Origin of the sequence: Mucilaginibacter sp. UYP27 (genome assembly GCF_040547175.1) — a bacterium.
GTDB lineage: Bacteria > Bacteroidota > Bacteroidia > Sphingobacteriales > Sphingobacteriaceae > Mucilaginibacter.
In genome coordinates, this window is the sequence record NZ_JBEPPE010000006.1 from 1 (window position 1) to 115,343 (window position 115,343).

At 41.8% G+C, this 115,343-nt stretch carries 106 protein-coding genes (1 of these 106 running past the window's edge); 34 read left to right on the forward strand and 72 right to left on the reverse strand.

Features of this window, described 5'->3' with window-relative positions; translation table 11 throughout:
* Window positions 1–154 precede the first annotated feature (154 nt).
* The 5 genes from ABIB39_RS17520 to ABIB39_RS17540 all read right to left on the reverse strand — a co-directional run bounded on the left by ABIB39_RS17520 (window position 155) and on the right by ABIB39_RS17540 (window position 6,594).
* Window positions 155–283 carry a DUF2630 family protein gene (locus ABIB39_RS17520; protein WP_354431623.1) on the reverse strand — a complete coding sequence of 43 codons (129 nt, stop codon included), beginning with the start codon at window positions 281–283 and terminating at the stop codon, window positions 155–157.
* Window positions 284–782: 499 nt separating this feature from the next.
* A complete protein-coding gene (locus ABIB39_RS17525; protein ID WP_354431474.1) occupies window positions 783–3,494 on the reverse strand; it encodes an ATP-binding protein in 2,712 nt (903 codons plus the stop codon).
* A 131-nt stretch (window positions 3,495–3,625) separates the two neighbouring features.
* Window positions 3,626–4,378 carry an IS21-like element helper ATPase IstB gene (istB, locus tag ABIB39_RS17530; RefSeq protein ID WP_354431475.1) on the reverse strand — a complete coding sequence of 251 codons (753 nt, stop codon included), beginning with the start codon at window positions 4,376–4,378 and terminating at the stop codon, window positions 3,626–3,628.
* Window positions 4,379–4,398: 20 nt separating this feature from the next.
* Entirely contained in the window at window positions 4,399–5,928 is a 1,530-nt protein-coding gene (gene istA / locus ABIB39_RS17535; protein WP_354431476.1) for an IS21 family transposase, read from the reverse strand.
* Between the two features lie 240 nt (window positions 5,929–6,168).
* Entirely contained in the window at window positions 6,169–6,594 is a 426-nt protein-coding gene (locus ABIB39_RS17540; protein ID WP_354431477.1) for a PepSY-like domain-containing protein, read from the reverse strand.
* Between the two features lie 356 nt (window positions 6,595–6,950).
* Between ABIB39_RS17540 and ABIB39_RS17545 the strand changes: the two genes are divergently transcribed.
* Window positions 6,951–7,100: a DUF3606 domain-containing protein gene (locus ABIB39_RS17545; protein ID WP_354431624.1), complete on the forward strand. Its 150-nt coding sequence runs from the start codon at window positions 6,951–6,953 to the stop codon at window positions 7,098–7,100.
* A 17-nt stretch (window positions 7,101–7,117) separates the two neighbouring features.
* Here ABIB39_RS17545 and ABIB39_RS17550 read toward each other — a convergent pair whose 3' ends face one another.
* Complete coding sequence (locus ABIB39_RS17550; RefSeq protein WP_354431478.1) at window positions 7,118–7,312, reverse strand: hypothetical protein; 195 nt, start codon at window positions 7,310–7,312, stop codon at window positions 7,118–7,120.
* A gap of 657 nt (window positions 7,313–7,969) precedes the next feature.
* Between ABIB39_RS17550 and ABIB39_RS17555 the strand changes: the two genes are divergently transcribed.
* Genes ABIB39_RS17555 through ABIB39_RS17565 form a run of 3 tightly spaced genes read left to right on the forward strand, consistent with a single transcriptional unit; the run spans window position 7,970 to window position 10,526 of the window.
* Complete coding sequence (locus ABIB39_RS17555; RefSeq protein ID WP_354431479.1) at window positions 7,970–8,974, forward strand: type I phosphomannose isomerase catalytic subunit; 1,005 nt, start codon at window positions 7,970–7,972, stop codon at window positions 8,972–8,974.
* Window positions 8,971–10,044 (forward strand): glycoside hydrolase family 130 protein, encoded by a 1,074-nt coding sequence (locus ABIB39_RS17560; RefSeq protein WP_354431480.1) that lies wholly within the window; start codon window positions 8,971–8,973, stop codon window positions 10,042–10,044. Before ABIB39_RS17555 ends, ABIB39_RS17560 begins: the two co-directional genes overlap by 4 nt.
* A 47-nt stretch (window positions 10,045–10,091) precedes the next feature.
* The gene (locus ABIB39_RS17565; RefSeq protein WP_354431481.1) at window positions 10,092–10,526 is read left to right on the forward strand and encodes a hypothetical protein; all 435 of its coding nucleotides are present in this window, start codon (window positions 10,092–10,094) and stop codon (window positions 10,524–10,526) included.
* A gap of 122 nt (window positions 10,527–10,648) precedes the next feature.
* On the opposite strand, the gene ABIB39_RS17570 is transcribed toward ABIB39_RS17565, so the two are convergent.
* The 17 genes from ABIB39_RS17570 to ABIB39_RS17650 all read right to left on the reverse strand — a co-directional run bounded on the left by ABIB39_RS17570 (window position 10,649) and on the right by ABIB39_RS17650 (window position 29,893).
* Window positions 10,649–10,942, reverse strand: a complete 294-nt coding sequence (locus ABIB39_RS17570) for a hypothetical protein (protein ID WP_354431482.1) — start codon at window positions 10,940–10,942, stop codon at window positions 10,649–10,651.
* 27 nt (window positions 10,943–10,969) lie between these two features.
* A complete protein-coding gene (locus ABIB39_RS17575) occupies window positions 10,970–11,863 on the reverse strand; it encodes a F0F1 ATP synthase subunit gamma (protein WP_354431483.1) in 894 nt (297 codons plus the stop codon).
* Complete coding sequence (locus ABIB39_RS17580) at window positions 11,863–13,440, reverse strand: alternate F1F0 ATPase, F1 subunit alpha (protein ID WP_354431484.1); 1,578 nt, start codon at window positions 13,438–13,440, stop codon at window positions 11,863–11,865. Before ABIB39_RS17580 ends, ABIB39_RS17575 begins: the two co-directional genes overlap by 1 nt.
* Before the next feature lie 7 nt (window positions 13,441–13,447).
* Entirely contained in the window at window positions 13,448–14,221 is a 774-nt protein-coding gene (locus ABIB39_RS17585; protein ID WP_354431485.1) for a F0F1 ATP synthase subunit B family protein, read from the reverse strand.
* Between the two features lie 6 nt (window positions 14,222–14,227).
* On the reverse strand, window positions 14,228–14,497 hold the full coding sequence (locus ABIB39_RS17590) for a F0F1 ATP synthase subunit C (RefSeq protein WP_128532102.1): 270 nt from the start codon (window positions 14,495–14,497) through the stop codon (window positions 14,228–14,230).
* 10 nt (window positions 14,498–14,507) lie between these two features.
* Window positions 14,508–15,209 (reverse strand): F0F1 ATP synthase subunit A, encoded by a 702-nt coding sequence (locus ABIB39_RS17595; protein WP_128532103.1) that lies wholly within the window; start codon window positions 15,207–15,209, stop codon window positions 14,508–14,510.
* On the reverse strand, window positions 15,206–15,502 hold the full coding sequence (locus tag ABIB39_RS17600; protein ID WP_354431486.1) for an N-ATPase subunit AtpR: 297 nt from the start codon (window positions 15,500–15,502) through the stop codon (window positions 15,206–15,208). The genes ABIB39_RS17595 and ABIB39_RS17600 overlap by 4 nt, the downstream gene beginning before the upstream one ends.
* 14 nt (window positions 15,503–15,516) lie before the next feature.
* Window positions 15,517–15,807, reverse strand: coding sequence for an AtpZ/AtpI family protein (locus ABIB39_RS17605; RefSeq protein WP_354431487.1), 291 nt, complete (start codon window positions 15,805–15,807; stop codon window positions 15,517–15,519).
* A gap of 1 nt (window position 15,808) precedes the next feature.
* Window positions 15,809–16,192: a F0F1 ATP synthase subunit epsilon gene (locus ABIB39_RS17610; RefSeq protein WP_128532108.1), complete on the reverse strand. Its 384-nt coding sequence runs from the start codon at window positions 16,190–16,192 to the stop codon at window positions 15,809–15,811.
* 11 nt (window positions 16,193–16,203) lie between these two features.
* Window positions 16,204–17,652 carry a F0F1 ATP synthase subunit beta gene (gene atpD / locus ABIB39_RS17615; protein WP_354431488.1) on the reverse strand — a complete coding sequence of 483 codons (1,449 nt, stop codon included), beginning with the start codon at window positions 17,650–17,652 and terminating at the stop codon, window positions 16,204–16,206.
* 14 nt (window positions 17,653–17,666) lie between these two features.
* A complete protein-coding gene (ppk2, locus tag ABIB39_RS17620) occupies window positions 17,667–18,413 on the reverse strand; it encodes a polyphosphate kinase 2 (RefSeq protein ID WP_354431489.1) in 747 nt (248 codons plus the stop codon).
* Window positions 18,413–19,135 carry a PRC-barrel domain-containing protein gene (locus tag ABIB39_RS17625; protein WP_354431490.1) on the reverse strand — a complete coding sequence of 241 codons (723 nt, stop codon included), beginning with the start codon at window positions 19,133–19,135 and terminating at the stop codon, window positions 18,413–18,415. Before ABIB39_RS17625 ends, ppk2 begins: the two co-directional genes overlap by 1 nt.
* Window positions 19,136–19,269: 134 nt before the next feature.
* A complete protein-coding gene (locus ABIB39_RS17630; RefSeq protein WP_354431491.1) occupies window positions 19,270–21,282 on the reverse strand; it encodes a copper-translocating P-type ATPase in 2,013 nt (670 codons plus the stop codon).
* 20 nt (window positions 21,283–21,302) lie between these two features.
* Entirely contained in the window at window positions 21,303–22,328 is a 1,026-nt protein-coding gene (locus tag ABIB39_RS17635) for a class I fructose-bisphosphate aldolase (RefSeq protein WP_354431492.1), read from the reverse strand.
* Window positions 22,325–24,715 carry a phosphoketolase family protein gene (locus ABIB39_RS17640; RefSeq protein WP_354431493.1) on the reverse strand — a complete coding sequence of 797 codons (2,391 nt, stop codon included), beginning with the start codon at window positions 24,713–24,715 and terminating at the stop codon, window positions 22,325–22,327. The genes ABIB39_RS17635 and ABIB39_RS17640 overlap by 4 nt, the downstream gene beginning before the upstream one ends.
* Before the next feature lie 5 nt (window positions 24,716–24,720).
* On the reverse strand, window positions 24,721–25,923 hold the full coding sequence (locus ABIB39_RS17645; RefSeq protein WP_354431494.1) for an acetate/propionate family kinase: 1,203 nt from the start codon (window positions 25,921–25,923) through the stop codon (window positions 24,721–24,723).
* A 676-nt stretch (window positions 25,924–26,599) separates the two neighbouring features.
* Window positions 26,600–29,893 carry a CheR family methyltransferase gene (locus tag ABIB39_RS17650; RefSeq protein WP_354431495.1) on the reverse strand — a complete coding sequence of 1,098 codons (3,294 nt, stop codon included), beginning with the start codon at window positions 29,891–29,893 and terminating at the stop codon, window positions 26,600–26,602.
* A gap of 201 nt (window positions 29,894–30,094) precedes the next feature.
* Between ABIB39_RS17650 and ABIB39_RS17655 the strand changes: the two genes are divergently transcribed.
* On the forward strand, window positions 30,095–30,274 hold the full coding sequence (locus tag ABIB39_RS17655; RefSeq protein ID WP_348052384.1) for a hypothetical protein: 180 nt from the start codon (window positions 30,095–30,097) through the stop codon (window positions 30,272–30,274).
* Window positions 30,275–30,548: 274 nt separating this feature from the next.
* On the opposite strand, the gene ABIB39_RS17660 is transcribed toward ABIB39_RS17655, so the two are convergent.
* The 12 genes from ABIB39_RS17660 to ABIB39_RS17715 all read right to left on the reverse strand — a co-directional run bounded on the left by ABIB39_RS17660 (window position 30,549) and on the right by ABIB39_RS17715 (window position 44,704).
* Entirely contained in the window at window positions 30,549–33,845 is a 3,297-nt protein-coding gene (locus ABIB39_RS17660; protein WP_354431496.1) for a CheR family methyltransferase, read from the reverse strand.
* Between the two features lie 144 nt (window positions 33,846–33,989).
* A complete protein-coding gene (locus tag ABIB39_RS17665) occupies window positions 33,990–35,765 on the reverse strand; it encodes an ATP-binding protein (RefSeq protein ID WP_354431497.1) in 1,776 nt (591 codons plus the stop codon).
* 547 nt (window positions 35,766–36,312) lie between these two features.
* Complete coding sequence (locus ABIB39_RS17670; RefSeq protein ID WP_354431498.1) at window positions 36,313–36,456, reverse strand: hypothetical protein; 144 nt, start codon at window positions 36,454–36,456, stop codon at window positions 36,313–36,315.
* A 465-nt stretch (window positions 36,457–36,921) separates the two neighbouring features.
* Entirely contained in the window at window positions 36,922–37,059 is a 138-nt protein-coding gene (locus tag ABIB39_RS17675; protein ID WP_354431499.1) for a hypothetical protein, read from the reverse strand.
* A gap of 22 nt (window positions 37,060–37,081) precedes the next feature.
* Window positions 37,082–37,861: a DUF475 domain-containing protein gene (locus tag ABIB39_RS17680; protein ID WP_354431500.1), complete on the reverse strand. Its 780-nt coding sequence runs from the start codon at window positions 37,859–37,861 to the stop codon at window positions 37,082–37,084.
* A gap of 11 nt (window positions 37,862–37,872) precedes the next feature.
* Complete coding sequence (locus tag ABIB39_RS17685; protein WP_354431501.1) at window positions 37,873–39,396, reverse strand: helix-hairpin-helix domain-containing protein; 1,524 nt, start codon at window positions 39,394–39,396, stop codon at window positions 37,873–37,875.
* Window positions 39,397–39,405: 9 nt separating this feature from the next.
* A complete protein-coding gene (locus ABIB39_RS17690) occupies window positions 39,406–40,854 on the reverse strand; it encodes a PP2C family serine/threonine-protein phosphatase (RefSeq protein WP_354431502.1) in 1,449 nt (482 codons plus the stop codon).
* Between the two features lie 5 nt (window positions 40,855–40,859).
* Complete coding sequence (locus tag ABIB39_RS17695; protein WP_354431503.1) at window positions 40,860–41,900, reverse strand: TerY-C metal binding domain-containing protein; 1,041 nt, start codon at window positions 41,898–41,900, stop codon at window positions 40,860–40,862.
* A 254-nt stretch (window positions 41,901–42,154) separates the two neighbouring features.
* Window positions 42,155–42,787 (reverse strand): vWA domain-containing protein, encoded by a 633-nt coding sequence (locus tag ABIB39_RS17700; protein WP_354431504.1) that lies wholly within the window; start codon window positions 42,785–42,787, stop codon window positions 42,155–42,157.
* Window positions 42,787–43,425 carry a vWA domain-containing protein gene (locus ABIB39_RS17705; protein ID WP_354431505.1) on the reverse strand — a complete coding sequence of 213 codons (639 nt, stop codon included), beginning with the start codon at window positions 43,423–43,425 and terminating at the stop codon, window positions 42,787–42,789. The genes ABIB39_RS17700 and ABIB39_RS17705 overlap by 1 nt, the downstream gene beginning before the upstream one ends.
* A gap of 9 nt (window positions 43,426–43,434) precedes the next feature.
* Window positions 43,435–44,115, reverse strand: a complete 681-nt coding sequence (locus ABIB39_RS17710) for a TerD family protein (protein WP_354431506.1) — start codon at window positions 44,113–44,115, stop codon at window positions 43,435–43,437.
* A gap of 7 nt (window positions 44,116–44,122) precedes the next feature.
* Entirely contained in the window at window positions 44,123–44,704 is a 582-nt protein-coding gene (locus ABIB39_RS17715) for a TerD family protein (RefSeq protein ID WP_354431507.1), read from the reverse strand.
* 627 nt (window positions 44,705–45,331) lie between these two features.
* Here ABIB39_RS17715 and ABIB39_RS17720 point away from each other — a divergent pair.
* The 3 genes from ABIB39_RS17720 to ABIB39_RS17730 are packed head-to-tail and all read left to right on the forward strand — an operon-like array spanning window position 45,332 to window position 47,544.
* Window positions 45,332–45,688 (forward strand): plasmid mobilization protein, encoded by a 357-nt coding sequence (locus tag ABIB39_RS17720; RefSeq protein WP_354431508.1) that lies wholly within the window; start codon window positions 45,332–45,334, stop codon window positions 45,686–45,688.
* On the forward strand, window positions 45,675–46,979 hold the full coding sequence (locus ABIB39_RS17725) for a relaxase/mobilization nuclease domain-containing protein (protein WP_354431509.1): 1,305 nt from the start codon (window positions 45,675–45,677) through the stop codon (window positions 46,977–46,979). The genes ABIB39_RS17720 and ABIB39_RS17725 overlap by 14 nt, the downstream gene beginning before the upstream one ends.
* 55 nt (window positions 46,980–47,034) lie before the next feature.
* Window positions 47,035–47,544, forward strand: a complete 510-nt coding sequence (locus ABIB39_RS17730) for a hypothetical protein (protein WP_354431510.1) — start codon at window positions 47,035–47,037, stop codon at window positions 47,542–47,544.
* 112 nt (window positions 47,545–47,656) lie between these two features.
* Here ABIB39_RS17730 and ABIB39_RS17735 read toward each other — a convergent pair whose 3' ends face one another.
* The 3 genes from ABIB39_RS17735 to ABIB39_RS17745 form a co-directional block, all read right to left on the reverse strand.
* Entirely contained in the window at window positions 47,657–48,475 is an 819-nt protein-coding gene (locus tag ABIB39_RS17735) for a tetratricopeptide repeat protein (protein WP_354431511.1), read from the reverse strand.
* Window positions 48,472–48,996 carry a hypothetical protein gene (locus tag ABIB39_RS17740; protein WP_354431512.1) on the reverse strand — a complete coding sequence of 175 codons (525 nt, stop codon included), beginning with the start codon at window positions 48,994–48,996 and terminating at the stop codon, window positions 48,472–48,474. The genes ABIB39_RS17735 and ABIB39_RS17740 overlap by 4 nt, the downstream gene beginning before the upstream one ends.
* Window positions 48,997–49,150: 154 nt before the next feature.
* Window positions 49,151–49,525, reverse strand: coding sequence for a helix-turn-helix domain-containing protein (locus ABIB39_RS17745; RefSeq protein ID WP_354431513.1), 375 nt, complete (start codon window positions 49,523–49,525; stop codon window positions 49,151–49,153).
* 136 nt (window positions 49,526–49,661) lie between these two features.
* Here ABIB39_RS17745 and ABIB39_RS17750 point away from each other — a divergent pair, with 136 nt between their 5' ends.
* Together ABIB39_RS17750 and ABIB39_RS17755 are read left to right on the forward strand one after the other, a co-directional pair.
* Entirely contained in the window at window positions 49,662–51,110 is a 1,449-nt protein-coding gene (locus ABIB39_RS17750; protein ID WP_354431514.1) for a HEPN domain-containing protein, read from the forward strand.
* 666 nt (window positions 51,111–51,776) lie between these two features.
* Complete coding sequence (locus tag ABIB39_RS17755; protein WP_354431515.1) at window positions 51,777–53,327, forward strand: recombinase family protein; 1,551 nt, start codon at window positions 51,777–51,779, stop codon at window positions 53,325–53,327.
* Window positions 53,328–54,028: 701 nt separating this feature from the next.
* Here ABIB39_RS17755 and ABIB39_RS17760 read toward each other — a convergent pair.
* Both ABIB39_RS17760 and cobA read right to left on the reverse strand, forming a co-directional pair.
* Window positions 54,029–54,385 carry a DUF7009 family protein gene (locus tag ABIB39_RS17760; RefSeq protein WP_354431516.1) on the reverse strand — a complete coding sequence of 119 codons (357 nt, stop codon included), beginning with the start codon at window positions 54,383–54,385 and terminating at the stop codon, window positions 54,029–54,031.
* Window positions 54,348–55,142, reverse strand: a complete 795-nt coding sequence (gene cobA, locus ABIB39_RS17765; RefSeq protein ID WP_354431517.1) for a uroporphyrinogen-III C-methyltransferase — start codon at window positions 55,140–55,142, stop codon at window positions 54,348–54,350. The genes ABIB39_RS17760 and cobA overlap by 38 nt, the downstream gene beginning before the upstream one ends.
* A gap of 278 nt (window positions 55,143–55,420) precedes the next feature.
* Between cobA and nirB the strand changes: the two genes are divergently transcribed.
* Together nirB and nirD are read left to right on the forward strand one after the other, a co-directional pair.
* Window positions 55,421–57,910, forward strand: a complete 2,490-nt coding sequence (gene nirB, locus ABIB39_RS17770; RefSeq protein ID WP_354431518.1) for a nitrite reductase large subunit NirB — start codon at window positions 55,421–55,423, stop codon at window positions 57,908–57,910.
* Between the two features lie 35 nt (window positions 57,911–57,945).
* Window positions 57,946–58,296 (forward strand): nitrite reductase small subunit NirD, encoded by a 351-nt coding sequence (gene nirD, locus ABIB39_RS17775; RefSeq protein ID WP_354431519.1) that lies wholly within the window; start codon window positions 57,946–57,948, stop codon window positions 58,294–58,296.
* Window positions 58,297–58,299: 3 nt separating this feature from the next.
* Here the strand turns inward: nirD and ABIB39_RS17780 are convergent, their stop codons facing one another.
* Window positions 58,300–58,998: a Crp/Fnr family transcriptional regulator gene (locus ABIB39_RS17780; protein ID WP_354431520.1), complete on the reverse strand. Its 699-nt coding sequence runs from the start codon at window positions 58,996–58,998 to the stop codon at window positions 58,300–58,302.
* Between the two features lie 500 nt (window positions 58,999–59,498).
* Between ABIB39_RS17780 and ABIB39_RS17785 the strand changes: the two genes are divergently transcribed.
* The 7 genes from ABIB39_RS17785 to ABIB39_RS17815 all read left to right on the forward strand — a co-directional run bounded on the left by ABIB39_RS17785 (window position 59,499) and on the right by ABIB39_RS17815 (window position 70,471).
* Window positions 59,499–61,040: an alginate export family protein gene (locus ABIB39_RS17785; protein ID WP_354431521.1), complete on the forward strand. Its 1,542-nt coding sequence runs from the start codon at window positions 59,499–59,501 to the stop codon at window positions 61,038–61,040.
* Window positions 61,041–61,051: 11 nt separating this feature from the next.
* The gene (locus ABIB39_RS17790) at window positions 61,052–62,353 is read left to right on the forward strand and encodes an MFS transporter (RefSeq protein ID WP_354431522.1); all 1,302 of its coding nucleotides are present in this window, start codon (window positions 61,052–61,054) and stop codon (window positions 62,351–62,353) included.
* Window positions 62,354–62,357: 4 nt separating this feature from the next.
* Window positions 62,358–65,870 carry a molybdopterin-dependent oxidoreductase gene (locus ABIB39_RS17795; protein ID WP_354431523.1) on the forward strand — a complete coding sequence of 1,171 codons (3,513 nt, stop codon included), beginning with the start codon at window positions 62,358–62,360 and terminating at the stop codon, window positions 65,868–65,870.
* A gap of 7 nt (window positions 65,871–65,877) precedes the next feature.
* A complete protein-coding gene (locus ABIB39_RS17800; protein ID WP_354431524.1) occupies window positions 65,878–67,344 on the forward strand; it encodes a rubredoxin in 1,467 nt (488 codons plus the stop codon).
* 27 nt (window positions 67,345–67,371) lie between these two features.
* Complete coding sequence (locus ABIB39_RS17805) at window positions 67,372–67,959, forward strand: DUF4202 domain-containing protein (RefSeq protein ID WP_354431525.1); 588 nt, start codon at window positions 67,372–67,374, stop codon at window positions 67,957–67,959.
* A 677-nt stretch (window positions 67,960–68,636) separates the two neighbouring features.
* On the forward strand, window positions 68,637–70,061 hold the full coding sequence (locus tag ABIB39_RS17810) for a L,D-transpeptidase scaffold domain-containing protein (RefSeq protein ID WP_354431526.1): 1,425 nt from the start codon (window positions 68,637–68,639) through the stop codon (window positions 70,059–70,061).
* An 8-nt stretch (window positions 70,062–70,069) separates the two neighbouring features.
* Entirely contained in the window at window positions 70,070–70,471 is a 402-nt protein-coding gene (locus ABIB39_RS17815) for a hypothetical protein (RefSeq protein WP_354431527.1), read from the forward strand.
* A gap of 392 nt (window positions 70,472–70,863) precedes the next feature.
* Here ABIB39_RS17815 and ABIB39_RS17820 read toward each other — a convergent pair whose 3' ends face one another.
* From ABIB39_RS17820 to ABIB39_RS17915, 20 genes are all read right to left on the reverse strand, one after another.
* Window positions 70,864–71,412 (reverse strand): hypothetical protein, encoded by a 549-nt coding sequence (locus ABIB39_RS17820; protein WP_354431528.1) that lies wholly within the window; start codon window positions 71,410–71,412, stop codon window positions 70,864–70,866.
* Between the two features lie 250 nt (window positions 71,413–71,662).
* Window positions 71,663–72,292, reverse strand: coding sequence for a DUF8188 family protein (locus ABIB39_RS17825; RefSeq protein WP_354431529.1), 630 nt, complete (start codon window positions 72,290–72,292; stop codon window positions 71,663–71,665).
* Between the two features lie 359 nt (window positions 72,293–72,651).
* Window positions 72,652–73,092: a hypothetical protein gene (locus ABIB39_RS17830; protein WP_354431530.1), complete on the reverse strand. Its 441-nt coding sequence runs from the start codon at window positions 73,090–73,092 to the stop codon at window positions 72,652–72,654.
* Between the two features lie 4 nt (window positions 73,093–73,096).
* Window positions 73,097–74,944 carry a zincin-like metallopeptidase toxin domain-containing protein gene (locus ABIB39_RS17835; RefSeq protein WP_354431531.1) on the reverse strand — a complete coding sequence of 616 codons (1,848 nt, stop codon included), beginning with the start codon at window positions 74,942–74,944 and terminating at the stop codon, window positions 73,097–73,099.
* A 16-nt stretch (window positions 74,945–74,960) separates the two neighbouring features.
* Window positions 74,961–75,215, reverse strand: coding sequence for a hypothetical protein (locus ABIB39_RS17840; protein WP_354431532.1), 255 nt, complete (start codon window positions 75,213–75,215; stop codon window positions 74,961–74,963).
* Between the two features lies 1 nt (window position 75,216).
* Entirely contained in the window at window positions 75,217–75,681 is a 465-nt protein-coding gene (locus ABIB39_RS17845; RefSeq protein ID WP_354431533.1) for an SUKH-3 domain-containing protein, read from the reverse strand.
* A 16-nt stretch (window positions 75,682–75,697) separates the two neighbouring features.
* Entirely contained in the window at window positions 75,698–76,546 is an 849-nt protein-coding gene (locus tag ABIB39_RS17850; protein ID WP_354431534.1) for a hypothetical protein, read from the reverse strand.
* A 16-nt stretch (window positions 76,547–76,562) separates the two neighbouring features.
* Window positions 76,563–78,302, reverse strand: coding sequence for a type VI secretion system Vgr family protein (locus ABIB39_RS17855; protein WP_354431535.1), 1,740 nt, complete (start codon window positions 78,300–78,302; stop codon window positions 76,563–76,565).
* 19 nt (window positions 78,303–78,321) lie between these two features.
* Window positions 78,322–78,930 (reverse strand): hypothetical protein, encoded by a 609-nt coding sequence (locus tag ABIB39_RS17860; RefSeq protein ID WP_354431536.1) that lies wholly within the window; start codon window positions 78,928–78,930, stop codon window positions 78,322–78,324.
* A 1-nt stretch (window position 78,931) separates the two neighbouring features.
* Entirely contained in the window at window positions 78,932–79,900 is a 969-nt protein-coding gene (locus tag ABIB39_RS17865) for a hypothetical protein (protein ID WP_354431537.1), read from the reverse strand.
* Between the two features lie 97 nt (window positions 79,901–79,997).
* Window positions 79,998–80,390 (reverse strand): type VI secretion system tube protein TssD, encoded by a 393-nt coding sequence (tssD, locus tag ABIB39_RS17870; RefSeq protein WP_354431538.1) that lies wholly within the window; start codon window positions 80,388–80,390, stop codon window positions 79,998–80,000.
* A gap of 87 nt (window positions 80,391–80,477) precedes the next feature.
* Window positions 80,478–80,879: a type VI secretion system tube protein TssD gene (gene tssD / locus ABIB39_RS17875; protein ID WP_354431539.1), complete on the reverse strand. Its 402-nt coding sequence runs from the start codon at window positions 80,877–80,879 to the stop codon at window positions 80,478–80,480.
* Between the two features lie 112 nt (window positions 80,880–80,991).
* A complete protein-coding gene (locus ABIB39_RS17880; RefSeq protein ID WP_354431540.1) occupies window positions 80,992–81,561 on the reverse strand; it encodes an NAD(P)H-dependent oxidoreductase in 570 nt (189 codons plus the stop codon).
* Window positions 81,562–81,684: 123 nt separating this feature from the next.
* Window positions 81,685–83,073 (reverse strand): DUF5458 family protein, encoded by a 1,389-nt coding sequence (locus ABIB39_RS17885; RefSeq protein ID WP_354431541.1) that lies wholly within the window; start codon window positions 83,071–83,073, stop codon window positions 81,685–81,687.
* Window positions 83,074–83,113: 40 nt separating this feature from the next.
* Complete coding sequence (locus ABIB39_RS17890) at window positions 83,114–83,554, reverse strand: type VI secretion system contractile sheath small subunit (RefSeq protein ID WP_354431542.1); 441 nt, start codon at window positions 83,552–83,554, stop codon at window positions 83,114–83,116.
* Window positions 83,555–83,651: 97 nt separating this feature from the next.
* Complete coding sequence (locus tag ABIB39_RS17895; protein WP_354431543.1) at window positions 83,652–86,129, reverse strand: ATP-dependent Clp protease ATP-binding subunit; 2,478 nt, start codon at window positions 86,127–86,129, stop codon at window positions 83,652–83,654.
* A gap of 13 nt (window positions 86,130–86,142) precedes the next feature.
* On the reverse strand, window positions 86,143–88,509 hold the full coding sequence (tssR, locus tag ABIB39_RS17900) for a type VI secretion system protein TssR domain-containing protein (protein ID WP_354431544.1): 2,367 nt from the start codon (window positions 88,507–88,509) through the stop codon (window positions 86,143–86,145).
* Window positions 88,510–88,528: 19 nt separating this feature from the next.
* The gene (locus tag ABIB39_RS17905; protein WP_354431545.1) at window positions 88,529–89,491 is read right to left on the reverse strand and encodes a PKD domain-containing protein; all 963 of its coding nucleotides are present in this window, start codon (window positions 89,489–89,491) and stop codon (window positions 88,529–88,531) included.
* 37 nt (window positions 89,492–89,528) lie between these two features.
* Window positions 89,529–90,020 carry a type VI secretion system TssO gene (gene tssO, locus ABIB39_RS17910; protein ID WP_354431546.1) on the reverse strand — a complete coding sequence of 164 codons (492 nt, stop codon included), beginning with the start codon at window positions 90,018–90,020 and terminating at the stop codon, window positions 89,529–89,531.
* A gap of 5 nt (window positions 90,021–90,025) precedes the next feature.
* Complete coding sequence (locus ABIB39_RS17915) at window positions 90,026–90,544, reverse strand: hypothetical protein (RefSeq protein ID WP_354431547.1); 519 nt, start codon at window positions 90,542–90,544, stop codon at window positions 90,026–90,028.
* A gap of 207 nt (window positions 90,545–90,751) precedes the next feature.
* Between ABIB39_RS17915 and ABIB39_RS17920 the strand changes: the two genes are divergently transcribed.
* On the forward strand, window positions 90,752–91,186 hold the full coding sequence (locus ABIB39_RS17920; RefSeq protein ID WP_354431548.1) for a GPW/gp25 family protein: 435 nt from the start codon (window positions 90,752–90,754) through the stop codon (window positions 91,184–91,186).
* Window positions 91,187–91,193: 7 nt separating this feature from the next.
* Window positions 91,194–93,044 (forward strand): hypothetical protein, encoded by a 1,851-nt coding sequence (locus tag ABIB39_RS17925; protein WP_354431549.1) that lies wholly within the window; start codon window positions 91,194–91,196, stop codon window positions 93,042–93,044.
* On the opposite strand, the gene ABIB39_RS17930 is transcribed toward ABIB39_RS17925, so the two are convergent.
* Window positions 93,041–93,979 (reverse strand): type VI secretion system baseplate subunit TssG, encoded by a 939-nt coding sequence (locus ABIB39_RS17930; RefSeq protein WP_354431550.1) that lies wholly within the window; start codon window positions 93,977–93,979, stop codon window positions 93,041–93,043. The genes ABIB39_RS17925 and ABIB39_RS17930 overlap by 4 nt on opposite strands.
* 114 nt (window positions 93,980–94,093) lie before the next feature.
* On the opposite strand from ABIB39_RS17930, the gene ABIB39_RS17935 reads away from it, so the two are divergent.
* From ABIB39_RS17935 to ABIB39_RS17945, 3 genes are all read left to right on the forward strand, one after another.
* Complete coding sequence (locus tag ABIB39_RS17935; protein WP_354431551.1) at window positions 94,094–94,987, forward strand: TssN family type VI secretion system protein; 894 nt, start codon at window positions 94,094–94,096, stop codon at window positions 94,985–94,987.
* A gap of 17 nt (window positions 94,988–95,004) precedes the next feature.
* Complete coding sequence (locus tag ABIB39_RS17940) at window positions 95,005–96,150, forward strand: hypothetical protein (RefSeq protein WP_354431552.1); 1,146 nt, start codon at window positions 95,005–95,007, stop codon at window positions 96,148–96,150.
* Window positions 96,151–96,216: 66 nt separating this feature from the next.
* The gene (locus ABIB39_RS17945; RefSeq protein WP_354431553.1) at window positions 96,217–96,372 is read left to right on the forward strand and encodes a hypothetical protein; all 156 of its coding nucleotides are present in this window, start codon (window positions 96,217–96,219) and stop codon (window positions 96,370–96,372) included.
* 13 nt (window positions 96,373–96,385) lie between these two features.
* On the opposite strand, the gene ABIB39_RS17950 is transcribed toward ABIB39_RS17945, so the two are convergent.
* Window positions 96,386–97,417, reverse strand: a complete 1,032-nt coding sequence (locus ABIB39_RS17950) for a helix-turn-helix transcriptional regulator (RefSeq protein ID WP_354431555.1) — start codon at window positions 97,415–97,417, stop codon at window positions 96,386–96,388.
* 347 nt (window positions 97,418–97,764) lie between these two features.
* On the opposite strand from ABIB39_RS17950, the gene ABIB39_RS17955 reads away from it, so the two are divergent.
* From ABIB39_RS17955 to ABIB39_RS17965, 3 genes are all read left to right on the forward strand, one after another.
* A complete protein-coding gene (locus ABIB39_RS17955) occupies window positions 97,765–99,255 on the forward strand; it encodes an RtcB family protein (protein WP_354431556.1) in 1,491 nt (496 codons plus the stop codon).
* Between the two features lie 31 nt (window positions 99,256–99,286).
* Window positions 99,287–101,236 carry a leucine-rich repeat domain-containing protein gene (locus ABIB39_RS17960; RefSeq protein WP_354431557.1) on the forward strand — a complete coding sequence of 650 codons (1,950 nt, stop codon included), beginning with the start codon at window positions 99,287–99,289 and terminating at the stop codon, window positions 101,234–101,236.
* Between the two features lie 155 nt (window positions 101,237–101,391).
* Window positions 101,392–102,213, forward strand: coding sequence for a hypothetical protein (locus ABIB39_RS17965; protein ID WP_354431558.1), 822 nt, complete (start codon window positions 101,392–101,394; stop codon window positions 102,211–102,213).
* Between the two features lie 48 nt (window positions 102,214–102,261).
* On the opposite strand, the gene ABIB39_RS17970 is transcribed toward ABIB39_RS17965, so the two are convergent.
* Window positions 102,262–102,618, reverse strand: a complete 357-nt coding sequence (locus tag ABIB39_RS17970; RefSeq protein ID WP_354431559.1) for a hypothetical protein — start codon at window positions 102,616–102,618, stop codon at window positions 102,262–102,264.
* Window positions 102,619–102,718: 100 nt separating this feature from the next.
* On the opposite strand from ABIB39_RS17970, the gene ABIB39_RS17975 reads away from it, so the two are divergent.
* Window positions 102,719–103,240, forward strand: coding sequence for a TROVE domain-containing protein (locus tag ABIB39_RS17975; RefSeq protein ID WP_354431560.1), 522 nt, complete (start codon window positions 102,719–102,721; stop codon window positions 103,238–103,240).
* A gap of 97 nt (window positions 103,241–103,337) precedes the next feature.
* Here ABIB39_RS17975 and ABIB39_RS17980 read toward each other — a convergent pair whose 3' ends face one another.
* Both ABIB39_RS17980 and ABIB39_RS17985 read right to left on the reverse strand, forming a co-directional pair.
* Window positions 103,338–103,493 carry a hypothetical protein gene (locus ABIB39_RS17980; RefSeq protein WP_354431561.1) on the reverse strand — a complete coding sequence of 52 codons (156 nt, stop codon included), beginning with the start codon at window positions 103,491–103,493 and terminating at the stop codon, window positions 103,338–103,340.
* 60 nt (window positions 103,494–103,553) lie between these two features.
* Window positions 103,554–104,252, reverse strand: a complete 699-nt coding sequence (locus ABIB39_RS17985; protein ID WP_354431562.1) for a hypothetical protein — start codon at window positions 104,250–104,252, stop codon at window positions 103,554–103,556.
* A gap of 84 nt (window positions 104,253–104,336) precedes the next feature.
* On the opposite strand from ABIB39_RS17985, the gene ABIB39_RS17990 reads away from it, so the two are divergent.
* Window positions 104,337–104,942, forward strand: coding sequence for a DUF2238 domain-containing protein (locus tag ABIB39_RS17990; protein WP_354431563.1), 606 nt, complete (start codon window positions 104,337–104,339; stop codon window positions 104,940–104,942).
* A 56-nt stretch (window positions 104,943–104,998) separates the two neighbouring features.
* On the opposite strand, the gene ABIB39_RS17995 is transcribed toward ABIB39_RS17990, so the two are convergent.
* Both ABIB39_RS17995 and ABIB39_RS18000 read right to left on the reverse strand, forming a co-directional pair.
* Complete coding sequence (locus ABIB39_RS17995; protein ID WP_354431564.1) at window positions 104,999–105,976, reverse strand: hypothetical protein; 978 nt, start codon at window positions 105,974–105,976, stop codon at window positions 104,999–105,001.
* A gap of 50 nt (window positions 105,977–106,026) precedes the next feature.
* Window positions 106,027–107,190 carry a hypothetical protein gene (locus ABIB39_RS18000; RefSeq protein WP_354431565.1) on the reverse strand — a complete coding sequence of 388 codons (1,164 nt, stop codon included), beginning with the start codon at window positions 107,188–107,190 and terminating at the stop codon, window positions 106,027–106,029.
* A gap of 435 nt (window positions 107,191–107,625) precedes the next feature.
* On the opposite strand from ABIB39_RS18000, the gene ABIB39_RS18005 reads away from it, so the two are divergent.
* The 3 genes from ABIB39_RS18005 to ABIB39_RS18015 all read left to right on the forward strand — a co-directional run bounded on the left by ABIB39_RS18005 (window position 107,626) and on the right by ABIB39_RS18015 (window position 110,427).
* Window positions 107,626–108,150: an OmpA family protein gene (locus ABIB39_RS18005; RefSeq protein WP_354431566.1), complete on the forward strand. Its 525-nt coding sequence runs from the start codon at window positions 107,626–107,628 to the stop codon at window positions 108,148–108,150.
* Between the two features lie 116 nt (window positions 108,151–108,266).
* Entirely contained in the window at window positions 108,267–109,259 is a 993-nt protein-coding gene (locus tag ABIB39_RS18010) for a DUF2157 domain-containing protein (protein WP_354431567.1), read from the forward strand.
* Complete coding sequence (locus ABIB39_RS18015) at window positions 109,246–110,427, forward strand: hypothetical protein (RefSeq protein WP_354431568.1); 1,182 nt, start codon at window positions 109,246–109,248, stop codon at window positions 110,425–110,427. The genes ABIB39_RS18010 and ABIB39_RS18015 overlap by 14 nt, the downstream gene beginning before the upstream one ends.
* 5 nt (window positions 110,428–110,432) lie before the next feature.
* On the opposite strand, the gene ABIB39_RS18020 is transcribed toward ABIB39_RS18015, so the two are convergent.
* Window positions 110,433–111,743, reverse strand: a complete 1,311-nt coding sequence (locus tag ABIB39_RS18020) for a hypothetical protein (protein ID WP_354431569.1) — start codon at window positions 111,741–111,743, stop codon at window positions 110,433–110,435.
* 159 nt (window positions 111,744–111,902) lie between these two features.
* Here ABIB39_RS18020 and ABIB39_RS18025 point away from each other — a divergent pair, with 159 nt between their 5' ends.
* Window positions 111,903–113,147, forward strand: a complete 1,245-nt coding sequence (locus ABIB39_RS18025) for a cystathionine gamma-synthase family protein (RefSeq protein WP_354431570.1) — start codon at window positions 111,903–111,905, stop codon at window positions 113,145–113,147.
* A 47-nt stretch (window positions 113,148–113,194) separates the two neighbouring features.
* Here ABIB39_RS18025 and ABIB39_RS18030 read toward each other — a convergent pair whose 3' ends face one another.
* Window positions 113,195–113,371 (reverse strand): hypothetical protein, encoded by a 177-nt coding sequence (locus tag ABIB39_RS18030; RefSeq protein ID WP_354431571.1) that lies wholly within the window; start codon window positions 113,369–113,371, stop codon window positions 113,195–113,197.
* A 123-nt stretch (window positions 113,372–113,494) separates the two neighbouring features.
* Between ABIB39_RS18030 and ABIB39_RS18035 the strand changes: the two genes are divergently transcribed.
* Complete coding sequence (locus ABIB39_RS18035; RefSeq protein WP_354431572.1) at window positions 113,495–113,857, forward strand: cupin domain-containing protein; 363 nt, start codon at window positions 113,495–113,497, stop codon at window positions 113,855–113,857.
* A 106-nt stretch (window positions 113,858–113,963) separates the two neighbouring features.
* On the opposite strand, the gene ABIB39_RS18040 is transcribed toward ABIB39_RS18035, so the two are convergent.
* Together ABIB39_RS18040 and ABIB39_RS18045 are read right to left on the reverse strand one after the other, a co-directional pair.
* A complete protein-coding gene (locus tag ABIB39_RS18040; RefSeq protein ID WP_354431573.1) occupies window positions 113,964–115,133 on the reverse strand; it encodes a chondroitinase-B domain-containing protein in 1,170 nt (389 codons plus the stop codon).
* 72 nt (window positions 115,134–115,205) lie between these two features.
* Window positions 115,206–115,343 carry the end of a RagB/SusD family nutrient uptake outer membrane protein gene (locus ABIB39_RS18045; RefSeq protein WP_354431574.1) on the reverse strand. It continues 1,734 nt past the right edge of the window, so 138 of the gene's 1,872 nt are visible here — the last part of the coding sequence; the start codon falls outside the window, past its right edge; the stop codon is at window positions 115,206–115,208.

A 115,343-nucleotide genomic window follows, 5' to 3' on the forward strand; every position in this document is an offset into this window, starting at 1 on the left:
CTGCGTTTCGGTAATGATAGAGTTCTTCATCGTTTGACTGGTTAAAGTTAAGACTTTTCGTCCTTTAAGCAGTCCGGTTTTTAGGAGGGGTTACAAACCGAGCTGAGTTAAACGACATATAGCCACAGACCAAACTCAATTAACAATGCACTTCTTATTCTTTGTAATGCTCAATAGTATCACTCGAACGCATTTGAGCCCTGTTCGGGTCATCTCCAACATCACGGAATGCCCGCCGCTGACGAAGCAGGTCCCCTAACTGGACATAATTCGAACCACTTATTAGAACAGCTTAAGCTATTAAACGAACTAAAAGTTGCTTAATTGGGGTTCGATTCCCTTAAGGGCTGATGATTTGTTAGGTTTGTCCTATAGCTGCAGCCCATAGGGGAAAGATATCGAACCGCTTTTTGGATGACTTACGGCGTTTGGCCAGTTGAAATTCATTATATTGTTTCGCGTTGCAAAAGCCGACAATTTTGATCTTGGCACTCGAGTCATTATGGTCGAACTACTTTTCTTTGAAAAGAAAAGTAGCAAAAGAAAAAGTAGATTATACAGTTTTCATGACTAACCTGGAAGAAATTAAACAATTTTTATTGGGTTTGTTCCTCCAAATAGATTAAACGGGGTCCAGTTGCTTATGTACTACTTATTATTGGCTAGCGCGGAGTGTAAATCATTATTACATCATAGACCTTTAGAATTTACTTTAAGCCAATTTAAAATACTGTCAGCTAAGAGTTCTTCTGCGATTGCTTCAAGCAGATGACATTTATCTTTTAATTATTGATGACCAATTCTAAAAATCTTTTTCCGTCAGCCGGATCCAAACCTAATTTTCTAATTTTAATTTGAATGAGTTGAGCAAGTTCGTCTCCGGTTAACCTTGGCTCTCCGCTTATATAGCCCCCATCCAACAGATAAGTCTCCAGCCTTTCCCTATTACCCGATCTAAAACCTGAGACGGCATTTTGACTAAGTTGAAGGATAAGTTCTTCCGGGTTATAAGCAACCGCTTTTAACACCTCATAAACTTCCTGGAGATAGCGCTCAGTCACGGCATTGGAAGCTTTCAAAACATCCAAATCAATGGTTTTTGGCCTTCCCTTTTGATAAAGTTCCTGGAATGCTTCAAGCAGCCTGATTTTCTTTTCTAACTGTTGAAGCCTGTCCTGATCGAAACCAAGTATAATCCCGCCATTTTTGATGTAACTGGACAGCTGCCCATAAGTAGTTATCCGGTTTTCAAGGCAGGTCGCCAGATCCGACAAATCATCCAGTAAATACCACAAGTGGAGCTGAGCCGGATCCTGAGCCATCAATTGAAATCCAGGGATAGCAATCAATTTCCGGTAGCTGTCATGGGTTTGCCCTGAAATGGCGGGAATCTTTTCAAAAAGGTTCAGTGAAAAAGGCGCGTCGTTAGCCCCCAGATAATCACTTTTTTCCCTTGCATCACTCTCCAGCACATATATCTTAATTTCAAAACCGACATGCTCATCAGCGTATGACTTCCATTTGGCGATTTCTTCCTTTTGCGCTGTAAAATAAAAGACCTGGCGGCCTTCCATGGCTATCTCCGCCAGCGCTTCAATTATCTGAGTGGCGCGCTGATCATCACTGTTCGCTAACAGCTCATCGGCAATAATGGGGATCTGAAATTCCTTCTCCTGACTTTCGATATAGGCCAAACGGATAGAGAGTAATAACTGGATACGTGTCCCGGTGGATAACTGGTTCAGACTTTGCCCCTCATGAAGAATATGATCGTAAGCAAGAAAATCCAGCTGTGCCATATCGTTAATCCTAAGTTCATACCGCCCATTCGTGATCTTGTTAAACAACTGGTTCCCGCGTTTCAACACATTGGATGAATTACGCTCCCCGCCTTCCTTCTCCAGGTGGCTGATCAACAGGCTGCCAGTCAGGGCGGATAAATTATCATCGTAGACTTGCTGCAGGTTATCAAGTGCGGCTTCCTTTTTAGCCAAGGCATCTTCCAGGTCGTGCCCGCTTTTCTCCCGTTGTATCAGTGCATTCGTACTGATGATTTTATCGTTGAGTCCATCGAATTCAGCGGCCACGGAAGCAAAATCGCTAATAGAGCGTTGTGCGGTCGCCAGATCCATATCCAGCAGATTGTCCTTATAGAACGCATATTTCTCATGATTTTGCTGCAAGCGCTCCATTTCCACGTACAAAATCTTCTTTTCCAGGCAACCGGCTTCGGCTTTTTTGTAATCATCCAGTTGGTCTACCAGTCGGTAGACCTCGTGCTTATCCGGTGTTTCCAGGCCTAACCGTTTATAAATCCCCTCAAGTTTCAGACCGGCATCTTTAAGCTGTTTTCCCTTTTCATCACCTAATTCAATAAGGCCATCTATGGTCGTTACGGTATTTTTCCGGTCGTTTTCTTTTTCTAATAAATGTTTAACAGTAGCCTTTGCCACTATACCATCTTCTACCGCAAGGCCGAAGTCGTTCAGTAAGCCGTTGATCTTTTTCAATTCAGCATCCTGTTGGTTCGCTGCAGCTTTTTCCCTGCCGCGTTTCCCTTTCAGTTCTGCGGCAAATTCTGCATACTTACTCAACTGACTGATATACCAAAAAAAAGCGCTGTAATTTTTAAGGTCATCGGAAGGCAGCGCGGGCGCATGCCCCAAAAACCTAATCCAGTCGTCGCGCTGAGCTTCGGTCTTTTGCAACTCGGGCTGCAGGGATTCTAATTCCACTGTCAGCCGGTTCACTTCCTGTTTTTCCAGAGCATAAAGTTCTGCCGCCTGTAGTTGAAGGCATAATTCTTCAAATACTGTACGGACATTATCCGGTTGCCAGTCAGTCGGCTCCTTTAGCCCCGTTTTTCTGAAGTCTTCACGGCGGACATCAGCTTTTCCATCCGCCTTTTTACCTTGCCCCAACAACGCGAAGGCAATCAGGATAATAACTCCGGCCATTCCCCACCAACCCCATAAAGCAACAGCCAGAGCGACAGCACAAGCGCCCGCCACAAGCAACCACAACCAGTATATTTTTGTCCCGTCGGTTCCCTTTTGTTCGCCAAGCCAGTTGGTCAGTGATTTTATCCCCTCTTTTATTTGACCCGCATTTTGATTTACAGGAGCCGATTTTTTGCTTAAACTGTCAATCTGGATCTGTATAAATTTCATTTGACTCAACAAACGATGCGCGCCGTCTATAAATTCATCTAGCTTCGCTATCTTACTTAGGTCCATCTTAATTTCCTCACCCGGCTCGTAGTCCGGATGTATCTGTAATTTTAAGGCTTCCATGGTCCCAGTCAGGTCTGCAATCGCTATACCCAGCTCTGAAATCGTGCGTTCCGCTTCGATAAGCGCCTCAACGCGGTCCTCCAGTTCCTTTAGCACCGGGGGACTTATCCCCTTTTCCGACAGGCCCAATTCACTAATCGCATCTTTATGTTTTTGAATAGCTTCCCGGTTCGTTTCCAGTCCTATCCGCAGGGCTTCCATCCGGTCCTCTAGTGTTGATATTCCGGGGATGTTGACCACCTGATTCCGTGGCAAAGTGACCAGGCGATTAGCTGGCGAACGATAGCAGCGAGAGCTGTAAAAGCGTTTTCAAAGTTAGTTATTAAAAGTGGTTATTGATAACTGACCTCTTTATCATCAGTTCTTCGTTTCTTTCTCATTGATTCCCCCTTCAGTTCGATACGGTGAGCACTATGTACGATCCGGTCCAGGATAGCATCAGCAATTGTCTTTTCACCGATCACATCATACCATTTACTTACAGGTAGCTGAGAGGTAATGATCAGCGAGGTCTTTCCATGCCGGTCTTCAATGATCTCCATGAGTGCAGCCCTGCTTTGCGCATCAAAAGGCTGGATACCGAAGTCATCCAATATCAATAGTTCTTGCCGTTCTATCTTTGCTACTTCTTTGAGATAGGAACCATCAGCCTTGGCCATTTTAAGCTTGGAGAATAACTTAGGTGTACTGGCATAAAAAACCCTGTAGCCAAGTGTACAGGCCTGATATCCAATAGCGGAAGCAATATAACTCTTACCAATACCTGTGCTTCCTGTGATGAGCAGGTTCTCATTACGCTCAATAAACGTACAGTCCGCCAGGCGCATGATCTGGTTGCGGTCAATACTTCGGTCGGCATGATAGTGAACGTCCTCTACAGAGGCTTTATAGCGGAACTTGGCGTAATAGATCTGCCGCTCGATACGCCTGTTATGGCGGTCATCCCATTCTGCATCCACCAGGTGCGCCAGTAGCTCATCTGCTGTATAATCCTCTGTTTTACCTGTTTCCAGGGTGCTTTGAAAAGCATGGTACATGCCGAAGAACTTGAGCTTCCGCATTTTGTCTAACGTGTTTGTGTTCATTCCATTGGTTATTTAAAAGGTTATTTGTAATAGTCTTCGCCTCTGATATTATCATGGCTGGGCATAGGCAGTTCATCTGCGAACAGGCTTTCTTCGTATTGATCCATCTTCTTTTCGAGGATCAGATGAATGGTCTTGTAGTTATATACACCGTAGTGGAGGCCTCTTCTGCAGGCCATGATCAGGCGTTCATTACCTACTTTGCGAGAGAAGCCAAGGATACCCAGGCAGGACTTATAAGCCTGCTCGGGGTGTTGTTTACGGTCGAATATATTATGGATATAAAGCCTGACATCTTCATGGATGGATGAGGCCCAGCCCAGGAACTTATCCTTTGACCAGTCGGCCACGAACTGGTGAGTGGAAGCCAGATGGTCTTTCTCAGTTGTATAAAGGTATAGCCCCCTTGTGCGTTTATGCATGGCAATACGCTCATAATGGTAAAAGGCCTCTACAGAAGAACTGGAATATAGCAGCTTGATCTTTCTGCCGATAAACCGATAAGGGACGCTGTAATAATGTTTATCCGGTCCAAGGCATACATAGCCGTTCTTCATCACGGTAGCATGGAACTGCTTTTTAAGCTCGTAACGCAGAACAGGTAAAGGGTTAAGCACTTCCCGTTCTATCTCATCGAACTGCTGCCTGCGGCTATAGTTCCTGCCTTGCAGGAACCTGTTGTTGTGCTCTTCGAGCACAACCCTTATGGCTTCGTTCAGATCCTTTAACGAGTGGTAAACTACTTTTCTTAAGGGGGCATAGATCCGGGTATACATGATCTTAACCGCACCCTCTACCAGTGCTTTATCACGAGGGCGGAACGCCCGAGCTGGTAGTATGGTAGTACCGTAATGATCTGCAAAGTCAGCGAATGTTTCGTTTAACGTGGGTTCAAAACGGCTGCTTTTGGTCACGGCAGCTTTCAGGTTATCCGGTACAATGGCATCAGGAACGCCACCGATATAATGCAGCGTATTCTCACAGGCCGTAATAAAGTCCTCCTTTTGCTGGCTACCCACAGCTTCTACATAAGTAAGCTGGCTAGCTCCGAGTATCGCTACAAATACCTCGACGGTAATGATCTCGCCGGTATCCTTATCGGTAATGCTAAGCTTTTGCCCTGCAAAGTCCACATACAGCTTATCACCTGCTTTGTGATCCATGTGCATGGTTGGGTTGACCCTGGCTTTCCATTGGGTGTAATAGAAGCAGAACTGGCTGTATTGATAGCCTTCCGGAAACTCTTTATAATACTCTGCCCATAATATGTGCCGGTTAACGCCGGTGCGTTTAAGTTCCTTATCTACATGGGGAAAGCACCGCAGCATGGACTGCATACGGCCTGTAGGGGGCATCTCCCTGCTTTTCCCGAAGAAGTCTTCCAGTTCCTTATCGTTCAACGCATCAACCTCCTCGAACGTAAAGCCACTATCCTTAAACGAGGCCAGGTACTTCTTAACGGTATTCCGGGACGTATCAGCCTGGGCAGCTATCGACATGATACTGCGCCCATTAGTGTACATCCTTATTATCTTTCTAATCTTACTCATGCTAATCGTAGTGTTGGCCATGCTTTTGGAGGTTATGTTAAACCTCGTAAAGATGGGTGCTTCTACAGCATTAGCTGCTCGTTCGGGGTGGTCAATTTGGCCCGGAATGCCTGGTCAGTTTGCCCCGGAATGGGGTGGTCAATTTGACGCGGAATCAATGGTCACATTCCGCCGGAATCAGGTGGTCAATATCAGCGGTATATCCACTGAAAGATACCAAACAAAGTTTTTTTTCAATGCTTAATCCTTTTTTACAAACCTGCCATTCTCATCAAAGATCAGGTCGCCGCCTTTTACCTCGGCTTCGTAGCTGGTTTTGCCTTCGGCATCGGTCACTTTCCCAGCTTCTTTAATTTTGGCACCCTTAAAATGTGCAGCAACATAAGAAGCCACTGCCTCAGGTAATTCAGTTATTGGAATAGCTTTTACGATCTCTACAAATGTTCCTGCCGGGGTGAATGTCACCGAATTATCCTCGCCGAACTTACCTCCCCAATTAGCTTCATAATTCCCCTTCTCTTTTTCCCAACTGACTTTGGCTGCTTCAGGATACTTTTTTGACAAAGCAGTTTTAATGATGGCAGGTACATTTTTCGATTTTAAGTCCTGCGCTTTTACAAAACCTACCATTATTAACAATAGGAATAACATTGCGATCTTTTTCATTTTTATTACAAGTATACGATAGGAATCTGTGAAAAATTAGTAGGGAACCTGTAGAAAAGCTGGATACTGATTTTTCAAGAAAATTTGCAATGCAATCGACGTAAATCAAATTTCCTCAAAGAAAGTATTAATAAAATTAATCTTGTGTTACTGACTCTAATTTATATAAAAAATTCAAATCAGTGGTATAGATTAGAATTTTCCAGAAACTTTTTTAAAATTCAATCAAACCCGTGAATTTAATAGTTTAACTTTTTACCTTTAGGTTGATGGTTATGTGTGCCTTACAGGCAATAACTGATACATTAAAAATTTCACTTGCGATTGCCTAGGCTAAAGGAAGTGGTGCTTCTGGTATCAAAAACAACCGAAGTGTCGATATTTCCGACGACTATGCTATTGACTTTTGGACACTGGAATTGAAAACCACTAAAAGTAAATTGCTGGCCTCCGTCGCTGAAGTTGGCGACGCGTTCAATGCCGTCAAAAAGCAACATAGAAAATAAGGCAGCATTACAAATAATTAAATTTTATGCGGATCACCCAAGGGATTTTCAGCTTGTTTATATAATGCTTCTCCACTTTTAGAAATAATGGGAATCACTGTACTATCCGGAACCGGAGTATTCATGCCATCGTTGATAGGTGGGTTGGTCGTTCTTTTCCGTTTTACTTTCAAGTCTTTATTCTTATCAGTATTTTCTTTGTCTATACTCATCACTTTGTAATTTATTTGTTTGAATAAAGCGGTCTTTTGGGCGCGATGCCTTTGCCAAAATCACTTACAATATTTGTATTGCCATTCTTATGTAAGGTGTCAATAATGATCTCGAAGGAGCCTGCTGCTTAATTAACTGAGTTACTGGCCAGGTTGACCTATACCTGATCGAAGATTTTTAATTGCTTGATTTGATGCTTTAAGGCAACATTTTTCTTTTTTAGGCTTTCTATGGAATTCTTCAGTACGAGAGTGCTGTCCTTGAAATCCATCAACTTTGATTACAGCAGAACGGGATGATTTCTCTTTGATAGAAGCAAAAAAATGGAAGATTGTTTTATCGGTATCTTTTTATAGCTCAGCTATTGATAGCAAACAACTATTGGTCTATTCATTATAGTTCGTCGCCTATTCGCTATTATTATTAAAAGGTTATCTTTATAAAGTCCATTTGAACATGTCTCTGTCGTTTGTGAATTGTTACAAACTCTTACGGTTCATGCTTATACACTATAGCAGTTTAACCTAATCCCGACACCGCTTTTACGATAACTTTGGATGCAAACCTATCATTAATTTATGGTCAATTCCGGTCGACCATTGTCTTATCTTACAACAAATCGAAACTTATTTCAATAAGTAAGCTTACTACAAAACATGGATAAAGTATTGTACCCCTTAAAATTCGAACCTATCTATCAATACCGCCTTTGGGGAGGCCGAAAAATAGCGCATTTACTTTCTAAACCGCTGCCAAAAGAGGAACCTATAGGTGAAGCATGGATATTGAGTGACCGTAAGGCCCATGCCAGCAAGGTAACTGAAGGTTCACTAAAGGGTTATTCCATTACTCAATTGATGAAAGAATATCCTAAAGAACTTATGGGCAAACTGGCTGGCAGATTTGATCATTTCCCGCTTTTGTTGAAATTCTTGGATTGCAAGGAAGTTTTGTCGGTACAGGTTCATCCTTCAGACGATCAAAAAAGCTATATACCTAAAGGTGACACTGGAAAAACGGAAGCCTGGGTGGTTTTAGAGACAGGTAAAGATAGCCGTATATATGCCGGGCTAAAGAAAGGTACCGATCAGCAAAATTTGCGTCAGGCTATTCAAACCCATAGTGTAGCTGACAAACTTCATAGTTTTATACCAAAACCCGGGGATGCTGTATTTATTCATTCCGGCACGGTACATACGCTTGGCGGAACCGTAGTTTTTGAAGTACAGGAAAACAGCGACGTTACTTTCCGCCTTTACGATTGGGATCGAACCGACTCTAAAACCGGAAAACCACGCGATCTCCAGGTAGATGAGGCGATGGCCTGCATTGATTTTGAACAGGTTGATATTGGGCCGGTAAAGCCGGTTACAGAAACTCATCATACCAACACCGAAAAATTATTCGATAACGAGCATTTTATATTATGGCGCATGAAATACAAGTCGCCTTTTAAGGTTGGTTTGAAAAATGAGCCGACCATTTTAGTTTGTTTAGAGGGGTCCGCAAAGGTTGTTTCCAATGCCAATCATTACCCGATTAGTAAAGGTGACGTGGTTCTGCTACCGGCTGCTATAGGAGAATGCGACGTTCAACCCGATAACCAAATTAACTTATTGCAAATAAACATACCTGGCAAGGATAATAACAAAAGATCATGAACCCATTCCAGCTACAACGCATCGGCACCATAATGGAGCCCGAACCGGGCAATGAATTGGAAACCGAAGGGGTACTTAACCCGGCAGCAACCCGTGGCCCGGATGGTGCCCTTTACCTTTTCCCGCGTTTGGTGGCAAAAAACAATTATTCCCGTATAGGTATAGCGAGAGTGAAATTTAATAAAACCGGGGAGCCTACTGGCGTAGAACGTTTGGGTATAGCGTTACAACCTGAAGCCGAATACGAAAAACGCCCCAATGGTGGAGGTGGCTGCGAAGATGCACGGGTAACTTATGTAGAACCTTTAGCGCATTATATCATGACCTATACCGCCTTCGGGCCGGATGGGCCGCGAATAGCTGTGGCCAGGTCAAAAGACCTTTTTAATTGGGAACGCTTAGGGCTGGTAAAGTACCTTTCATATAAGCACGTTGACTTTAATGGTATTAATAATAAAGATGCCAGCATTTTCCCTGTAGTTATTCCCAGCCCTCACGGACACCCGTCTATAGGTATGTTGCACCGCCCGCTTTTTCCAGGCACATCTCCCGAAGAAACTGTTAAACATAAGAACCGGGAAATAGATTCACATAAGGAGAGTATTTGGATCTCCTATTATAATTTAGGAGAAGATACTACCATACAATATGCCAAATTCACATCCAACCACCGTCTGGCTATACCGGTAGAACCATGGGAAAACTTGAAGATAGGTGCAGGAGCTCCCCCTTTATTAACCAAACATGGATGGCTTATTATTTATCATGGTGTACATGAGTTGGAGGGATCAACGGCTGATAAACCAAAATTGTGCTATTCTGCCGGGGTAATGGTCCTTTCGGAAAAGGATCCACAAAAAATATTGTATCGTTCGCCTAAACCTATATTAATTCCCGAATTACCAGAGGAAACGATTGGAACGATCGCCAATGTGGTGTTCCCGACCGGTATAGATCGTCGCGACGATATTGGACAACCTAACCGCATAGATGTTTACTATGGGATGGCTGATAATCGGATCGGCGTAGCCAAAATGACAATTCCCGATACTCTGCCTGGTATGATATAATAAATACAAGGTTCAGCCTGTCAATAAACAATTAAATTATAATCAAGATGAAAGCTTTCGAAAAATTATCCTACGCCGAACAACAGGAATTCCTGATGTTCCCTGTTTATATTTCTTTACTGGCCGCAAATGAATATGGTCCGACGGACCATATAGATATTAAAGCTGCCGGCGAATTTGACCACATGAAAACTTATACCTGCGTTCCGCTACTCAGCGGCTTTTATGCGAAAGCCGACCAGCTATTTAAGGAAAATTTCACTAACCTGGATGCAGAATTGCCAAAAGGTAAGATAGCCCGGACAGCGGCTATCAAAACCAAGCTGGCAGAACTGGAAATATTATTGTTGAAATTCGATAAAGACTATGCTGCTGCTATGCATCAAAGTATGAAATCATTTAAGGATCACGTGTCGTCTGCACACTGGAATGTTTTGGACAGCTTTTTATTCCCCATCCCTATAAAGGGGATTTCATATTAGCCTATACAATATAATATGAACGTTGGATCATCGACTCAATTTCCAACGTTCATAGATAAGGATAAGCAAGCCAAATTAGTCAGCTTTCCACAAGGATAACGACCAAAGTGGCATTACACCAATTACTCGCATTTTTCCTTAAGAAAATCAATTAAATGACCTTCTAATAATGCTGAGTCATAATCGATATTTTCTTCATTCTTTTCAAGTGATACCTCATCAATGGAGACGATAACGGTAAAGGCGATACCCGTTATAACTTCGGGAAATGAAATATTGATCACGTCATAAACATGCGCATATTCAATTGTTAAACCCGAATCCAGTTTTGAATTGATGTAAAGGGCAAATTCCTTTTTTAGCAGGTCGAAAAGTTCTTCTGCACTTAATGGTTTGATGTTTTTAATTGTACTCATATCGTTGTTTGATAATAATGATTTATGTTATTGATGTTCTTTCTTTAAAGCTTCAAATCCAGAAACCACGTCAAAAAGCTCTTCGTCGATCATGCTTTGGCGTAAACTCTGGAATTTCTTCCCCAGGTTTTCCAGCATATCACTAATGCTTTTTTCCGCCCGCTGCATCGCTTCCAATCGACTGGCATTTTCTGCCGCCAATGACTCTGTACTTGCCCTAAATACAGAAACGAATAGATAGGCATTGATAAGTGCGCTTAGTGTGGTCACCGTATTGCCGATAACTTCGGGTATGGTATTTGTCGGCCATTGTACAGCCATCAGATCCTGCATCCATTTTTCGTCAAGCGGCAATAACCTTTGCAAAACCGGCTCATAGCTCGACCCTGTTTTGGGCTGATTATGAAATACATAAAACTGCTTTAGATGCCTGGTTTCACGAATTTCCTCAATTTCGATCAAAAGACTTTGAATTAACGGTGTAACGGCATCAATAGAAACAGGAACAGCGTAAGACTTCGTAATATTAAGCCCTGCGTCTGCTAAAAGCGCCTGGATACGTTCGCCGATCACCCAAACCTCTTTTTTACCCGGGATAGCATTCAAAGATTGTTGCACGAAACCGGATAGCAGGTCATTGAACTGGCCTACCAGCCCAAGATCCGATCCGAAGACAATAACACAAACTGTTTGATCTTCATCTTTTCCGGTTCCCGGCTTTTCAATTACCGTTTGTATTTTTTCCGCTTTTAAATAAGCCTTAATACCCAGTGTAACGGTATGATAGTAATCGCCAAGTGAAGCTACCGCCGCCTCATATTGGGTGATATTGGCAGCAGCCATCGCCTTCATGGCTTTAACCACCGATTTGATATCTTTTGCACCATCCAGCTTCCGGTTCAGATCTTCCAGCGTATCCATTACTTCGAGGGTTTATCAGGATCTGGTTTATCCGGCTCTGATTTATCCGCTTCCGGCTTTTCGTTAAAAGGTGCAAGAAGTTCACCAGCGATTTTCAGGATCGTATCATGGTCTGCGTCGTTTAAAGGTTTGTCATCAAAAAGCCGTTTGAGCACCTCGGCAGGAAACTGCCCCATGTCTTTAAGAATAGCCGCTTCGGCATCGGCGATCTTATCTACGGGTATAGCATCAAAAAGCCCATTCGTTAAAGCCAATAATACAGCTATTTGTTCTGAAACTGTTAAGGGATGCAATTCGTTTTGTTTGAGGCAACTTCGGATACGCAGGCCATGATCGATCACCTTTTTAGTATTTTCATCCAGACGGGTGCCAAAGCGCGAAAAGTTTTCCAGTTCTTCAAATTGCGCGTATTGTAATTTCAAGCTGACAATAGATTTGTAAGCGGGTAACTGTGCAGCAGACCCGACACGGGAAACTGATTTACCCACATCAACTGCCGGTAAATTCCCGGCTTCAAACAGTTTGGGTGATAGATAGATCTGTCCATCGGTAATAGAGATTAGATTGGTTGGGATATAGGCGGAGATATTTTGCGCTTCAGTTTCGATAATAGGTAAGGCCGTCAGCGATCCGCCTTTTAGTTGAGCGCTCAGGTGTGTAGCCCGTTCCAGCAACCTGGAGTGAATATAAAAGATATCACCCGGAAATGCTTCTCGTCCGGGTGGCCTGCGTAACAGCAGCGAAAGTTCACGATAAGCCCGCGCGTGATGCGTAAGATCGTCATATACAATGAGCACGTTACGACCCTCTTCCATAAAGTGTTCGGCTATGCTGGTTGCCGCGTAAGGAGCAATATATTTCAATCCCGCAGCATGGTTACCTTCGGCCACCATAAGTACGGTATAATCCATAGCACCTTTTTGTTCCAGGTTGGCGATAACTTTGGCGACAGCGGCAGCGCGTTGCCCAATAGCACAGTAAATGCAAACCACATCTTTTCCTTGCTGGTTAAGTATGGTATCAATTGCTATTTGTGTTTTGCCGGTTTGCCGGTCGCCCACGATCAGTTCACGCTGGCCACGGCCAATTGGAATTAGTGCGTCAATAACTTTTATGCCGGTTTGTAAAGGCGCATTTACGGCTGTTCGGTCCATGATAGCGGGCGAAGGCCGTTCAATGGGTAACCTTTTGTTGGTTGCGATATTGCCTTTCCCATCAATGGGTATCCCCATGGGATCAATTACCCGGCCGATCAAATAGTCGCCTACCGGGATATCCATCACCCGGCCGGTACGCTCTACTTCGTCTCCGGCATTTAATAAAGTATCTTCACCAAGCAGGATAACGCCGATCTCATCTTCATCCAAATTATAGGCAATGCCGTACAGGTCTTCCGAAAATTTAAGCAGTTCTTCAAAGCCGGCACCTTCCAATCCCGAAACTTTTACAATACCCGTGGCCACGCTGGTCACATAGCCAACCTCGCGGGGTGCGAATGCGAATACGTGCTCCGCCAAACCCTTATCCAGCTGGTGGAAAGTGTCGGTTATACTATTTTTTAAAGTACTTGAAGGCATATTGTTATTACTTTACAGCTTGATGAGTTTTGTTTATTGTCCTCGCTACACTCTTTTCCAGTGAATTAACATAGGCGGCTAAACTCCAGGATAGTTTGTAGCCCTTAGCTGCCAGTTCGATCCCGCTGATCATTTTAGGATCTGTTTTAAACTCATATTTAACTTCATCTCCAAGTATATCCGCAATTGCGGATCGTATGCCTTTTTGATCTTTTTCAGCTAAGTCATAAGCACTTTTAACCTTTATCGGGGCCGAATCCGAATGGAAAGCGCCGATGAACTGTTTTTTATCTTTGTCAGTGATCGCTTTTATCTTCTTGATAAAAACATGAACGGATTGTTCTTCAAGGTCAGTTGAAGCCAATTCGGCGAGGGCTTTTTTTGCGATAGCGAAAACCTCATCCTGTGTTTTCTTTGAGATCTCATCGCTCAAATTTTCTTGTAATTCCTTTGATGCCGCTTCCAGTTTTTCTTTTACACCCGCAGCTTCCTTTTTTGCAGCATCCAAAAGCTTTTCCCGTTCCTTATCAGCATCTGATGTTGCCTGGTCCATTAGCTTCTTTTTGTGCTTATCGAAATCGTTGTTTTTTTGTTGAAACTCATCCTGTTCTTTCTTTGCCTCAGTCATTTTGCTTTTGGCGTCCGCAAGCTCAGCAGCTATCTTTTTTTCGCGTTCATCAATAGCCGCCAGAATAGGCTTATAGAGATATTTTTTCATCAGCCAAACCAACACCAGGAAATTGACGATCTGCGCGATTACCGTAAACCAATTAATTTGCATGGTGTGTTATTTAGCAATAATGTGTGTCCAGAATGGGTTTGCAAAGATCAGGATCATGGAAACCACAAAGCAATAAATGGCTGTTGACTCGATCATGGCCAGGCCGACAAACAGGGTCCTGGTTATAGTGGGCGCCGCGTCCGGCTGTTGCGCTATGGAACTTAAAGCGGTTGCTACCGCCTTACCTTCACTTAATGCCGGGAACATACAACCGATGCCTGTTGTAAGGCCGGCTGTAATAATTGATGCTACTGCTATTACTGATACATTATCCATTTTTATCTATTTAATTGGTGCTTTTATTTACTAATTTTTTCTTTTTGATGCTTTCCTGTACCGCTGCCGCGATATAAACCGTAGCCAGGATACTAAAGATATAGGCCTGTACCATCCCGGTAAGGAGGCCAAGTGCCTTCATGACAATAGGAATAAATAAAGGAGATATGCTTAACAAAATGGCGATGATCATTCCACCGCTCATAATATTCCCAAATAACCTGATGGCCAGTGCCAGCGTTCTTGATAATTCGCTAATGATATTGAAAGGCAACATGATGAAAGTCGGCTTGATGTAGGTCTTCAGATAGGCGAAGAAGCCGCTCTTTTGAATGCCAAAAAAAGGCACGGCCAAAAACACGGCAATCGCCAATGCGGCAGTGGTGGAAAGGGAACCTGTCGGCGGCTGATACCAGGGTAAAACGATCCAGAAGTTACACATGGCAATGAATAGAAAAAGTGTACCGATAAAGCCAATGTATTGTTCGGGGTTTTCGAGCCCGACTTCTTTGATCTGTTCATTGATGCCCGTTACGATCATTTCGAGGATACACTGCCATCGGGAAATTTTATGCGTAGTTTTCAACTTGCGCGTAATCAGTATGGCACCGATCACCATAAATAACATAACACCCCACGTAGTGACGATGGTGAGGTTGATGGTGATAAAACCATTGCTCCAAAATATGGTCTGATCTGGCGTTAAATTCATAATGGGCTGCTTTCTGTTACGATAACTTGCTTTTGCTCGATCTGCCTGGTGAGCTTTAAAATTAAAAGGCGGCCCGCAATAAACCCGGCGACACTTACCAGTAATTGTAACAAACTGCCCTGGGCCATGAAATAAAACCCGGTTAATACAATACCCGTTCTTATCAGTGAGCTTCCCAAAAGCCATAATGCAACGTATGGCGAACCTAAAGTTCTTTTTACAGTCAGCCATAAACCGCCAAAAAACAGGATACCTAATATCAATCCGCCTATTAATGCTATTACTATCATCATGAAATTATTTTATACTATTTATCTTCTTTTATTACCCAATTCCAGGCGATAATACAACCTACCACCAAGCCTGTTATCAGGCAGGTTACTGTCCATGAGAAGGATTGGGGATAATTTTTATCCAGCCAAATTCCGCCCATTGTGCTCAAAAAAGTTGGCGCGGTAACCGACCAGCCTACCATACCGAACATGCCGAAACCAAACCACTCCGCTCTTTTTTTTTCGTCGAGGGCCTTTAATTTTCTTTTTTCCTTAGTCGAGATCATCCGGCCAAAAAAATCGGTGTCATTTTCCGGTTGTGCCATTTTATAGTTGTTGAAATTTCTTTAACCTGGAAAGAAACCCACTTTCCAGTTGTGAGGCCATGTGCCGAACTTTTTCTTCATTTTCATCTGCATTCTTAAACTCATTTTTTACTGTTTCAGCTAATTTTCCTAACTCAACGCCGCCAACCGCATTTCTAACGGAAACCAGTACCTGCGACCCGGCTTTTACAAAAAGGCCTTCGTCCACGGCTAAATAATGTACCTTGTCTGTTTTGTAACTGAAAATCCCAGGGACCAGTACCGCAACGCAATCCAGCCTTTGCGGCAGAAAGCCAACAGACCCTTCGATTGTCTCTGCAACGATGTTACTGACGTTTTTTACATCGGCAAAAACTTTATAGGGAAGTAATATCTTAAGGTCCATATTTTTCGCTTCTATTTGATCACAGGTTTTGCGGCAACCGGGCCGTCCTTATTGACGCCTTTATTCTTTAGTGCTTCGTCTATATTTCCGATCATGTAAAAAGCATTTTCAGGCAAGTCTTTAAATTCGTCTGCCAAAATACGTTCACAACCATCGAGCGCATCTTTCAAGCTAACCAATTCTCCTTTTACGCCACTAAATTGTTCGGTAGCAAAAAAGGGTTGTGTTAAAAACCGCTCCAGCCGTCTGGCGCGGTTTACAACGAGCCTGTCGCCTGTTGACAATTGCTCCATACCCAGCATAGAAATAATATCCTTCAGGTCTTCATATTGTGCCAGCGTTTGCCGGATCTGCTGGGCGAGCTGGTAATGCCGGTCGCCAATAATTCCCGGCGTAGCCATTTTTGAATTAGATTGCAGAAAATCAATAGATGGATAAAGGCCTTCGCTGGCCCTTTCGCGCGAAAGCACAATAGTTGCCGAAAGGTGCGAAAACGCATGAACGGCAGCCGGGTCGGTTAGGTCATCGGCCGGTACATATACCGCCTGTATAGAAGTAATTGCCCCGGCATCTGTATTAGCGATCCTTTCCTCAAGGGCCGACAATTCCGTCTCCAGTGTAGGCTGATAACCCAAACGCGATGGCATTTGCCCCATTAAACCTGAGACCTCCATACCAGCCTGGATAAACCGGAAGATATTATCGATCAATAATAAAACATCTTTATGCTCATCATCCCGGAAATATTCGGCCATGGTTAAAGCAGCATGGCCAACCCGAAAACGGGCTCCAGGCGGCTCATTCATCTGCCCAAACATCATGATCATATTTTTAAGCAGCCCGGCATCTTTCATCGCGTCATATAGCTCATTGCCTTCACGGCAGCGTTCGCCAATGCCGCAAAACATGCTAACCCCTTTGTTCTGGCCCACCATATTGTGGATCATCTCTGTTAATAAAACTGTTTTGCCTACGCCTGCTCCACCAAATAAACCGGCTTTGCCGCCACGCTCCAACGGTATCAATACATCTATCGCTTTAATACCTGTTTCAAAAACCTGCGAATTAGTCGCCCGTTTATCTAATGGTGGAGGAGATTGGTGGACATTTCGTTTTTCGCCTTCCGCTAATGGTTTTAAATGGTCGATGGTGTTTCCGAACACATCGAACATCCTGCCAAGCGTACGTTCGCCAACAGGAACCATCAATTCGTTTCCGTCAGTTTCTATTGGCATACCACGTGCCAGGCCTTGGGTAGGTGTTAGCGCTATTCCCCTTACCGTGTGCTCATCCAATTGCGAAAGTACTTCGATGGCAATTTCCCGTTGTTCGCCTGCATGGAGCAGGGCATAAACGGCAGGGAGAGAGTGGTCAAAACGGGCATCTATAACGCTGCCCCGTACCGAAACAATTTTGCCGCAGTTTAATTTCTCGTCCGCATGTTTTAGAATAGCCTTCATTTTTTAGTTTGGGATTATTGAAATAGCTTTTCCTTTATGTTTTTAGGCGTGGCCGGATAAACAAAGTCACAAGCGTGAGATAAAGCCATGTGATCTTTGTGCTTATAATCGCGACCCTTCAGTAAATGCGTGATCAGGTTGATATGGGTGTCGTCTTTGTCATCCGCGCTAACAATAAACCAGGGGGCGTGCCTAAAATCGGTTTTGAGCAGCATTTCATCCCGCGCATCAGAGTAATCTTTCCAATGTTTGGTTGCAGCCTCGTCAACCGGGCTTATTTTCCACTGTTTAAGCGGATCTTTTTTTCGTTCATCAAACCGCTTTTCCTGTTCTTCCTTACTGATATCGAGGTAGTATTTCACAATAATAAAACCGGCGTTAGCCATCATTTCCTCGAATAATTCAACCTCTTTAAAAAATGATTTATATTGTTGATGAGTGCAAAACTTCATTACTTTTTCAACACCAGCACGGTTATACCAACTTCTGTTGAACAGAACCAATTCTCCTGAGGCAGGCAAATGCGCGATGTATCGCTGGAAATACCAATCCTTTTCCTGATGGTCAGAAGGTTTTCCTAATGCCACCACGATCGTTTCCCGCGGGCTTAAATGCTTAACGATCCTTTTAATCGTACCGTCCTTCCCGGCCGCATCTCTCCCTTCTAAAATGACAAGTAATTTAAGTCCGGAAGCGATGATCTCCTTTTGCAACTTGACCAATTCGACGTAAAGGCCGTGCAATACATCTTTATCCTTCATTAATTGACTGTTTGAACTTGCGGGTAATCGGCCTCTTTGAAAAGAATGCTTTTGTCAACCACAGAGGAGGTTATATCAAGGTGTATTTTGTTTTCGCTCCAATTTATTTCTTTAACGTGTGCTACCGGGATCAATACTTTTTTGCCTCCGAACCAGTTATGGGTATCTATAACGATAAATTTAATTTGCCAGGTTTGATCATCAACGATAAAATCAATGATATGGCCGATCTCTCCGTTGGTCGTATGAATATGGTAGCCTGTTATGCTGCCCGTACTACGTAAATGGATGTCGTCGTCAGTATGCTTATCCTTTTTGTCGGCTTCAATTAAAACCTTTTGATCTAAAACCGGGAACGGCATACTCACACCTAAGGAACCGCCGCCATAAAATCCGCTGCCCCAGTAACTTTCCCATTGGTAGTGACCATATAGTTCTATTTCCTGCTGGCGCGATACCGGTTTATCAGTATCGATATCCGGGCTGTTTTCGATTTGCTTCTTTGTTAAATTAACAGGCAAGAAACCATCTTGCCAGGGTTGTTTACGAAGTGCATGCGGCGCGATCAATACATTTCGTCCGGATAGCCAGTTGCCAGTTTTAACAACCATGTAACGTATTCTCCAGCTTTTGTCATCGAAGTAAAATTGTTCAACTTCTCCGACCATTCCATCGGTTGCCGCGAGGCTATAATTTATAATGCTTTTAATATTGCGTTCCATGTTTTTGTGCTATAATTTCATACAGAATATTTCAAATGTCAGTGTTAACTTTTAGTTACCATGTGACGATGGACATTTGAAAAAATGATTTTGATCACAAATTGATTTAAACAGAAAGCAGCCGGGTAATTGTACTAAATGGTTTTTACTTTTAACAAACTGGCATTTATGGCAACTACAACAGTACTTACGGTCATTAACATAGCGCCTACGGCCGGGCTTAATACAATGCCCTCGTTATAAAGTACCCCTGCGGCGAGTGGCAGCGCAATAACATTGTATCCTGTGGCCCAAACCAGGTTCTGGATCATTTTACGATAAGTGGCCTTGCCGAATAAAATGAGGTTTACAACATCATCAGGATTGCTGTTCACAAGGACGATTCCGGCAGTGTTTGCCGCGATATCACTTCCCGAACCAACCGCGATACCAATGTCTGCCTGAGCAAGTGCCGGCGCATCGTTTATCCCGTCACCGGTCATGGCGACAAATTCGCCTTTTGATTGTAACTCTTTGATCTTCGCCAATTTTTGATCCGGCAAAACACCGGCTAAAAAACTATCCATTCCTAAAGTTTTACTCACACTCTCCGCTACTTTAGTGTTATCGCCTGTAAGCAAGATGGATCTGATGTTGTTTTCCTTTAACTTTTTAATGGCACCTGCCGATTCCGGCCTGATCTCATCGGATAGGGCGATGTAGCCCGCTAACGCTTTATCTACAATCACAAAAACGACTGTCTCCGTATCATTGGATTTAAACCCCTCGGGTACATCAATATGTTTTTCTTTCAGATAGCCGGGACTAACAACCAGTACCTTTTTGCCTTCAACCATCGCTTCAACACCTTGCCCGGTAATAGCTTTAAAGTTTTCGGCTGATGGGGCAGTTATTTTAAGGTCAACTGCTTTTTGCAAAATCCCTGTCGCAATAGGGTGCTCTGATTTTTGCTCCAGCGCCGCCGAAAGCCGGATGATATCATTTTCTCTAAGCTCTTTATTTAAGGACACTACCTTCGACACTTCAAATTTTCCTATAGTCAGTGTGCCGGTTTTATCAAATACCACTGTGGTGATTTTTCTTGAATTTTCAAATGCTGTCCGGTCTTTGATCAACAGGCCATTTTTGGCAGATAAGGCGGTTGATTTGGCAACCAATAATGGCACAGCCAGCCCTAACGCATGTGGACAGCATATCACAATAACCGTCACCATCCTTTCCATCGCAAATGCCAATGGATGTCCCGTCAGATACCAAAACAAGAACGTGGTAATACCAGTCCCTAAAGCGATAAAGGTCAACCATTTGGCGGCAGTATCTGCCATTAATTGCGTTTTAGATTTTGAATTTTGGGCATCATCGACCAATTTGACCACCTGTGACAAATAAGAATCCTTTGCCGCGTGTGATACCGTAACTTTGAAAGAACCGTTGCCGTTAATTGATCCGGCAATAACTTTATCGCCTTTGAGTTTTTTAACCGGCTTTGACTCCCCGGTGAGCATTGATTCATTGATATAACTTTCACCTTCGGCGATGATGCCGTCAGCCGCCACTTTTTCTCCGGGCTTAATAACAATAACATCTCCTTCTTTCAGCGTATCTGTTGTCACATCGTGTACCTTTCCGTCTTTTTCCAGGTGCGCATCGGCAGGCATTAGCTGTATTAACAATTCCAGATCTTTTGATGCACCCATTATAGAGCGCATTTCAATCCAATGCCCTAAAAGCATGATCAAGATAAGCGTATCCAACTCCCAGAAAAAATCCATCCCTTTTAGCCCAAAGACAATGGCTACGCTATAGGCATAAGCAACGGTAATGGCAAAGCCCACCAAAAACATCATGCCCGGATTTTTACTCTTTATTTCTTCTATAAGGCCTTTAAAAAAAGGCCAGCCTCCATAAACAAAAACAATTGTAGCGAGTACAAATAAAATATAAGAAGACCCATTGAACGACCAGTTTACCCCAATGAAGTGCTGGATCATTGTGGATAAAAGCATGATCGGCATGGTGAGAACCAGCACTGCGTAAAAGCGTTTCTTAAAATCTGCTATCATCATCGCATGGTGATCATGCCCGTTCATCTGCATGTGGGGATCCGCCTTACCGGATTGTTTATCTGCTAAATGTTGATGTTCCATATTTTATAAAGGAGTGATTGTTAAACTATGTTTTCCATTGCGTTGTTATAATTACCCATACAAGCCGCCCGGTTACAGTTGGCACGATGGTATAATGCTTCTTGAGCCGCCAGGATGTTTGAATTATCGCCACGCCATATTTCTAAAGCTGGTTGCTGCAAAGCACGGCCAAACGAAAACGTAAGCGTCCAGGGAAGAACTGCTTTGTATTGCTTATTCATCTGATCAAGGCGGGCCGATGCGAGTTCTGCAGATTGTCCGCCTGATAAAAATGCGATGCCCGGAACTGCCGCAGGTACAGCGCCTAACAAAAATTTTACAGTGCTTTCAGCCACTACGTTTTCAGGATCTTGAACCTTTGCCGCTAACCCCGGCAATAGCATGTTAGGTTTAAGTAACATTCCTTCGAGGGAAACATGCTGTTTATAAAGTTGGTCAAAAACGGTGTAGATTACTTCTTTCGTTACCGCAAGGCATTGTTGTAGGGAATGTGCGCCATCCATCAGCACTTCAGGCTCCACTATAGGAACCAATCCCGCTTCCTGAGATATTGCAGCATATCGGGCCAGTGCATGTGCATTGGCTTCGATGCACCCACGACTGGGGATGCCGCTGCCAATCGCCATCACCGCCCGCCATTTGGCAAACCGTGCACCCATTGCACTATAATCAGCAAAGCGCGCACGCAAGCCGTCGAGCCCTTCGGTTACCTTCTCGCCGGGAAAACCAGCCAGCGGTTTGGAACCCATGTCTACTTTGATGCCAGGAATAATGCCCCCATCTAACAGGACTTTAATAAACGGGGTTCCATCTGTTTTTTGCTGTCTGATGGTCTCATCAAACAAGATAGCCCCACTGATGCTTTCGCCAAGGCCCGGCGTAGTTACGATCATTTCACGGTAGCTGCGCCGCATTTCAACTGTTTGCGGTATGCCGAGCGCTGCAAAACGTTTATTGCAGGTTCCCACGCTTTCATCCATAGCCAGCAGGCCCTTGTTGTTTGCAACAAGGGCCCGGGCAGTATTTATCAATTGTTCAGTAATCATTTGCTATTATTACTATTCCATTTCCAATTGAGGATCTCTGGCATGTCCATGCCGTGCGCGTCGATAAAGTGCTTATGTTGTATCAACTTATCCTTCATCATTTGTTTCAGGTAATCGCCTTTAGCACCCAGGTTGGGTACGCGGTCAACAACGTCTTGTACCAGGTGAAACCTGTCCAGGTCATTCTGTACCCGCATATCAAAAGGTGTGGTTATCGTACCCTCTTCCTTATATCCCCGTACATGCAAATTACGGTTGGTACGGCGGTAAGTTAAACGGTGTACCAGCCATGGATAACCATGAAAGCCGAAAACAATATGCTTATCCTTAGTGAATAACGAATCATAATCCTGATCGCTTAAACCATGCGGGTGTTCACTTGCCGATTGCATTTTCATCAGATCGACAACATTAACCACCCGTATTTTTAAATCGGGCAAATGCTCGCGCAGGATGGAAACAGCGGCCAATATTTCCAGTGTCGGCGTGTCACCGCAACAGCCCATCACCACATCCGGCTCCGATTCCTGGTCATTACTAGCCCATTGCCATATGCCAATACCTTCGGTGCAGTGGATCACGGCCTCATCGATTGTTAACCATTGCGGCAATGCATGTTTCCCGGCAACAACCACATTTACATAGTTCCTGCTGCGTAGGCAATGATCAAAGACTGACAACAAACAATTGGCATCGGCCGGCAAATAAACACGGACGATATCCGCCTTTTTATTGATCACATGATCCAGAAAACCTGGGTCCTGGTGGGTAAATCCATTATGATCCTGTTGCCAGACATGCGAGGCAAGCAGATAATTCAAGGAGGCAATACTACGGCGCCACGGCAATTCTTTAGTTACCTTCAGCCATTTGGCATGCTGGCTGAACATGGAATCGACGATACGAATAAATGCTTCATAACTATTGAAAATACCGTGCCTGCCGGTTAGTAGATATCCTTCTAACCAGCCTTCGCATTGGTGTTCGCTAAGCTGAGAATCTACTATTCGCCCTTCCGGTGCTAAAAACTCATCATATTCGGCTTCCCTGGCATCCCACTGCCTGTTACTTACTTCAAAGACCGCGCTTAATAAGTTTGATAATGTTTCATCCGGGCCAAAAACACGGAAATTATCGGGGTTAAGTTCTATGACATCCCGCAGAAATTTTCCTAATACCGTGGTGTCTCCAAGTTGTACAGCGCCCGGCGAAACTACATTCACAGCGTGCAAACGAAAATCGGGCATAAGGAGATCTTTTAACAAAAGACCGCCATTGGCGTGAGGGTTCGCACCCATTCTACGGTCCCCTTTCGGAGCGAGTTCTGCCAGTTCAGCCATCAACGCACCGTTTTCATCAAACAACTCCTCCGGTTTGTAGCTTTTCATCCAACTTTCCAACTGTGCTACATGATCCGGATGTGTTGCATCTACCAATAGCGGAACCTGGTGAGAGCGAAACGTTCCTTCCACATGTAAACCATCAACCATTTTTGGGCCGGTCCAACCTTTAGGTGACCTCAGGACGATCATAGGCCAGCGAGGCCTGGTGGTATCATTGTTTTCTCTGGCGTTATGTTGGTATGCTTTAATATCTTCGACTGCCTTATCCAATATCCCAGCCATTAGCTGGTGCATGGTTTCAGGATCGTCGCCTTCTACAAAGTAAGGCGTCCAGCCACAGCCCTGTAGGAATTTTTCTAATTCCTCATGTTCAATTCTGGCTAGTAGGGTCGGATTACTAATTTTATAGCCATTTAAATGAAGAATAGGCAATACCGCGCCGTCGGTGATCGGGTTAAGGAATTTATTTGATTGCCACGCTGTGGCAAGCGGACCTGTCTCAGCCTCTCCGTCGCCAATCACACAGGCTACTATCAAATCGGGATTATCAAAAGCTGCACCAAAAGCGTGGCTAAGTGAATAACCTAACTCGCCGCCTTCATGGATAGATCCTGGTGTAGTGGGCGCAACATGGCTGGAAATACCACCCGGAAAGGAAAACTGGGTAAAGAATTTCTTCAATCCGGCTTCATCTTTGGTAATAGCCGGATAAACCTCGCTCCAAGTTCCTTCCAGAAAAACATTGCCCACAATGGCAGGTCCGCCATGGCCCGGGCCAGCCACATAAAACATATTCAGATCGTATTTATTGATCACCCGGTTTAAATGCACGTAGATAAAGTTCTGGCCGGGGGTTGTCCCCCAATGCCCCACAACGAGTGGTTTTACGTGCGCTAATTTTAACGGCTCTCTCAACAGCGGGTTATCATACAAATAGATCTGTCCGACAGAAAGATAATTGGCAGCCCGCCAATAGGCATTCATCTTTTGCAATAATACCGGCGATAATGTATCAACCTCGGGGTTGTTTAATACGGTTTCCATTTTATTTATGGGTTAATGTTATAATTCAAAATAGTACATACTGACCTCGCGATCATTAATTCTTCATTGGTTTTGATCACCCTGACCAATACCTTGCTGGCATCGGCTGAAATAACGGCATCACTGTTTTTATTTTTATTTTTATCCAATTCAATCCCTAAAAATTGGAGCCCGCTGCAAATCCGCTGCCGTATTTCGGGTGCATGTTCGCCAATACCGCCCGAAAATATCAGGTTATCCAAACCACCAAGCACAGCGGTAAATGCACCTATCCATTTTATACACTGGTAGCAAAAGAAATCAACGGCCTGTGCGGCACGTTGGTCGTCATGTTGAATTTGAAGAAGTTGCTGCATATTTGCCGTAGTACCCGATATGGCTAATAAACCTGATTCATGATTGACCAAATGGTTAAATTGCCCGGGAGTAAGCTTTTCAAACTTTTGCAAATACCAGGCTACGCCCGGATCAAGGTCGCCGGTGCGGGTACTCATCGTTAGGCCGGATGCTGGTGTAAATCCCATACTGGTATCCATGCTTTTCCCCTCTTTTACAGCAGCGAGGCTCGCCCCGCTGCCCAGGTGGGCTATAATGAGCTTTCCTTTTGCTTTTTCAGTTCCTGCGGTCCGTTCAAACTCTTGCATTAGGTAGGAATAAGACAGTCCGTGGAAACCATATCGTTTAACCCCTTTATCACGATATTTTAACGGGATGGGTATCAGCTTGGCAAGATCTGGCATTGATGCGTGGAAAGAAGTGTCGAAGCAAGCTACCTGGTGAATATTCGGATAGCGTTTTCTAAATACTTCGATCAATTTGATCTCGACCGGCAAATGTTCAGGATCATAAGGGCTTATGTCCTTTAGTTCTTTCAATAGCCTGTCGGTAATCTTTTCTGGCGCGGTATGTTCCATACCCTGAACTATGCGGTGGCCTATTGCCTTCACCCTTATAAATTCGGTTTCCTCTTCCAGCCAGTTAATCAGCCAATTTGAGGCTTCATTGTGGTCAGCGACAGGGATGTTAACCTGATGACTTTGGCTACTTTCTAAATGTATAAAGCTGAGTTTGGCATCACCGCTTCCGATGCCTTCCATTTCGCCGGAAAGTAATTGATTAAGCGTACCGTTAATTTCATATAAAGCATATTTTATACTTGAGGAACCTCCATTTATGGTAAGGAGACAGTCTTTAGCAAGCTTATTCATGAGCACTGAAATAAGGCTTAGTGAGCAAAACGCCGCCGATGTCAAGAAATAAGGTACTGATTTGATTTTCTTTTTTCATGCGGCATTTAATTATTAATGCAGCGAAGTTATCCTACCTCTTTAAATAATAATTTGATATACAGCACGCTATTAAATGATCTTAATCATTTAATTTACTTCGTAACTATTTTGATAATAGTATGGATCAACTCGAAATGAAAGTGGGACTTAATAAACGGGAAAGATGTACCGGAAGTATCCTACCCAGTCTCAAACAGCAAAGAATAAGGTAAACAACTATCTGCTGAACGTTTGGCTGATTCAATAAAAATGAGGGACTTGAAGAACAGCTGGCTACTGCTAACAATTTGCAAAAGATACATTGCTTAACGAGCTTGATTCTTTCAAAAGATTTCCGTCGAACTGCCGAAAGAAAGCTTCAGATCGATTCTTTAGGTGTTTTTGTAAAATGGTTTCCGGAAATCCCTTTTCGAAAGAAAAATATTGGAACTTAATCCGCTCCTGACTATGTAAATCCAGCCTTTTGTGTGCTTATATTCATCAATTTTTCTTGAGGTCAGCAACACTAACTTTTAATTCTATCTATTGAGCACTTTCTGGACGTCAGTTTACCAAATCATGTACTTTGCACCAAAGAAAGGCATGTATAACATCATTATATTTGAAAAGCAAGCGTAAAAGTCGTCCCTTTGTTTACTTTGCTTTCAAATTTTATCTGTCCATTCATAAGGTTAGTATACCTGGTTACGATATTTAAACCCAAACCAGTCCCGGGAATAGTTCCCGTATTATGGGCCCTAAAAAACGCCTCGAAAAGGTGTTTCTGATCATCATCTGGAATACCTATCCCATTATCCTTTACTACCAGCGTTAATACGCCATCCTTTATAGTTGAATTGAATTCGATAAATGTTTCTTCACCGGAATATTTGATCGCGTTACTAATCAAATTTATCACGCAGTTCTTTAATAAGGACTGATCCATCTTCACTTTACTGGTGGTGCCGGAGTGCTGGAAAATGATCTTTTGGTTTTGCTTTGAGATCATCTGCATTTCCTCGGTGATGTTTTCACCGAATTCAACGATGTCAAACAGTGTTCGCGATGGTTCTACTTTTCCACTTTCCAATTTTTCCAGGGATAAAAAGTCATTCAGAATGGCGGTTAGGTTACCAACAGAAATCTTTATTTTACCGACATGTTTGTTGATATTGGCATTGTCAAATGGCTTTGCATATTTATCGATCAGCGAAGCTGATAACTGTATCGAACTTAAGGGTGTCCGGAACTCATGCGATGCCATTGAAACAAAACGGCTTTTCAAGACACCTAATTCTTTTTCCTTTTCCAAAGACAGGCTTACTTCCGCTTTTCCATCTTCCGAAGTTTTGATTGATTTCTGTAACCTGACGTTGCTTATATCCAGGTTATTTAATAACTTTTTAAGTTCTGAAATATCGTAAAAAGTAACAATGGCTCCGTCTGCTTTTTTACTGCCCTTTTTCAAATAAGGCATAGTCATTACCTGATATATCTTACCGTCAACGTCTTCCGCTTCTCTGGTAATGGTTGTCTCTTCCAAAATTACTTGTTTGATATCATCCATTAACGTCTCAAATTTTATATTGGTAGTGATGTTGCTGAGGGGACGACCAATATCACTCTCGCGTATATTGATGTGCTTTACCGCTCCTGGAGAATATCTTTTTAAGAGCAGGTCACGGTCTACAAAAAGCTGGCCGTTGGTGTTGCTGCGAAAGTAATTATTCAGGTCGTCGTTAAGGTCGGTTAATTCATCAATGGTCATCTGGTGTTCCTTATTGATGGTCTGTAGTTCCTCGTTAACGGATTGAAGTTCTTCATTGGTACTTTGCATCTCCTCATTGGATGATTGCATTTCTTCATTAGCCGATTGCAGCTCTTCGTTGTAAGATTGCATATTTTCATCCGAGGACGCTATACTCTCTTGAGCTACTGCGAGACTATGTTTTAATTCGGCAATTTCCATTTCCATACTGATCAAATGCTCTTTAGTGATCTCATTGATATCCGCTGGGCTGATAATATTTTCTTCCCTGGCAACCGTTTTTGACTCTGACAAAATGACAAGCAGCAACCGTTTCTCCGAATTGTTTACATAAAAGGGGCTAATGGTGATATTGACTATAGTACTTTTTAAATTTTCGGCATCTTCAATGGTTACTTCTTTTAGTAACACTCTTTCATCCAGCATCAACGCCTTATGGGCCGCCGCCTTAAAAATAATAGATATACTGTCTGGAAGAAGCGTATTCAAATCGAAATTAAAATTTTCATTTTTAAGGTAGGAATTAATATCACCGAATGATTGGATCACCGACAGGTTTTCATCAGTACAAATACCGGTAAGGCCGGATTCTTTATATAGGAAGGAATTGATCTGTTCCTCCAAAGCAGATCTGGAAGCCGGAAGAAGTGTCTTTTTATTCACTTCTTTATTATTTATTTTTGCCCCTTCGACCACATGAGACGAAAAAGAATCAAACCTGACCGCACGCCCGGTTTTACTACTTTTAAGTATGTTCCATTTTGTATTGATCTCTTCAAAATCTTCTTTTAATGTGCCGGAATTTTCACTGGGGCCCAGGAATAGGTAGCCATTTTGTTTTAATCCAAAATGCATCATGGCAAACACTTTTTTCTGCGATACCGGGTTTAGATAGATGAGTAAATTCCGGCAGCTGATCAGGTCGATATTGCAGTAAGGTGGGTTTTTAACCAGGTTATGCTGGGCAAATACCAGCATTTTTCTGATCTCGTGCTTAATTTTGTAAGATGCGCCATCTTTTGTAAAGTATTTATTTAACCTTTCTTTGGAAACTGTTTTTTCTATTGTAATTGGATAAATGCCTTTAGATGCGGTATCCAAAGCGGGTTTACTGATATCCGTTGCAAATATTTTAATTTCAAGTTCTTTTGGGTGTAGCGTCAAATATTCTTTCATAAGAATAGCCATCGAATATGCTTCTTCTCCCGTCGCGCAACCAGCTATCCATATCTTCAATATTTCGTTGTTGTTTTTGATGATATCAGGGATTACTTTTTTTTCGATGATCTTAAAAGCATCAGGGTCACGGAAAAAGGATGTTACACTGATCAAAAAATCATTTGCCAGCAACCCGATTTCCGAGTGGTTATCTTTTAAATAATTATAGTATTTACTTACCTGATTAAAATTGTGCTCGGCCATTCGCTTAGTGATCCTCCTGATAATGGTCGGACGCTTATATTCCGAAAAATCCATTGGTAGGTTCGCTTTGATAAGGTTGAATATCTGCCCAAGCATCTCCTCAGTAATATCGTCCGGTTTTTGACCCGTAGGTAATATTAGTTTGCCCTCTTTTACATAATTTTCAATAATCTTAGGCATAGCCTCCGGTGACAGGACCAAGTCGGCAGAATCAGTAGCGATAGCCGCCAGTGGCATCCCATCAAAGGCTGCAGTGGCAGGTTCCTGAACAAGCACAAGGCCCCCGGCATTTTTGATGGCTTCAATCCCATTTGAACCATCATTGCCTGTACCGGACAGTATGACCCCTATGGCCTTATCTCCTCGCTCTTTCGCCAGGGAAGTAAAAAAGTAATCAATCGTCATATATGGACGGGACTGATCTTTTTTATCAGATAGTAAGAGCCTGCCGTTTTCAACGGTCATGAATTTGGAACTTGGGATCAGGTAGACGGTATTAGGCTTAATATCCACGTTTTCAACTGCCTCGATAACTTCCAGTTTGCTATGTTGTGCCAGTAAGTGGGCCATCTGGCTTTTAAAATCAGAGGACAGGTGCTGTATTAAGATATAGGAAACCGCGTCAAGCGGGGTATAATCGAAAAATGCGGAAATTGCTTCCAAGCCGCCGGCAGAAGCACCAATGGCTATAATGTACTGTTTATCGACAATTTTAGCCATGATTTTTTGAGTGAATTAAGAGAAAGAAACGATGGAATAGCAGTAATAAATGTAACATAATTATTCTTAGTTTGTTTTAAATACGAAGCTTCTTAAGTGAACAAACCTGATAACAAAAACTGGTCAGGCGAGTTTGTTCGAAATACCGAAGATAAATGCACTACTATTGTAGATAGTATTTAGTAAAATTGAAGGGAGCCGATGATGAATGTAGGAAAATTTGAAGGGTTCGATGATCAATTGAAAGACCTTCGGCCAGAGGTAAAGGAAAAGGCGCTCGACCTGGCATCTGGTTATGCTCAAGAGGGCATAGAAATAAAAATTGCTTTAAGAAAAGCGATCGCTGAAGCGGAACTTTGGTTTTTAGATTCGGAGGGTTAACTACAACTTATTAGTGAAAGACCAATTAAGGAAAGTAACAACATAAGGCAACAGGTAGACAGCAATCCAAGTTGATAATCATTCTGCGAAAACAAGTAGATAAGCTCGATCATGAAGCCGGGTATGACGGATAAATACTTTGCTTTATGAAAATCAAAAAGGGAAAGAAACCTCTTAAGTGGCTGGATTCTGTTTTAGTTTTAAATAAATGTACTGGCTAAAGTATAACTAAGTTAAATTAATTACTGGTTAGTTTTTTTAAATTTCAGCTACTTTATAAAATGGTTGTTGGTATTACTATCGGTTCTGCTATCATTTTAAAAAATACTTTAAAAGAGCAGCCTTTGCCTGAATCGCATTCCACTTCGATCTTACCGCCGGATGCATTGACGATCTTTCGGATCAAATATAATCCGATGCCTGTTCCTTCGGCAGTTTCATTGACTCGTTTATACTTTTTAAAAATATGGTCTATCTCATCTTTTGTAATGCCGATGCCGTTATCAGTGATCGTTAATACGTTATAATCACCTTCTAGTTCAGTTTTGATGCTGATTTCCGGCACACGATCGGGTGAGCTGAACTTTAATGCATTCGTGATCAGGTTAAACATTACACTTCGCAGGTTTTTTTTAGCGAACCGAACTTCTTTTTTTCTGAAATCCGTATGAAAAATCGCTTTCGAAACCTTGATTTTTTCTGATAGCGTCTCTTTGATCTCCTTAAAAATCTCCGGGAAATTTTCCAGACTCTCAACTTCATATTCCGATTCGATAAAGCCTACCTTAGCCAGATCGCTGATAATGGCTTTGAAATTGATTACCGCCTTATTCATCATCCCGGATAGTTCCATAACCTCCGGGTCTTTTGTATTCAACTTATCATTAAGGATCTCCAGTAGCATTCCAATATTGACGATAGGTGCATTCAGGTCATGTGAGGCGCCAAATACAAAGTTGTTCAGGTCGGCGTTAATCCTTAATAGGCTCTTATTACTGCTATCCAGGCTCCGGTTGCTGATATCCAGGCTTTTATTGCTGATATCCAATTCCTGCAATAGTTTTTTTAATTCCGTGATGTCATAGAAACTGATAATTGCCCCGTCGGCTTTTTTGCTATTTTTCTTCAAGTAGGGCATGGTCATCACCTGGTAGATCTTTCCGTCAGTAGCTGCCGCTTCGCGGGTAATGGGCACCTCATCATCAATGACTTTCTTTATATCATCTATCAGGGTTTCAGATTTTATATTCGTAGTGATATTGCTTAGCGGGCGACCAATATCGCCCTCGCGAATATTGATGTGTTTTACCGCACCGGGCGAATATCTTTTTAGCAGCAGCTCCCTGTCAACAAATAACTGGCCGTTGGTATTGCTGCGAAAATAATTGTTCAGGTCGTCATTCAGATCCGTTAAATCGTCAATAGTCTGCTGATGATCCTTATTGACCGTTTGCAATTCCTCATTCACCGATTGCAACTCTTCGTTCGAACTTTGCATTTCCTCATTGGCGGACTGCATTTCTTCGTTAGCGGATTGCAGCTCTTCATTAAAGGACGACATATTTTCATTAGAAGAGGCGATGTGTTCATAGGCCACACCAAGTGTGTGTTTTAACTGGGCTACCTCCTGTTCGAGACTGATCAGGTGTTCTTTGGTCGCTTCATTGATATCTTCCATACGGATCACATTTTCCCCGGCTATTTTGCTCTGGCTTTCTGTAAACAACACCAACAGTAAACGTTCTGCTGATCCGGTTATATTAAACGGGTTCAAAATGATATTGATCGTATGCTTTGATCTACCATTAGCTTCGATATCCAGTTGGTTCATTATAACCCGTTCGTTTAGTTTCAGGGCTTTGTGAGCAGCCGCCTTAAAGGCGATGGAAATATGCTGCGGCAATAGGTCGTTCAGGTTGTGATTGAAATTGATATTTTTTAGATAAGGTTTTGTATTGCCAAAAGACCGAACGACCGAGAGATTTTCGTCGGTACAAACGCCGTTAAAATCGCCTTCTTTTAGCAAAGCTGAATTAACCTGGTCTTCGAGCTCAGATTTGGATACTGGAGCGCTGTTCTTTTTGCTTACTTCGATGGTAGTGGTCTTTAATTCTTTGATCCGGTGCGACGAAAATGTATCGAATCGGATAGCCCGCCCGGCTTTATTACTTTTGAATATATTCCATTTACCACTGATTTCGGTAAAGCTATCCTTAAGAACAGTAGCACTCTCGCTGGGCCCTAAAAAAACAAAACCACCTTCTTTTAGCCCGAAATGCAACATGGCAAATACCTTTTGCTGTAAAGCGGTATTGAGATAAATTAACAGGTTACGGCAGCTGATCAAATCGATGTTACAATAAGGTGGATTTTTCGTCAGGTCATGCTGGGCGAAGATCAGCATTTTCCGGATCTCGTGCTTGACTTTGTATGATGTTCCTTCCCTGTCAAAAAATTGTTGAAGTCTTTCCTTGGATACTGTTTTGGTGATGCTTTCTGGATAAACTCCCTTTGAAGCGGTATCCAGTGCCGCTTTGCTTATATCTGATGCAAATATTTTGACTTCGATATTTTTGCTGTTTTTATTTAAATATTCCTTGATAAGTATCGCCAAGGAATACGCTTCTTCGCCGGTGGCGCAACCGGCCACCCAAATTTTTAACACATCAGTATTGTTTTTTTTGATGATATCCGGGATAACGGTTTCTTCGATGATCTTAAACGCTTCCGGGTCGCGGAAGAAGGAAGTCACACTGATCAGAAAATCATTGGCCAATAAGGTGATCTCTGTCGCATTCCCTTTTAAGAATTGGTAGTATTTATCTACTTTGTTAAGGTTATAGTTCACCATTCGCCGTTTGATCCGACGAATGATCGTAGGGCGTTTATAGTCGGAGAAATCCAAAGGCAGGTTGTCTTTGATCAAGCTGAATATGTCTTCAAGTTCCTTTTCGCTGATCTGTTCAGTGGGTTGGTCTGTCAAAAGCTCAAGAATGCCATCCTTCACATAGTCTTCGATGACCTGGGGCATAGCTTGGGGTGAAAGGATCATATCAGCACAGTCAGTCGCTATAGCAGCCAGTGGCATGGCTTTGAAACTCGCGGTAGTAGGATCTTGAATTAACACCATACCGCCAGCATGTTTGATCGCTTCAATTCCTTTCGAACCATCATCGCCAGTACCTGATAAAACAATTCCGATAGCCTTGTTGCCGCGTTCCTTGGCCAACGACGTAAAGAAATAGTCGATCGTCATGTGTGGCCTTGGTTGATCTTTTTTGTCTGAAAGGATCAGCTGGCCTTTTTTAACGGCCATAAACTTCGAACTTGGTATCAGGTAAACCGTATTGGCTTTGATATCCACATTTTCAATAGCCTCGACAACCTGTAATTTACTATGTTGAGCCAATATTTGCACCATTTGGCTTTTAAAATCTGCAGATAGGTGCTGGATCAGGATATAAGATACGGAGTCCAGCGGAGTATAATCAAAAAAGGCAGAAATAGCTTCCAAGCCTCCGGCGGATGCGCCAATGGCTATAATATACTGTTGATCGATAATCTTAGCCATGGTATTTCTGGTTTATACTAACACAACTTATAGTTGGTAGCTGGTAAATATATTGCTATTATAATGTATTAATTAATTAATTTATTTTCAATGGTTTAAATATCTTAATATTGGTAGTATGCTCAAAAAGGCGGTAGTAATAAGTTAATTAATCGGAAAATCTGGGCGTATAGGAAATGTGATCGTGAAAGTAGTTCCTTTATTCACCTGACTTTTAAACCTGACCTTTCCATTCATTAACCCAACATAGCGCGTGACGATATTCAGGCCTAACCCTGTTCCCTGAATATTTCCGGCATTGTGCGCGCGGAAGAAGGCTTCGAATAAATGCTGCTGGTCTTCTTTAGGTATACCAATGCCGTTATCCTTGATAATGATAGTCAAATATTTCCCGGTGGTCTTGGTGCGAAACTCGATCAGCGAATCTGGGCCGGAATATTTGATCGCGTTGCTAATCAGGTTGATGATGCAGTTTTTGAGCAACGATGGATTAAGCTTAACTAAATGGCCCTGCCCGGTATGGCGAAATATGATCTGCTGCTCTTTTTTGGCTAGGGACTGCATGTCTTCGGTTATATCTTCTGCGAATTTTACTACATCGAATTCGCTGAGAATAGGATTGATTTTACCGGTTTCCAGTAGTTCAAGGGATAAAAAGTCATTTAAGATATTAGTCAGGTTTTTAGTGGCATTTTTGATGGTTTCCGTATATTTTTTAATGATGGTATGATCCAAGTCCTGTGCAAGTCTTCCAATCAGTTCAGCAGAAAGCTGAATAGATGTGAGGGGCGTTTTAAATTCATGCGAAGCCATTGACACAAAGCGGCTTTTCAGCATATTCAGGTGTTTTTCCTTTTCGAGGGATTTGCTTATTATTTCGCTGCTCAATTCGATTGCAGTAACAGAGTCGGTCAGGCTTTTATTACTGATACCAAGCGCAGCCAATAATTTCTTTAGTTCGCTAATATCATAAAAGCTGATAATAGCGCCGTCCGTTTTTCCCGTGTTCTGCCGAATATAGGGCATGGTCATGACCTGATATGTTTTCCCTTCGGAAGATTCCGCCTCCCTGGTAATGGTTTGGCCGTCCTGCATGATTTGCAGGATATCTGCGATCAGCGTTTCAAATTTGATATTTGTGCTGATATCCGCCAATGGCCTGCCAATGTCGCTTTCCCGTAGATTAATATGTTTTAAAGCACCCGGGGAATATTTTTTTAATAATAGGTTATTGTCAACAAATAACTGACCATTGGTATTACTTCGGAAATAGTTATTCAGGTCATCATTTGATTCGGTCAATTCCGCATTAGTTTCCTGCTGTTCCTTATTAATCGTTTGTAATTCTTCATTGACAGATTGCAGTTCCTCATTCGCGCTTTGCATTTCCTCGTTGGCAGACTGTAATTCCTCATTATAAGCCTGAATATTTTCATTGGAAAAATTTATGGATTCATAGGCTACTTCCAGGTTGCTTTTGGCATCAGTGAGTTCTTGTTCCAAACTGGCCAGGTGTTCGCGGGTGAGTTGCCTCATATCTCCGGGGCCGATCAAAGAATTATCTTTCAGTTTTTTTTTGTTCGTTGTAAACAGGATGAGCAACTGCTGCGGCTTCGAGTTGCCGTTAAAAACTGGGTTTATGACGATGTTTACGGAATGGTTACCTTCAAAATCCAGGTCTTGTAGGGTCACCCGTTGCTTCGAGGTTAAGGCTTTATGTGCTGCTGCTTTTACGAATGTAGCTACTTCATCAGGTAATAGTTCGCTTAATTTAAAATTAAAATTATCCTCTTTCAGATAGGAAGTGGTATCGCCAAATGCTTTCAATACGACGAGGTACTGGTCAGTGGCAACACCGGTTAGTCCTGCTGCTTCGATAAACATCGTTTGCTCGTCGTTAACATTTATAACTCTTGACATTGTTAACCCTGATATTTTACCGTTTTGCACGCTTGTTGGTTTATTGGCAATTAACGCCAGATTGAGTATGGAATAATTAGGAGTAGAAAGAAAAGTTTGATAAATGTAACACAATACAACCCGTCTAAAGCTATAATTAATTTATAGTACATCAGATTTTTAGTATTGCGGTAACAAATTTAGTCAAAGCGATACTGGAAAGGCATGATGATAAACAAGTCAAAATATGATTTAAGTCACTCCTCGCTGATTGTAGTTTATTTATCGTCTACAACTCTCCGCTGTAACAAATGGGACTGAAACGCAATTTGAGGCAACCTAAGCCTTCTCTAATAATCTACGCCAATTGCTTTAAAAAGATTTGGGGTGTTTATGCCCTTACGTTCCCAGTCAATTTGCTGCTTCCTGGCTTTTTAGAGTGCCGTCAGGAATAGTCAATTTTTTTTCCTTTTGCCAGCAATAGAGGTTCCTGATCATTTCTTTGGCAATTTGAACTAAGGCTTCAATGGTCAAAAAGCCTGGTGAGGGTAAGCGTTCTCATAGTTCATCAGTTTTTAGAGTAGCGGATCTTTAGACTGTAGTGCTCATGATCAGTGTGGAACAAGTCTTTCTCATACTCGTAGACATCCATCCCCAGGTGGCCTATTTTACCGTACAATAGCCCTTTTAACGGCTTTTTATTAAATAACACCCTTAAATTTGGCCAATAAGAAACCAATAATCCGCCATTTCGTAGCAATACTAACTATCAATCGGCGTAATAACAAAGTTCTGCAAAAAAGAGGTACTGGTTTTTTTGTGAGAATCTTCTGCAAATTTTCTGCAAAGAAAAACCCCCACTCGCCAGAGTGGGGGTTAAGTCATTGATTTTCAAGCTCCCCAGACTGGACATAATTCGAACCGCTTAGTGGAGCAATTGAAGCTATTGAATGAATTACAAGTTGCTTAAGCGGGGTTCGATTCCGTGCAGGCTAATCAAGTTGGCAAGGTTAACCTACAAAGGCAGCCGACGCCTTACAAAGCCTGAACATTTTTGAGAATGACTTGGGGCTTGCTGCGGCGATAAACAACGATATAGGGCCACCCAATAGGGTTTAAAAGGCGGTTAGGAATTTAGCCGCCTTTTTTTCCTTAGTTCGGCTTTTATAGTTAAAGGTCAATCTGCGGCAGCGGTATCAAGGTTGCTGTTAAGATGGTCGCGTGCCTTCTTTTCATTATTCTTTACGTTGATACTAAATACGACATGCTCTGGCCCGAAAGGAAACGGGGCTGCCTGTTTCAAAGCACCTGCCACCAAATACTTTATAGGTAGGGAGTCAATTGCTTTCTTCTAAATTCTGCTTTTTTGGAAAGTTGAAAAACATACTCGTCAGAATTGGAATAAAGAAAATGGCTACTGTTAAAACAGAAATCCCTATATCTGCAGCATGACTTGATAAAAATTTGCTGAAACCACTTTCAGGATAAAAATGCTCGAATAAAGAAAGTGTTAGTTTAATTCCAAGCACTGCTATTACAACAAATGCCGCTGTTTCAAGAAAATTATACTTTTCCATAAGTTTAACAAACCATTGTGCAATAAATCTCATTGCTAAAATGCCTATAAAAACACCTACACAAACAAGAATTATATTTGGAGTAAATGCTACTGCTGCAAATACATTATCTATAGAAAATGCCATATCCATTAATTCAACTAAACAAACTGTTGCCCAAAAACTGCCAAGCGAACCAACCGTTGCTTTATACAACCAATTTCCATTTTTATCTACAAAATCGTCTTCTGCTGATTCGGTTTGTTTTCCTTTCCAATAACCATATACCAAGTATAATAAATAAAGTCCGCCTATAGGTTTTAAAAACCAAAATTTCAATAACACTGATGCGAAAATCATTGCTAACCCTCGAAAAATATAAGCACCCCAAATTCCGTATTTTAATGCTTTATCCCTTTGTTTTTCCGGTAAGTCCATTACCATGGTTGCCAATACAGCCGCGTTATCTACCGATAGTAAACTTTCTATGATAATAAGATTTCCGATAATTGCCAGTGATGCACCTGGGTTATCCAGAATTTGTTGTAATAATTCTTGCATATAATTGCTAATTAGTTGTTTGCTATTGTTATTACCGCTACTCTTCCACCATCTTCTTTGGAAAATAAAAGCCGTTTACCATTTGTAATTTCTACCATTGCCCCAATAGCAATTTGCTTATCCTCTGTAACATCTTTTAAATAAGTAAGCTTTTGGTTTACAAAAACCCATTTATTGTTATGGTATGCAAAGTAACCATCACTTACTTTTTCTTTTTCAGTCAGTTTTTCATTTCTAATTATATTCCTATTTGAGTGCCATTGATGTAAGGTTGCATTATGATAGACTACAATTCTTTGATTTTCCGGATTCCAAACATTTGGTCTGAATTGGTAAAATAGATCTAAAACAGGAATTGTATTGTTGTATTTCGTGCTACAAAATGGGCATTTTGTATTATTTGTGTTATTAAAAACAAACCATTTCTGGTCACAATTTTTATTACTACACTCCAATTTTAAATCATTGGTTTTTATTAACGCTTGTTCCCAAGCGTCAGCCGTTGGCCTCTCATTCGGGCTGTGCAAACCTTTTATAAATGCTTGGTCAAAAAGTTCTTTTAGATATGGGCCTGTTATTGTGTATGGGGTTTTTGACAAATCTGTCCAAGGATAAAATTTATTTAGATTTTCACCGTATTCTCTCTTAAAATTTCTGTTTTTGTTGTCGGTAGGATGTTCAATAAAAAGAGCTTTTGAACCCATTAAAAAGTTTTCTTCTTCAATTTCGTCTATCTGTCCAAAATAATTCCCTCCTCTTAGAGGGTGCCTATATAACAGGTACATATAAATTAGCACCGCTAATGCATGTAAATCCGTATGTCTATTTGGAAGTTTTCTGTCAGTGTGGGTCTTGTTTAGATGTTTCGTAGACAATACTTCTGGAGCAATAAAGTCAGCCGTGCCTATTACATCAGGTGCAAACTTCCCAGGAACAACTAACCCATCAATATCGATAATATTAGCGCCAGAGCCATTAGTAGGATCGATTAAAACATTATTGTATGAAAGATCAGAGTGAGCCAATCCAGCGCTATGCAAGCGTTTTACTCCTCTTGCGATATTTACACAAACTTGAAAATAACTTAACCAGTTGCCAAGCTCAGAAATATCCAATTTTGTTTTAGAAGCTACTGCTCTAAATTTGGCGCTTGCAAACCATTTACCATTTTTTTCTTTACCTCTTAAAATGTCATTGCTTGCATAACCCTGTTTAAAGAAAAAACGTTTGTTATAAGCAGGGACAATAATTCCTGTTAAGCCATCTTTTTCTACAATATCATAAGGCCAACAGTATAATGTTTTCCAAAATTCACCCCCGTCTCTATTAAAAAAATCATCTTTGTATTTTGAAGTAATCAACCTCAATCTTTCCTTCGCATTAAAATCTAATTTTGCTCTGTAAAATGCGACCACATAAGATTTATCCGGGCTGAAATAGACATCTTTCATACCTCCACGCATGGGATCGCCGTCATCCACATATTGGTAGTTTTTTGAAATATCTAAGATCGACTTTAAAGTAATAGTTGGCATATATATCTTTTAGAAAACTATTGCTAAAGTTCTATCATCGTGATTCCCAGCGCTCCAAAAATCCATCCATTTTGATAAATCAGGGCCTATTTTAGCATTATTTTTATTAAATTCAACTTTGCTGTTATCTTCGTTATTTCCGTCTAAATCTTTTAAAAATTCAATCCATTTTTCATGTTTATCAAGATTGGCTTCCACAACGAATTTTGCGTCATATACGCCATCTGTCATTAAAAACAAATATGAAAAGTCTTCTATAATTTTTAAGTTGAACCGAGTTATCATCACTTCCTGTTTTTGAAAAATTTCAGGTTGAGTGATAAATCGCGTTCCTCCTCCATATTCACCTACATCTAACCAATTAAGTAAAGTTGTTTCAGTTAATTCTTTATTCATTACTGCAATAGGGCAATCCCCAACTCCAAAACTTTGTATTATGTAGCCGAAATCGAATTTCTTGAATAGCGCGAAAATCAAAGTTGAATGAAAATACTCCAGACTGGATTTTGCCTTTGGGTTATTAAAAAGCTCAGGATTAGATAAAGAAGTTTGAGCAGCAAATTCTTTCAGTTTATTATGGACATAAACGCTTGCTTTGTACAAGTTTTGCTTTGATAAAATTTGTATCTCTTTTAATTTCTCCTCTGTTTGATCTTTGCTGAATTCGAAAATTTTATCCTCAAACTCTTTTGCTTTTTCAATGTCTGCAACATTTTTAAAGTATTCTATGACTGACTCACAAGCTATTTTAGAACCTGCTCTCGCAAGAAATGCACTACCAGCACCATCGCTTAAAACAATCAATGACCACTTCGAATCATGAAAATGTTTAAAAGCGAAATCATCATCTCTTGAGCTGCCCTCTTTTCCGTGACTTCTTCCTCGCTTTGAAGAAACAACAATATTTTTTTCTCCTAAGCCATCAAAAATATCTACATCATCAGGTTTTGCAAAAATTGCATTTTGATCGCTTGGTTGCAATTTCCACAAACTTTTAGGATCAGGATTAATTACCAATGATATTAATTTTTCATTTAAAGGTTGAGTTTCTTCGTCACCCTTTAAATGAAAAAGAAGTTTAAATTTCACATCGCCACTTTTGGATGGCGTCCCTTCAATTGTATCTATTTCTTTATTAAATGTTAATCCTAACTCTTCCAGACCTTCAAATTTCACATCAACTATATCATTTAATTTGAGGGCTATAAAATCTAATTTGGCAGAATATGGTACAAACTCTTTTGCATTAGGTATTATTATGTGTTGATTATTTATATCAGCAAGCCTATTTTGTTTATCCCAGTTTACCATAATTTTTGATTGATTTTCAAAGATCAATTTAACCAATGCTGTATTAATTGGATTATTTGCAAATTCATCTAATAATTTAATTCTGTCATTTTTGATTTCATTGCTTTTTGCATTCAGTAAGTTTTGTATATAAGCTTTTATTTCCATAAGGTTTATCCTTGTGTGCGATTTACATCAAATCCACCACTACCAAAACCGTAAGTACCTTCGTTTCCGCACCAAGGACATATGCTGGTAGTTTCATTACCGATGCAATGTAATTTGCCACATACACAAGCTGCAAATGCAAATTGATTTCCGCAACACGGACAAGTTGGCGCGCCTAACAACTCTTCAGTATTTATCCTGAGATTTGTAGTAGTTTCATCAGATAGTTCGAAATAATTATTATCAACTTGAAACGCTCCAACTAATCTATAGTCTTTGTCAATGTCACCATTGCCATTAATTGAAACGTGCCGCTTATATTTCATTAAATAAGGCCGCTTCGATTTTTGGCATTTTGCGGATAAGACGACAAAATTATTATCTATGGATTCGGTTTTCCTATTTTTAGACAGGTCAATCTTAGAGAGCGTATTCTCATCTACTTTGGCTAATTCAAACCCTGTTTTATTAATTTCAACACTTTCGCTACTTGTTTTAATGGAATCTGTAACCCACTTGAAAAATTTCTTGTAGGCGCTTGAATCAGTATTGTTGAAATGTAAAACGTTGTCGGTTAGCTCGTTCAATTGCTGATTGTCTGTTTCGCAACCGAATGATATTGCAACTAAATTAGTTGCTCTTTCCCAATTTTGCCTCCATTCTCTAATCGCATTTGTGGTATTGTCGGTTGGAACGCCGTCGGTAAATAAATACACTATGGGTTTCCAATCGCCTTTTACTTCATGACTCGTTTTTATCGTATTTTTCCGCAACTCAAACATTAGATGCCCTAAACCTTTACTTAAAGAGGTACCACTTCCGATTGGGAATTTTGGCGGGTAAAAGTTTATCAACTCTTGCAATGGCACGAGAGTTTTTGCTTGTCCAGCAAAAATTATGATAGAAATCCAAACTGTTTCTATCGCTGTAGGTTCTGCTTTAAGGCTTTTAATTATTGTTGCCAACCCTTCTTCTACTTGTTGAATTGGGTCGCCGATCATAGATTCGGAAACGTCAATTAAAAAATAAACCGGCAAACGTCTCATATTCTATCTTAAATTTAAAAGTATTAAAAGTATAATCAACACTATTATTTGTGTTAAATCAACGGACAGGCCCTGGCCAACCTGGAATGGTGTAACAAGTTTTTTTATAAAATTCAAAACCGGAGTAAAAACACCACTAAAGAAGTTGAAAATCCCTTTATACCTACTATCCAATTTATCTTTATAAGGCAATAGCTTAGAATACAAAAACAATCCTATTACCAACACATTTAGCAACAACGATAAAACTATTCTCATAATACTTGTACAACTTCCAGAGGTGGTGGGGGCAGAGCTACAGAATCAGTCGTCCCCATACTTTTATTTCCTTGTTCAATTGTATCCGAGACCCATCTAAAAAATTGCTTTAATGTTGTGCTATCTGCTGTTGCCAAATGAACTACGTTATCTGTAAGTTCTTTTAACTTGGAATCATCTGCTAAACGGCCAACGGCACAGCCGACAATTACACCAAAATTTAACATTTTTATTTTGGGAATCATTTCATTATATAACATTGTATCAGATGGTTTACCGTCTGTTATTAAAAATAGTAAAGGTTTCCAATCTCCTTTTTGATTTGCATTTCCTTTTTTTATGTCAGTACTTGCTTTTAGATATAACAACTCTAATGCCTTGCCTGTTAAGGTTGCTCCAATCGGATCAGTGATCTCTGGTAACTGAAATGATGGCAATTCTGTTAATGGGACTAGTTCAGTAACAGTCGAATTAAATGTTATTATGCTAATCCAAAGCGTTTCGGCTGCTTGAGGATCTGAACGCAACGAATTTATCATTCCACTTAAAGCGTTGTTTAAAGCTTGAATTGGTTCTCCATTCATGGAGCCTGATGTATCCAATAGAAAATAAACAGGTAATCTGCGCATTACACAACAATGTTTAGCTCAGATGGCGGTGGCGGTAGTTCATTCAATCCTATAACTTCTTTGCCACTGTCTTCCACTTTTGTTGAAGAAACACCAATAGAAGCAGTTACCCAAGCAAAGAATTTAGCAATGCTTTGACTATCAGCAGTATCTAAACTGACTACATTTTCAGTAATCTGTTTTAAAATATTGGTATCTGCACCACTACCAGCAGCACAAGCAACGACGATTCCAGTTTTCCTTTTTTTGAATTCTGCAAGTCCCGTTTGCCAACTATCAGTTGGCATTCCGTCAGTCATTATAAAAACTAATGGTTTCCAATCGCCCTTGGTTTCGGGAGTGGTTTTTGTAATTTCTTTATCAATGCAATTACTTAACAATTTCAACCCCTCACCGAGTGAAGTTCCGCCTGAAGCTTGAATATCTTTCATTTGAAAAGAACCCAAATCAGTTAATGGAATTATTTGACTCGCTCTACTATCGAAAGTAACCACGGAAATAAATGCGGTTTCTTGTGCCTGGGGATTTGAACGAAGGGAGCTTATCATTACTTGTACACCATTTTTTACGGCTTCTATTGGTTCTCCCACCATTGAGCCTGATGTATCTAAAAGTAGATATACGGGTAATCTTCTCATTGCTATATTTTACGAGGTGTATTTTTTAAGAATATCAATAAAATTATCTGTTTGGTAAGGCTCCCCTATGGCTCTAAATTTCCAATCGCCGTTGTGTCTATATACTTCTGAGAATATCATCGAGCACATGCCATTAAATGAGGCGTCTCCAGACAAACTAAATTTCGCAATCTCTTTACCTTTTGCATCGACTGCTCTAATAAAGGCATTATCAACCATACCAAAATGTTGATTGTTTTTCTTGCCTTGGTAAATAGAAACTACAAAAAGAATTCTTTGGTACTTATGATCTAAGGAATCCAATTTTACAATAATTTGCTCATCATCTCCATCGCCAGCACCAGTTCTGTTATCGCCCGTAAGCCAGATATGGCCCGACGGATGTTTCAGTGAATTAAAGAAAATAACATCACCTTCATAAAGTCCGATGTTTTGCCCATTGGTGGCTTGCTTTGTCCTTCCAAGATTGGCAACTTTGCCATTTGCATCTAGTAAAAATGCAATTGCATCAAGGTCATATTCTTCTTCTTTTGCTCCACCAAAGAGTTTTCCCAAAAAGCCACTTTCTTTTTGACGAACATCCCAACCTAAACCAATAGTTACTTGTGAAAGGTCATAAACACTCTCGCCTTTTGAATTTTTGCGTAGGTCTATTGTTTGACCCTTGGATAAATTTATTACTTCTTGCATAGTAGGGTTACTTCTGAATTGTTCCTGAAAAATATTTACTTAAAAAAAATGCTAAGTCCTCTTTGTATCCAATGCCAGAAGCGTCGAATTTCCAATCATTGTTTCTTTTGTATAATCGCCCAAATTCAATGCCCGTTTCGATTGAAAAGTCCTCACCTAACTCATATTTCATTACTTCTTTACCAGTGTGATTATCAACAAGTCTTATATACGAATCTCGAACTTGGCCAAAATTTTGCTTCTTTTCAGCTGCACTATCAATCGTAACAACAAATAGGATTTCTTGAACACTCGGGTTTATTTTTGAAAGGTCAATAATTATAGATTCGTCATCATCGCCGTCACTTGATGATCCATCTGGATCATCGCCGGTATGTGTTAACGCTCCGTCTGGTGAGGTTAAATTATTGAAAAAAACAAAGTAATCTTTGTTGGGCATTTTTCTTTTTTCATCAATCATAATTGCTGAAACATCTAAATCAAATGTTCCGCCTGTGCCTTCGTTAGGTTCCCACCCTAAGCCGACCGTTATATTTGTAAAACCAACTGCGACTTTGTCGCCTTTTCTTAAATTAATTACTTCTGGCATATTATATTATCTTTTTAAAATCGGATTTTTAATTTAATGTTCATTCAGAATGCTAAAAGGTGTATCAGTTTAGTGCATCAAATTTAAAGAGTTCCAGCGTAGGTCCACTGTAGGATAAAGCCTTTCGTCAATGCGAAATTCCACATGGCAATTACTAAGTGAGAACTGTAGAATCAAAAAATCTGTTGTGAGAAAATTTGTGAGCATTTTAGGTTAATAATTGTTAGCAAGATAGATAGTATTATTTAACTTTCAATACGGAAAACCGTAAAAACATATTTTATGGCATCTCGCTGTTTGGGTGTTGTTGTTATTTCGCATTAGATTCTTATTGAGTCTGTATGTATGCTCTAAAACAGTAAAAGATTGTTTAGTAGCTAAATTTATCGTCAATTATTTTTTGTATTTCAAAGAAAAGCAAGTTATGTTTTGGTGATACCAAAACGACTTGCCGATGGGTTCGCTTCACTTATCATCGGGTAGGGAGATACTTCACCAAGTTCAGCATTCCAAATAAATAAGCACTTTAATTTGGGTTCCTTGGGGGGATTTATTTATCGGTACTACCGTAAAGCTTGTCAATTATAACTCTATTAATCACGCAGCTTTGGCCTAAATCATTAAGGAATGAGCAGGCCAAGGAAAGATAAAGACAATAAACGCTCTAAAGTAATCGTCTTTCGTTTAACGGAAACGGAGCATCAAAGACTGGAGGCTTATAGCGAAAGCTGTGGCAAACCCATTGGTGTCATGGTCAGGGATAAATTATTCAAAGGAAGTTTCCCCAGGCAAGTGATGCCCAAGTCAGACCACCAGTTATACGCCGGATTAAACCGTATCGGGAACAATCTTAACCAGCTCGCCCGTAGGGCTAACAGCGGGTTTATGTATAAAGGCCATTCGCAGCTATTGTTGGATCTACTCAACCGGTTACTGGCACAGCAACAATCTATTATTGGTCATTTGTTAGATGGTCGCAGTTGAAAAGTTCGGTTCCAACTTTATGGGCGCGTTAGGCTATAACTTAAAGAAAATGGACCATCCTGACATCGGGCAACGTGCCGAACTATTGGCAACCAGCTTTTCTTCTCTGTCTACGGGTATGATTAAAAAGGAAGTTGAACTGATCCGGGAATTACGCCCGGCATTATCCAAATACGTGTGGCATACCAGCCTTAATTTTTCCAAAGAAGAACGCCCGGATAAATTAACTAATGAATGCCTACTGGAAATGGCTTTGGCGTATATGAAAACAATGGGTTATGAAGATAACCAATACCTGATTGTCAGGCACCATGATGCAGGCCACCCTCATGTCCACCTGCTCGTTAACCGTATTACCTACGATGGCAAAGTAGTATCCGACAGTAATAACTATCATAAGAGCCAGTCAGCACTACGCAGATTAGAAAAACAATATAACTTGATACCATTAGATCAGTATAGCAGTATAACAAAGTATCGCCATACCAACATATCCTCAGACCGGAGTGACAATATACCCAAAGATCACCCTAACAATAGATCATTAGACACTAATACCAACAGATCAAAGCAACAAGGTAACAACAAAGCAATAGGACACAGTAACCATGTAACAAATGGCAAGCCCGTACTGGCAACCCAGCGTTCATTAACCAAAAACGAAATTGAAAAGTCGATCAGGACAGGCCATCCATCTGATAAAAGTGTATTACAGGCCTTGCTTAATCCATTGGTCGGCACCCACGGCGTACCCTTACAGCGTTTTATCAAAGAATGTGAAAAGCGTGGCATCTACCTGTTATTTAATCAGGCAAGTACCGGCAGGGTTAGCGGTATCACTTATTTTATTAATGACTTTAAGATAAAGGGACAGGCATTAGGTAACCGCTTTAAGTGGGCGGAGCTGATCAAATTTATCGACTATGAGCAAGACCGAGATAGCAAGGCGATTAGCCTTGCAAATGACAGAACAAAAGCAATCTACGGAGAAGCCCAATCCGCCGGTAACGAACGGCGAGGTGACGGACTTCCTGAAAACCTTGCACCAGATACATCAATTGTCGCTGGACAACCAACAGGCCTTAGCGGAGGTACAGAAGAAGCTAATGGACTTAGAGCTGACGATTCAAAGGCAAATGAAATTCATTTGGACACTGACAATACTGGTACTGTTATGGATAGCGATAACCATCCTACAGGCGGTATTCAAATAAGTGACGATATTGATGACGAGGCTATTCTGGGCAGAAACCGCAGAAAGCAAAAGCAAGCACGTACAAACAGAAGGTAGCGTATTAAAATAAATTCGCGTTTTGCGAATTGAGGAATTATGGCTAAATTTGTATATGAAAGCACATAACGGGATGCGGCCACATGATGTGGTGGTATTGTTAAAGATCATTTGTTCAGATAAAAACTGGTTAAGCAAAGACCTTGCTGCGAGCTTACATATCAGCAATTCGGAGATCAGTGAATCTCTAAACCGCTCAATGATCGCTAAATTAATCAGCCCCGATAAGCGTATCGTTTTCAAGACCGGGTTGTATGGTTTTATCGAACATGGTTTGAAATTCGTATTTCCTGCTGAACCTGGGCCGATCCTTCGCGGGTTACCAACCGCACACAGTGCATCTGTTTTAAAAGATTTCTTTATAGCGGACGAACAATATGTGTGGCCGGATGCTGGCGGAAAAGTAAAAGGACAGGCCATTATTCCCTTATACCCTAACCAGGTGCTGGCAGTTAAAGATGATGAGCGGTTATATGATATGCTTGCGTTAACCGATGCCATCCGCGTAGGAAAGGTTAGGGAGCAAAAAAAGGCTTTGGAAATATTGAAAATATCTTTCGAATAGGTTGTCTAATTATTCACGCTAAACTTCATGCCATCGATTTAATGCTTTTTATTAAGTTGACTTTTACATGCGGGGCATTTCGCTGACTATAAAATGCCATTTGAAAAAACCCTTATTTGAGGGACCTTATTGCCTTATTGATATCACTTAAATATACTTGATCCAATGCTTCACAATAGGGGTCATTTCGATAATAACCTGAGTGCAAATACAGTTCTTTAGCCTTTAACAGATTTTGTTTACCCTTTCTGTTTAACTTTAACTTAAAGTATGTTAAACCAAGGTAATAATAGGTATCAGCTAATTTTTCATACTTTTTTGTTTCCAATAACAGATCATTTAAAGCGGCTTGATAGTTCTTGCACTTATATTCTGTTACGCCACGATGCAAATAATCGAATAAACCAACAACCTTTTTCTTCTCATTATCCTGGATACATTCATTGAAATATTTAATAGCCAAATTATAATTCCCCATCTCCCGCTGATTTAAGGCCATAACAATTCGCAGATCATAATCACCATCCCCGGAATATCCAGGAATACCGGAATTGATATCATACGCTCTTTTTAAATCCTGAAAAGAGTTTTTATAGTCTCTTAAAAATTTGAATAAACACCAACCTCTGGTACTTAAATATTGAGGATCTGCCTTTACAGCTTGATCCATCAATACTTTCCATGTAGAAAAATCGCCACGTTTTAAATAGGGAACCGACATTTCATTTAAAGAAGGCGCGAAAGAAGGACAGGCTTCAATTGAATTCAAAAAAATGATTTGAGAAGTTTTGCTTCCTTGACTTGCTTCTATAGCCCGATTATAAAGCTCACAAGCTTTTTTATGAGCGGCATCTTTATATACACTACAATTATTTTGCGCCAGAACTAAGAACGGGAATGACAAAACAAACACACCTGCAAGTTTTTTCATGGTGTGATATTTAATATTTGGCCCTTTACCAATTTAAAATTGATATAATAGTAACTGTCGTAAATATTGCCTTTGCTGTCTTTACCTGGTATCCATTGATTTAGAGCTTTGCAAATTTTCAACAACTGCCTTTTCAGACCATTGTCAAATGTAGTTGGGTGGTAATGGTTATCAATTTCAGACAGGCGAAACCGATCTGTCTGTCCTTTACAATTTATTACAAACCTTATAGTGATAAATCCCGTAGCTAACTTGTAAGCCGAATCATAGTGGTATCGCTTATAGATAAAATCTTTAATACCCCGCCCCCCTCCATTATAACTTGTTCCGAAGTTGTAATACTGTATGATAAAGTCTTTGTGGCAAAGATAAAAATCAGCTTTATCGATCTTCGGATCAAATTTAATATCGCCTACATCTTCTTGCAATTTTTCAGCTTTAGGGATTTTATTTTGCGCCAATAATGTCGATTGTATAAAAATTATAAGCACAAAAATAAAGAAACAGTTTTTAATTGGCATGATTGACTTTTTAGCTAACACAAAGAATTAAAAACTTCGTATAAGATTGGCTATTGACAAGGCGCTTTAGCAAGGGCCATCTTTTCTACGGCCAAGATATTAAGACAGCTTGTTAAAAAAAAGAGGTTGTAGGGTGGTAATAAAAGTCTGCTTTTTATTTATTTTTTATCAATTCAATTTTTTCACGCTCGCTCGCTAACAAGCGTTCATACAATTCAATAACCTTCTCTATCGGATTGAATTGTTGATAGATGAAAGCAGTTGAATTTTCATGAAATTGATTATTGTAAATGTTATTAAAAAGATTAATTGCTTTCTGGTCGTCAAAATTTTTAATTACGGATACAGAAACTCCTAAAGCTGCCGCAATCTTATCCAACGCCGTTTCTTCTACCTCTACACTTTGCTCAATCTTTGAAACCGCCTGCTGGCTTATACCCAATTCGGCGGCAAGTGCTTCCTGCTTCATACCTCGTAGCTCGCGAATGCGACTTATTTTCCTGCCAATATGTAAAGTAGTTTCTGCCATAATCAAATGTATTATAAAATGTAAATGTAACAAACAACAGTGCCATTGTAAAATACAATTTGCTATGGTTCGGTACGGCTGCATTGTGTACTTATTTTGAATACCTGCCAATGCCGACAGGTGAAAACGAAATTTTATGCAGGCTGAAGAATTTAACCACTGGGATTTCTACCCGCTTAACCTGACACCCGAGCAGGTTAACAATCCGTTAAGCGTTATCACGACCTTTTTTGATCACGATAGTTTGCCGGGACATTTAGAAACGTTACAGAACTGGTGTTTTACCATATTGAAGCCGGACTTTTACCGGGATGAAAAAGGTAGCCCATCGGGATTGCTTTACTTTCATAAGTTAACAATTTCTTTGGTCGAAGCAGCATATCTTATTAAAGATATGCCCGACAAACCTAACGTTATGGTAATAGCAAATGAACTTTCGTTTGAACAAATGGAATGGAGTTATTACCCGGTATCGCTAAGCAAAGAACAACAGCAGAATCCGTATCTGCTATTTAATGATTTTTTTAGCCAATACACTTTGCCTCAATACCGTGCGATGCTTTACGATTGGCTGGAGCATGGCCTGTCAAGCAAACCCGCCCGTGAATTTATAGAGCCTTTAGACCTGCTGACCGTAAACGAAAACATGGAAAAGCTATTTGGGGCTGCATGGTTTATTTTTCAGCGGCTATCGGCAAAGCCATCATTGAAATGCAACGCTCCTATGGGCAGGGTGCCGTTTTCGTTATCCGCTAATCTCTCACAAGCCGAACGGGAGGTTTATGCTGCTAAATTATACCAATTGAATAGCACCATGCCGGATAAGCAAGGTGTACTGATTAGCAAGCTTCTTTCCATCATCATTTATAAAGTTAGCTCTGTTCAGGCGGTGATTTATTTGGGTACGGCAACTAATGATAAAATATACCTACTTGTACTTACCGCTAATGATGAACAACGCTTGGCACAAAGCCTTGCAGGTATGATAGAAGACAGTTGCCGGGAAACGGCAACCGTTGTAGCATTAGTACATCATGCCTCTGCCTTGTTCACGGGATTAAAGCGTGGCAACGTGTTTTTTAATACCGCATTAATTCATCCGGCCGTTTATTTGTCTGGGGAGTTATTACTACCCGCTGCCATGCCTTTATCTGCCGTTCAACATCCATCATCGCAATGGCAACACTGGCACCGGTTGGGATTAGACTTTTACAACGGTGCAAAATATCATTTACAACAAGATGCAGATAACGCTGCCCTTTTCTGCCTGCATCAATGTGCGGAGTGTATTTTGGTCGCCTTGGTGCGTGCAGTACTGAACTATGATATCAACAATCACAACCTATCGAGGTTATTGACCATAACCGAGATGTTTACAGTTGATCTTGTTATCGTATTTAAGACAGATGAACCGGGGAATCTAATGCTGTTTAACGAACTGAAACACGCCTATGTGAATGTCAGGTATAAAGATGGGTACGAAGCAGATCGGAATAAGGTAAGAGCATTGTTAGGTACGCTAAAACAGCTATTGAATGTGGCTGAAAGGGTCTATGAGCAACATTTGCTTATTAGCAGTTTGTAATTTGTTCTTTGGAGTAATGCAGCTGCGGCAAGCGGCTCATTACATCACGCATATCCACGCTATATTCATTCGCCGCCAGCCTCGCTGCAAAACCAGGAGTAACTCCTACCTCGTTACATCTGCAAAACCAGAAAGCTGGCTTAAAAGAAAAGCAAGAACATAGACTAATGCTATATGCCTTTTATAGTGACAATTTCTATAACCACGGCTTGTAATTTATTAGTTTAACGAATAAATAAATCGTCTCTGAATGCCTATCGTTGCATTACACCGCACTCACAAAGTTAGCCCAGCCCCTAAATCGTAAAGGGCATGTAAATGGCGATTGTTGTTTGGAGTTGTTACGCCACCCTTGACAATTTAGCGGCTTAGCACTCCCGGTTGTTTAAGCGGAGCAATGACTATCTGTGTTAAAGAGCCGTAACCAAACTTTATTGTTCGGTACTACCGAAAAGCTTGTCAATCAAACCCGTCCGATGACGCGATTTTGCCGCTTAATCTCAGCGGCATGGGCAACAATTCGGGACGGAAGCGAAATATCACTACTCAAAGAGCAATAGAAATATTGAAGAAAAGGGGTGTGGAAATAAGTGAAAAAAAAGCTGAAGAAGTCTTGGAAATCATGTATTTTTTAGATAAATTCATTGTAAATCAGGAGATTAAAAAATGAAAGTTGCAGATATATACATCCGTGTAAGTACCGATGAACAAGCCGACAAGGGTTATTCCCAAAGAAGCCAGGAAGAGGTTTTAAGGCGTTATTGCGAGATCAATAACATTAGCATACGAAAAACCATTTTTGAAGACCATTCTGCCAAAACCTTCATCAGGCCGCAATGGCAGGGCTTGTTGCTTAACCTTAGAAAGCAACGGGGTAAAGTTGACCTGGTACTGTTCACCAAGTGGGACAGGTTCAGCCGTAATGCCCCCGATGCTTACCAAATGATCAATACCCTGAAAATATTGGGTGTGGAACCGCAGGCGATCGAACAGCCCTTAGATATGGAGGTTCCCGAAAATAAAATGATGCTGGCGATTTATCTCACAGCACCGGAAATTGAGAACGACCGCAGGGCATTAAATACTTTTTATGGCTTGAGACGTGCCAGGAAAGAAGGGCGTTGGGTATCACACGCACCAATGGGTTATGTGAACAGGCATGATGTGTCCGGTAAGAAATTCATTGCCATTGATCCGCCACAGGCTAAGATCATTCAGTGGGCTTTTAAAGAATTAGCTAAAGGCGTTTACTCTATCCAGCAGGTTTATGAAAAGGCTGCGGAGATGGGTTTGAGATGCAAACGCAACAACTTTTATGTCGCTATCCGCAACCCGGTGTATTGCGGAAAGATCCTGATCGTTAAATATAAGGATGAAGCAGCGCACACTGTCAATGGCTTGCATGAAGGCATTATCTCTGAAAGCCTTTTTTATGATGTACAGGACGTCCTGAGCGGCAAAAAGAAGTTAGAGAAGACCAAAGTCCTTTCGCCGGATATGTTGCCGCTACGAGGCTTTATCAGGTGTTCTAAGTGCAGCCGTGTCCTATGCGGCAGCGCATCTAAAGGGCGTAACAGTTATTACTACTATTACCATTGCTCGTCTGCCTGCGGGTGCAGGTATAAGGCTGAAGAAGTGAATAAGGTATTTAATGAAGTGATAGAGGAATTTACCATCGAGGAAAATTATGCAGAGTTGTTTACGGAAGTTATTGCTGATACTTACAAAAGCCAAAACACAACGCAACTGATTTCCCGCTCTGAACTCCTTAAAGAGATCAACGACCTGAACAGCCGTATTGCCAAAGCAAGGGAGTTACTTTTGAATGGCGATATAGACGGCGCGGATTACAAGACCATCAAGTCTGAAAATGAATACAAGATCAACGTATTGGAAGCGAAGTTAGCAGAGGCGGCAGCAGTAAACTCTAAAGCTGAAAACATAGAACCGATACTTAGGAGGGCTATTATCAAATTAACGCAGCTGGACAGAATCTATTATAAATCAAGCACTTCTGAAAAGCGTGAACTAATTGGTTCGATGTACCCCCAAAAATTCACTTTCGAGGAATTGCAACATCGAACCGCTTTTACAAGTGAATTATATTCTTGTATCTACTTGATTAACAGCAAAATAGCGGGCAAAAAAGAAGGGCAAGCGACCGATTTTTCGTGCTTGCCCATTCTGGCTCCCCAGACTGGGCTCGAACCAACTTAAGCTATCTGCTAATTTCTTTCAATTATGTAAAAAATGGTTCGAAAAAAGTCCATCAAAAGTCGTTTGGTAACTTTTTGCCTTTTGGAATTCTTCAATGGAGCCAATAATTTTTTAGAATTATGCACGTTTAGTTGGATTGTTTAGTAAAGTACCCAAAAACATGGGATAGTCCAGACAATTAAACTGCATTTTCCTTACTGAAAAAAAATCAAAGTTCCGCCACATTTTTAGCCCGAGTTAGGATAATATTGATCAAAAAAATTCCTCAAAATCAAACATTTAACTCAATAATTTGCCTTTATTTTGATTGAATTGTACTGATTTAATTCTTAAATTTGAGTAACAAACGTTCTGAAACAACATCAAATTGATACAAAGAATTCGGTATACTTCGCGGTATACTAATTAGATTTTACGATATAAATAACTGAATATAAGGTATTTATCTTACTTTTTTGCAATCCCAGCGGGATCACCTCTTGGGACAAGCGATAAATCATATCGTTTGTCCCTTTTTTTTGACCTTTTAAATCCTTGTTTATTAAGCAATAAAACACCAAATAATAAGCGATAAGTGTACAGAACCTGCGCTGCTCATATGGTATAGGACTATAAGGTTTATCGGAAACTCCAACTCTTTTTGAAAATACCTTAATAGTTGGTGCCTTGGGCAGCCCCGCAATCGCTTTTATAGCAGATAGTCAATTCCTTATTTGCAGTATTGGATTGGGGTAGTTGTCGCTCTGGTCTTCTGCAACATCATCCAGGCAAACAAAATCTTTTTCAACCAAAAGACTTAACTGTTTATCCGCAGCCGAGAATCCAACCCTACCCGTGTTTACCCATTCATCAACCCAGGCAGTTGGAATAAATACGGTTATACAATTATTGTGGTAGCAGGCGGTAAGCTCGGGTATGGAGTAGCGCTGCAACGCGTAAGTAAAATATACAGCCCCAAAGTCGGTAGTTTCTTCAATAAAGCCGGTTTTATGCAGACGGTCTACGTCGCTTTTAGTAAGCCTATATCGTAACGAGTTCCCTTTTATACGTATTTTCATGTTGTGATGGTTGATAGTTTAAGTTTAATGGAGAATTTAACGCAGCTACTTCGCCTATAATGATAATGGCAGGATAGGTTAATTGATTTTGGGCGGCCATTTCGGCAAGGTCTTTTACCCGCCCCTTTACGCACTTTTGATGCGGTAACGATGCATGCTGGATTATTGCTGCGGGGGTGTTGCCCTTGCCCTCAGCTAAATAAGTTGCTGTAATAGACGGTATTTGTTTCATACCCATATATATAACTACAGTGGCGTTGCTCTGCATAGCCAAACGAAGGTCGGCGGGGAGAGTGCCGTCTTTTTTGGTGCCGGTTATCATCCAAACGCCTTCGCTTATGGCGCGGTGCGTGAGGGGGATATCTTCCAACCCGGATGCTTGCATGCTGGTGATGCCCGGTATGTAATGTGTTTGGATACCATGATGGCGGGCGTAGGTTATTTCTTCGAACCCCCGGCCGAAGATAAAGGGGTCGCCGCCTTTTAGCCTTACCACCTTGCCGTGCGTATAAGCATATTGCACAATCATTTCGTGGATAGTTTCTTGTGGCGTGTAATCACCGTAAGGTTGTTTGCCCACATATATTTTTTCGCAATTTGGTTTGGCTAAATCTAACAGTGCTTTGTTAGCCAGGTTATCATATAATATAACATCTGCTTCCTGCAAAACACGGTGCCCCTTGATGGTCATCAACTCCGGGTCGCCAGGGCCCGCCCCTAAAACAAAAAGCTCTGGAAAAACGTGTTCAAGTCTCATTTTTTGTCTAAATTTTACATTTTAAAGTAACTTTAAGATATAATTCATTGATTTTATCCTTTTTTATCGGTAAAACCATTAATTTATATGCCTTTAATAATAAAAGTACAGCTTTTGTATGATTTAAATCATACAAAAGCTAAATAAAAATTAATTTATATCTATATTATATGATTTAAATAAATTTATTGCGTATTATTGTTCAGTTAAATGTCTATAGGTCGCAAATCGTATGCATTTAATCAAAATGATTGCTTTAAAAATTAATAAAATCTGTTATGTTTCAACAAACTGTCGTAGTTGTAGGCAATGGCATGGTAGGATATAAGTTTTGTGAAAAACTTATTGCTAAGTCATCTCATTTTAACCTTATTGTTTTTGGCAAAGAATCCCGCGCAGCTTACGATAGGGTTCACCTCAGCGAATACTTCAACGGAAAATCAGCAGACGACCTCTCCATGGCCGCAGGCAATTGGTATACAGACAATGGCATTACCCTGCATCTCAACAACCCGGTGCAGGAGATTGACCGCGCTAACAAAAACATCCACACTTTAAGCGGCCTCACCGTACCATACGATTACCTGGTGCTGGCAACCGGCTCGTCAGCCTTTGTGCCAGATGTGCCTGGCGTAGAAAAGGAAGGCGTATTTGTTTATCGCACCATTGATGACCTGGACCTGATAAAGGCTTACGCCGCAAACGCCAAGGTCGGCGCAGTAATGGGTGGCGGGCTTTTAGGGCTCGAGGCCGCAAAAGCCCTGATAGATTTAGGTATAGCAGAGACCCATGTAATAGAATTTGCACCACGCCTGATGCCGCGGCAAATAGATGCCGCGGGCAGCGGTATGCTGGCATCTAAATTAAAAAGCCTTGGCTTAAACATACATCTTAATAAAAGCACCGCAAGTTTTACCGGTGAAGATAAAATTGATGGTTTGCTTTTTAACGATGACAGCCGTTTGCCGGTAGATATGATGGTAATATCCGCCGGGATCCGCCCGCGCGATGAGTTGGCTAAACTTGCCGGGCTCCATACCGGTACCCGTGGCGGTATTACGGTTAACGAAAAAATGCAAACCAGCGACGAGTGTATATACGCCATTGGCGAATGCGCGCTGTACGATGGGATGATATACGGGTTAGTTGCCCCGGGATATGAGATGGCTGACATTGTAGCCACCCAGCTAACCGGCAGCAGCAAGGCGTTCTGTGGTTATGATATGAGCACCAAACTAAAGTTGATTGGTGTGGATGTAGCCAGCTTTGGCGATGCCTTTATAACCGAGCCGGATTGCCGCACCCTCGTTTTTGAAGATAGCTTTAAGGGGGTTTACAAACGCATCAACATCAGTAACGATGGCAAGTACCTGCTGGGCGGTATTTTAATTGGCGATGCCGATGCTTATAACATGCTGTTGCAAACCGTTAATAATAAGATGATGTTGCCGCCAAACCCGGAGGATTTGATATTGGGTGCACGAGGCGGCGAAGCAAGCGAAGGCGCTGGCGTAATGAGTTTACCGGACGATGCGCTGGTTTGTTCCTGTGAGGCGGTAACCAAATTAGCTATTTGCGATGCGGTGAATGATGGCGCTACAACAATTGATGTCCTGAAAAAATGCACAAAAGCCGGCACGGGTTGTGGGGGTTGCGTGCCTTTGGTGAAAGATCTTATTGCCGGCACGCTGAAAGCAAACGGGCAGTACGTTAAAAACGTAATATGCGAACATTTCGACCATTCGCGCCAGGAGCTTTACGATCTGGTTAAAATAGGTAAAATAAAAAGCTACGATTTGGTGCTTGACCATTTTGGCAAAGGCGATGGTTGTGAAGTTTGCAAGCCAGCAGTCGCCGGTATTTTAGCCAGTTTGTGGAATGATATTATTGTAAAACAAGATACTATACAGGATAGCAATGACCGTTACCTCGCCAATATCCAAAAAGGAGGTACTTACTCAGTTGTTCCGCGCATTGCCGGCGGCGAAATAACGCCCGATAAACTAATAGTGTTAGGGCAGGTGGCGAAAAAATATGGCATGTACACCAAAATTACCGGCGGCCAGCGTATAGATATGTTTGGTGCGCACGTAAACGATCTGCCTGATATTTGGGAAGAATTGATAAATGCCGGGTTCGAAAGCGGGCATGCCTACGGCAAAGCTTTGCGTACCGTAAAAAGCTGCGTGGGTAGCACTTGGTGCCGGTTTGGTTTGCACGATAGCGTATCGTTCGCTATTGAAATTGAGGATAGGTATAAAGGTGTACGCTCGCCGCATAAGCTAAAGGGTGGCGTAAGCGGCTGCGTGCGCGAATGCGCCGAAGCGCAGGCCAAGGATTTCGGCATAATTGCTACCGAAAAAGGCTGGAATTTATACGTATGCGGCAATGGCGGCGCCAAGCCGCAGCATGCCCTGTTGCTGGCTACAGATATAGATAGCGCAACCTGTATCAAATACCTCGATAGGTTCCTGATGTTCTACATTAAAACAGCCGACCCGCTTACCCGTACCGCTACCTGGTTAAATAAAATGGATGGCGGTATCGCCTATCTTAAAAATGTGGTTGTGAACGATAGTTTGGGAATCGCTGCCCGGCTGGAAGGAGAAATGCAGGAACTGGTAGATACCTACCATTGCGAATGGAAAGAAGTAGTAGAGGATAGTAACCTGCGCAAGCGCTTTGCTCACTTTGTGAACGCGCCCGAGGTGAAAGACCCTAATATAAAATTCGAGGCAATGCGTGATCAGGTTAAAGCGCAGTGGTAGTGGGTATTATTTAAACAGTTTTAAAACAGACAAAAATGCAAACAGTTACAGATATACAATGGGTGTTGGCTTGCTACACAGATGATGTACCGGCAGATGGCGGCGCTTGCATAAAACACGGCGATGAGCAGATAGCCATATTTAACTTTAGCAGACGTAATGAATGGTACGCTACCCAAAATCTGTGCCCCCACAAGCAGCAAATGGTTTTATCTCGCGGGATGATTGGCAGCACAGGTGAAGATTGCAACCCGAAGGTAGCATGCCCTTTCCACAAAAAAACATTTTCGCTAAAGAATGGCGAATGCCTAAGCGGCGATGATTACCAGATAAAAACCTATCCTATAATGGTGCAGGACGGGAAGGTGTACGTTGGTATTGCGTAAACGTTATTGGAAATTCGCATCCTGCGAAAGTTTAGCAAGGGCATCATGGTTAGTAATCATGATGCTTTTTGCTAAAAGGCTAATTAGTTTCTCGTTCACCAACTCATTCATCATCCTAAAAACGGTTTCGTAAGTTGCCCCCACGTAAGAGGCCAGGTCTTGTCGGCTAATATCAACGTTAATGAAACCTTGTTCTGTTATGCCAAATTGAGCTTGCAGGGCGGTCAATGCATCGGCCACCCTGTTTTTTACGGGCATGTGGGCAAGGTTTCTCATTTTTCGTTCCGATTCGCGCAGCTCATCAGCAAAAAACATCAGCAACTCGTAAGTAAAGTTTGAATTTACCTTTAGTGTTGATTCAAAAAAATCCAGGCTCATATAGCACACCGTGCCATTCTCAACAGCAGCGGCAGATACGGGGTATACGTTTTTGTGCCCCAGCCCGCGGTGACCAAAGGCTGCACCCTCCCGGGCAAAGCGGATAATGAGTTCTTTTTCGGCATCCCATTTTTTATAAACTTTTATCAGCCCCTGGTACACAAAGTAAATTCCGGTAACCGGGTCGCCTTCTTTAAAAATTACCTCGCCTTTTTTAACTTTAAGGTTGATCTTATTGGCTTGCACCGCCGGTAGCCACTCGGCCATAGCGTTACGGCATAAAAAGCAACTTCTTGTATCACAAAGGTTGATTTTCTGTATCATTTACAAATAGGTTAAGCTTGTTTTTATAACTATACAATAGTAAGGGAAATATTTCAATGTGGAAGCAGCGGAATATTATTGTTTAAATCATAAAATAGGCATCAGTAGTTACTATTTGAGGTAATTTTAATGCTTTTTATTTGTTAAATCGAATTTTTACTATTGATTTTAAGTGGTTTTGGTTTAAAAAAGCAATTAAAATATTGCAAAACTGATATTTTGCATGTATTTGAAAGCTTTGTTTTTGATTTTTTGACAAAAAATTAGTTTTCTATGATATATATCATAAAAAAACGAGTTTACATGGCTATTAATTGATTTTTATTCTAATTATAGATATATTTATAATAACGAAAGAGGAAAAATCAAAACTATTTGACAGATGCCTATAGGTAAGTAAACAGACAAAAGAAGACGTAAAAAAAGCCCTGTCGGGAGGTCGCATTCCCGAACAGGGTTAAACAGTTTTAGATTGCTTTAACAAATAAAAACCACTTCAAATGTACAAAAATGTATTAAACCGATACACTATTGCCTTAACTATTCCCTTAATTATTGCAGCCGCCGGCACAAAAGCCCGGGCTCAGGTAAGCGTTTCGGGGCAGCTGCGTGCCCGCAGCGAGGTACGCGACGGGTATGGTACTTTAAAAACTACCGGCTTTAAAAACGCTGCGTTTATTTCACAGCGTACCCGCCTTGTCTTCGACTTTAAATCGAGCAGGGTAATTTTCCATACCGCTATACAGGATGTAAGGCTATGGGGGCAGGATGCATCTACCATAACCATAGCTGATGGTAATAAACTTGGTTTGCACGAAGCCTGGGCAGAACTTATCCTCTCTAATAAAAAAGATACTTCCTTTAAATCATCCCCGGTAGATTACTTTGGTATAAAAGTAGGCCGGCAGGAACTGGTTTATGATGATGAGCGCTTATTAGGCAACTCCGATTGGTTGCAACAGGGCCGCCGGCACGATGCCATTGTGCTGAAGTTGATTCAAAACAACTGGCAGGTTGATTTCGGTGCAGCATATAACCAAAACAGCGAAGCCATCAATTATAACGGCACCTACTATACACCGGCCAATATCCCGGCAACGGTAAAAGATAGTAAGGGCAATTTGGCTAATACGCCTGCAGGCTTAATCCCGTTGGTAAATAGTACGGGTATAAGCGCCAGGAATGGTAGTCCGGCATTTTTAAATTCACCGGGGACTAATGCCTTAAATCAAAATTATAAAGCCTTACAGTATTTATACATCGCCAAAAAGTATAATAAAACTAAGGTGTCGGGCTTGTTCCTTGCAGACCAGTTTGGCAAGTATATATTAGATTCTGTAAAGAACGTTTCGGGTGCCGATGTAGGCTACATCTACGGTAAACGTTTTAACCAAACCGGCGTATACTCTCGCTTTACCACAGGCCTATTAGTTAACCCGGTGCTGGGCCGTAAAAACCAATTTGGGTTTACAGCGGGCTATTATTACCAGGGCGGGCATGATAAGGATGGGCTTAAACTAAATGCCTACACTGTTACTACATCTGCAACGTACAAGCCGGGTAGTGTGAGTTATACGGCGGGCTGGGACTACCTATCAGGCAATGATGCGTATTCGGCATCGGCAACCAATCACCGGTTCGACCCATTGTACGGTACGCCGCATAAGTTTTGGGGATACATGGATTATTTTTATGCGGTAAGTGGTTCGCCCACCGGCGGTTTAAGCAACCCGTACCTTAAAATAAGGTATGCATCTGCCAACAAACGCTTCACTACCGAGCTGGCTAACCATTATTTTATGCTTGCGCAAGATCAAAAAGATATAAACGGAGCGCCGGTAAGTAAATACCTCGGCACCGAATTCGACCTCACAACAGGATATAGGCTCAACAAGTTTAGCGATCTGGGGCTTGGCTTATCCTATATGGCTGCTACCCGCAGCATGGAATATGCCAAAAATATAGCGCCCGGCAATGCAGGGCTACACCCGGTATGGGCTTACCTGCAACTCAATATTAAACCAGATTTTCTCACAAAATAAAATCTTACCACATGCAAACTCAACTTACTAAACTCAATATATTTTCTATAAAAGGCGTGCAAATGCGCACCTTCCATATAACCTGGCTCATGTTTTTTGTGTGCTTTTTTGGCTGGTTCGGCCTGGCGCCCCTAATGCCAACTATACGTGCCGAACTCCATTTAACCAAAGGGCAGGTAGGTAATATTATAATTGCTTCGGTATCAGCCACCATCATAGCCAGGCTCATCATCGGCCGCCTATGCGATACCTGGGGCCCGCGTAAAACGGCCATTAGGCTATTGCTTGTAGGCTCGTTACCCGTGTTTTTTGTGGGGCTGGCACATGATTACACAACGTTTTTATTGTTCCGTTTAGCTATTGGAGTTATTGGGGCATCGTTCGTGATTACGCAGTTCCACACTTCTATGATGTTTGCGCCCAACATAAAAGGCACCGCAAATGCGGTTACCGGCGGCTGGGGCAACCTGGGCGGCGGCGTAACCAATATGGTAATGCCATTAATATTTGCGGCTATTGTTGGCTTTGGTTATACCACAGCCGAGGCATGGCGCTACGCCATGATAGTGCCCGGTGTGATGATGCTGGTTATCGCCTTTTCATATTCAAAATATACCAAAGATACCCCGAACGGCAATTACGATGAAATAGGCGAAACGCACCCAAAATCTGCGAAAACAGATTGGCCGATACTGGCCGACCGCCGTATTTGGGCCCTAACCCTTGCTTATGCCATGTGCTTTGGTATGGAGATAACCTTTGATAACGTAGCATCGCTGCACTTTGTAGATTCTTTTCACCTGTCGCAAAGCCAGGCCGGTTTTTGGGCGGGCATATTTGGCTTTATGAATTTATTTGCCCGTGCCCTTGGCGGTATCGTGTCTGACAAGGTTGGCGCAAAATTCGGCATGCGTGGTAAAGGCTTGCTGCTTGCAGGTGTGTTATTGCTGGAAGGTGGAGGGCTTATCCTGTTTGCACAATCGGGCAGCCTGTTTATGGCAATCGTTTCTATGCTAACCTTCGCGCTGTTCCTAAAAATGGCCAATGGCGCCACTTATGGTATTGTGCCATTTGTAAACGCAAAAAACGTGGGGCTGGTGAGCGGTGTAGTAGGTGCCGGTGGCAACCTTGGCGGCATGCTGTTCGGCTTCCTGTTCAAATCAAGCACAATTACGTATGTGCAGGCATTCACCTACATAGGTTATACGGTAATAGCAGTTTCGGTAATTGTATTGGCAACTAATTTTTATAAGCAACTGTCAACAGCCAGGGTAACTGTTGAACAGGAACTGGCAGAGCAGCATATGGCATAAGCAAATGAGCCCAAAAGCATCAATAAATAACTTAACAACGGTATGCTGCTATTGCGGCGTTGGCTGCGGTATTGTAGTTAACAAAGAACGCGACGGCAGCATTACCTTGCTGGGCGATGAAACGCACCCGGTAAACAAGGGGATGCTTTGCAGCAAGGGCTTAAACCTGCATTACACGGTTAATGATAAAACCGATCGCCTGCTGCACCCGCAGATGCGCTACAATAAAAATATGCCCATGCAACAGGTAAGCTGGGACACAGCCCTGGAACGCACAGCAGCCGTATTTAAAACTTTTATAGAAAAATACGGGCCCGATTCGGTAGCGTTTTATGCCTCAGGGCAATGCCTAACCGAAGAATATTACGTGATGAATAAGCTGATGAAGGGATTTATTGGAAGCAATAATATTGATACCAACTCGCGCTTGTGTATGAGCAGCGCGGTAGCGGCCTACAAAATTGCTTTGGGCGAAGACGCCGTGCCGATATGTTATGATGATATTGAACTGGCAGATTGCTTTTTTGTAACCGGCGGCAACCCGGCATGGTGCCACCCTATACTTTGGCGCAGGGTAGAGGAACATAAAGCTGCCAATCCCGGCACCAAAATCATCGTAGTTGACCCGCGCGTAACGGATACCTGCGCCATTGCCGACCTGCACCTGCAAATAAACCCGGGTACGGATGTAACCTTGAACCATGCCATAGGCAGGCTGCTGATAGAGAACGATGATATAGACATTGATTTTATCAGGGGCCACGCCGAAGGATTTGAACAATACAGGTCCGTTGTTTTTGAGCGTACCCTTGCCGAAGCCGCCCGCATATGCGGGCTCACTGAAGCAGGTATACGCCTGGCGGCAAAATACATAGGCGAAGCAAAAGGCTTTATCACTATGTGGACAATGGGGCTAAACCAAAGCGCCATTGGGGTAAATAAAAACCTTAGCCTAATCAATCTCAATTTAATTACGGGCCACATCGGTAAACCCGGTTCGGGGCCATTTTCGCTTACGGGGCAGCCCAATGCTATGGGCGGCAGGGAAGCCGGGGGATTAGCCAATTTACTCCCGGCGCACCGTGAGTTAAGTAACCCGCTGCACCGCGAAGAAGTACAGCAGTTTTGGGGTGGTGGCGTTATCCAGCCAAAACCGGGGCTTACCGTCACGGAGATGTTTGATGCTTTAAACGATGGGCGGTTAAAAGCGATATGGATAATGTGTACCAACCCCTTAACCAGTCTGCCCAATGTACGCCTGGCTGAGGAAGCTTTAAAGAAAGCCAAATTTGTGGTGGTGCAGGAAATAAGCAACAAACCCGAAACTTTGGCTTACGCCGATGTAATACTGCCCGCAGCAGCCTGGGCCGAAAAAGAAGGCACCATGACCAATTCAGAAAGGCGCATTAGTTATTTAAGCAAAATAATTGAGCCACCCGGCGAGGCCTTGCCCGATGCAGAGATCATTTGCCGCTTTGCCTGCAAAATGGGTTACAAGGGGTTCGATTTTGAAAACGCTGCTGCTATTTATGCTGAGCACGCCAGGCTAACGGCTAAAACTAACATCGATATCAGCAGCTTAAACTATGCTGTTTTAAAGGAGCTAAAAACGGTGCAATGGCCTTATCGTAAAAAAAGCAAACAGCAGGGCACACCAAGGCTGTTTACCGATAACGTTTTTTACACAAAATCAAAAAAAGCATTGATAAGTGCCGTTAGCGATTTACTGACAAGCGAGAAACCGGATGGCGATTACCCCTTCATCCTTACCACAGGCCGCATTCGCGACCAATGGCACACCATGAGCAAAACCGCCAAGGTGAATAAGCTGACGCAGCATTATAAACAAGCTTTTTTAGAGGTTCACCCCGCTGATGCCGAAAGCTTAGCCATCAGCGAAGGCGACATGGTGTCCGTTACATCCAAACGCGGCGATGTTAGGGTACAAGCCAAATTATCGACACAAATAAAACCGGGCGTGGTGTTTTTACCCATGCACTGGGGCAAAATATTAAACAACGACCTTAACCGCGCCAATAACGTTACCAGCGCACTGTTAGACCCTATTTCAAAAGAACCAGACTTTAAATACTGCGCCGTAAAAATTGAAAAGTATAAAAAGCCTTTTCAAAGGATAGTGGTGATAGGGGCAGGTGCGGGCGCGTATGGCTTCGTGAAATCCTACCGGGAACTAAACGCCGATGACCAGATAACTATTTTTAGCAAAGAGAACCACCCTTTTTACAACCGCGTAATGCTGCCCGATTACATCAGCGGCGAGCAACGTTGGGAGCAACTTGTAAAAATGACCGACGAGGAAGAGCCGGGGTATAATATTAAGCTTTTACGCGGGGTAAGTATAGAAAGAATAGACCGCGTGAATAAGCAGGTAACAGATTCCCGTGGAATAAAAACCGGTTACGATATATTGCTGATGGCGACCGGTAGTAGGGCAACCATACCCAAAAACGTGCCTGCTTTACCCGGTATATTCACCATGCGCAGCCGTAACGACGCGGATAACTTTAAAAAAATCATCCCCGCTAAAGCGCATGTGGTGATAGTTGGCGGTGGTTTGCTGGGTTTGGAGATGGCTGCATCGCTTCGTGAAATTGGTGTTAAAATAACCATTGTGCAGCGTGTATCCAGGTTTTTAAACCGCCAGTTAGATACGCTGGGCAGCCAGTTGCTGCATGAGGAAATGGTAGACCAGGGCTGCGATATTTTTTACGACGATGAAGTGCAGCTTTTTTACGGCCGCACCAAGCTAACTGGCATCGTATTAAAAAGCGGCCGCAAAATTGATTGCAACGCGATGATATTAGCTGTAGGTACAACGCCAAATTTAGAACTGGCTAAGGAGATAGGCCTGGAATGCAAGCGCGGCGTGGTTGTAAATGAACGTATGCAAACCAGCGACCCGGATATCTATGCCGTAGGCGAAATTGCCGAGTTTGAAGGCACGCTCTATGGCATTACCGCCGCCGCAGAACAACAGGCGGAGGTAATGGCCAAATATATGAACGGCGACATTGCCAGCTATTACAAAGGCAGTGTGTTTATGAATATTATAAAAGTAAGTGGTTTTGACCTATGCAGTATTGGCTTGTCCGAATGCCCGGATAGCCCCGGTTACGAAGAAATTGTTTTTATTGATAAGGCCAAGCGCTATTACAAAAAGTGCATCATACATGCAGACAGGTTGGTGGGCGCCATTTTAATTGGTGATAAAAGCGAAATGCTGGAGTTTAAAGAATTGATAGCCAATAAAACTGAACTAAGCGATAAGCGCCTGCAACTACTGCGCGGAGTGAGCAAGGCGGAGCCTGTTTTGGGCAAATTGGTTTGCAGTTGCAATAATGTAGGCAGCGGAAACATTCTTAACAAGATAGCATCGGGCTGTAGTAATTTGAAGGATTTGTGTAATAGCACGGGTGCCGGCACGGGTTGCGGATCGTGCCGGCCCGAGGTAAAGAGATTATTAGAAGAGCGTTTAAGCAACGCCATAGCCAATTAAATGCAAGATGACAACTACAGCAACCACCTATTGTGTAAAAGTAAACCTGCCCGGCGGGGTAGTATCTGCCGGGGATATGTTCGAGATACTTATAATTGCGGCTAAAGCCGGCGCAACGGATATCAGTATAGGCAACCGGCAACAGTTATATTTTGACATTTCTGCCGGTATGCTGGAAGGTTTGGAAATGGATATGATGCAAGCCGAACTAAGCTACGAAGTAGATACCGACAATTTCCCCAATATCATCAGCTCTTACGTAACGGATGCTATTTTCAATACCGAAAGCTGGCTGAAGGAAGGAGTTTACAAGGATATTTTCGACATGTTTAGCCACAAGCCGCGGCTCAAAATAAACCTGGTAGATTGTAACCAAACCTTTGTGCTGTTTTTTAGCGGCAACATGAATTTCATTAGTTCGCCAGTGAGCAATTACTGGTATTTTTATATCCGTTTCCCAAAAACAAACTATATCTATTGCTGGCCCAGCCTGGTTTATTCAGCCGATATTCCCGAAATTAGTAAGGTGGCCGAAGAAATAATTTTCGAGAACAAGCACCTTTTTTATGACCAGCCCGAGGTAAACCCGCAGCCGTTTTATGAGATGGTAACCGCGAACAACAGCTTTAGCGAACAAGCTATTACTGAGACGCTTAAACTACCCGATTTTTATTTGCCGTATTATGAAGGCTTTAATCAATACATCAATAACAAATATTGGTTGGGCATTTACCGCCGGAATGAACTTTTTTCCATTTCCTTCCTGAAGGACATTTGCGAACTATGCATTAGCACCCGCGTGGGGCAATTGTACACCACGCCGTGGAAATCGTTAATTGTAAAAGGGATAAGCGATGCTAATCGTAAAGATTGGGGCGCTGTGCTGAATAAATACCAGATCAACATAAGGCATGCTGCCAACGAGTTAAACTGGCAAACCGAAAACCTTTACAATGAGAGCCTGGTGCTTAAAAAAGATTTGGTGCGCATTTTTGAAGAGCACGACTTGCGCACTTATCGGCTTTGCTTCGCCATAAAAATGCAGCCCAAGACAGGGCTTTCCGGCTCCGTTATTATTCGCAAACAGGCAGAGGGTGTGTTTGATGTTTTGCACTCCCGCGATTTTAACCCCAATTATAAAGACCTTGTTTTATTTAAAAGCGAAGTGCCACGCAACGAATTGGCAGAATGCCTGATTGCTCTTTGTGGGCAATACTATCATTTTTTAAGCCATAGCGGAACCACAATGCCCGAACTTGAACCCGAAATGGAGGAGGCAATAACCCTTAATGCCAAAACAAGCCTTTACCAATGCAAATATTGCCTCAATGTTTATGACGAGCAATACGGCGAGCCGGATAATGGCATAGTAGTGCAAACCGCTTTTGAAGATATTCCGCATTACACATGCCCCGTTTGCGAAGCGCCAAAAGGCGACTTTTTAGCTGTAGAAAAAACCAACATTTTTGGTTAACGTATAGGGAATGCTTAATTTGTACCCATGGACAAAATAGCCGCTGCTTTTGAGCAGTTTGACAACCATAATAAAACCGACCCGAACACTTTTGATTGGGGCGGTATTAGCTACCCGAGAGAATATTTTTTCGCCCTGAAATTATACGAATGGGTGATAAAACTTGAGCCCGGTGCCGATGAAGAATTACTCCTCGCATCGCGCAGCCAGCATATCGGCAGATGGGAAATTCCAAGGGAAAGCTACCCCGAAGGTAGGGAAGCTTACCTGAAATGGCGCGGCGGCCTGGCTAAACACCACGCACAAATTGCAACGAATATCTTGCAGCAATTGGGCTATAACCAGCCAGAATTGGACCGGGTGGAACAAATCATACTGAAAAAGAGGATAAAGGCAGATGCCGATGTACAAACGATGGAGAACGCGCTTTGCCTGGTATTCCTTGAGTTTCAGTACGAAGACTTTTACCCTAAACACGATGACGATAAAGTAGTCAACATCCTCAAAAAAACGCTCTTAAAAATGGATGCACACGGACACCGGTTTGCCCTCGCTTTGCCGTATTCGCCGCACGGTCTAAGTCTGGTGAAAAAGGCGTTGGTTTTACTAAATTAAAATATCCCGCCAACTTCAGAAAGCGTTATGACGTCTTGTTATCAAATACAGGTGGGGCCGCACAACATATCCACATTAATCTTGCTAATCTGATCCTGCTTGATATTCGTATCGAAGGGTCAGTGAAAAGAGAAATTAAATTTAATTTAAAACATGAAAGTTGTTACGGGATTTGTCAAATCTGGCGAATCTCTTTTGGGGTTACCAGAGATAAAGGTACTTAGGGCACTACGCATTTAAATCCGTTTTTGGCAATCAGTGCCTTTTTCTGTCCATCTTTTTATATTCATTATTTACTTACAATAATGTTTCATCAAATCTGCAACCTAAAATGGTTGTTGGTTGTATCCTCGTGCTTTTTTAGGTTTAAACCAAAGTTATTGCTTTTGGCGCCTACTTTATCGCCTTTTTAGTTGACAACCCGATTTATTTAAACTGTAAAAACAGACTGAATTTTAAAAATTTATTATTTGCAGCATCTATTAATTTCACATTCTGCTTTAATCTTTTATTCTCGCCATTGTCAATGGCATCTTTCAATAATAGCCTTACCGCCTGGCCGGCTTATCATTCAAACTTGACCAGTATCACATTTTGGCGTGCCGGCCATCAATGTATTTCCTGGCCAAGTGCTTACTATTGTACTATACTATCAAACTCATTAACAACGACATGCAATGAAAAATATTTTTGTGATAACCTGTATTTGTTATTTACTGCTTCCCCCCTTCCAGTCAGCAGCAGCAAACACCAAAGATAGCCTGATTGCCAAAGAAATTACCCGGCTGCTTGATAACGGGGAGCCGGGCCTCCTGCATTTTCCGGGTACTGTAAAACGACTTTACCAACAAAATGGAAAGCAACCTATCTGGATGAAACCACAAAGTGGAGAAGGGCCGGCGTGGCAGGTGATGATGATGCTCGATTGTGTGCTTCAATATGGCCTTTCGCCCGGTGATTATCACCCGGAAGAGCTAACTTATAATAGGATGCACCAGGCACTGGATACGCCCGCTAACGCCGGCGTTAACGAAAGGGCACGGCTGGAAATCGTACTGACTGATGCAATGATCACTTTCTTAAACCACCTGCACTATGGCAAATTTAATCGACAATACACGACTGCGGTGATCGACGGAAAGGATTTTAAAGGATTTCATGCGGACAGCGCTATTTTAGTGGCAATTCATGAAAAACGCGCCTACGATTTTTGGGCAAACGCAGAAAAAGCACAGCCGGTGACTAAAGCTTACCGTGAGCTTCAGCGGCGTATGCGGCTGTTGGAAGGCCAGTATGCCGGGGACAATTATGAGGTGAGTAACCAGGAGATCCGGCTTATTGCCATCAATATGGAGCGTCTTCGCTGGCAGAATTTAGAAGAGGGCAACTATATACGCATAAATCTGCCGGCTTATGCGCTACAATATCATGAGCATGATAACGATTATACCTTCCGGGTAGCTGTCGGTAGTAAAGTTAACCATACCCCCGAACTGAGTGGCAGGATCACCTATCTGACGACGGCTCCTGACGTTGTTGTGCCCAGGGAGCGCTTTATCAACGAACTGCTGCCAGCCGCCATTCGCGACACGGCTTTTTTAAAAAAGAACAAGTATGCACTTTATGACAAAAGCGGCCGCTACATTGTAATCAACTCAAAAAGCATTTTGGCTGTTACACAGCATCCAAATAACTATAATCTCCGTCATGCTTCCGGACATGATGCCGCTTTGGGCCGGCTGGTTTTCCGCTTTACTAATCCTTACCGTATCGATCTGCATGACATGCCCAGGAAAGCATTCTTTGATCAGGATAACAGGGCAATAACCACAGGTTGTGTTTGGCTCGACGACGCAGAAAAGTTGGGACAATTAGTGTTAACTAATGACGGCCAGCCCAAATCGGCCAAATCATTACCAAAAGCCATGAAAAAATATCAGCGTGAAGTTTTCATGCTTGGCAAACCCCTGCCGATAACAATCGTGTACCAGACTTGTGCAATAAAGGAGGGGGAACTAATCACCTACCCGGATATTTATCAAAAGGATGTAGAATTGGAAGTAAAGCTATTTCCTCCAAATGAAATCCTGGCCACCCGCTGAATAAAGAGATGAGAAGCGGTCAAAATCTTATTAAACGTTATTACCGGGTACGAGCCGGAGACACGGCCGTAACCACCATCAGCCTCCTTACCTTACCACCATACAGGGCTTCGTGTTCCACTGATGCTTACAAATTGCTCGCTGAAGATGATCGGTTTGTAGACTTCCCGGATCTGGTCACCGCACTGGAAAAAGCAAAAGCCGGTGCACTGGCCTATATTAACCTTCTGATCCGGGAAGGCGAAGTAGCGCTGCCAGAATTATTAAAATACCGTATAGACCACTACGAGGACCTGAACATTAACTTATTGGAGGCAAATATCCGGCAGGTGGAGCAGCAGTTGCTAGGAGACCCGCAGTTCAAATGGCGCCCCTACCGTATACAAATACCTTATAAGAACGATTTGTAAATTCGCTCTAAAACTGGAGCAACCGTTTGAACGTCATGGAACCGGAAGATTTAGCCTAAAGTTCAAAAACGCTGGCATCTTCAAGCCACAAATTTCTTTTATAACCACTTACCGGAATGTGGTAATGGTTACTCCGCCCGCTATACCTGCAAATGCTACCCCCCTTTACTTCAGCGTTAATATTTTTATCGGCCATTGTAAGCAATGTCCGTTTTGAATTTTATTGAAAATGCACTATTTGTGCCCTGCCAGCAACAGATTTACGAGGTGCCCAATCTTTTTGAAAGGTACAAAGGGTATTAACATTTTTAGGTATATAAGAAACACTCGTATGTTCGTCAATTAATTAAACGACTGATTTCTAAAAAAAATCAAAAGGTTTATATTTTCTGTTAACCAACAGCATACCAATACGCTCCCTGCTTTTTAAAAGCCCGGGATTTACTGTAACTGATCTTTGAAAAGCCAAATTCGTTTAACATAAATATTAAATCTTTCTTTAATTTTTGGTTAACTGCTGCATCATATTTTTCTGTAAATTTAGAATCGGTGATATCTAATGTTTCACCATTTTTAAAACATAATTGTAACGAAATAAGGGATGATCTGGAAGATTCGTAGTCGGGCGCGAATAATCCAACAACATCCTTTTTATTAACTATTTTGGTTTGCCTGTCAATGGCGATCTCCAAAATATTACCTGTAAAATGCAGATTAATATCTTTACTAAAGTACTTTACAAGCAAATTCATAATAAAAAGCAGTAACAAGCCGGTAAAAAACAAGCCCCACACGCCAAGATAGTCGAACCCATATTCGGCATATAAAGAAAACAGTAAAATACCTAATATGAAACCACTTGCCGGGAACCAATAAAAGCTTACGGTAAATACCTTTTCAAAAGCAATATTTTTAGTAACACCTATTGATTTTATAGCCATTGCATTTGCTAAATCTTATTTGAAAGTTGTATATAGCTTATTATTCATCAGACCCGTTTAGGGTTTCAACAGGAAGGTTAATATTATTGATGATCAAGTAAAAAACAGAACCTCCGCCGGAGTTTTTGCCTATCATTTTCAAAGTGATATCCTGCGATATCTCATATTTCTTAAGGCATTTGTCATGTCCAAAATCAACAACGCTAAAGTGGTGTACTAACGTGATTAGGTCACAGCAAAGATTTTAAGATTATTTCTTTAAAAACCGTTCCTTAAATTCATTTTTGGGCATTACATAGGTTAAATACATAAAAGCATTGTATTGGTATTGTTCGGAGGATGTATTTATATTTATATTACTCCCTCCGGGATTGCCCTTTGTAGCACGAAGTTCGGTAAGTGGTTTATCTGCGCCTCGCACGCTGAATGCTAAGATTGGGTTACCTTTAGTGCCATATTTTATGTTCGCAAAATCATCTTTATTTACTTTAGCATAAATTGTATTATTGTCAATAGCGCCAAAAAAGCCGTTAGTAAGGTCAAACATGGTTACCTGGTAATACTTGTTGGTGTTACCATCCAATATTAACCTGTAATATATTCTTGATTTCTTACTGCCATCCCTGCCCATGTTTTTTGCTTGCATAGATGTGGTGTAAGATTTTGTTGTATAGATATTATCATTAGGTAAACTACTCTTATCATACGCCGGAACCTGCACTTTAACCTCTGTTGAATTTTTTAGATAAACAGCAAGGTACTTCGAAACATCATTCTTGTTAATAAAAAAATAATTATAAACAATTAATAACACGGGCAATATTATTATAGCGCCTAAAATGTATCCGATAAATCCACCCATGTTTTTTAACCAACTCATTTCATTAGTTTTTTAATGCCACAACATTTATACCTTGCGCAGCGGATACTTCTCTGGTAAATTTTCGAATCAATTATTGGGGGTGGACATCATTGATATTATTTAGACATAGTGCGTTTGAATATTATACATTTGATTTGCAACAAGGATATACTGTTGTCAATGGCTTAAGTAATTAAAATTGCCAATCCAACCTTGATTTACGGACACCCAGATTCCAGCAAATGGGAATATAATCACAATTAAGCCGCCATCTTTACCACTAATTACCAAGACCGTTAAATTCTTAAATTTCTAACGTCTTAGATTTGATCTGATTAGCCTTCGCTCGTGTCTGTTCTCTTTGACTAAAACTAATGTCAATATTCGTCCCTGGCATCATAAGTAGGAAAAGTAATCCATTGCTTACCATAAACAACATCTTTAAGGTCTGTTTCAAATAATGATTGTAGGTATGTTGATATTTCACTTACAGACAAAGATGGATTGTTCATATTTACTATGAAATCTGACGTAGGTTTTGCTACGTTGCCTTTTTTGAATTCGGTGTAATGTTTGATGTTCATACTTAAGTCAGTACTACAATCAGTTATGTAAATTTCAATTTCGGTAGTAGCTCTTGGATAGATCGTAAATATTAAGTGCCTGTTAAGAGCATCATTTTTCATTTCCAGTTTTGCAAAAATTCTTGCTTCATTGTTTTCATTATAAACTTTTGATGTATCAAATGAATACCCCCTTAAAGTCATAAAATTAAAATTTTGCTTAATAATTGCGATTAATATATCAATTGTATTCATAACATTATTTACCAAAAATTACGTTTCTTTCCATATCATAAAATACACTATTAGATTGTACATCTGGTGGATACCCCATATCTATTACCGTATATTTTTCAGCAGCCAGCTTTCCAGCCCATTGCTCATTAGCCTTGTACATTAATGTATTTTTTAGATCAGAATCAACAATCCACCCTTTTTCGTTCCTTACGTACTTACCTTTATTACCAAAATCATCGGCAACCTCTTTCCAGGTATACGTTTCTCCATCAATATTAAATAATTTATTACTTTGGTTTTGCTCGTTAAACAATTCCACATTTTTTCCATTGCCTTCTAAGTTTGCGCCTACATCTTCAACATGTCCCGCCATTTTTCTTCCAATTACTGCGACCTTACCATTTGTACCCTCCCTTACATTCACGATTGGTTTACCAGCTATTTCATCGCCAACTTTAAATTCTTCCGGTTTGGCGCCAATCTCATCATTCGCCTTTACGCTTTCAGCCTCATTTTTTACTACAGTCGGATCTTCAAACAAATCACCATTCTCACCTTTTTTGGGTGTACCACCTTCCATGGCATCCAGCACAGGGGGCAATCCCGCTTTTGACCGTTCGCTATTGATATAATTACGGGCATGATTTAATTCGGCATCACTAAACTGGCCTTTGTTTTTCACGATCTGGTCGTAAACATATTGTTCACGCTCAGCCCTGCTTTGTTTCATATAAGCATCTTTACCCAGTTCCCTCCATTGCTTGGCATGCTGTGCCTCATGAAACGCTTCGTAATTAGTAGCTCCTTTTCGTAAATAAACTTTGCCATTTTGATTATCAAATCCAGCACGCACATTATCGGGCAAATGACCATTTTTATCAACTTCAAAACCGATACCCTGATCTTTTAAGCCTTCCTTATATTCCGTTAACTCTGAACGGCTCATTCGCTTACTCTCCAGGAAACCGGTTTTACCACTTTGTGGTTTGCCTTCCCATGGATTGCCAGCCATAGCATCAGGATCAACGGGTCCTTTTTTTGCTTCAGGTGCTATCGGCGCTCCCCAGGCTAACAATGCTGCGTAATCTTCTGGTTTACCCTGACCAGTGGCAATATTACCCATACTTTGAGCCGTTCCCTGTTCCATACCATAAGCCGAGCCTTGCGCACCGTGCAGTAAAGCATCCCCAGTACTGTCACCACCTACATACTTACTTTGTACGGCACCCATAGCACCAATGCCGCCACGCAAGGCAAGGCCCCAGCCTGAGGTCCAGGTGAGTAAATAATTTGCTGCCACGTTAGATAAAAAGGCACCCGCACCTTCGGTAAGTAAAACAATACCACCGGCAGCAGCCGCGCCCACCATAATGCATTTAAACATTTCGCCAGCAAAGTTGGTAACCCCTACAGCGATGGCCTGCCACCAATTTTTAATGTGAGGGGCCAGCCGGATTTGCTCGGTACCTACGGCGGTACATATCATATATGAGCTATCTGTTAATGCCAACTGCCCGTTAATATAAACTTGCTGCTTAGGCATTAACCATTTACGGGCGGCCGCAGCCTTGGTGCCGCAAATGAGTGCTCCTGCCGCAGCGCCTACCGCACCACCTATTGCCGCGGCTGCTATTAAAGCAGCACCGCCTGTTACTGCGCAAAGCAAAGCAAAAAGCACTGCCGCTACTGCCATAAGTAACATTAATTTTTTGCAAACAAAGTCGCCAAATGACGTTGTTTGCACATCCGTTATCCGGATATATTTTACAGCTGATTTTTTGCTTGTGGTTACCTGCCCGCTCTTCATCTTAGCAGGCATCATCCCCCCGGTGCACATAAAAAAATCGCCCTCGTTCAGAAACTTGCTCATAAATATCCTTTCGTGATCAATCTGTTATATAGCCATGTTTGGTGAGTACATAAATCAGCTTAAGGTCAGTATCATCAATATAAACAAATGCCGATTCCTCTTCAAATACCGTATATGTGTAATTAACCACCCATAAGTTAACAATCTGACCTGTTTCTTCTATTTTAGCATTTGGCTTAAATTCCTGCACCTTAATGGTTTCATATCTGATCTTTAACCTTTTAAGCATCTCTTTTGAGGCCTCTAAAACTTCTGTGCTATTGTGTTTCATTTTACAACCTTTCCTGATTTACAGGCTGCCCGGCCTGGCTGTTAAAAATTTTGTCAAACGCTTCCTCAGGTGTCTGGCCCAGGCATTCAAAATAATCATCCACGCCCAAATAGATTCGTGCTTTTTCATCTGCCATAATAATCCCGGCCGAATTATTCCAATAAGCAATAGGCGTAAGCACCTTGCTATTAGTTAAAGACAGGTAATCCTCCTGTATGTCACCAGGAAACAGAACCGATACCGCCTCCTCCACATCAAATACGATCTCTTCTACCCGATTATTACGGGCGTTATAAAACGAGAAACTGAGCTCACCCAACTCCTGATATAAACTGGCGGCGGCACCCGTTAAGTCAAACTCATTACCATATTCTGCCAATACGTGGGTAAACTTGTCAAGTTTGATACGTCGGCCTTCAAACCATCCGTTCTGTCTAAATATCTGTAACGTTTTTTCTGAATACATGATTGCAAAAAACAAATTAATATTGAGTTAGCGTATATTTAATTTTGTTATGTAATAATTGCACATGTACTACTTCCTCTGTATAGTATGATGCTTTGGCAATCATCCCCGTTTCGGGATCAATTTGATATTTTCCTTTACAACTAATAACAGGCACAAGTGTAGCTGGTTCTAAAAAAGTAAAATGGCCATATGCGTTACGAAGCCAATCTGCATTGGGCCGTTTATCATTTTCACCCTCAAAAACCACCGTCTTATTATCGCTGCTTTCAAAGTTGTAACGTATTGCCCAATCAATATCAGCTGCTTGGAATTTACTTCTGCGTGTAAACCTGCCGGAATAGGGTATGCTTTCTTCATATATCCCATTAAAGAAAATCTCGAAAAACTCAATGGCCTTTATGGTGTGCATTAAATTAGCATTGTTATCAAAAATATCGTCATTTAACCGTATCACACTGGCTATGCTTTCTTCGTTGGCGGTTAAGGCTTTAAGCTGACCACGTACCCTCAACCACTTATCTTTGATTTGCACCATGTTATTTATAGCATACACATGGCCTTTTTTGTTAACTGTTACATCCAGTTCGTTATAAATTTCCTTAAAAAGGTTGTTTAACGCGGCCACGTCATGTACTGATGGATTATTAGTTGATATAATATGATTATCAAGCGTTAAAATCTCTAAACGATATTCTTGCTCTGTTATATTCTTAACGGTTACTACCCACCGGCATTCAGTTGTGGTAACAACGTTCATGGTACCAATTTGTATGTCGCTGTCAATAGTACATATATATTTTTTTGTTACACCTGTTTTTAAGATATCTACTTTGTTTTCTTCTTTATTAAGTAAGCTCCACATAATACATTAACGCTAATTAATTAATAAATACATTACCGCCATCAATCTTGCTTTCACCCTTGATGTGGTTGTTATCGGCTTCTACGTTAAATATTTTGCCTTTTATACTGATTGTTCCATTTGTGTTAAGCGTAATGGAGCTATCGCCGCTTTGAAAGGTAATTACTTTATCAGATTTCAGCGTTATAGAACCATCCTTATTTTTTACTTCAATAAAGTTGCTTCCTGTTTTATGGCTGATGGTTTGTGCCGCAGTTGTTTGTACTGATCCATCGCCCTCGTGCACATTAACAACATTAGCCGCTGATGTAGCCAATGTGAGCGCATGTGCTGCGTCGTCAAAACTTAAATGGCTGCCTTTGCGCGAGGTCATCCCTTTTAGATTACTATTGCTAAAGCCGCCGCTATCAACATTATTACTATGGTATACACTACCTAATATTACAGGCCTGGCAATGTTACCTTCTTCAAAATCTACAATCACCTGGTCGCCTTTTTCGGGTACCACTAAAAAACCGCGATTTTTTCCTGTATCTCCGCTCCCTGCGTTGGGGCTCATTACACGCAGCCATTCGGTAGGGTCGTTAGCGGTACATTTCCATTTAAATTGCACTTTAACACGGCCTTGCTTTTTAGGGTCGTCGTTGTCTAACACGGTGGCCAACTGCATATCGGGATTTGGTTTTTGCGCGTTCTTAACCAATAGCTTTTCACTATCGGCAGATACACCTTCAAAAGTGTTTTGATAGTGCCCCACCCCATCCAACTGGTGATAAACGGCTGTTACCAAAAACTTACCAAAATCTTGCACCTCGAAACCGATTTGCCCGCGCATACTGGTACTGATGTTTACCACCTTACCCAAGGCAACCTGCGGATTATCGCCATTGCCCATAATGCTCAACAATTCGGATACTATCGCTTTATGCTCATCGTTTACAAACGTATCTATATCTTTTTGCGAGTTCACCCTTACATCAAGTGGTTCGTTGTATTGTTTACTGTAAACTTGATTAGACGCCGCGATAGCATGCGAAAGATCGGCCGAGCCGTTACTCGTGCCCGACGGTTTAGATGTCAACAACTGATCCTGCACAGAGTTGTACGAGAATTTTTGATAACTAAGCGGCGAGATCTGCATACCGTACTGGATGCTGTGCAGATCCCTACCATATATGAGGGTTATCTCTTCCAGCTTGGTCGGTTTGCCAAAATTCAGTTTTGTGCCATCGTAGTAAAACCACTCGTGGTACTCTGCCGATAGGCGGTTTATAAACTCAAAATCGCTTTCGCGATATTGGATCAAATAGTCAATTGGCGACGTATATGTTGGCGCGATATTAAAACTCAGGTCGTTTTGCGGGGCGTCGGCTGTGGCCTGCTGCAATATGGTTTTAAGATCTTTATTCAAGTATGAACCTAAATCGGCACCGCGATCTATCAGGATGCTCGGGCTAAAGCCACTAATTACAATATCTCCCTGAAAGCCGTGGCTCTGCGCTATCTCTACCCGGGTAATTTTGCCGGTAAACTGGTGGTCGGCATCTTCGGTTCGGCCAAACTGCACCGTAAGATTTTTACCAATAAATTCTTTTGACTTCTCGAGTGTTACATTGTTAGTATTCTCGATTTGGTCGTGGTTAAACCGCAACTGAAAGGTATGGTGTTCGTTAAAACGTTGCTCCAGTGTAAAAGATGAAAAGTGCGCAATTTGCGTACCCTCTATGCTAATATCTACTTTTATCTTGCTATCCATTTTGTGCGGCTTAGTGTTATTATTTTAATGGCCATGGCCTATAGTAGCTTATAACTTTATAAGCACCTTTTACTTTACCAAAAACAAACCCGAAAGAAGTTTCTTTACCGTTATCTTCGGTGTATTGCTTCTCTAACTCGTATAATGTACTGCCTTTATCAGTAGCCTCTTTTAAAGTGAGGTAATAATTTTCGGCTGTTGTTTTGTCAATTTCAGAAAGGTCATTCTCTTTACTTGCAGGTATCAGTTTAAGCGCGTCTTTAGTGAAAATATCATTGTAATACTGTGAAAAATCATTATCGGTTATCAAGCCGTCGTTAATATTAACAGGGTTACTTTTTAATTCATCATTTGTCCACTGCGGTAAAGTTTGCAATGGAAAACTGAACATTTTTACAAGTTGTGCTTTATTGTTAGCTTTAACAGCATCTTTGAAAGTCTTAAAAAACAACCTGAACTGCTGCTCGTCATTACCTATATTTCGTGCGGCCGTAGCAGCGGAAACGGTATCTTTTGTTTTAATATCCGTTGTAGAATCGGCCTGCCTATTTCCTGCCGCGCTGCCATTACATGCATAAACCGCCGGTAGCAACAAGCTAATAGTTATATATTTAAATAGCTGCTTCATTCTAATTCCTGGGAATACTGATCAATGCCCTTTGTTCCATTCGTTTTAATATAACCGCTGCACCTAACTGGCTGGATACTGCATTGGCATCGTAAACGCCATCTTTTACGTACTTGCCTTTGGTATAATGGTTAGAGTAGCTCCACAAGTAAGGAGTATGGATACCCTTTCTGTTATAACCAAAACCATTGTATCCTTCAAGCTTGAGCAATATGAATGATAAACTCCAGTTGGTAACCTGGTCATATTTCATCAGCTTGATAGCATCTACCGCACTTTCTTCAAATTTAAAGGGAGGCGCGTGCCCTACCTTAGGCCTGTTGGCCGGTACATGTACGGTATAACCGGTTAAAGGATCGCCGTTATGCAAATGGTGTTTAAAACTAAAGTTGCACTCCATGTAATGCACGCAAGCTATAAAATACCACGGTACCGATGAGCCTGCAAAAAAGTTTGTACCACCAAAAATATCACGGTTCAATCCAAACGGATCGTTATTATCAACGTACTTGCCTGTGAGCAGATCGTACTTTTGGTTAAAGTTTAAGCCCATTGATGGCTTGGGTAAACTAAATGGCGTTAACGGTGTAGTTAACACTCTTAAAGCCGTGGTATCTATCGGCAATGCGGTAGATGTGGAGTCGGCAATCGGAGCTGCTGTAGAAGCCGAATCGGCAGCTAACGGGAACCTGTTAAAAAATGGTGTATAGGATGACTGAAACAGAGGTTGTTTATTTAAAAACGAAGTATTGATACCCCCTCCTTTTACCAGGCTTGATACCCCCTCGTACCGTGCCCGGTTAACAACTATTTTTTCGTCAATTATTTTATCAATTGCAGCTATCTTTTCTTTCTTGATCTCGCACGTGTTAAAAAGCAATATGTATTCCATAGCTGTAGGGGCTACAGACTTAACTTTTTTGCGAATGGTAGGCGAACCGTGCTTAATTATTCTTTTCTTTTTTTTCATTAGGTAGATTAAAAAAGAAGCTGATCGGATTAAAAAAAACGGAGAAGATACTCTTCTATCTCCTCCGTATCTTGGTATTTGCGAGTTCGGCTAAAGCCTATTTCGGCCAGTCGTTCTCGTGCTCGGCATTGCCAATTTTAAGCTTGCGGGCCGACAATACGAAACTAAGGGTCATAGGTGCGTTCCCAACTATAGAAATACCTTCGTTATATTGGATGATATAACCATCTTCAAAAGTTAGTTCTTTCATTTTGGCATCTTCTTCAGATTTTTTGAAGGTGATGGTACCACTTAATGGTTTGTATTGGTTGTTCACCATCGATTCGATAACCGAAGTATCTTCTGTTGATTCTACTTCAACCTGGATGGTACCACCATAAACACCTGATGATGGGCGACCTTTCGCGTCAACATCTCTACTTAGCGCGTAGCTGCACTGCAGCACGTCAAACTCTTTCGAGCCTATGTTAATTCTTGCTTTAAAAGCCATGATAATAAATTTTGTTGTGTAACAATCAGAGGCACCCTTTAACCATCCCGGCAAAGCGTAAACTCAATTAATTAAAATAAGATGGAATTAGTTGGCGCGTCCCGGCCAGTCGTTAACATGCTCTGCATTACCAAGTTTTAACTTGCGGGCAGATATGGTAAACTTGTAGGTCATTGGTGTATCACCAACAATGTTTAAGCCTTCAGAATACTTCACAATGTAACCGTCCTCAAAAGATAGTTCTTTCATTTTAGAATCTTCGTCAGATTTTTTTACCAGCAAAGTTCCTGTAACGGGTTTGTACTGATTGTTAACCATTGATTCAATAATCGATGTGTCTTCGGTCGACTCGATCTCTACATCGATAGTACCACCGTAAACACCTGATGACGGGCGTCCTTTTGAATCAACATCTCTGTTTAGGGCATACGAGCAATTAAGTACATCGTACTCTTTGCCCGAAAAATTTAATCTTGCTTTGAAAGCCATAACGATAAATTTTAAAGGTTATTATTAATAAAACCGACCATCGGTTTTTATATATTAACTACAGATGAGATTATATATTGTTTCGAGAAATAATAAATTAACCTATAATTATCTATATCAGCTTGATACCGAAGCTATAAAGTTTCTTAAGCCACTTTTGAGCGTATTGATTTTCAAGGGAATAGATATGGCCAATAGCACTTGTATGCACCGGTTTAATATTACATTTTTCTAAAACAGATCGTTTAATAGAAAGATAAGTAGCGCGTTGTGTTTCTTGCCAATCGGCCCAGGCAGCCTCATCCAGGATAGATACGATACGTGCGGAGCGGCCGCGAAAATCATTACTAAATTTTGGCTGGTTCACCACAAATACCTGGTCGGGCATAAAAATGCGGTCAAAGAAACCTTTTATTTTAAAATTGATAGAATCTTTAAATACAGGGCAAAATACCACAATATGGCTGGCCCACATCAACTTAACAACGGCATCCGTTAAATCCGCCTCCAACCCGCCGATACTGCCCGGTAGCTGCTTGTTAGGGTTAAATTTAAGGTCGGCAATTACAATATCTTTTACAGACGCCTGCCCGCCTTCGGCTCCGTGCCTGTAGGCATTAATAAGGGCCTGTGTGGTTTCGCCCTTATTTACATCCGCGTTTATAATAACAACATGCTTCATTTGCTGCCACAAAAGTAAGCAGTAATTAATTACATGTGCAGTAATATTTAAACTTAACCTAACATTAAATTAAAATGCCCCGCCATTATTACAGGCGGGGCATAAACAAATATTATATAAATATTATTGTTGCTTGTATTCGGTGTTCCAGGTTGCACTGGCATCTTCACCTTTATGGCCGTCTAACTTAACCACAAAACTTTTTGCAGGGAAGTAAGGAGTGATATTGATATCCAGGTGGATCCTGTCTTTCTGTACCTCATCACGTTCAAATTTTATGATTTTGAAACGTTCTATCAAACGATCAGGCCCCTGGATATTATCCAAAAACTTAACTATCTGAGAACGCAGGTCCTGCTCTGTTTTAGAGTTCCAGTTCTCAAATGCCCGGCGGTTCAAAAAGTCAAACAATACTTTGGTGATGTAATCAAATACACGCACTACCGAGTAGGTTTGTAAGCCAATATTATCGCCATTAAATAAAGTTTTGGCAGAAAACGCCATTACTTTACCGTACTCGTTAACCATTGGCACCAAGCCAATACGTTCCAGATGAGAGATCTCACTTTTCTTCAAGTCGAAACGCACGCCATCTACTTCGTTTACGGCACCGTGTTTTTTACCCGCGGTAACCTGCGACATTAACGTGTAATACATTTTACCCGCCAATGCAGATGAGCCAGGTACATAAAGGTCATCCTCTTCGCCCACCTCGGCTACTTTACCACGGCCAACCATCCAGTTACATGTCATGATCGTGTTAGACTTGAAGGCATCGCCACCGGTTAGGTTAGCAGATGTAAACAGGTCTATCACATCATCCGGTTGTTCCAAGTCAGCAAAGTCAGTCACCAGCATTACTTTGTTCTCGAAAGCTATCTTTGACCATTTTTCGACCACCTTATTCGACCCCAGGTAACCGGGGATAACCATTATAGAGTAGTTTTTCCGCAGATCCAACCTATCGTAGTTTTGTTTAAGCTCGCTGCCTACATAATCAATAAAGCGCGGGTTATCCAATTCTTTCAACTGGTCTAACGACGCGTTCATGATCACCACATTATTTACCTTATCCGACTCGGTGTTTTTATAAAACAACTGTAACGACCGGTAAGCCTGCTCCAGGTCACGTGTGCTTTCAAGTGCATCGTGGATATTGGTATTCAGGTTCTCTTCGGCTAATTGCAGCTTTTCGGTACTGTTTGTAACCATTTCGCTAACGTTGCCGCCTGTTTCAAGGGCTTCTATCCATTGGCTAAGTTTCTGTTTAAGCTCTTCGCGTTCCAGTTTCTTTTCATCATCTGTCAAAAATATCTGTTTGCGCGCTTTACGTTCGGGGTTTAAGTTTTGTAGGCCGTCTATTGTAGTTTCCAATAGGTCGAAACCGCCAACCCTTGATAATTTTTCAAGGCTTTGGTTTAGGTTAAGGTCTTTCTCAACAGTTTTTTCCGCTGTTTTAAAACCCTGTGCCGATGATGCTTCGTTACTGGCTTGCTCGTTTGGTGTTGCCATAATGCTTTTGTATTAACTGGTTAAGGTTATGTATCTTCAATTATTGTTCAAGCTCTTTTACAAAACTTTTAAGTGCGCTGATAAATGCAGCCCTTGTTTCGTCATTGTCAAGCGTGGTCTTTAATGTTTTGTTTGTTTTAAGCTGCTTAATGATATTCATATGCATCTCGCGCTCAATGTTAAGCTTGCGCAGGTAGCTACTTTGCTGCACAACTTTTTTCACGCCAAAATCGCTCAGGTTCTGAAACTTAAGATTTTCAGATATGGTTGATCCATCTTGCTTAGTAAGCGCGATGTTTACATTTGGTTTATAATGTTCAAAAACCTCCTCCACAGTTTTCAGGCCTTCTACTTTCTCGGGGCGTAACGGCTCATTATCGGTTAGTTTTTGAATAAACAATGTTTTATTGGGAGATATCTCACCAAATGCTTCTGAGGTGTCAACTTTCGTTTCGTTTCCTCCTATTTCGTAGTTATACATAGGTATGGGATAAGTGTAGATGCTTCAATTTATTACTACAATGTGTTTTTGTAACAAATTGTTTTATTAAACAAGTTGTTATTTAATACTTTAACATTTAATTAATAGTCCATTCCAATTGGTCCGAATCCTCTTTTTTAGTGATACTGATGGTTTGACCCTTTTTTAATTCGCCCGAAATTATATATCGGGAGATTGGGCGCCTTAACCGGTTACGGATAACACCCGACAACTGCCTCGCACCGTATTTTGGCGTAAAGCCATCCATAGCCAGCATTGTTTTAGCATCATCAGTTATAGCGAATCCAACACCCATCTTCTCTAAAGGTTCGATAAGGCTCTTCAATTGGATATCGAAGATCCGGACTACATTTTCTTCGGATATTGGTTTAAACGGAACAATCTCTGAAAGCCTTGCCAAAAACTCGGGCCTGAAATGCTTACTCATCACTTCCATAAACTGGTTAGATGTTGGCAAATTACCCTGGTTTAATTGTTCGGCAAGCCATTCGCTGCCAATGTTAGAGGTAAACAGCACCAACGAATTAGAAAAATCGCCCTCTTTACCCAGCCTGTCGTGCAGATGGCCTTCGTCTAATATCTGCAGAAAAATATCAAATACGGATGGATGCGCCTTTTCAATCTCGTCAAACAATACTACCGAATAAGGTTGTTGCCTTATTTTATTTACCAGCAAACCACCTTCTTCATACCCTACATAACCGGGAGGCGCGCCATATAGCAAAGCCGCAGAATGCTCTTCCTTAAATTCCGACATATCAAACCTTATCATCGCCTTTTCATCGTTAAACAAAAAGTCGGCTATTGATTTGGCAAGTTCAGTTTTACCTGTACCCGTTGGGCCAAGTAAAAAGAAGGAACCGATTGGCTGCCCTTTTTTATTAAGCCCGCTGCGTGATTCCAGTATGGCATCAGAGACGGCCTTCAATGCCTGATCCTGCCCCACAACGCGTTTTTTCAAAAAGCTTTCCATGTTTAAAAGCCTTTCTTTTTCCTGCGCCTGGATCTTACCCATCGGGATACCCGTTTTATAAGAGATAATGGCGGCAATATCGTGCTTATCTACTTCGCTGGTTTTATCCTTTGCAAGTGTTTCCAGCAATGGAAGGTTACGGTTAAAGTATTCGATATACTCATCAGCCGTTTCAAATGCGCTTACCTGGGTATCATCTTCCAGCTTGCCCAAAAGCACAGCGCTGGTTTTATTCTGCATTATATTGTAAAGCCATTTGTAATCGGCTACGATGCTGTCGGCTTCAATTTCCGCGTTTTTAAGTTCGGTAAATTTCTCTTGCAACTCGGCCAGGGTCATGTCCGATGTATCGTTCATAAGCCTTATGGCGGCCATGGTACGGTCCATCAGATCAAATGCAGAGTCGGGCAGGCGGCGGTCCTTCATATAGCGTTTGGCAAGCCTCACGCAATCCTTTACCGCTTCATTATTTATTTTTAAGCCGTGATGCTCCTCGTAATAAGGCACCAGCTTTTCAAGCATTTTTATGGCGGTATCAATATCAGGCTCATTTACCTGCAACACCTCAAACCTGCGACTAAAAGCCTGCTCCGGCTCAATTATTTTTCGATATTCATCAATGGTAGTAGCGCCAATAACGGTTATCTCGCCGCGGGCAAGTTCTGGTTTAAGCAGGTTACCCACACCTCCACCAATAGGGCCTTTATTATCCAGCAGGGTATGAATCTCGTCTATAAACAAGATAGCCTTATCAAACTGCTTTATTTCTTTCAGGATATTTTTAAGGCGGTCTTCTATCTCGCCTTTATAAGATGCCCCCGCAATAAGCGACCCTAAATCCAGTTCAAACAAACTTACATTCAGTAGCGATTGCGGCACCTGGTTATTCACGATATCCAAAGCAAAGCCATCTACCAATGCGGTTTTACCTACACCGGCATCGCCTGTAATAATTACGTTTGGCTTGGTGCGGCGGCTCAATATCTCCATGATCATCCGCGTTTCCTTGTCGCGGCCTATAATGGGGTCTATTTTACCCTGGCGTGCAAGATCAGTACGGTCAATACAATACTTCATTAATGCGCCGGTAGATTTACCACCTCCATTGCCTTCACCCGTAGTTGGTGGAGCGATAGCATTTTGTACACCTTCGTCCTGTATGTAAACATCAAGCAGCTCCTTCTCTTTTACCGGGAATGATTTTAGCTGCCCGGCATCAAAACCTACATTAGGTTTGCTTAATGCGATAAGCACGCAAATAGGTGTAATAGCATCAAGGCCAAGTTTTACACGTACGTTATCGGCTTCTTCAAAAGTTAGTTTAACGGCATCGTTGCCAAGCATTTCATCGGGCACCGTTATAGATCTGGGATATTCCTCCATCCTCACATCGGCCCAATCGCTGATGTAGGCTGCATCCTTATTTATCGATGTAAGAAAATTGCGTAGCCCTACTTCCTGGTGCATCAACCCTTTTAATAAATGCGCGGGGCCAAACTCTTTATGATGGTATTCTTTGGCTAAAGATTGTGCAACCCTTACCCCTGTTTTTACCGAATCGCTTAAACTTATTACACTCATTGGTTTGTGTTGATTAGTTGTTCCAGTTTGCCTGGGTTACGTAATAATAAATTTGGCCGTTTGATACAAAGTGCTGTTGCAGCAATGCCTGTTGTTTAATTGTATTGCGGCATTTTATAAGATAATTGATATAGGCCTCAAACTGCCCTTGTGGCATTTTATCGGTATCCTTAATATCTTTTACCCTAAACTGCCCAAGGCTTTTATTAGTTGGTACAACAAGCCCGGTAGTTTTGGTGATGTAATCGGTTATCAGCATATCGCGGATCGCTGATTTAGGAAAATCTTTTAACCCCATGTAACTGCGTACAATGTTGACGTAGTTTTTGTACAACTGGCTGCGATAATTACCGGCATCCTGCTGTAAGTTCTCACCTATCATCATTGATAAGATGTCCGTCATTTGCTTATACTCGGCATCGTTTAATATTACCAAATATTGCAATTGGCTTGGGTTTGTTTTTACCACATCGGCGGGTAAGTTGGCCTGCAAAAAGTATTTAAAGGCGTTGTGAGGCATATCGTCGCCAAGGCTATCGGGCACAGGTGCTGTAAATTGCGATGTAACTACCGGCTGTACAAACCGATGCTCGCGGCCTGTTAACCTAAACACGCTGTCTAATGAGTGGGTTTGGGTTTTAATATCCAACTGGGTTTCGGCCATAAGGCGTTTAACCGCGGTAACCATAGCCTGGTTGGTTTTAACCACACCTTTTGGCGGGAATATTACCGCACCCTGTATGATACTGTTCTTTGGATAATCAAGGTAAAAAGAGACGGTATCAGATAGCGATACATTAAATTGCTGTGTGCTGGTAAGGCCTTCGCCTATAACCATGCGTTTCTTTTTATTATCGGCCAATAACGTGGCAGATTGCGATACCAGCTTACGTGATTGTATTACAAAATCGTTGTAAATTGGGTTGTAGTCGCTATATAATTGGATGGCCAGCAAACGTGCATCCGAAGCCGCCATTTGGTACGACAGATCGGCTATATCATCGGCAGATGCGTTACCTGTACTACCTATTAATACAATAAGATTGGTTTCGTCCTTGCGGGCTTTAAACATATTTAACGCGCTGCGCAAACCATCAAAAACAGGCTGGCTGTTTGGCGCCGGCGAACATGCCGATGTTATAGACGCCTGTTTATCTAAAAACTTAACCACCCTGCGGTAATCCGTATTAAATGACTCATGCTCTACACCACCTGTGGTGCAATTGGTTTGTCCCCGATAAACAACTGCGGCGTAGCTTAACTGGTTCCCTTTATCGTAAAGGTCAAAGGTGTTTTCAAACGATTGAATGGTGTTGGTTAAGCCAGAGAAGTAATTACGCATAGAGCTACCACCGTCTACCACAAATACAATATTAATTTTGTGTGTATTCCTGCGGATGCTCAGGTAATCCTGGTAAGACAGGTGCCCACCTTTGATATTGATAATACTGTTGTGCGATTTATCGTAAACATCGGTAGCAACGCCCACCTGCAATTTACCGGTTTGGCCATTGGTGCCCAATACAGGCAAGCTGCGTAATAATGGCTGATCCTGATCTATCAGGGGATCAAACACAAATGGCGTAGCCACGCCATTATAAGTTATGGCGTTGTTTATAACATTGGCTACCGAATCATCAGAATCAAAATTACCATCCTGCTTAGCCGAGCCTATATATAATCGGTTACCCCAACTATGTACCGCATCGGCAGGTAACCAGCCATATATGCTACGAGATGCACTATCGGCAATTAACTGGCCGTCTGATCCAACCAAAACCGTTTTACCATCGGCAGATTTTTTGTAGATATATAGCAATTGGTGTAATGCTACCTTAGTTTTTTTATGCTCTAATTCGGGCGAGTTATATACGTAAAGCGAATCTGATCTGTCAAAATACACTTTCGGCATAGTCAACGGGCCTTTGCCGGATGCTATGGTTATCGATTTTTCGGCATAGCCACTTGCGGGGTTTACATAAGCCGATTGCCACAACAACATTTTATCAAGGCTGATCCACCCGTAACTCTGTGCTGCTTTTTTATTGGTTAGCTTACGGCCTTGTACAATGCCCGGCTCGTATTTAATAAGTTTAGCGTAGCCGCCCTTCACCTGGCTTACATAAAAAGGCTGCATAAATGATATTTTCTTCATCACCAATGAGCCGCCCGGCGCCGTATAAGTATAGTTCTCGGCACGGTCAGAAAATACGATCCATGGTAACGACGATTTTTTACCGTCATCGTGGATGTTGGTACGGCTGTTTGGTTTCTCGAACGCTACAGGCAGCGTTTGTACTTTTCTACTAAATGATACCGGCGACTGCGCACTGGCAGCCAGCGTTGTAAATATGGTTAAAACGTATAGTATGTTTTTCATGATAATTAGGATAGACTGATTATTTTGAACGTTTAGCTGCCGCGTTTGAGGTTGATGAATGCTGTTTAACTGTTAGCAGGCTGGAGCATGTAGATTTTGGCTTAAGTGTAACCTGTGCTTCATCAATACTAACCCCGCCGCCAAAGGTTAGGCGCATACAGTAAGAGTAAAAATCGGTTTGTTTATTATCCCCGTTCGAGTCCAGGTTTACAGTTACCTTTTCATCGCCACAGAAGTATTTGTTAACCAAATAGTAGTAGTGAGTATTAAAATCGGCACCATTAGCTATCGCTTGCAGGTGTGCACGGATATCATCTATTACTTTTCGCTCGCCTTCGCCGGGTGCAACAATTGCATTTACTGTAGAATCGGGATTAGTGATGCGGATCTTGTGCAGAACAGGGCGGCTGCCATTATCGGCATTAAGCCTAACAAAATAAGTACCCGCATTGTGGTAAGTGTAAAGCGCAGTTGGGCCTTTAACATCTACGCGCCCGGTTTCACCGAACGACCATTCGTAAATGCGGGCGTTGCCTTGTGCCTCTAACCTTACTTCTTCGTTAACAATACCCTGGGTTGGGCCATTAACGGCAAGCGAGGTGTCTTTTAGTAGTTGGGCAACGGTATCTTTTACATTTATAGGGAATTGTTGTTGTAATTTGCCATCAACCGTTAACCTTACAATATAAGCCCCTGTTTTTTTGAAGCGGTATGCCCCGTTTTGTTTGTCAGATTTATCGCCATTCCCAAACTCCCACTGCCAGTTTTTGGCGTTTTCGGTATTATCTGAGTAAACGAGGTCTTCATTGATGGCGATCTCGTCTTTTAAAATTTTGGCGTTTACGTTACGCTTATCAAAAAGCGAGCTCTTGAATAAAAAAATAAGGCCGGCTAATAGCAGGATGCTTACTACAATGTAAAGGAAAATGTAATTTTGCCTGTTGGTATTAACCGGGCGGCCGCTGTTGTAATCTTCTTGCATTGGGTTAAGGTGCTTTGTTTTACGGATAGGATTTATATTAATGGCCTGCAGCGCTCATGTTTTGCTGCAATTGCCGTGTAGAAAGTTTACAATCGTCTAAAAGCTTGTTAATGCGCCTTATATCGCCATAGTTGCCGCGTAACTCGCGCTTATCATAAAAAAGGCTCTCGGGTACTTTTGAAGCGTATATAAAGCACTTGTAACGTGTATCATAAGTCCTGCTGTTATAGTAAGAGCGTATAGCCGTTATGGCGTTTTTAATATCGTTTTCTAAAAATAGCGCCTGCACATCGGGGTTAAACTTCACAATGCGCGAGTATGTGGTGTCTATACCGGGCATTGCTTCGGCCACCATACCTTCAAAACGGTCTTCTTCGGTGATCCTTTTTGCATAGTCTTCTTTAGATATATTGCTATTATCCTGGTTATTGTAAAAAATAGCAGTGCATAACAAGCCCACGGTAAACAGGAACAGGGCTGTAAAAAATAAAAACTTCTCGCGCTTTTCTTTTATACTAAACTTCATCATATGTATTAGCGGCCAAATCGTCCTTTAATTCTGTTAACTGCACTGGTGTTGGTTCTGTTGCACGCCGCCAATTGCGAGCGAAGGCTCTCTATCTGGAAACGCGTGGTAAACAACGAATCTTTAATATTTGCGGCAACGGATATATTATCGCTCAATTTTTTGTAAAGCTCAAAGCTTTTTAAACCGGTGGTGTTTTCCTGTAATTTGCCCTGGATCCTAAGGTTTGCTTCCTGGATATCATTAAGCAGCAAGCTTTGGTTATTCAATTCTTCCGAATTCATTTTGGTGAATTGCGATAGCTGCTGCATGCGCTGCAAAATCAAATCGAAATTATTGTTGATATCGGCACGTATGGCCACCAGCTTATCAGACTCTTTTACCCTTTCGTTAAGCAGCACCACCTCGCGGTTGGCTGTAAAAAAATAAAAAAATACGATGAGGATCGTAAAAGCTACAGTGGTAACAAAATATAGGATGAAATTGATATAGGACCGGCGTAGATCATTATTGTTAACTGGCTTCATTAATAAGTATCAATAAACGGTTTAGTAAAATTTATACCACCCAGCACACCGGTTATTATTGAGGAAAAATAACTCCCGGATAAAGTATCAATTCATTGCTAAATCAACAGCTTTTCAACCTGCACGAATGTTTATACAACTATTTAAGAAAACTTTTGTTTACCATAAGTACAAAATAAACTCACAGTTAGGTATTTAACTAAAAGAATGGCAAGTCCGCTTTACAAAAAACCATTTCGCTTAAACCAAATTTTTCAAGGGCAAGACCTTGAAAAGCAAGATGTTGGGGCTTCAATTTCGCAGTACATCGAGCTGATTATTTTTACCAGGTATGGCGAACACCGGTATAAACCAGACTTTGGTTGCGAGATATGGGACCTTGATTTTGAGCTGATTATTAGCGAAAGTATGTGGGAAGAAAAGCTGAGGCAGTCTCTTTTACGATCAATAAAACAATACGAGCAGCGCATTTACGATGTAAACCTTGATGTGCGAATAAAAGAAGTAAATAAATTTTACCCCTTACGTAACGTAAGCGAGATAAAAAAAAGGGTTGAGATTGTGTTGAGCGGTAAAATGCAGCAAACCGGCGAAAACTACACCTTTTCGACATCGTTATACCTAAGTCCTTTATCAGCCTAAGCAATATATGAGCAACATTTTTTTTAACAGTAAAGAGGATATCCGTACACGCATGCTGCGCAATGCCATGGATTATTGGGGCACAACCAATATTAATGATATAGACCCCATGGTAAAGCTGCTGATAGAAGCCCTGAGCAGCGAACTGTTTAATGTATCTAACGATGTAAAAAACCTGGAAAACCGGGTGCTCAGCAAAATATCCCGCATACTTGCTTCAGATTATTTGACATCGGCACTACCTGCCCATGCGGTGATCAAGGCACAGCCAATAGAGGCCAAAGAGGTGATAAATCCCAACAATCATTTTATTTATAAACGACCGGCAACTAAAGAAAACACAAAGGCAGAAGAGTTACAGGTATTTTTTTCGCCGGCTGGCGAACTGGAAGTGTTTAACGCTGCCATACGTTACACAGCCAATGGCCGCAATGTGTACGAAAACGATGAGGCCATGCACAAAAACACCGTGTTAACTGCCCCTTCAGATCTGATCAACGAGCCCAATACGCTTTGGCTGGGTATAGATTGTGCGCCTGCTCTTAATAATTTACAAAATATTTCCCTGTTTTTTGAATGGCCCGAATACTCTGCCAATAATGATTTTTATAAATTATTATCGGTTGTAAAATGTTATAGTGGCAAAACCGAATTGCAAACACAACCCGGCCTCATTTATAAAGAAGACGCGGAGGTGGCTAACAGGCCTGTATTTTACGAGCAAAACGTAATTAACCTCATAACGCGCGATATTAAAGAGTATTATTCTACCCGTTTTATATCATTAACCGATGCATCGCTAACAAATATTGATGGCCAAAAGCAGGCCTTCCCGGAAGAATTTGCAGGGCAGTTTAATACTAATGACCTGGCTAAACTTAAACCATGCGTGTGGCTTAAATTAACCTTCCCCGCGGCAATATCACCCGCGGTTATAGATGAGTTACAGGTATCGTTAAATTGCTTACCGGTGGTAAACCGCAGGCGGCACGAGCAAAAGTATCGCCTGCGGGAAGTGAATAACATTATCCCAATAAAAGTATCGGCAGATGATCATTTCCTGTCGGTTAAAGAGCTTTATGACGACCGCAGTGTTTACTACAGTGAAATTCCCTATACACAAGCCACACAAAGTTTTGAAGGTAGTTACACAATACGTAACGGTGGGGCGGAGCGCTTTGACCCGCGTAACGCCCAACAATTAATAGAGTACCTATTTGAATTACTGCGCGATGAAAAAGCCGCCTTTGCCAGCTATGGCAGTGACTTTTTGAACAACATCCTAAAAACGCTTGAGCAAAACCTGGCGCTGATAGAAAAAAAATCGAAACAGGCAGAAACAGGGAGCGAATTAAACAATTATCTCATTGTAAAACCGGGCGCTAAGGCAAGCATGCTTTACCTGCAATATTGGACAACACTGGCAGATAATGCTAATCACATCCGCCGTGGGTCGCGCCTGGTACAGTTCGAAAATATTAAAATAAAAGCCGATAGCCTGCGCCTGATGACCGGCACAATTGGCGGCCGCAATAGCCTTGGCGCAACAGAACGGATCCAGGCCTATAAATATGGCCTTACTACAAAAGACAGGATTGTTACCCAGGCCGATCTGGTGAGCTACTGTTATTACGAACTTGGCAATAAAATAACCAATGTAAAAATTGGCAAAGGCATCATGGTATCTGCCAACCCTAAAGAAGGGTTTCAAAAAACAGTAGATATATTTTTAGAGCCCGCCGCGAATTTGCAACTGGCAACAAATGATTGGGACACATTGCTTACCCTGCTAAAATCTAAATTGACAAGCCGTAGTGTTATAAATGCTAATTACCGGTTATTTATAGGAGCTAATTAAGCGCCCAGGTATGTAGTAAACCCAAGGCAGGCATTTTCGTCGCCAAAGCCCAGTACCATTTTCTGGTTTTCGGGGCCAACAAGATAGTTGGTATTAATGGTTGTTGACAACGGAATAAAGTACGATAGCAAAACATCAAGAGCCCCGGCAAACTGTGTACCCGGTAAAAACATAAGCATTTGGCCGGCAGTAAGCGGGCCAATATTTATGATAAGTTCTTCCTCCTCTTCAACAACTAACCCGGCAATAAAATTTACACCTAAAACGCCCGCGCCAAGTTTAGTTTCTAAAGCCTGTACTTCTTTTGATGGCGAGGTATCAGTGCTTAACCGGTATTGCAGATCAATATCAACCTTAAACATAATGCTGAGGATATTACTAATGAACGTGAGGTTATTGCGTTGCTCATGTATCACAGGTAATACATGCATCAATATCACCATCTGCTCATTATTAAAGCATCTAAACTCCTCCCACTCCTTCAGGAATATATTTACCAACTCGTGGTAGGTGCTTTTTTTATCAAGCCTGCTTTCGTAAAGTTCAACAATGGTGCGGATATGGTACAGCTCGGCTTCTAAGGGTGCAAAAAAAGCGCGGGCTTGTTTCTCTTCTTCGCGGCGGATGTTAATATCTTTGATCATCGCCTGCTCGGTGATCATTACGCTTGATGCCGGCGGCTGATGAAACAACCCTTCGGGCAGCATATCATACAGCCCTTCCCTGTTAATGTGTATAGCCAGCATTTCGCGGTTTCGATACACCGAAGTGTAATTTACCACCTCGTTTATTTCTTTTGCGTAGGCGCGCTGCTGAGGGCCAACAGGTAAAATAATAACACCATCGGCACTAACAAGGCCTTGCTCAATAAGTTCGGCGGCAAGGGTTACCGCCTTATAATCTGTATCGAGTTGGTTTGGTTGTTTTATTATCATTTTAGCTTAATTTGTGCTGCTTTATAAAACAATAACCCCAATTAATGGTAATTGATTAAAGAAAGTTCATTTTTATTTTTAGAACTGTTTTTTGATACCGAACCTATAACTTTTATGGACGTTAAATCCTTTTTTATCCGTTACCTCCTATTCCCGGTAATTTTTGTGATAGCCACCGCTATCATGACCATTATCAACAAGAAGAATAAGCTACTCAATAATAAAAAACTTATTGTAATACTACTACTTACAGGCATTGTGTTAGGGCTACCCGGCTTGTTGGGTTTCCTGGATATGCAATTTATGCCCTGGGGATATATTATTTGCCAGCTTTACTATTTAACAATTGGTATTTTATTTGTTTGGATGGCAGGCATCTATTACGAAAACGAACTGTTAGAACGACGCGGATTCTTTTTTATATGCAGTTTAATATCCTGCTTACTGGGCATCTTCCTGTTTAAACTCGGGTTCGATTGGCTTAACAATCTTCATTACGGTTTATGGGCATCAACATCGGTATTTGTTTTTTTGCTGCCGGTGCTGTTTTGGTGGGCTTATATCGCTTTCCTGAACATCCCGCTGGAAATTTACAAAGTGTGGCAGTATCCGGTTGTACCGGCCGACATTAGCATGGAGCACCTCGATTTTAACCGCCTGTTAGTATTAGAGGTTAACCTTTACAAAAACACGGACGATGCCGAACCGCTAAAGGTTAAAGCAAAAGCCCCGCGTAACATGAACTTTGGGCTGTGGTTCCAAAAATTTATTGACGATTATAACCTAAAGTTTCCTGATAACCCTATCCAATATAAACGGGGTAATGCCGTAAGTTATAAATGGATCTTTTATATCAAACCTTCCTTTTTTAAACAAAGGCACTTTATAGATCCCGAGTTAGATATCGAGCAAAATAACATCACAGAAACCTACGCTATATTTGCAAAACGCGTATCTGAAGTTGTGGCCGAGCCCGACCGCGTTGGCGATAAAGCCGTTTATTTATAATCCAAAGTAAGTACACCATGTATATACCACCAAAATATAGATCCGTTAACTGGGTTGATGGGATGAAGATCTCCAGCGGGCATTTTGTACAAACAGATAATTTTGTACAAGATATTGTTAGGGATAGCAATTCTATTATGCTCAACAGCAATAATTTTGGGCTGCTTGCCCCCTTCAACGGCGAAAACACTTCCCTTGATATACAAATAACCGAGCGTGCCTCAAACCACATACAGGTTAAGGTGAGGCAATGCAACGCCATAACATCAGAAGGGTACCGCATTCATATTTCGCCGGGCATGCTTGGACAGGAGCTGGAGTTTAACCATTACTTTACCCAGGATGCTCCTACAGATGCTATAGAAACTTTTTTCATTATACTAACGGTTAACCCGCACGACCGCGTAGCCGTAGGCAAACCCGATGCAGATGAAAATCCTGTGAGGTACCCCGAGGTAGATAGCTTTTATGGTATAACTATACTGCCTGCCGCACAAATAAGTGCCAAAAATAACCACTACCTGGAGGTTGGCAAGCTTAACCGAAGCGCATCGGGCATACAGTTAATTACAGATTACATACCGCCCTGCGCGGCAATATTAAGCCACCAGGACCTGGTTAAATATTACGAGGCCTTTAGCAACCAACTAAATGAGTTTCAGTTATTATCATTTCGGATTATAGATAAGATAACATCAAAAGACACTATATCGCCGATAGGCCGTAACGTTAAATTACTTTGCGATAAAATGTTGGATTATATAGCCCGAATTTACTTTTCGTACCGTAATGTGGCGTTCCAACAACCGCCATTGGTGCTAATAGGGTATTTTTCAGAAATGGCGCACATATTTTTCAGCACGGTAAAAAGCATTGGCGGGGCCGAGCGCGAAGAACTGCTAAAGTACTTTTACGAGTGGAAAGATGTAACCCCGGGTAACTTTGAGGAGTTGTTGGCGCGTTTAATTGAGGTAGTTTATAATCATCATGATATACGCTCATCAATGGTAACTGTAGATGAGTTTTTAAGGGTAATTATCGCGTTGTGGAATAAACTAAGCACATTAGAATATATAGGCCAGCGTAAAGAAAACATTGTAGTTGCGGAACAGCAGATTGTACAAACGGTACAATCTAAACGTACCTGGACGCTGCTTGATTAAATTTACATCAATTGAAGCAACGTACCAAGCGCCCAATTTTGTAAGCCCCCTTTTAAGGGGCATATCGTGAGCTACTATTACAACGTTGACGATAACAATTGTAGCGACATGGAACTGCAGGACGCCATCAAAGACTTCAAAACAGCCTTAGTATATATGCTAAGGCTGTTTGTGTTTTACAACAGTCTGTTTAATTACTCATACCTTTACCAGGCGGGTTAATAACAACGCGATGTTATGAAACCTGGTCTTTAGGTTTTTTATAGCTTTCCAACGTTTCATTCAACTGTTTTTTAATTTGTTTTACCAATACCCTCGGCCCAAGCACTTGAAGCTTTGATCCAAAACCTAACAACTCGCGCTCCAACTCGAAATTCATAATTACACGGATGCTGAATATTTTGCCGTTATCATCCTCACTCAATAACTTTTGGGTATGGTGCAAAGGCTTGGTAATTACGTACGGCGCGTTTTTAGAATCAATCCAAAATACTACTTCCACATCGCGCTGCCCGGGCGATTTTGTTACGCCTATTACGTCGTTATAATAAGTTGAAAAATCAATAGTGGTATTCTCAATATAATCCTCGTCATGCGCGGTAATGGTCTGGATCCTGTCCAACGCCAAATTAAGCAACGGTTTATAGCGCTGGTGCGATACCCCAAGTACAAACCAGCGGTTGCGGTATTCCTTTAGCAAATAGCCGCTAAAGCAAAATGTGCTGGCCTCGCGCGCTTTGAATGATTGATAGGTTACGCACATAGTCTTTTTAGCCACAATATACTTGCGGATCACTTCTATCCATTCCAAACCTTTCAGGTTATCGTTCTTCTCAAAATCAATTACGGGAGTACTTTGCGTTTTTTGCGAGTAGATCTTATCTTCCAGCTTACTCACCATTTCGTTCAGGTCAGTAAAATGGTTAAAACCCTTAAACTGCTTTAACAGATCAGATACCTCACTAAGTACCTCCATGTCCTGCTGGTTTAGCGGACTGTTGGTAATACTATAATTCTTATCGCTGTAGGTGTAATACTTTTTATCAACCACCACAATAGGTGCTTCGTAGCCCAGCTTATTGCTGCGCATCATTTCCATATCGGCCTGTACGGTGCGGCGGCTCACCCCGGTATCAATCCCCTGGTATTCGTAAATAGCATCGCCGCAGGCATTTATCAGATCATCCAGCGTCCATTTCCTTCTTCTGTTTTGCAGGCACTGGTCAATAGTACGGTAGCGGATAAGGGCATTGCGGTTAACAGGCATAGCGGTATTATAAGCATTATTTATTTACTCACCCGACATCGTTTCACTCGTCTGCCCTCTCTTCGCGTTCCGCGGAAAGAGGGCTTTTCTTTCCCCTACCCTCTTTCCGCCATAGGCGAAGAGAGGGTGGTCCAGCGCAGCGCCGACCGGGTGAGTCAACTAAGTGGTGTGAAAATATTTTTGATGAATTTATAAATTATTTTTTACTGCGCAAATACACTGCGCACTTGATGTTTCTCTTTGTACTGTCGAAAGGCTGAACGCGTTCACAAACGCCCCCTCTCCCGATCCGGGGAGAGGGGTTTTGGCCCGGAGAATTTAAATTGGTAAATTACAAGCTTAGCTATATGAGAAAGCAAAACACACCCGAAATTGCAACCGGGTCAGCAAAAGAAAAAGTGAGCAACAACGAGTTAAAGGCATTAGGCATTATCGAGGTAGATGTATTAGTAAACTTTAGCCGCGTTGCGAATGGTTTGCTAAAACATGGCGTAATGGACAAAGCCAATATCCTTGCTAATTTGGAAGCTTTAATTGACGACCCTATGCCCTATGCCTTAAAAAAAGGCGGCAAGTTTAAAAACCTGGCCGAAGATGTAATTGGCATGCGTAAAGAAGGCAAGTTTGTAAAACAAGCCCGCACCAATTTTAAGCTAAAGGAAGAAATAGCCGAATTCCCGGTATGGGGATTAGAAAATGTTGAGGTGGGCGCCTTAACACAAATGCGTACCGCTATACAATTACCCATAGCAGTTGCCGGCGCGTTGATGCCCGATGCGCATCAGGGTTATGGCCTGCCTATTGGTGGTGTGCTGGCTACTACGGCCAATACCATTATACCGTTTGCTGTGGGTGTGGATATTGCCTGCCGTATGTGTTTAAGCATTTTCGATTTGCCTGCTGAGGCAATTGATACCGAAACCGACAAGCTGAAGAATATATTGGTTGACAACACCTACTTTGGTATGGGTTGCACTACTAAATCGTATTTTGACAGTTCTTTATTTGATAGTAAAACATGGAACGAAACCAGCCTGATCCGTTCTTTAAAGAACAAGGCTTACGCGCAGTTGGGTACCAGCGGAACCGGAAACCACTTTGTAGAATGGGGCGAACTGACCATTGCTGATGGTGCTTTGAACGACATCCCTGCAGGTAAATATTTGGCTTTGTTATCGCACTCCGGCTCACGTGGGTTTGGCGGAACGGTGGCTAACCATTACAGCAAAATAGCCATGACCAAAACCAAACTCCCTGCCGAAGCCAAGCATTTAGCCTGGTTAGATCTGGAGAAGGACGAAGGACAGGAATACTGGATTGCCATGAACCTGGCCGGAGAATACGCCAGTGCAAACCATCACGAAATACACAACAAAATAGCCCGTGCCTTAGGTGTTAAGCCGATAAGCATGATTGAGAACCACCACAACTTTGCCTGGAAAGAGCAATTAGCCGATGGCACCGAAGTAATGGTACACCGCAAAGGCGCAACCCCGGCCGGCGAAGGTGTATTAGGCATTATCCCCGGCAGCATGAGTACGCCCGGCTTTTTGGTGCGTGGTAAAGGCGATGCGGCAAGCATTAACTCCGCCAGCCACGGTGCAGGCCGCGCCATGAGCCGAAGCGCGGCTTTTAAGGTATTAGATAAGGAAGTTATTGCTGCCAATTTAATTGACAAACGTATTACCCTAATGGGCAGTGATATGGACGAAGCGCCAATGGCCTACAAGGATATCCATACGGTAATGGCCGCGCAAAATGATTTGGTAGAGGTGCTGGCTAAGTTTGAGCCGAGGATTGTAAGGATGGCGGATGCGAGGGAGAAGCCGGAGGATTAGGATTTACAACAAGCGATTATTATATTGAAAAATGAATGAGTTAAAAGTTTTTAAAACTAATTTAAAAATTAACGACAAGTTTGACGAAGATTTTTATGATGTACAATTAGATGACAACGGACATATTACTGAGATATGCTTATATGATCAAGATTATGTTCAGTTTGAGTTTGATGGTAATTTACTACAAGCGATAAGCTTATTTAGTCATATAAAGAAATTAGACATTGCAGTAAGTGATTATACGATAACTGATTTAAGTGGACTTTCAAATCTTAAGAATTTAGAGCATCTTACATTTGAAGATTGTTGTAAAGTGGACGATATTTCTGCACTTGCAGATTTGAAACAATTAACGCATTTATCAATCAATAATGCAGGAATAAAGGATATTACGCCGCTTAAAGGTTTAAATAAATTGTCTGATTTGTGTTTAGCCGGTAATGAAATTACAAGCGTAGATATATTAAAAGAGCATACTAAATTAATTAACCTAAATCTTTCCTATAATAAAATAACCGAAGTATCTGCCTTACTTCAGTGCAAAGAAATCAAAGCATTTTCTGTTGAATACAATCAAATAAATGACCTTACTGTCGTTGCGGGGTTTTTACAAATAGAACACCTGAGCTTTCATAATAACAATATAACTGATTTGGGCTTTTTAGAATCTCTATCATCCCTTAAATCACTTTCATTTCACAATAACCAGGTTAATGATATTACGCCGCTAACGCGTTTAATCAATCTGCAAAATTTATATATGCAAGGAATTTCGGTGGCAAACTTAGAAGCGATTAAGCATGCCACAAAGCTTAATTATTTAAATGCAGGACCAGTTGAAAATTTTGATGGTGAAATTGTGAGTCAGTTTACAGCGTTAAATATGTTGCATCTTCAACATTGTAAAATTTGTGACATTACTTTTCTTAAACCACTTAAAAAATTAACTAATTTAAATTTAAATCACAATCAAATATCTGATATTAACACCCTGTATGAGTGTAAAAGCCTGAGTTATATTCACCTACGCGACAACGTTATTACACAACCTTTTCTCGCCGATTCCTTTTCAAGGCTAGCGTATGTGGATTTGCGTGAAAATGAGTTTGGAAATAAAATATTTGTATCATATAATCGGAACCCAAAGGAGGAAGATCAGGAACTATTAACGGATCTTAATCAAAAAGTTGCAGACCATTATTTAAACCTTGGTGAGAAGGAAAAATCATTAGCTTTTTTTTACCTTAACACCATAAGCAAGACAACCTTGAAAATTCGTTTTGAAGAATTACTTGCTACAAGCCCTTCAGATGTTTACTATTTTAAATATTATATAGTTAGTTGTGTAAATTGTTTATCATATCTCTTAATAGGTGATAAAAATTTGATCGCAGATGATACAGAAATTCAAGTCATTTATAATAGGGTAAAAGAAATCATTACACAAACTACTTTTATTGATAAAATAGCTTTACTTGAAAGCTTAAACCATCATAAGCTTTATCATAAATACAATGCGAATGCAGAATATATTAAATATCTCTCGGAAAATTATTTGATGCCTAAAAAGGAACATTTCGAAATGTTATATAAAGCAGGTAAAAGCATTTTAAAAAAAGAAACAATATCTGAAGTACTCTATATTTATAAAGAGTTAGTAACCTTCGAATCGCCTTTTCAATATCCGTTATACAAAGAAATAAGTAAGTTTTTAAATTCTAATTTTTCGTCGCTTGAAAATATATCACAAAACAGGTTCAAAGATATCCTTGAAAATATATTAGAAAGTAAATTGCCTCATTTTGATATAATAGAGTATTATCAAAGAAATCATTCTCAAAATGTCCGCCCAGTATATCAAGGACGAAGTGTTAGCAGTATTGATTATCCGGAAACTGGCACATCGCCTTGGCGAATTATCTTATTAATAGCGCTGATAATCAAATTTTTATTTTTATTAAAAGCGTGTACATCATAAAGGCTTTATGCCCTTAGCTGGCGCACGCGTGCCGCGTGTGCTCCCCCGTTTATCACCGCACCATATTTGCAACCAATTCGTTCTCTGCCGCTACGTTATACAAAATCAGCAAGTTATTTATATTTACAAAACATTTATCAAACCTTTCACTATTAATGAGAAAGCTGTTTACATTAATCACCCTATTTATACTGGCGCAAAACGCAACAGCACAAAAAAACGAGTTGACACAAATTGCTGATAGCATTAAGGCAGAGGGGGAAATGCTCTATCGTTCAGAATGGGCATCTGGTCATAGTACAGCGATCTTCGCCTCCAGCTACGGCGGGAAAAAGCTGCTATCTGGTGGATATTTGTCTTATGAGACCAAAAAAGGAATGACCACTATCTTTTTTTCTAAAAATGAAGATCCGATAGTATTAGCGACAGTTAAGTTCGACCATGGTTTAGACTCGTCCAAATACCATATAGACACGATAACAAGAAAATTTACCCAAAATGAAAAAGAGTTCTATATCATCCGGTCAAAAGCTGCACAGGCTGTATTAAACGACACGCTTTTTAAATTTTATGAATGTACCAGTTTAAATCTTGTTCCTGTTATAAAAAATGGAGCAAAAAGAGTATATGTCATCACTGCTCAAACAGCGGCGAATGAAGTATTATTAGGAAATGATTACCTGATCAGTTTCAACAAAGACAATGATATAATTAAAAAAACAAAGCTTCATAACAATCTTATCCCCCTGGGAACTGGCGGTAAAGATGCGATAAAGGCCTCCTCCCACCAACATTTAGGTGAAACAAGTCCTTTTATAACCGCGACAGATATTTGCGCATTTAAATTATGGAAGCCGAAGACCACTTGGGTGATCAGTTTCGTTGCCTCAGCTGGCTACGTATCTGCATTTTACTTTGACGATGAATCTTTAGAAATTTTCACTCAGGCCGAATTCGAAAAAAAAATGAAAAAATAGATAGTATAAACTATTCACCTTCCAAATCTGTGGCATGTGTCCAATCCTCTAATGCCAATCCTCTCCACAAAACCTGCACTGATTTGCCTGCGGTGTCCGCGCCAATTTTCCGCATTTCGGGCACAGGTTTAAAAATACCTTTTCCGGGGTTTCGCGTAAAATACGTTCAGCGCTATTAATTACAAATTGATCTTCGCCATCTTTTAACAAATTCAATATTTCAGGATTGGTTGTTAACCATCCCTGTTTATAATACATATTTACGAGGTGCGGCTTCTTAATCCCTTCCAATTTAAAAGTTGATTGAGTGTGTCTTAACGCTACGCGCTCATGATCTGTCATCAGTTCACTGAAATACATAATGAGATAAAGCGCTTCTTCCTTGCCCAATCTGGTACATTTCATAAATATCTTAAACTTTTTTCAAATAATTTCACCTGCGCAAATACACTGCGTAGTACCCCTATTTCTTTGTATCAACATTAAGAAATAAAGGAGGTTCACCATGAAATTCAACCTGTTAAGCAAATTAAAAACCCAGACCGTTAACCACACGGGTGCCAAAGCGTTTACGCTGTCGCCAGAAATGGAGCTGTACACCGCCGTGGTTACCTGGAGCTTAAACGACTCTTTTTACGAGAAAGACCAGGCGCGTTTACAACGCCTGCAACAATTGATAAGCGAGTGCAATCCCGTATTTGTGGGTAAGCTGGCTGTTTATGCCCGCACCAAAATGTATATGCGTTCGGTACCGTTGGTATTGGTAACAGAATTGGCTAAGCTGCACTCGGGCGATAATCTGGTCGCCCGGGTTACCGATGGCGTAATAGGCCTTGCCGATGAGATCACTGAGTTGCTGGCTTGCTACGAATTACTGAACGAGCGTACCGGCACTAAAAAGCTGAACCGCCTGAGCAAGCAATCGCAAAAAGGTTTGAGTACAGCGTTCAACCGGTTCGACGAATACCAGTTTGGTAAATACAATCGCGATGGCGCTATCAAACTGCCCGATGCCTTGTTCCTGTAAAAAGTATGGTTAAAATATAATAACCGATATGCGAAGAATAAGTTGTATGATATTAAATGCAACAAAAATTGGGGCCGTTTTTATGCCGTTTAAAGGACTAAATTCTTACCCAACTACCGCTGACCCCACGCACCCAACTTGTTGCCTGCATGCTAAACAAAGCCGTTTTTTCAACTATTAAAGCAATAAAAACAAAACTCATTTTCTTAAAATGCTGATAACCAGATATTCCAGAATATTCACGAGCGTTCATGGCCGTGAACGTGAACACGCCATTGCCTTAAGAAAAGGTTACCTAATAGATTTATCTTTATTAATCCAGCTGGATATAGACCACAGCTTCTCCGTCGGTTAACTGCATTGCCGGGCCTATACCACTTTTAGGGCGCAGGGTACATTGGAAGTTAAGCTTTATTTTTATCCGTTCGGGCACACCGGGTTGGGCAGGTATAATAGTTCTGGATATTACGTTTAAAAAACTGTTCGTCTGGAAGCCTTCGGTAGTGTACTCCACTTTATTCTTGTCTATATATTGTACAAAAATATCTTTAGTGCCAATATTTGAATTGCCGTTTGGCGCAAAAACCTGCTCGCCTGTTTTAACAAAATTCTCAAACGCCAATTCCCGGTCATCAAACCCTACATAATGAAAGGTTTGGAAGTAAAACGTAATGCGGGGCTCGTTAACCATAAACACCTCCGCATTTGTTATGGACCCGCCGTATGATCCCGTAATAACATCTCCATTTATAGTTGTATTGTTGGTTATACCCTCTGCCCAGTGGGCGCGCGGCTCGTCTACAGGCCAGGTAAGTTGTATGTTATTTATTTTACCTTTAAAATAATACTCTGCCAACCCTACATCGCCGTTCCCGCTGCCAGGTTCGGTCCCACCATTGCCTGCAGCTGGCAGGTTTGGCGTGTAACCGTCGTAATTAATACCATCTTTTTTACAGGCGGTAAATAGCCCTGTAAGCAACAATACAAATAACGATAATTTTAAAGCTTTCATTTAAAATCTAAGGTACTCATTATTAATAAATTCACCTATTACGGCAACTGTGTATAATGTTAAATTTAAACACCATATTGGGGTATGAATAAACATGTATTGCTGGTGATACTTTTCTTTGCAGGCCTTATCGTCTCAGCCATAAACCCGCACGATTATTTTACATGGATATTGGAAGTGTTCCCGGCGATACTTGGGTTTATAGTGCTGGCGCTTACCTACAAGCGTTTTCGGTTTAGCTACTTAACCTATGTGTTTATTTTACTTCACTGCTATGTGCTATTCATTGGCGGCCATTACACCTATGCAGAAGTACCGGCCTTTAACTGGCTGCGCGATACCTTCCACCAGGTACGTAACAATTACGATAAAGTAGGCCACTTTACCCAGGGCTTTGTGCCTGCTATGATAACCCGCGAACTTTTCATCCGCCTTGGCGTAATACAAAAAAGAAACTGGATGGCTTTTTTAACCGTGTGCGTTTGCACAACCATAAGTGTGTTGTACGAATTTTTGGAGTGGTTTGTATCGGTCGCGTCGGGCCAATCCGGCGATTCATTCCTGGGTACGCAAGGCTATGTTTGGGATACCCAGTCGGATATGTTATACGCCATGATAGGTGCGATATGCATGGTAATATTGATGGCTAAAACCCAGGACAAAGCGATCAGCAAACTACAGGCAGCTTAATTTTTAATAATGGTTAAGTTCACCTACCCCGTAAAAACTTCAGTATCGCTCAAGGCTTATAAAGTGTACAAAAGATTAGCAGGCAAAAGCAGCACACCAATTAGCTGGGGGTTACCGGCCGGGCTGGATGAATTGGCCGTAAGTGTATAGATTACCTTTTTGTTTACAATATTACTCGTAATAGCCTTGTCCGGGTTTACAGGTAAGTAATGTGCTATTTTCACCAATATCGTTTTTGAGGTAGATTGAAGTTCTAAGCACACATTGATGCTATCTGCAACAACTAAAGCGGTGCAAACCAGCAAAGGCGGGCGGGCAGCATTAATAAAAGGCGCGCGAACTGCCTTTGCAAGCAAGCCCGGCGCCAACAACTTATTATACACACATGGGCTAAACCAGGGGCTGTAGTTTTGTAGAAAAATATTATTAGGATCTAAATTGGCATAAGGCTGTGCCGCAAAAGTATATTGACGGCCAAAATCGCAGGTGATACTCACATTAATTTTAGTAATGGTTATTCCTAAATAGTTAGCAATGGTTATAGGTTTAAAAAGCTGGTCGGTAATGGTTCGTATCATCGTATCTGCAGTGAAATGCAAGCCCGGGCTTAATGGCAGCCTGGCAAACAACTGGTCTATAGTTTTATCCCAGGCGTATTGATTATTGGCGGCTGCAAAACGCGTTATAGCCGTATTAACCTGGCAACTATCTGCCAAATCTACATTGGAAAATGGTATTGGTTTGGATTGAAATAGCAAACTATTGTAATAGGCAATAAAACTATTGTGCTGATCCGGGTTGTAGTAATAACCGGTGGTATCGGCTGTTATGGCATTAAAAATATCCCACATCCACGCGGTTGAGCGCAATAGCGTAGTGCCGCCCTGGGTTAACTTAAAAGACTTAGGAGAAACACCTAACCGTTGCGCAAGTGTTTTATGCCAATAGCTAATCATTACATTATTATCCTGCTGCCCATAGGTAAGCTTTGTAAAAAGCAATAAAAATGCAAGGCAATACAGGCACTTATTCATCGTAGCTATTTATAAATAAGCCCCCTTTAGGGGGGCTTATAAGGGGTATATTAACTAAATATTGATGAGATAGGTGATTGCAATACGCCCAAAATTTGCGGGTTACCAAGCGCGCTTTTTGTAGTAGCGGTCATTCTGCCCTGATCATCAAATGTTACCGTGGTAGATGAACCACCAGAACCTGATGCAGAGAAGAAAGGCCAGAAACCACCGGAAGCAGCAGCTGTGATGGTAGTTTGATCTGAAGTGTTAAAACTTGCAGATGATACAGTGGTAATTGTAATGCCATCTGCTACTACCAAAGCGGTTGCCATACGTTGTAGGAAGCCTGCCGGGCCAAAGGCTTTATCCCAGGTAACCGGTTTGGCGTTATTCCAAACGGTATTATCTTGCGTAGTATAAGCCAATGCCAATATCGAACTTACATACCACGGCGAATAGCTGCTAAGGGCAGGGTTGTTACTGTTAGTTTGCGCATATGGGCCGGCAGCAAATGTAGTTAGCTTTTGGTAACTGGCGCTAATATTGATATTTGCCGACGTTAACTTCGTGGTAAGGTTATCATAGCTTGCACCACCGCCTATCGAAAAGAAATCGAACAGACCGGATGCGCTACCGTTTGCCCAGGTGTGCGAAATATCGCTGCTTGCTGTAGCGGTATCCAATGTAAAACTTTTTGACTGGCCGCCATTTAACGCGGTTTGCAATGCATCTATGGTTTGGTTCCAGGCGTAATTACCGTTAGCACCCTGGAAAATTGTATTTGCGTACATTACCGGGTTAATTAAAGCCTTGGTTAACGCAGATACACAACCAGACTGGCTTGGTGCATTGATCATTGCCCAGGTATTAAACACAGTAGACACGGTAGCGGCATTAAACGGGCTTGGCACGTTTGCCTTAAAGTAAGTGATCCATTGGCCGTAATAATCGCCCATACAGTTCTGGAAATCCGAATCGTTGCCGGTTACTAACGAGGTTAAGATCAGGTTGTAATCAGAAGCAAAACTGTTTGCCTGGCTGGGGTCATAAAAATTGTTGATAGACTTTGGCGGTACGGCGTTAAAAATAGACCACAGGTCCTGTGATGTTTTAGGCGTTGTGCCCGTGCCCTGAAAAAGTTGGAATTGCTGGTCGCTAAGTTGCAGGCCTGTTACCATGGCATTATACCATTGTGCAGAAAGGGTTTGCATAGCGTCGCTTGATGCTGACATGATGATTAAGGTTTAGGTGATAAAAATTTGGTGAATTGTAATTGTTGTTAATTTAAACGTTAGCACTTTTCATGAAATAAGAACTATTGATATCGATGTAAAGCAACGGATAATAGGCAGGCTTGTACAGGGTTTAACAACCCTTTATACAGGGTGCTATCAGCTAAAGGTAAACCACGTATAATTACGCCGTTTCTTCACAACCACAGGGTGTATTAACTCATAGTACAGGGTCAAAAAAGTTTTGGAAAATTGGGTACCGGGGTTAAGGGCATAAACCATTTACCTTGTGCGATGCGTTATTTTCGTTGCGCACCAAATAAATAAACTATAGGTTTTTATGATAAATTTTGGCTTTGCCATGTGCCCATTATTGATACATTTACAATATCGGCACGCCGAAAACGTTTTTTATACTTACCAAACCAACAAAACATGAAGTTTTTAAGGACATTTTATTTGCCCATAGTAATTGTAACTGCCATAGCTGTGTTACCGGCGTGTAAGGCAAAAAAGCCAATTGTTAAAGCACCCGAGCCGGTAGCAGAAACAAGGCCAACACCTGCGCCTACACCGCCACCTGCGCCGCCGGCACCAACACCGCCACCTGCCCCTGTTGAAAAACCCGACTATGATTTTAAAAACATCCAGTTCGAGTTTAACTCGGGTATATTAAAAACTGACGCTTACCCTGCATTAGATAAGGCTGCTGCCGAAATGAAAAAAGACGCCTCTGTAAAATTCATACTGAACGGTAACTCATCTGCCGAAGGCACCGATGAGCATAACATGTTCCTGTCTGTAGAGCGCGCGAACGCGGTAAAAACTTACCTGGTTAATACCGGTGTAAGTGCCGATAACATTGCTACAAAAGGCTATGGTGAGAGCAAACCTATAGAATCCAACACGACAGAAGCGGGCCGTGCATTAAACCGCCGCGTAGAAATAAAATTACAATAACCTTTGTTTTAGTTAAGTGTGAGGGGCCGGGCATTTTTAAATGCTTAGCCCCTTTTTTGTTGGCGGCGAAGTTTACTTTGCTATCTTTATAAAGCAAAAACCTCACACAACACCTATTGGAACAACACATCTACAATAAATTACATGCCGATGGCTACCTAAGCGATGCCTCGTTCGAAAAGATAAAGGAAAAACACGCCACCCGGTTATTCTCTGTACACTGGGAATTAAAAATACTGCTTTACCTGGGTGTTATGCTGCTAAGCGGCGGATTAGGCACACTTGTTTATAAAAACATCGATACCATTGGGCACCAGGTAATTTTAGCGTTTATCGCTTTGCTGTGCATAGGGTGCTTTGCCTATTGCATCAAAAACAAGCTGCCGTTTAGCAAGGGCAAGGTAAAAGCGCCAAACACGGGGTTCGATTATGTTTTGCTGCTGGGGAGTATCAGTATGGCTACATTTGTGGGTTACCTGCAATTTCAATACAATGTATTTGGCACCAATTACGGCCTGGCAACTTTTATTCCTATGGTAGCCCTGTTCTTCATCGCCTACTATTTCGATCATTTAGGCATCCTGAGCATGGCCATAGCCAGTTTAGCTTTATGGATGGGCGTATCAGTTACACCAAAAACGCTGCTTGCCTACGGTACATTTAACAGCAGAGAGATCATTTTTACCTACATGCTTTTCGGGGCGATATTGTTGGCTGCCGCTTATTGCACAGGCCGGTTCCAGATCAAAAAACACTTCAAATTTACTTATCACCACTATGGCGTACACGTTACATTTATAGCCCTACTAGCCGGTTTTTTTGAATATTACAACAGCGGCAACAGTTACTTATGGCTGTTGGCAGTATTTGCACTGGTAGCCTATATTTACCTGGATGGGTTTAAAGAGCATTCCTTTTACTTTGTATTGTTAAGTATTTTGTATGGCTACTTTGCTGCCTGCTGCTTATTTGTAAAGTTGGTGGTTAGTAACGATGCCCGCGAAGGCACATTCGAGTTACTGTTGATACTCTTTATTTTATCCGCCGTGGCATTAATATATCTTATTGCATATGTTAACAAAAAAATTAAAGCCGATGATCATCTATAACAAAGAGTGGCTGCACAACATGCGGGTTGTCGATCTGCTAAAAACCGATCTGAGGAACGGCAGCATAACTCCCGAAGAATTTACAGCTATCAGGTCGGCACACCCCTATTATTTTTATTTACCACGATTGGTGATCCGCGTGGGGTTGTTCATCCTTACACTGATAATCGCTTCATTCGGCACGGGGCTTTTAAGCCTGCTTGGTTTAAGCACGCACATGATCGAATCGCCGGGATGGCCTATTTTTTTGGGGATAGTTTGTTATGCGGCTTTAGAATTTTTTGTACGAGAAAGAAGCTACCTCCAGTCGGGTGTAGATAACGCACTGCTGTATTACTCGGCTTGTTTATTTGGCGGTGGCTTAATATGGATGATCTCTAAGATGTATTATTCCGCTGGCGATAACCTGTTATGCGCTATACTTATCTGCCTGATGTGCGTTTACTTAACCCTACGTTTTGCAGATATGCTTACCACCTTAACCGCCTGTGCTTCATTTTTCGCGGTGGTGTACTTTGCCTGGGCAAAGGCAGGGCCATTGGGGCTGGCAACCATGCCTTTTATAATGATGATAGCCGCGGGCAGCTTACATTATTTACTGACTCGTTTGAGCGATGATCCGAGATGCATTAATTATAAAAACTGTCTTGCCGGTGCCGAAATTATCAGTCTGATAACGCTTTACGCGGCAGGCAATTACTTTGTGGTGAACCGCTTGAATAACATGCTTAACAACCTAGACGATAGCCATACAACTATCCCGTTCGGTTTTATCTTCTGGATCTGGACCATGCTGGTTCCGGTCGCTTATGTACTCATTGGAATCCGCAAAAAAAGCGCAATATTTTTACGCCTCGGGATGATTTTAGCGGGGGCATCTATAGCCACCTTCCGCAACTATTACCATTTACTACCTATCGAGGTGATGCTTACCCTTGCGGGGATGATACTGCTGGCGGCATCATACACTATCATCAAGTATTTAAAAACACCACGCAACGGCATTACCTACGCCGAACCGGATGAACTTAGCGAGATGGACAAACTAAACATAGAAGGGCTGATAGTGGGCCAGGCAACATCACACCTGCCAACCCCTGCACAACACCAAACCAACCGCTTTGGCGGTGGCTCGGGCGGCGGTGGCGGCTCAAGCGGGGAATTTTAAAACCCCTATTTCTTCACCAAATCTGCCGGACTAACCGGGTTGCTTAATAAATGGCCAAACAGTTCCCAGCGTTTGGCGGTATCTTTTGCAGTGCCGCCATTGTGTTCAATATAGCCTTTAACCAGGTCCTGCCCGTAGTTGTAGTTTATAACGTAGCTGCGGTATTTTTTGATAAAGCTGATAGATTTATCGGCTGTTTTATCATTCATCAAACAGTATTTCCGCAGGTAGCTGCGCGCTTTGCTTTCGCTCATGGTTTCGTTTATTAAGCCGCGGGCGGCCTCATTACGGGCATAGTTTAAGCGGCCTTTTATCGCCAATGCCTTAAAATACATATCTATCCCCGCGGTATCTAAACCGGCAAGCGGCAACAAGGTAGTCTTAGCAAATTTCACTTTATCATCGCCGGGGAAGGCAACCTCAATCCCATAATTTGCGCTTCCCTCGGCAATAAGCGATCGCGGGCTAAACAACGGGTAAAGTGAGACCTCCACCCATCCCCTGTCGTGATAGAGGTTTTTTTCCAGCAGCATATTGTACACGTGGTGGCCGGGGTAACTTTCGTGGCTGCCTACGTCAATGGCGCGGTCAATAAATATCTTCAGGTCGGTGTTAATTTGTACAACGCTTTGATATTTGCCTTTGTACCAGTTGTAGCCGTTCCAGGGCTTATTAGTCACAAACTCAAGTGTAAAATTTTCGCCGGCGGGCAGTTTGTAGTGGGCAAGGGTACGTTTACGCGCTTCGGCAATGGCGGCCTTCATTACCGCGTCCAGTTTATCTTTGGGGATGATAAATTTGTTTGCCAGTTTCTGAAACCTGTCGTTAACGTTGCCATTACCCGGCAGCATGCTATCCAGTTTATCTATATCGGCCTTAAAAAATTCTTCGGCGTAAGAAGGCGCCGCAACACCAAACAACTCGCGCGATTCCTCGTCAAACGAGCGGTACTCTCCCCCGTAGATCCTAACACGGCGGCCAAAGGCGATCAGCTGGTTGTACATCCAGTTAGCGCGGATCTTATTTGAATCAACAGTCGACCTGTCAGCAACTACCTTAATATCGTTCATCAGGCTGTTAATGTTAGCCAGGATGCTATCTCGCGGGAAGGTTTTATCCGTAATTTCTTTTGGTTTAAGCGAATCGGGGCCGTAGTAAGCATCCACAAAATCGCCGTCGTACTGCCCAATGGTAAGGCCAAGCGTTACATAATCCTGCGCCAGTTTATTTAGTTTTTTACCTTCAACCGTATCGGCCGGGTTTTGCTTACAGGCAAGCACAAATAATACAGGTATAAGCAGCAATAACTTTTTCATGGGGCAGTTATAATGTGCCGCGAAGTTAAGAAATCCTTTTAAGGTGGGTAGGATGCAATTGTAATTCAACCCTAAACTTTTACCCCCATATAACCGTTCGCTTTGGATTTTCAGGCTCAGATGGCTATAATTGCGAAATATTATCTTTTTCCATCCATCATGACAAAGCAAAAAGGATTTACAACCACCCTGTTACATGCCGACCGCCTTCGTAAGCCGGAATTTGGCGCTTTACACCAGCCCATACATACCGCGGTTACCTGGGGTTTTGATGATGTGCAGGGCCTTGTGGATGTTTTTCAGAATAAAGCAAAAGGCTTTGCCTATTCAAGGCAGGGCAACCCTACTACCGCCGCTTTAGAAAGCAAGGTAACCATGATGGAAGGCGGCTTAGCGTCTGTAAGTTTTGCTACCGGGATGGCGGCTATTATGGCAACCGTTTTTGCCCTGGTGAAACAGGGCAGCCATATTGTTGCAAGCAGCTACCTGTTTGGCAATACCCGCAGTGTGCTGCAAACGTTTACAGAAATTGGACTTGATATTTCTTTTGTTGATGCTACATCAGTAGATGAAGTAAAAGCGGCATGCAAGCATAATACCTGCATGGTGATGGTAGAAACCATTGCTAACCCCGCCACCCAAATTGCCGACCTTGCCAACATTGGCGACCTATGTGCCGATAAAGGATATATTTACGTAGTGGATAACACCATGACCTCGCCATACATCTTTCAGCCAGTTACGGTTAAGGCATCATTGGTGATCAACTCGTTAACCAAATATATTGGCGGCCATGGCAACGCGCTTGGCGGCAGCGTTACCGATACGGGCTTATACGATTGGGCTAACTATCCCGGCATTGCCCCTATCATCCGCGAGCAGATAAAACCCGATATGCAGGGCATTACGCAAATCCGTAAACGTGGCCTGCGCGATGGCGGCGGCACACTTGCGCCCGAGGCGGCTCATAGTATTTCGGTAGGTGCAGAAACCCTTGCTTTAAGGCTTGAACGTGCTTGCGGCAACGCCGGTGCTTTAGCCGAATACCTGCAGAGCCACCCATTGGTTGATAAAGTATATTACCCTGGCTTAAAGGACCACCCGCAGCACGAGCTTGCTAAAAAACTGTTCCGCTATCATGGCGGGTTAATGAGTTTCGCGTTGAAGGATGGCGTTGATATTTTCGCGTTTTTGAACCGCCTGCAGGTGGTGATAAAAAGCAGCAACCTTGGCGATACCCGCACATTGGCTATCCCGGTGGCGCAAACCATATTTTTTGAACTCGGGGCTGATAAACGAACCGAAATGGGGATCCCAGAAGGGATGATCCGCCTTTCGGTTGGTATCGAGGACCGCGAAGATCTGTTAGAAGATTTTAAACAGGCATTGGATGCCGCTATATAAAAGCAGTTAAATCGAAAAGGCAAATGTTGTATCATTTGCCTTTTTTATTACCTTATTGCCTGCACGTGTGCTTTAACGGGCACAACTGAAGCGCGTGCAGGTTGGTTACCGCATTTGCCCAGCAAGGTGTATATCACAATAAATATAACAATGGTTGACAGGCAGCCACCACCCAGTTTTTTAGCGCCCCAGGCAGCTATTATTCCTCTAAAAAAATTGTTCATATATCGATAACGCACATTTGGGCAGATGGTTTTTATAGATATTATCTTCTATATCTAATACCTGAATACTTCATCTGTTTATTTAAAGGCAAATATTTAGCTTAGCCGCCTTGCTGCACACAAATGATAAAAGCTTATAAATTATACACCGGCGACGACGGCCACTCGCATATCCAAACAGGCACTATAAACGAAGGTGTTTTAAACCAGGCATCGGCCATCAGGTTTAAGGAATCGCCGCCGCATTCGTTTTACGACTGGCACAACGCCCCTGCCGACCAGTACGTGATCACCCTATCTGGCACGCTGGAGTTTGAAACTATGCCCGGCGAAACATTCATTTTAAAACCGGGCGAAATTTTAATAGCCATGGATACCACAGGCACCGCCCATAAATGGAAACTGATAGATGACGCCCCCTGGGTGCGCGTTTATGTACCTTTCGACAGTTCGCAACCGATACCATTCATCCCCGACGAAGTATAGCTATGGTTGGTTATTTTCACGATAAAGGTTGCTTGCCATTAATTACATAACTGTTTGTTACACTTTAAAAACCCGCAGGTAAAAGTTATAAAGTTGATACCGATATTTATTGCACTATCGGTGTTTTTGTATCGGTGATGATATTGTTCAATAACTCATTATTGTAGGGTGCAATATCCTGCACGGTGCGCGATGGATAGCGTTTAGTATCAAACTTACCCGTCCAGTCGGCGTTTTTGGCTCCGCCTACCAGGATGCCGGTATCGCAATGTTTTATTTGGTTGTTTTTTACTATACAATCGCTGGCGGCAATATAGAAACCAGTGTCTAATTTCCCTTTCGCCATGCCATACATCAGCCTGATGGATATGGGCAGGTTCTTAAAAGTATTGTTGCTGATGGTATGGCCCGTCCCGTTTACCCTAATACCGCCAATACCGCCCTTAAACCGGTTACTATCAACCAGGCATTCGTGGCCACCGCGCATTACCAGTTCGCCGTGGCAATTTTCAAAGTAGTTATTGATGTATTTATTGCCCGATGCCTTGTTGCTGACCACCTCGGGCTCGCCATTGCAACGGATAAAACGGTTGTCCCGAACGGTAGCATAGGCGTAGCGGTTACCCAGCAGGATGGGGTCCTGCCCTATTTGTACACACTCGCCGCCGTTGTTGCCTTTCCAGGTAACGCTGTCCTTATTCATAAAGGTGTTATGATCTACCAGCGAGTGCAGCGGAACTGTCTCTTTACCAACCCTCACCTGCACATCCATGTTGTTTTTGTTGCTGATGAACCGGCTATGGTCAATCCGGTTATTATCCCCATCGCCCGAGATCACTACGATCGGCATAAACTGGCTGTTAACGCTTATCCTTGTAAAAAAGCAATCGGTAACCCGGCAGTTTCGGGTGGCATTCAGTTGGATCAGTACAACATCTTTCCCCTGGTTTTTAAATAGCTGGCAATCCTCAAACTTTAACCCTTTGAGTTGGATATAACTCCCCAAAATATGAAATATTGATTGATGTACTTCGCCCGAGAATATCACCTTATCCTTGCTCTCCGCCCGGATGATGACCAGTTTATCTGCCGTTCCATTGGCGTTAATGGTAACCGCCCAATTGGTATAAATTCCATTTGCGATCACTATTTCATCGCCGGGGGCGACTGTAGCCGCAGCCTCTGTAAACTCTTCCGGCGACCTTACTTTATAGACCCTTGCTAAACTTAATTGAACAGCAAGCAGGCAAAATAAAATGGATAGTGTCTTTTTCATAAGGGCGGGGTAAATAAATTAAACCAGGCCCATAATTACGGGCCTGGTTCACTCAAATTATTGTACTAAAACTTACTCAACTATTTTATCTAAAGGGGGAACATTATTTTCGGAACCCGAATAACCTTTGTTTTGATTGATATGCCCGTTAATGTTCAGGTCGATCTCTGATTGAGGTATCGGCCACAAAACGTGATAAGGCGAAATGGT

Coding starts and splice junctions, on each gene's coding strand:
- ABIB39_RS17525 (WP_354431474.1), bottom strand. CDS start 3,494: ATGGAAGCCCTGCGGATAGGACTGGAAACGAACCGGGAAGCTATTCAA.
- istB (WP_354431475.1), bottom strand. CDS start 4,378: ATGAACACAAACACGTTAGACAAAATGCGGAAGCTCAAGTTCTTCGGC.
- istA (WP_354431476.1), bottom strand. CDS start 5,928: ATGAGTAAGATTAGAAAGATAATAAGGATGTACACTAATGGGCGCAGT.
- ABIB39_RS17540 (WP_354431477.1), bottom strand. CDS start 6,594: ATGAAAAAGATCGCAATGTTATTCCTATTGTTAATAATGGTAGGTTTT.
- ABIB39_RS17550 (WP_354431478.1), bottom strand. CDS start 7,312: ATGAGTATAGACAAAGAAAATACTGATAAGAATAAAGACTTGAAAGTA.
- ABIB39_RS17555 (WP_354431479.1), top strand. CDS start 7,970: ATGGATAAAGTATTGTACCCCTTAAAATTCGAACCTATCTATCAATAC.
- ABIB39_RS17560 (WP_354431480.1), top strand. CDS start 8,971: ATGAACCCATTCCAGCTACAACGCATCGGCACCATAATGGAGCCCGAA.
- ABIB39_RS17565 (WP_354431481.1), top strand. CDS start 10,092: ATGAAAGCTTTCGAAAAATTATCCTACGCCGAACAACAGGAATTCCTG.
- ABIB39_RS17570 (WP_354431482.1), bottom strand. CDS start 10,942: ATGAGTACAATTAAAAACATCAAACCATTAAGTGCAGAAGAACTTTTC.
- ABIB39_RS17575 (WP_354431483.1), bottom strand. CDS start 11,863: ATGGATACGCTGGAAGATCTGAACCGGAAGCTGGATGGTGCAAAAGAT.
- ABIB39_RS17580 (WP_354431484.1), bottom strand. CDS start 13,440: ATGCCTTCAAGTACTTTAAAAAATAGTATAACCGACACTTTCCACCAG.
- ABIB39_RS17585 (WP_354431485.1), bottom strand. CDS start 14,221: ATGCAAATTAATTGGTTTACGGTAATCGCGCAGATCGTCAATTTCCTG.
- ABIB39_RS17590 (WP_128532102.1), bottom strand. CDS start 14,497: ATGGATAATGTATCAGTAATAGCAGTAGCATCAATTATTACAGCCGGC.
- ABIB39_RS17595 (WP_128532103.1), bottom strand. CDS start 15,209: ATGAATTTAACGCCAGATCAGACCATATTTTGGAGCAATGGTTTTATC.
- ABIB39_RS17600 (WP_354431486.1), bottom strand. CDS start 15,502: ATGATGATAGTAATAGCATTAATAGGCGGATTGATATTAGGTATCCTG.
- ABIB39_RS17605 (WP_354431487.1), bottom strand. CDS start 15,807: ATGGCACAACCGGAAAATGACACCGATTTTTTTGGCCGGATGATCTCG.
- ABIB39_RS17610 (WP_128532108.1), bottom strand. CDS start 16,192: ATGGACCTTAAGATATTACTTCCCTATAAAGTTTTTGCCGATGTAAAA.
- atpD (WP_354431488.1), bottom strand. CDS start 17,652: ATGAAGGCTATTCTAAAACATGCGGACGAGAAATTAAACTGCGGCAAA.
- ppk2 (WP_354431489.1), bottom strand. CDS start 18,413: ATGAAGGATAAAGATGTATTGCACGGCCTTTACGTCGAATTGGTCAAG.
- ABIB39_RS17625 (WP_354431490.1), bottom strand. CDS start 19,135: ATGGAACGCAATATTAAAAGCATTATAAATTATAGCCTCGCGGCAACC.
- ABIB39_RS17630 (WP_354431491.1), bottom strand. CDS start 21,282: ATGGAACATCAACATTTAGCAGATAAACAATCCGGTAAGGCGGATCCC.
- ABIB39_RS17635 (WP_354431492.1), bottom strand. CDS start 22,328: ATGATTACTGAACAATTGATAAATACTGCCCGGGCCCTTGTTGCAAAC.
- ABIB39_RS17640 (WP_354431493.1), bottom strand. CDS start 24,715: ATGGAAACCGTATTAAACAACCCCGAGGTTGATACATTATCGCCGGTA.
- ABIB39_RS17645 (WP_354431494.1), bottom strand. CDS start 25,923: ATGAATAAGCTTGCTAAAGACTGTCTCCTTACCATAAATGGAGGTTCC.
- ABIB39_RS17650 (WP_354431495.1), bottom strand. CDS start 29,893: ATGGCTAAAATTGTCGATAAACAGTACATTATAGCCATTGGTGCTTCT.
- ABIB39_RS17655 (WP_348052384.1), top strand. CDS start 30,095: ATGATGAATGTAGGAAAATTTGAAGGGTTCGATGATCAATTGAAAGAC.
- ABIB39_RS17660 (WP_354431496.1), bottom strand. CDS start 33,845: ATGGCTAAGATTATCGATCAACAGTATATTATAGCCATTGGCGCATCC.
- ABIB39_RS17665 (WP_354431497.1), bottom strand. CDS start 35,765: ATGTCAAGAGTTATAAATGTTAACGACGAGCAAACGATGTTTATCGAA.
- ABIB39_RS17680 (WP_354431500.1), bottom strand. CDS start 37,861: ATGCAAGAATTATTACAACAAATTCTGGATAACCCAGGTGCATCACTG.
- ABIB39_RS17685 (WP_354431501.1), bottom strand. CDS start 39,396: ATGCCAACTATTACTTTAAAGTCGATCTTAGATATTTCAAAAAACTAC.
- ABIB39_RS17690 (WP_354431502.1), bottom strand. CDS start 40,854: ATGGAAATAAAAGCTTATATACAAAACTTACTGAATGCAAAAAGCAAT.
- ABIB39_RS17695 (WP_354431503.1), bottom strand. CDS start 41,900: ATGAGACGTTTGCCGGTTTATTTTTTAATTGACGTTTCCGAATCTATG.
- ABIB39_RS17700 (WP_354431504.1), bottom strand. CDS start 42,787: ATGCGCAGATTACCTGTTTATTTTCTATTGGATACATCAGGCTCCATG.
- ABIB39_RS17705 (WP_354431505.1), bottom strand. CDS start 43,425: ATGAGAAGATTACCCGTATATCTACTTTTAGATACATCAGGCTCAATG.
- ABIB39_RS17710 (WP_354431506.1), bottom strand. CDS start 44,115: ATGCAAGAAGTAATAAATTTATCCAAGGGTCAAACAATAGACCTACGC.
- ABIB39_RS17715 (WP_354431507.1), bottom strand. CDS start 44,704: ATGCCAGAAGTAATTAATTTAAGAAAAGGCGACAAAGTCGCAGTTGGT.
- ABIB39_RS17720 (WP_354431508.1), top strand. CDS start 45,332: ATGAGCAGGCCAAGGAAAGATAAAGACAATAAACGCTCTAAAGTAATC.
- ABIB39_RS17725 (WP_354431509.1), top strand. CDS start 45,675: ATGGTCGCAGTTGAAAAGTTCGGTTCCAACTTTATGGGCGCGTTAGGC.
- ABIB39_RS17730 (WP_354431510.1), top strand. CDS start 47,035: ATGAAAGCACATAACGGGATGCGGCCACATGATGTGGTGGTATTGTTA.
- ABIB39_RS17735 (WP_354431511.1), bottom strand. CDS start 48,475: ATGAAAAAACTTGCAGGTGTGTTTGTTTTGTCATTCCCGTTCTTAGTT.
- ABIB39_RS17740 (WP_354431512.1), bottom strand. CDS start 48,996: ATGCCAATTAAAAACTGTTTCTTTATTTTTGTGCTTATAATTTTTATA.
- ABIB39_RS17745 (WP_354431513.1), bottom strand. CDS start 49,525: ATGGCAGAAACTACTTTACATATTGGCAGGAAAATAAGTCGCATTCGC.
- ABIB39_RS17750 (WP_354431514.1), top strand. CDS start 49,662: ATGCAGGCTGAAGAATTTAACCACTGGGATTTCTACCCGCTTAACCTG.
- ABIB39_RS17755 (WP_354431515.1), top strand. CDS start 51,777: ATGAAAGTTGCAGATATATACATCCGTGTAAGTACCGATGAACAAGCC.
- ABIB39_RS17760 (WP_354431516.1), bottom strand. CDS start 54,385: ATGAAAATACGTATAAAAGGGAACTCGTTACGATATAGGCTTACTAAA.
- cobA (WP_354431517.1), bottom strand. CDS start 55,142: ATGAGACTTGAACACGTTTTTCCAGAGCTTTTTGTTTTAGGGGCGGGC.
- nirB (WP_354431518.1), top strand. CDS start 55,421: ATGTTTCAACAAACTGTCGTAGTTGTAGGCAATGGCATGGTAGGATAT.
- nirD (WP_354431519.1), top strand. CDS start 57,946: ATGCAAACAGTTACAGATATACAATGGGTGTTGGCTTGCTACACAGAT.
- ABIB39_RS17780 (WP_354431520.1), bottom strand. CDS start 58,998: ATGATACAGAAAATCAACCTTTGTGATACAAGAAGTTGCTTTTTATGC.
- ABIB39_RS17785 (WP_354431521.1), top strand. CDS start 59,499: ATGTACAAAAATGTATTAAACCGATACACTATTGCCTTAACTATTCCC.
- ABIB39_RS17790 (WP_354431522.1), top strand. CDS start 61,052: ATGCAAACTCAACTTACTAAACTCAATATATTTTCTATAAAAGGCGTG.
- ABIB39_RS17795 (WP_354431523.1), top strand. CDS start 62,358: ATGAGCCCAAAAGCATCAATAAATAACTTAACAACGGTATGCTGCTAT.
- ABIB39_RS17800 (WP_354431524.1), top strand. CDS start 65,878: ATGACAACTACAGCAACCACCTATTGTGTAAAAGTAAACCTGCCCGGC.
- ABIB39_RS17805 (WP_354431525.1), top strand. CDS start 67,372: ATGGACAAAATAGCCGCTGCTTTTGAGCAGTTTGACAACCATAATAAA.
- ABIB39_RS17810 (WP_354431526.1), top strand. CDS start 68,637: ATGAAAAATATTTTTGTGATAACCTGTATTTGTTATTTACTGCTTCCC.
- ABIB39_RS17815 (WP_354431527.1), top strand. CDS start 70,070: ATGAGAAGCGGTCAAAATCTTATTAAACGTTATTACCGGGTACGAGCC.
- ABIB39_RS17820 (WP_354431528.1), bottom strand. CDS start 71,412: ATGGCTATAAAATCAATAGGTGTTACTAAAAATATTGCTTTTGAAAAG.
- ABIB39_RS17825 (WP_354431529.1), bottom strand. CDS start 72,292: ATGAGTTGGTTAAAAAACATGGGTGGATTTATCGGATACATTTTAGGC.
- ABIB39_RS17830 (WP_354431530.1), bottom strand. CDS start 73,092: ATGAATACAATTGATATATTAATCGCAATTATTAAGCAAAATTTTAAT.
- ABIB39_RS17835 (WP_354431531.1), bottom strand. CDS start 74,944: ATGAGCAAGTTTCTGAACGAGGGCGATTTTTTTATGTGCACCGGGGGG.
- ABIB39_RS17840 (WP_354431532.1), bottom strand. CDS start 75,215: ATGAAACACAATAGCACAGAAGTTTTAGAGGCCTCAAAAGAGATGCTT.
- ABIB39_RS17845 (WP_354431533.1), bottom strand. CDS start 75,681: ATGTATTCAGAAAAAACGTTACAGATATTTAGACAGAACGGATGGTTT.
- ABIB39_RS17850 (WP_354431534.1), bottom strand. CDS start 76,546: ATGTGGAGCTTACTTAATAAAGAAGAAAACAAAGTAGATATCTTAAAA.
- ABIB39_RS17855 (WP_354431535.1), bottom strand. CDS start 78,302: ATGGATAGCAAGATAAAAGTAGATATTAGCATAGAGGGTACGCAAATT.
- ABIB39_RS17860 (WP_354431536.1), bottom strand. CDS start 78,930: ATGAAGCAGCTATTTAAATATATAACTATTAGCTTGTTGCTACCGGCG.
- ABIB39_RS17865 (WP_354431537.1), bottom strand. CDS start 79,900: ATGAAAAAAAAGAAAAGAATAATTAAGCACGGTTCGCCTACCATTCGC.
- tssD (WP_354431538.1), bottom strand. CDS start 80,390: ATGGCTTTTAAAGCAAGAATTAACATAGGCTCGAAAGAGTTTGACGTG.
- tssD (WP_354431539.1), bottom strand. CDS start 80,879: ATGGCTTTCAAAGCAAGATTAAATTTTTCGGGCAAAGAGTACGATGTA.
- ABIB39_RS17880 (WP_354431540.1), bottom strand. CDS start 81,561: ATGAAGCATGTTGTTATTATAAACGCGGATGTAAATAAGGGCGAAACC.
- ABIB39_RS17885 (WP_354431541.1), bottom strand. CDS start 83,073: ATGGCAACACCAAACGAGCAAGCCAGTAACGAAGCATCATCGGCACAG.
- ABIB39_RS17890 (WP_354431542.1), bottom strand. CDS start 83,554: ATGTATAACTACGAAATAGGAGGAAACGAAACGAAAGTTGACACCTCA.
- ABIB39_RS17895 (WP_354431543.1), bottom strand. CDS start 86,129: ATGAGTGTAATAAGTTTAAGCGATTCGGTAAAAACAGGGGTAAGGGTT.
- tssR (WP_354431544.1), bottom strand. CDS start 88,509: ATGAAAAACATACTATACGTTTTAACCATATTTACAACGCTGGCTGCC.
- ABIB39_RS17905 (WP_354431545.1), bottom strand. CDS start 89,491: ATGCAAGAAGATTACAACAGCGGCCGCCCGGTTAATACCAACAGGCAA.
- tssO (WP_354431546.1), bottom strand. CDS start 90,020: ATGATGAAGTTTAGTATAAAAGAAAAGCGCGAGAAGTTTTTATTTTTT.
- ABIB39_RS17915 (WP_354431547.1), bottom strand. CDS start 90,544: ATGAAGCCAGTTAACAATAATGATCTACGCCGGTCCTATATCAATTTC.
- ABIB39_RS17920 (WP_354431548.1), top strand. CDS start 90,752: ATGGCAAGTCCGCTTTACAAAAAACCATTTCGCTTAAACCAAATTTTT.
- ABIB39_RS17925 (WP_354431549.1), top strand. CDS start 91,194: ATGAGCAACATTTTTTTTAACAGTAAAGAGGATATCCGTACACGCATG.
- ABIB39_RS17930 (WP_354431550.1), bottom strand. CDS start 93,979: ATGATAATAAAACAACCAAACCAACTCGATACAGATTATAAGGCGGTA.
- ABIB39_RS17935 (WP_354431551.1), top strand. CDS start 94,094: ATGGACGTTAAATCCTTTTTTATCCGTTACCTCCTATTCCCGGTAATT.
- ABIB39_RS17940 (WP_354431552.1), top strand. CDS start 95,005: ATGTATATACCACCAAAATATAGATCCGTTAACTGGGTTGATGGGATG.
- ABIB39_RS17950 (WP_354431555.1), bottom strand. CDS start 97,417: ATGCCTGTTAACCGCAATGCCCTTATCCGCTACCGTACTATTGACCAG.
- ABIB39_RS17955 (WP_354431556.1), top strand. CDS start 97,765: ATGAGAAAGCAAAACACACCCGAAATTGCAACCGGGTCAGCAAAAGAA.
- ABIB39_RS17960 (WP_354431557.1), top strand. CDS start 99,287: ATGAATGAGTTAAAAGTTTTTAAAACTAATTTAAAAATTAACGACAAG.
- ABIB39_RS17965 (WP_354431558.1), top strand. CDS start 101,392: ATGAGAAAGCTGTTTACATTAATCACCCTATTTATACTGGCGCAAAAC.
- ABIB39_RS17970 (WP_354431559.1), bottom strand. CDS start 102,618: ATGAAATGTACCAGATTGGGCAAGGAAGAAGCGCTTTATCTCATTATG.
- ABIB39_RS17975 (WP_354431560.1), top strand. CDS start 102,719: ATGAAATTCAACCTGTTAAGCAAATTAAAAACCCAGACCGTTAACCAC.
- ABIB39_RS17980 (WP_354431561.1), bottom strand. CDS start 103,493: ATGAACGCTCGTGAATATTCTGGAATATCTGGTTATCAGCATTTTAAG.
- ABIB39_RS17985 (WP_354431562.1), bottom strand. CDS start 104,252: ATGAAAGCTTTAAAATTATCGTTATTTGTATTGTTGCTTACAGGGCTA.
- ABIB39_RS17990 (WP_354431563.1), top strand. CDS start 104,337: ATGAATAAACATGTATTGCTGGTGATACTTTTCTTTGCAGGCCTTATC.
- ABIB39_RS17995 (WP_354431564.1), bottom strand. CDS start 105,976: ATGAATAAGTGCCTGTATTGCCTTGCATTTTTATTGCTTTTTACAAAG.
- ABIB39_RS18000 (WP_354431565.1), bottom strand. CDS start 107,190: ATGTCAGCATCAAGCGACGCTATGCAAACCCTTTCTGCACAATGGTAT.
- ABIB39_RS18005 (WP_354431566.1), top strand. CDS start 107,626: ATGAAGTTTTTAAGGACATTTTATTTGCCCATAGTAATTGTAACTGCC.
- ABIB39_RS18015 (WP_354431568.1), top strand. CDS start 109,246: ATGATCATCTATAACAAAGAGTGGCTGCACAACATGCGGGTTGTCGAT.
- ABIB39_RS18020 (WP_354431569.1), bottom strand. CDS start 111,743: ATGAAAAAGTTATTGCTGCTTATACCTGTATTATTTGTGCTTGCCTGT.
- ABIB39_RS18025 (WP_354431570.1), top strand. CDS start 111,903: ATGACAAAGCAAAAAGGATTTACAACCACCCTGTTACATGCCGACCGC.
- ABIB39_RS18030 (WP_354431571.1), bottom strand. CDS start 113,371: ATGAACAATTTTTTTAGAGGAATAATAGCTGCCTGGGGCGCTAAAAAA.
- ABIB39_RS18035 (WP_354431572.1), top strand. CDS start 113,495: ATGATAAAAGCTTATAAATTATACACCGGCGACGACGGCCACTCGCAT.
- ABIB39_RS18040 (WP_354431573.1), bottom strand. CDS start 115,133: ATGAAAAAGACACTATCCATTTTATTTTGCCTGCTTGCTGTTCAATTA.